Origin of the sequence: Azospirillum sp. ST 5-10, from assembly GCF_051225715.1 — a bacterium.
GTDB lineage: Bacteria > Pseudomonadota > Alphaproteobacteria > Azospirillales > Azospirillaceae > Azospirillum.
On record NZ_JBPJSP010000014.1, the window covers coordinates 25629 to 136480 of the forward strand.

Sequence of the window (110852 nt, forward strand, 5' to 3'; positions counted from 1 at the left end):
CTGGCGCACCTCGGCGAGCTGTTCCTTCAGCACCAGCGAGCTGTCGGGCTCGGCCACCAGCTCGGTCTCCGCCGCCGCCAGGCCGATCGACGAGGGGGCGAGCGTGAAGGCGCCGCCGCACACCGGCACCAGGATGCTGTCGAAGGGCTGGCCGCCGCGCACCACGGCGTAGAGGCCGCGCTTGCCCATCTCGATCTCGCCGGGGTCGAGGCCGAGATGGACGGTGGCGTTGCCCTGGGGATCGCCGTCGACCAGCAGCACCGACAGGCCCAGCCTGGTCAGCGCGTAGGCGAGGTTGACGGCGGTCGTCGTCTTGCCCACCCCGCCCTTCTGGTTGGCGACCGCCAGGACGATGCGCCGGCGCGCGCCGCGGCCGCGCGCGGCGCCCGGCTCCGGCTGCAGCAGCGCCGCCACCTGCTGGGGGATGCGCTCGGCCCCGCTCTCCCAGCGGCTGATGCGCGAGCGGTCGTAGCGCCGCCCGAGCCGGCCGTTGAGCCAGGCCGCGAACCCCTGCTGGTCTTCGCCGCGCCGTTCGCGCAGGGCGCGCAGCTCCTCTCCGGTCATGATGCCCCCCTGGATCGTCCGGTCGGCGGCGATGCTAGCCGCTTGACGCAACGTGTCAAGGCGGAGGCCGCCTGTTGCGTCAATTCGGCTCCCTCATGCGCCCTCCTCATGCGACGTCGCATGACGGCGCGACGTTTGCCCCGCCGGCGCGTTGATTCCCACGGGATTCCACCGATCGAGGAGCGACCCGTGGCGAAGGCGAGTTCGAAGAAGCAGCAGATGGCGGCCGGCGCCGCCCTGGCGGCCAAGCGCGGCGACCAGCCGAAGTCGAGTCTGCGCGGTGCCTCGAAGGGCATGGCCGAGTCGATGAGCGAGAAGGAGCTGGAGGAGATGGCCCACACCAGGCGCAAGGACCTGCCGACGAAGAAGGACTGACCCCCGGGCCCGCTCGCACCGTCGCCGGCTGCGCGGAACCGATGGGGACGGGCCGGGTTGCCATGGCGGGGCCCCATCGCGGAGAGGATCAGGAGAACATCATGCTCAAGTTCATTGGCGGCACCGTCGGTGTCATCTTCCTTATCGGTCTGCTGGTCGTCATCGGCATTTTCGCCCTGATCTTCTGAGCAGAGACAGCCATCGGCGGCGGGGCGGCAGCCCTCGGTCCGGCCGTGACCGCCCCCGCCGCCGACCGCCGGCCGGCGCGCCCTCGGTCCCCGGCGATGCCGATCGCCGGGGACGGCGGAAAGTAATGGCCGGGCTATTCCACCCGACATAGCCCATAATTTCGAGAGTTCGACTTGGCCGGTTCATGAAATTTATTTCATGATCGGCAGTGTTCTCGCAACGATAACTCAACTGCAAGAAAACCGACACACACGGTCTCTAAGGTTCCGGCACCCGATGGCGTCCCCGGGCATCGCCCGCGTCGCGGCGCCGCAGCCGGAATCCCAGGGAGAGAGACCCGTGAGCATCGTCACCAAGCCCGTCCTGCGCGCCGCCCTCGGCGCGCTGGCACTCGCCGCCGTTCCCGGCATGGCCGCGGCCGCCGACATCTCCGGCGCCGGCGCCACCTTCCCGTACCCGGTCTATTCCAAGTGGGCCGACGCCTACAAGAAGGAGACCGGGATCGGTCTCAACTACCAGTCCATCGGCTCGGGCGGCGGCATCAAGCAGATCAAGGCCGGTACCGTCACCTTCGGCGCCTCCGACATGCCGCTGAAGCCGGACGAGCTGGCGCAGGCGGGGCTCGTCCAGTTCCCGATGGTGATGGGCGGCGTGGTGCCGGTGGTGAACCTGAAGGGCATCGCCGGCGGCGCGATCCAGCTCGACGGGGCGACGCTCGCCGCCATCTACATGGGCGACGTCACCAAGTGGAACGACGAGGCGATCAAGCGCCTCAACCCCAAGGTGAAGCTGCCCGACACCGCGATCGCCCCGGTCTACCGCTCCGACGGGTCGGGCACCAATTTCCTGTTCACCGACTACCTCTCGAAGGTCAGCCCGAAGTTCAAGACGGAGATCGGCTCGGCGACGTCGGTGCAGTGGCCGACGGGCATCGGCGCCAAGGGCAACGAGGGCGTGGCCAACATGGCGAGCCGCACCCAGGGCGCCATCGGCTACGTCGAGTACGCCTACGCCAAGCAGAACGACATCCCCTTCATCGCCCTGAAGAACCGGGCGGGCGCGGTGGTCGAGCCGAAGATGGAGACCTTCCAGGCCGCCGCGTCCAACGCCGACTGGGCCAACGCCAAGGGCTACCACGTCATCCTGACGGACGAGCCGGGCGACCGGAGCTGGCCGATCACCGGCGCCAGCTTCATCCTGATGCACGAGCAGCCGCAGGACCCGGAGGCGACGCAGCAGGCCCTGAAGTTCTTCGACTGGGCCTACAGGAAGGGCGACGACATGGCCGCCGCGCTCGACTACGTGCCGATGCCCGACGCGGTGGCGCGGATGGTCGAGACGACCTGGCGCGACGAGATCCAGGCCAACGGCCAGCCTGTCTGGTCGGCCTCGGCGGAGTGAGCCGGTCCGTCGACCCGGGGGGCCCGGCTTGGCCGGGCCTCCGTTCCCTTCCGCGGGAGTTCCCATGGCAGACATCGCCATCGCCGCCGGCGACGCCGCGGTGCGCGACCAGGGCCGCCGCCAGCGCCTCCAGGACGCCGCGTTCCGCTGGACCACGCTGGCCTTCGCCCTGCTGGTGCTGGCGATCCTCGGCAGCGTCATCGTCTCGCTGGCGGTCGGCGCCTGGCCGGCGCTCAGCGCCTTCGGCCCGTCCTTCCTGACGACCGAGGTGTGGAACCCGGTCACCGAACGCTTCGGCGCGCTGGCGCCGATCTACGGCACGCTCGTCACCTCGGCCATCGCCATGCTGGTCGGCATCCCCGTCAGCTTCGGCATCGCGCTCTTCATCACCGAGCTGTGCCCGCCCTGGCTGAAGCGCCCGCTCGGCATCGCCATCGAGCTGCTGGCCGGCATCCCCAGCATCATCTACGGCATCTGGGGCCTGTTCGTCTTCGCCCCCTTCATGCAGGCGACGGTGCAGCCGTTCCTGATCGACACGGTGGGGGAGGTGCCGCTGCTCGGCAGCCTGTTCGCCGGGCCGCCCTACGGCATCGGCATGCTGACGGCGGGGCTGATCCTCGGCATCATGGTGCTGCCCTTCATCACCTCGATCACCCGCGACGTCTTCGAGACGGTGCCGCCGATGCTGAAGGAATCGGCCTACGCCATGGGCGCCACCACCTGGGAGGTGGTGTGGAAGGTGGTGCTGCCCTACACCCGCGTCGGCGTCGTCGGCGGCGTCATGCTGGGCCTCGGCCGCGCGCTCGGCGAGACCATGGCGGTCACCTTCGTGATCGGCAACGCCCACCGCATCGGCGCCTCGCTGATGGCCCCGGGGACGACCATCTCCGCCGCCATCGCCAACGAGTTCACCGAGGCCGTCGGCAGCCTCTACACCTCCTCGCTGGTGGCCCTCGGCCTGATCCTCTTCGTCATCACCTTCACCGTGCTGGCGCTCGCCAAGATCCTGCTGACGCGCGCCCAGCGCCGGGCCGGGAGCTGAGCCCATGACCGACACCCCGTCCGACACCCCGTCCGACACCCCGTCCGACGCCCCGTCCCCGGCGCCCGCGGGCGGCGCCCTCTACGCCCGCCGCCGGGCGGCCAACCGGATCGCCATGGCGCTCGCCCTGGCGGCGGCCGCCTTCGGCCTGTTCTGGCTGGTCGCCATCCTGTGGACCCTGTTCCACAACGGCCTCGCCGCCATCGATGCCGGCCTCTTCGCCCGCTCGACGCCGCCGCCCGGCGGCGAGGGCGGGTTGCTCAACGCGATCTACGGCAGCGTGGCGATGACCGCGGTGGCGACGCTGGTCGGCACCCCCGTCGGCATCCTCGCCGGCACCTTCCTCGCCGAGTTCGGCAAGCACACGCGGCTGGCCGAGGTGATCCGCTTCGTCTCCGACATCCTGCTGAGCGCGCCGTCGATCATCGTCGGCCTGTTCGTCTACGAGGCGATGGTCGTCCGCATGGGCCACTTCTCCGCCTGGGCCGGGGCGCTGGCGCTGGCGGTGATCGTCGTCCCGGTGGTGCTGCGCACCACCGAGAACATGCTGGGCCTGGTGCCCAACAGCCTGCGCGAGGCGGCGGCCGCACTCGGCGCGCCGCAGTGGAAGGTGGTGGTGATGGTGTCCTACCGCGCCGCCCGCAACGGCATCGTCACCGGCGTCCTGCTGGCGGTGGCGCGCATCAGCGGCGAGACGGCGCCGCTGCTGTTCACCGCGCTGAACAACCAGTTCTGGAGCACCGACATGAACGCCCCCATGGCGAACCTGCCGGTGGTCATCTTCCAGTACGCCATGTCGCCCTACGACGACTGGCAGCGCCTGGCCTGGGGCGGGGCGCTGCTGATCACCGTCTCCATCCTGCTGCTCAACATCGGCGCGCGGCTCCTCGCCGCCGCCACGACCTCCGATCGGTGATTCATGAGCCTGGCCAATTCCCCGACCCCGAAGAAGCCGACCGTCGCGGCGCCTCCGGCGCCGCGTGCCGGGGGTGCGACGGCGTACCGGCTGGTCGAGCGGGTCTCGATCCGCGGTCTCGACTTCCATTACGACCGCTTCCACGCGCTCAAGGGCATCGACCTGCCCCTCTACGACCGCCAGGTGACGGCGTTCATCGGCCCGTCCGGCTGCGGCAAGTCGACCCTGCTGCGCGTCCTCAACCGCATCTACGACCTCTATCCCAGGCAGCGCGCCACCGGCGAGGTGCGGTTCGAGGGGCAGAACATCCTGTCGCCCAGGATCGACCTCAACCTGCTGCGCGCCCGCATCGGCATGGTGTTCCAGAAGCCGACGCCCTTCCCCATGTCGATCCACGACAACATCGCCTTCGGCGTGCGCCTCTACGAGACGCTGTCGCGCGCCGCCATGGACGAGCGGGTGGAGTATTCGCTGCGCCGCGCCGCCCTGTGGGACGAGGTGAAGGACAAGCTGGCCCAGAGCGGCCTCAGCCTGTCGGGCGGTCAGCAGCAGCGCCTGTGCATCGCCCGCGCCATCGCCGTGAAGCCGTCGGTGATCCTGCTGGACGAGCCGGCCTCGGCGCTCGACCCGCTGTCGACCGCCAAGATCGAGGAGCTGATCGACGAGCTGCGCCCCGACTACTGCATCGCCATCGTCACCCACAACATGCAGCAGGCGGCGCGGGTGTCCGACTTCACCGCCTTCATGTACCTGGGCGAGCTGGTGGAGTTCGGGCCGACCGACCGCATGTTCACCAACCCCGAGAACCCGCGGACCTCGGAGTACATCACCGGCCGCTTCGGCTGAGGCGCCTCACGCCGCGTCGGCGTCGTCCGCCAGCGCCGCCGTCCGCGGCCCGGGTTCCCCGCTGCCGACCGGCCGGCCGTCGACGGCGACCAGCGGACGGATGCCCAGGCTGTTGGCGAGGAACGCCTCCTCGGCCGCCGCGAGGTCGCCCGGCGCCAGCGGCCGCTCGGCGGCGTCGCCGCCCTCCAGGATCACGGCGCGGCGGATGCCGGGCAGCGCCCCCTCGGCCACCGGCGGCGTCAGCAGCCGCCCGCCGATCACCACGAACAGGGTGGCGACGCTGGCCTCGGCCAGCCGGCCGGCGGTGTTGAGCAGCAGCGCCTCGTCGGCGCCGCGCTCCGCCGCCTCCCGGCGGGCCAGGACGGAATCGAGATAGTTGAGCGTCTTCAGCCGCGACAGCGGCGAGTGCTCGTTGCGCCGGGTCACCGTGGCGATCACGGCGCGGGCCGGGCCGGCGGCCGGCGGCCGCGGGCCGGCGGTGATCAGCACCGTCGGCACCGGCGTGGCCGGCGGCAGGACGCCGCGCGCGCCGGGGCCGCGGCTGACGGTCAGGCGCAGCACCCCCTCCGCCAGGCCGTGCGCCGCGACCAGCCGCGCCAGGGCGTCGGCCAGGGCGTCGGCGCCGTAGGGCATGGGAATGCCGAGCGCCGCCGCCCCGGCCGCCAGGCGCGCCAGGTGGCGGTCGCGATGCCGCACCCGGCCGGCCGCCACCCGCATGGTCTCGAACAGCCCGTCGCCCAGGGTGAAGCCGCGATCCGCCGGGTCGATCCGCGCCGCCTCGGCGGCGGTCAGCCGTCCGTTCAGCCACACCGTCATGACGCCCTCCCGCCTGCGCACCGGCCGCCGCCGTTGCCGGCGGGGCGGAACGGCTTCCGCCTCCCGCCCGGCCGGATTTTCTTCCGCCGCGTGCAATTGAGGGATATCATGATGCCGGGCGTCGCGCTGTGGCAATAGTCTTGCCGGCCAGGAGCTGGTGAGCTCCTCGATTTCAGCGGAACGTTTTTCCTTTCCGCTTGTCATTGGCGACGCAACGAATGATCCCCCGGGACGAAGGAGCGACACGCCATGAGGTCCGTTCTTCTCGCCACCGACTTGACCGCCCAGTCCGACCGCGCCCTCGCGCGCGCCGTGCGGCTGGCCGGTCCGACCGGCTCCCTGACCGTCCTCCACACGGTGGAGGACGCCGACTACACGGTCGCGGACGACGATCAGTGCCGAAAGGCCGAAGCCAGGCTGGAGCGGCTTCTCCAGGGCCATCGGGCGGCGGAGGGGTGCGCCGTCTCGCTGGTCGTCCGGACCGGCGACCCGGCCGAGGAGATCGTCGGCCTCGCGCGGTCCGGTGCGGCCGACGTCGTCGTCCTCGGCACCCACCGCGCCTCGCTGCTGGGCGACCTGTTCGGGTCGGCGACGGCGCAGCGGGTCGCCGACGCGGGGTCCGCTCCCGTGCTCACGGTGAAGGACCCGGTGGTCGGCGACTACCGCTCCCTGGTCGTCGGGATCGACGATTCCGACGCCTCGGAGCGGGCGCTCGCCGCCGCCCTGACGCTGTTTCCCGAGACCCGGGTCACCGTGGTGCACGCCTTCCATGTGCCGTTCGGCGGCTTCCTCGATTCCCCGGACAACCGCGACGCCCTCGCCGGGCAGCAGCGCGCGGCGCTGGGCGCGCGCATCCGCAACGTCGGGCGGCGCATCGGCCGGCCGGAGCTGGCCGACCGCATCGACCTGCGCCTGCGCGACGGCGACACCATCGCCGTCCTCGACGCCGAGGTCGGGCACGGCGAGGCCGATCTGCTGGTGCTGGGGACCAGCGGCTCCGGCAACCGTCTGTTCGGCGGCGTCGCGTCGGCGGTCGCCGGCAGCCCGCCGTGCGACCTGCTGATCGTGCCCTGCGCCCTGCCGTCGTGAGCCGGGCGGCCGGGAACCCCAAGCGCGAGCGCGGGTTTATCAGCCATCGGGTGTGGCAGGGAGCGGCGCGTGACCATCCATGGATCGGGCCTTGACCGGGTGGGCCGAGGGCGGATCGCGGCGGCCGCCGCGGTCCGGGCGGCGCTGTTCGCCGTCCTCTGGGTGGTGCTGACCGGACGTCCGGCGGAGTCGTGGCCCTACGGCCTGATCGCCGTCGCCCTGGCGGTGCCGGTCAGCCTCCTGCTGCAACCGCCCCGCACGGCGGGGCTGCGGGTGGTGCGCGTCGCCGTGCTGGTGCCGCTGCTGGCCTGGGTGTCCCTGCTCGGCGGCTTCGACGTCGCCCGCCGCGCCTTCGCGCGGCGTCCGGCCGTCGACCCCGGCGTCGTCGACTACCGCCTGCGCCACCCCCGCCCCGCCATCGCCGTGACGCTCGCCTACGCCGCGTCGGTGGTGCCGGGATCGCTGGTGCTGGCGGTCGGCGACGACCGTCTGCTCGTCCACGTCGTCGACCTCGGGCAGCCGAACGACGCGACGCTCGCCCGCATGGAGGGGTGGCTCGCCTGGGCCCTGCCGGACGCGCCCTGATCGCCCTCCCCGCCTCCGCCCCCGACAAGGAGCCCCGCCCGTGCCGACGTTCAACCTCGTCATCGCCGCCGTCCTGCTCGCCAACGCGGCGGCCGGGCTGGTGCTGGTCGGACGGGGGCGCACCGTCGCCGACCGCCTGATCGTCGTCAATCTGATGGGGACCACCTCGGTGATCGCCATCCTGCTGGTCGGCACCGCGGCGGGCATGGCGGCGGCCGACGACGTGGCGCTGGTCGCGGCGATGCTGGCCCCCTTCTCCTCCCTGACCTTCGCCCGCCGCCTGTGGTGGCGGTCCCCCGCGCCGGCCGCCGGCCGGCCGCCGGGCGGCGACGAGGGAGGACGGAATGTCCGTGCTTGACGCGCTGGGCGCCGGGCTGATCCTCGCCGGCACCGGCTTCTTCCTGGCCGGCACGGTGGGCCTGCTGCGCTTCCCCGACCTCTACACCCGCCTGCACGCGGTGACCAAGGCCGACAACGTCGGCGTCGGCCTGATCGCCGCCGGCCTCGTGCTGCAGGACCCCGGCTGGGCCCACGCGGCGAAGCTGACCCTGGTCTGGCTGGCCACCCTGGCGGGGGTCGCCGTGGCCGGCACCGTGCTCGCGACGGCGGCCCGCGACCACGGCGTCCCCGCCGCCGGCCGGCGCGGCGGGGAGGAGGAGCGGCGATGATCGCCTTCGACGTGCTGCTGGCCGGCGGCCTGGTCGGCCTGGCCCTCCTCGTCGTGCGGCGCCGGACGCGGCCGCTCGGCACCGTGCTCCTGTTCCTCGCCTTCACCTTCCAGATGACGCTGGTGTGGGTGCGCCTGGACGCGCCGGACCTGGCGCTCGCCGAGGCGGCGGTCGGCGGGGTGGTGATCAGCGTCGTGCTGTTCGACACGATCGGCCGGCTCCGCCGGCGTCGGGACGGCGCCGATGAAGGCTGAGCGCGCGGTGCGGATCGCCGCGGCCGGCGCCGCCGTGCTGGTGGCCGGCCTGCTGGTGCGCGGCGCGCTGCTGCTGCCGCGCGCTCCGGGGGCCGGGGCGGCGGTGGAGGAGCGGCTGGCCGAGAGCGGCGTGTCGCATCCGGTCACCGCGGTGCTGCTGAACTTCCGCGGCTACGACACGCTGCTGGAGGTGGCCGTGCTGCTGCTGGCGGCGGTGGGGGTCGGGCTGATGGCGCCGGTCGGCCGGCCCGCGCCCGCGGCGACCGAGCCGCTGTCGGGCGGGCCGGACGTGTCGCCCGTGGCCGCCGCCTTCGGCGAGCGCCTCGCCCCGATGGCGCTGCTGGCGGCGGCGCATCTCTGGTGGGCGGGGTCGACGCAGCCCGGCGGCGCCTTCCAGGCGGGGGCGGTGCTGGCCGGCGCGGCGGTCGGGCTGGTGCTGACCGGCCGGCTGGCGCTGCCGACCCGCCACGTCGCGCTGCGCGCCGGCATGGCCGCCGGGCTGGCCGCCTTCGTCCTGGTGGCGGCGGCGGCGATGGCGGCGGGCGGCGCCTTCCTGGAGTACCCGCCGGGGCTGGCCAAGGCGCTGATCGTCGCCGTCGAGGGGGTGCTGACCCTGTCGATCGGGCTGTGTCTGGCGGCCCTGGTGGTCGGCGTGCCGCCGCGCGACGCCGGACCGCGGGGGCCGGCATGACCGCCGCCGCGGACGCCGGGCCGGTCTTCGCCGTCGCCGGGGCGCTGATCCTGGTCGTCGGCGTCCACGGCGTGTTCGGCCGGGCGGACCTGCTCGGCCGGATCGTCGCCCTCAACATCGCCGCCAGCGGCGCCTTCACCTTCCTGGTCGGCTCGGCTCCGGTCGACGGGGAGGGACGGCCGGACACCGTGATGCAGGCGCTGGTGCTGACCGGGATCGTCATCTCGGTCTCGGTGACCGCCTACGCCCTGTCGCTGCTGCGCCGCATCGCCGACGAGGCGGGCCGCGACAGGCTGGAGGAGGCGGACGGCCGAGACGGACCGGCCAAAGGGGGGCCGGCCGGTGGGGGGCCGGCCGGCGGCAGGCCGGTCGATGGTGGGCTGGCCCATGGTGGACGGGCGGACGGCGGCTCGGGGGGCGGCCGGTGAGCGGCCACGCACCGTGGGCCGCCCTGACGGTGGCGCTGCCGCTGCTCGCGGCGGCCCTGGCCGTCGTCCTGGGTGGGCGGCGGGGGGCGTGGATCGCCAACCTGGCGGCGCCGGTGCTGGTCGCCGCCGCGGCGGTGCTGGCCGTCGCCGTCGGCCAGGGGGAGGACGTGCGCCACGCCCTCGGCGGCTGGCCGGCGCCGCTCGGCATCCAGTGGCGCCTGGACGGCGCCGGCGCGGTGCTGCTGCTGGCGATCGCGCTGGTCGGCTGGGCGGTCGCCCTGTTCGCCGTGGGCTGCGAGCCGCACGGCGACCTCGGGCCGGCGCCCGGCCGGTTCTGGCCGCCCTTCCTGCTGCTGTGGGCCGGGCTGAACGCGCTCTGCCTCGCCGCGGACGCCTTCAACCTGTTCGTCTGCCTGGAGCTGATCTCGCTGGCCGCGGTCGTCCTGGTGACCCTGGAGGGCCAAGCGGCGGCGGTGACGGCGGCCATGCGCTACCTGCTGCTGGCCCAGGTGGGATCGCTCTGCTACCTCGTCGGCGTCGGCTTCCTCTACGGCTTCGGCACCCTCGACCTCGGCCAGCTCCGCGCCGCCGCCGAGCCGGGCGTGCCGGCGGCGCTGGCGATGGCGCTGATGACCGGCGGCCTGATCGTCAAGGCGGCGCTGTTCCCCCTGCACGTCTGGCTGCCGCCGGCGCACAGCGCCGCCCCCAGCCAGGCCAGCGCGCTGCTGTCCGGCCTGGTGATCGCCGCCGCGATGCTGGTCCTCCTGCGCCTGTGGGACGCCGTCTTCGCCGCCGTGTCGGGGGAGGCGATGCGCCAGTTCGTCGGCGGGCTGGGCGCGGCGTCGGTGCTGTGGGGGTCGCTGATGGCGCTGCGGCAGGACCGGCTCAAGCCGCTGCTGGCCTATTCCACCATGGCCCAGACCGGCTACCTGCTGCTGCTGGTGCCGCTGGCGGGGACGGCGGGGGCATGGTCGGGGGGCGTCCTGCTGCTGGCCGCCCACGCCATCGCCAAGGCCGCCATGTTCCTGGCGGCCGGGCTGATCCTCGAGGCGCTCGGCAACGACCGCCTGTCCTCCGTCCACGGCGCGGCGCGGCGGATGCCGCTGACCGTGTTCGCGCTGGGCATCGGCGGGCTGACCCTGATGGGGCTGCCGCCGAGCGGCGGCTTCCTCGCCAAATGGCTGCTGCTGGGGGCGGCGCTGGCCGGCGGCCAATGGTGGTGGGCGGCGGTGCTGGTGGCCGGCGGGCTGCTGGCCGCCGGCTACGTCTTCGCCGTCCTCGCCCCGGCCTTCCGGCAGGAGGCGCAGGGGCCGTTCTCGCCGGTGCCGCGCTGGATGGAAGGGGTGCCGCTGGCGCTGGCGCTCGTCTCGCTGCTCATGGGGCTGGCCGCCGCCCCGATGACCCGGCTGCTGGAGGTCGGCGGACCATGAGCTGGACCAGTCTGCCGCCGCTGCTGATCGTCCTCAGCTCGCTGGTGCCCGGCCTGCTGATCTTCGTGCTGGCGGAGGAGCGGATGCGCCTGCGCACGGCGCTGAACCTGGCCGGGGCGCTGCTGAAGGTGGCGGTTACGGCGCTGATGCTGTGGGGCGTGTGGCGCGGCGACCGCTTCGAGGCGTCGTTCCCGCTGCTGCCGGGCCTCGACTTCGTCCTGCGGATCGACGCCCTGGCGCTGCTGTTCGTCACCCTATCGGCGACCCTGTGGCTGGTGACCACCGTCTACGCCATCGGCTATCTCGAGCACGCGCCGCACCGCAGCCGCTTCTTCGGCTTCTTCAGCCTGTGCGTCACCGCCACGGTCGGCATCGCCCAGGCCGGCAACCTGCCGACCCTGTTCCTGTTCTACGAGCTGCTGACGCTGTCCACCTTTCCGCTGGTGGTCCACCGCGGCAGCGACGCCGCACTCGCCGCCGGCCGCACCTATCTCGCCTACACGGTGAGCGGGGGGACGGTGCTGCTGGTGGGGATCGTCTGGCTGCACGGCATCGCCGGCCCCTTCGACTTCGTCGAGGAAGGCGGCGCGCTCGACCATGTGGGGCCGGAGCACCACGCGGTCCTCACCGCCTGCTTCGCGCTGCTGGTGGGCGGCTTCGGCGTCAAGGCGGCGCTGGTGCCGCTGCACGGCTGGCTGCCCCAGGCGATGGTGGCCCCGGCCCCGGTCAGCGCGCTGCTGCACGCCGTGGCGGTGGTGAAGGCCGGCGCCTTTGGCATCGTCCGCGTCGTCTACGACGTCTACGGCCAGGAGCTGGCGGTGGCGCTGGGGGTGATGACGCCGCTCGCCGTCCTGGCCGGCGTGACGATCCTCTACGGATCGCTGCGCGCCCTGCAGCAGGACGACCTGAAGCGGCGGCTGGCCTTCTCGACCATCAGCCAGGTCTCCTACATCGTCCTCGGGGTGGCGCTCGCCGGGCCGATCGCCACCGTCGGCGGCCTTGTCCACCTCGTCCACCAGGGGCTGATGAAGATCACCCTGTTCTTCTGCGCCGGCAACCTCGCCGAGACCCTCGGCGTCCACCGGGTCAGCGAGATGGACGGGGCCGGCCGGCGCATGCCCTGGACCATGGCGGCCTTCACCGTGGCGGCGCTGGGCATGATGGGGGCGCCGCCGGTGGCCGGCTTCGTCAGCGAATGGTACCTCGGCGTCGGCGCGCTGGCGGTCGGCCAGGACTGGGCGCTGGCGGTGCTGCTGGCGAGCAGCGCCCTCAACGCCTCCTACTTCCTGCCCATCCTCCACCGCGCCTGGTTCGCGACGCGCCGCGACCCCTGGCCGCACGAGGCGGCGGAGCGCGGCGGCCGCTTCGAGACGGACCTGCGCCTGCTCGGCCCGGCGGTGGTCACGGCGGCGCTGAGCCTGGGCGCCGGGCTGCTGGCCGGGTTCGACGCCAGCCCGCTCGGCTGGAGCCGCTTCATCGCCGAACGGGAGTTCCTGCCGTGACCGCCGCCCTCCTGCTGCCGGCGATGGTGCTGGCGCCGCTGCTGGTGGCCGGCCTCGTCCTGTGCGCCGGCGGCCGGACCCTGCCCTGGCGGCTGGTCCCGGCCGCCCCGCTGGTGGCGCTGGCCGCCGCCGTGCTGGTGCCCGAGGGGGCCGGCCTGCCCATGGCGGCGGTCGTGCTCGGCACGACCATGGAGCTCGACGGCACGGCCCGCCTGTTCCTCGGCGTCTCGGCGCTGGCCTGGGCGCTCGCCGGCGCCCACGGGGCGGCCGCAGCACCGCGGCCGGCGGACGCGGCGGCGGTGCGCCGCACCGTCTTCTTCCTGGTGACCCAGGCGGGCAGCCTGGGCGCCCTGGCGGCGGCCGAACCCGCGGCGTTCTACGTCTTCTTCGCGGTGATGACGGTGGCCGCCTACGGGATGATCGCCGCCGACGCGGCCCCGTACGGCCGCTGGGCCGGCCGGCTCTACCTGGCGGTGGCGCTGTTCGGCGAGCTGCTGGCCCTGGCCGCCTTCATGCTGACCACGGTCGGCCGGGCGCCCGAGGTGGCGGCGCTTCTCCTGCTGTTCGGGCTGGGCAGCAAGCTCGGCCTGCTGCCGCTGCACGTCGCCCAGGCGCCGGCCTACGCCGCCATGCCGGCGGCGGCGGCGGCCGTCTTCGCCGGTCCGGTGCTGAACACCGCGGTCCACGGCCTGCTGCGCTTCCTGCCGCCGGGCGGCGAGGCGCTGCCGGCGCTCGCCGGGCCGATGGTCGTCCTCGGGCTGGCGACCGCCGCCGCCGGCGGCCTGCTGGCGGCGGCCCAGCGCGACCCGCGCGCCCTGCTCGGCTACTCCACCGTCAGCCAGATGGGCCTGCTGACGGTGGGGCTGGCCGTGGTCGCCGCCGGCCCCGCCGATCCGGCCGCCGCCCGCGCCGCGGTGGCGCTCTTCGCGCTGCACCACGCCGCCGTCAAGGCGGCGCTGGTCCTGGCGACCGACGCGGCGCGGCGCGGCGGGCTCGTCGTGGCGGCGGCCCTCGCCCTGTCGCTGGCGGCGCTGCCGCCGACCGGCGGCGGACTCGCCAAGGCGTGGCTGGAGGAGGAGGCGCTCACCCTGGCGGCCCCCTGGGCGGCGCCGGTCGCCGTCGGGCTGCCGCTGGCGTCGGCGCTGACCGTCCTCTACATGGCGCGCCTGCTGCACCTGCTGGCCCGCCCGGCGGCGGCGCCGGCCGGGCCGGCCTTGCCCTTCCTCGCCCTGTCGGCGGTGGCGCTGGCCGGCCCCTGGCTCCTCGCCCTGGCCTGGCCCGCCGCCGCCGCGGCGCCGGCGGCGATGGCGGCGCACCTCGGCGCGCTGCTGTGGCCGGCGGCGCTCGGCGGCGTCCTCGCCGCCGCGGCGTGGCGCCTCGGCTGGCCGCTGCCGCCGGTGCCGCCGGGCGACGCCGCCGTGCCGCTCGCCCGCCTGCTCCACCGGGCCGCCCGTCTGCGCCTGCCCGGCCCGCCGTCGTCCCGGCCGCTCCTGGCGCGGGCGTGGGGGCGGGTGGACGCGGCGATCGCGGCGACGGAACGCCACCTCCTGACCCGCCAGGGCATGGGGGCGGCCGTCTTCGTCCTTCTGGCGACGCTCATGGTGCTGGCCCACGCCTGAGCGCCGCCCGGCGCGCTTCCGACCTCCGGTTCAGGACGACGTCGCGGACCGTGGCGAACGGCCGGTCGGCCAAGTGGCGAGCGCCTGCTCGGCGACGGCCTCCAGCCTGTCGCGGCCGAAGCCGGCTTTGGCCTGCACCGCCATGCCGTGGGAGACGGCCATCACGAAGGCCGCGAGCACGTCGGCCTTGGCCGTCTCCGGCAGGTCGCCCTCCGCCTTCGCCCGTTCGAAGCGGTCGCGCAGCCGCGCCTCGCCGGCGGCGCGGGCGTCGATCAGCGCCTGCCGCACGGGCTCCGCCTCGTCCGACACCGCCAGCGCCCCGTTGATGCCGAGGCACCCCGTGCGATCGGGATAACGTGTGTTGAGGTCGATCGACCGGTGCAGGATGTGCGCGGCGACGTCCCGCGCCGTCGGCAGCTGAAGCGCTTCCGGGATGAAGTCCAGGTACCGCTCGTAATAGCGGGCCAGGGCTTTGCGGAAGAGCGATTCCTTGTTGCCGAACGCGGCGTAGAGGGCGGGCCTCTCGACGCCGGCGGCCTCCGTCAGGTCGGCGTAGGAGGCACCCTCGTACCCCTTGCGCCAGAAGACGCACAGCGCGGCGTCGAGCGCCTTCTCCGTGTCGAATTCGCGATGGCGGCCCATCAGATCGGTCCGGACTTTTTCATAACGGCCATTACTAAACCGCTTGACAGCCGCTGTCCAGATTTCATACCAATCGTTACAGTAACGCTCGTTACGAAAATGCGGCGCCGCCGCTGGCCGGGGTCCGGGGCGGCGCCTCCATCGTGTGCGGAAAGGGATCTCATGTCGAACACACTGCAGGGCAAGGTCGCCCTCGTTACCGGCGGCTCGCGCGGGCTCGGCGCCGCCGTGGCGGAGGCGCTCGCCGACCAGGGGGCGGACGTGGCGATCAGCTACGTCGCGTCGGCCGGCAAGGCCGAGGCCGTGGTCGAGCGGCTGAAGGCGAAGGGCGTCCGGGCGCTCGCGATCCGCAGCGACCAGGCCGACATGGCGGCGGCCAAGCCGATGGTGGACGGCGTGGTGGCGCATTTCGGCAAGCTCGACATCCTCGTCAACAACGCGGCGATCGCCGTGCAGGGCAGGATGGTCGACGATCCCGAACTCGACACGGTCAATCTCGACCGCCAGTGGCAGACCAACGTCATGGGCGTGGTGGCGGCGACGCGGGCGGCGGCGCCGGTGCTGTCGGACGGCGGCCGGATCATCTTCATCGGCTCGCTGCTGGGCAGCCGCGTCCCGTTCGCCGGCGTCGCCGACTACGCGGGAACCAAGGCGGCGATCGCCGGATACGCGAGGGGCGTCGCCCGCGATCTCGGCGGACGAAACATCACCGTCAACATCGTCCAGCCCGGCATCATGCCGACCGACATGGCGGCGGACGTCCGCGACAAGCTGCCCGCCGCGATCATGGACCTGCACCCCATCCGCCGCATCGCGACGCTCGAGGAGGTGTCGGCCGTCGTCTGCTTCCTGGCCGGGCCGAACGGCGGCTACATCACCGGCGGCGTGATCGACGTGGCCGGCGGCCTGCAGGTCTGAGCGTCGGCGACCGGCCCGCAGACCATTCGAGTTCCTGCGGGCCGAGTTCCTGCGGGCCGAGTTCCTGCAGGCGCAATCGAAGGAAAAGATGTGGCCGAGGCGTTTGGTGCGAAGTCGCCCGCCGACGAGGCGCTGTCCGGCGTCGATCCCAAGGGGAAGCGATGTCTCGTCACGGGGGCGTCGTCGGGCATCGGGCTGGAAACCGCCCGCTCGCTGGCATCCCAGGCGCCAGCGTCGGTCAAGTGTGTCCGGCCGCTTCGAGGATCAGATCCGTGATCTCGGACGGGCGGGAGATGAGCGACACATGGCTCGCCCTGAGTTCGATCGTCTTCGCGCCCATGCGCTTGGCGAGGAAGCGCTGAAGGTCCGGGTTGATCGTCCGGTCCTCGGTGGAGACGGCGTAGTAGCTCGGCTTGCTCCGCCACGCGGCGTTCGTCGTGCGTCCCGCGAGCAGCGTCCTGCGGAACGGCTGCTGGACGGCGAAGAGCACCCTGGCCTTCGCCTCGGGAAGGTCGCCGGCGAAGTCCCTGAGGAAGGCCTCCTCGCCGAGCCGCCCCTCGTCGCCGTCGAACAGGATGCCGGCGCTGGCCGGCGGCGTCGGGAATCCCGCCGCCAGCGCCCCGAAATCCTCGCCGGCGTCCGGTGCCCGGGCGGCCACGTAGACGAGCGCCGAGACGTTCGGGTGAACACCCGCTTCGGTGACGATCATGCCCGAGAAGCTGTGGCCCGCGAGCACCGTCGGCCCGTCCTGCCGGTCGAGCACCTTGTGCGCCGCGGCCACCGCCTCGGGCAGCGTCGTCAGCGGGTTCTGCACCGAGACGACGTTGAGGCCGCGCGCCTGCAGCAGGGGGATCACCTCGGACCAGGAGGAACCGTCGGCGAACAGCCCGTGCACCAGCACGACGTTCCGGGCCTTCACGGCGGCAAGCGTCTGGGCCATGGCCTGCGGGCCCGGCAGGATGGCGGCCGCGCCGGTGGCGAGAACCGCCTTCGCGACCGTGCGCCGATCGATCCGCATCGCGTGCTTTCCCCACGAAGATGACGACATTCCCTCTCCCTCCTCCTGGCAGCGCCCCCGGTCCCGCCGGACCGAGCCCGGATCAACGTGGTGCCGTTTGCGCCGTCGGCCAACCTCGCCCCGCCCCCGGCATCGGCGGGCGGGTCGGGCCGGCGGCGCTCCCGGCGCGGCGGGATGGGGGGTTGCCGGCCGGGCTCAGGCGTCCGCGTCGGTCGACCGGGCGACCGCCTCCTGCGCGTCGAGTTCGGCCAGCCGGGCCGCCAGGGCGGCACGGACGCCGGTGTAGGAGGTGCTGCCGAGGACGAGGCGGCGCGGCGCCGGCTGCCGGTCGGCGGCGTCGATCATCGCCCGGACCATCTTCGCCGGGTCGCCGGACACCGCGAAGCGGCCCTCGGCGATGGCCCGCCGGATCGCGCCGGCCGGCGTGCGCTCGTAGGCGGCCAGCGGCGGCGGGCTGACGAGGCCGCGCCCGAAGTCGGTCCGCGCCGGGCCCGGCTCGACGAGGGTGAAGGCGATGCCGAACGGCGCCACCTCCTGGGCGACCGCCTCGACGAAGCCCTCGATGCCCCACTTGGTGGCGTGATAGAGGCTGAAGTTGGGATAGGCGATCTGCCCCCCTTCCGAGGACACCTGCAGGATGCGCCCGCCGCCCTGGGCGCGCAGGTGCGGCAGGGCGGCGCGGATGACCTGGATCGAGCCGATCAGGTTGGTGTCGATCTGGTGGCGGATCTGCGCGTCGCTCACCTCCTCGGCGGCGCCGAACAGGCCGTAGCCGGCGTTGCTGACGACGACGTCGATGCGGCCGAGGGCGGCGAAGGCGCCGTCGACCACCCGGCGCACCGCCGCCGTGTCGGTCACGTCCAGCGCCTCCACCCGCAGGGCGTCGCCGTGCGTCGCCGTCAGGTCGTCCAGCGCATCGGTGCGGCGCAGGGTCGCCGCCACGCGGTCGCCGCGCTCCAGCAGGCGTTCGGTCAGCAGGCGCCCGAAACCCGACGAGGCGCCGGTGATGAACCAGGTCTTGCCCATGGGGACCTCCTCGTTGCGGGACCGCGGGGGTGCGGGTCCCTTCGAGCGTGAAGCTGGCACCGCCCCATTCCTGTTACTATCCGGGCAATCCTGCATGGACTGGTGAAGGATCCCCATGAAGCGCCGCCCCGCCCTGGCCGACCTGACCGCCTTCGCCGCCGTCGCCGGCCACCGCAGCTTCCGCAAGGCCGCCGACGAGCTGGGGCTGTCGCCCTCCACCCTCAGCCACATGATGAAGGCGCTGGAGGCGGGCATGGGCGTGCGCCTGCTGCACCGCACGACCCGCAGCGTCGCCCCGACCGAGGCCGGCGACCGCCTCCTCGTCCGCCTGGCGCCGGTGCTGCGCGACCTCGACCGGGCGCTGGAGGAGGTCGACGCCTTCCGCGGCCGCCCCAGCGGCGTGCTGCGGATCAACGCCAGCGAGCCGGCGGCCCGGCTGCTGCTCGACCGCGTCGTCCCGACCTTCCTGGCGCGCTGCCCGGAGATGGCGCTCGACCTCGTCACCGAGGGGCGGCTGGTGGACATCGTCGCCGAGGGCTTCGACGCCGGCGTCCGCCTCGGCGAGGCGGTGCCGCAGGACATGATCGCCGTGCCGTTCGGCGGCGGGCTGCGCTTCGTGACCGTGGCGTCCCCGGCCTACCTCGCCGGCCGCCCGGCGCCGCAGGCGCCCGACGACCTGAAGGGCCACGCCTGCATCCGCCTGCGCCTGCCCAGCGGCAAGCTCTACCGCTGGGAGTTCGCGCGCCGCGGCCAGGAGCTGACCGTCGAGGTGGCGGGCGCCCTCACGCTCGACCATCCCGGGCTGATGGTCGAGGCGGCGGTCAAGGGCCTCGGCATCGCCTACGTCGCCGACCGGCTGGCGCGGCCGGAGATCGCGGCCGGCCGGCTGGTCACCGTGCTGGACGACTGGTGCCCGGCGATCCCGGGGCTGCATCTCTACTACCCCGGCCACCGCCATGTGCCGCCGGGCCTGCGCGCCTTCATCGACGTGCTGAAGGAGGTGGGCTGAGCCGGCACCCTACATCAGCGCGTCCAGCTTGCGCTCCAGCGCGTCCGGCTCGAGGAGGCCGTCGATGCGCTCGCGCAGGCGGCCCTCGGCGTCGACCAGGAAGGAGACCGGCACGCCGACCACGGCGTAGGTCTTGGCCGCGATCATCAGCTGGTCGGAGAGCAGCGGGAACGACACGCGCAGCCGGCGCCGCGCCGCCTCCACCGTGTCGGGGTCCTGGCCCATGTTGACCCCCAGCACCGCGAAGCCGCGCTCGCGCCGCGCCCGGTACACCCGGTCGAGCCCCGGCATCTCGGCCAGGCACGGGCCGCAGCCGGTGATCCAGAAATTGACCAGCACCACCCGGCCGCGGAAGTCGGCCAGCCGCACCGCGTTGCCGTCGCGGTCGAGCACCGTCAGCTCCGGCGCCGGGGCGCCGGCCTCGGCCACCGGCGGCTTGCCGCAGCCGGCCAGCGCCGGCAGCAGGGCCAGCAGCAGGAACGCCCACCGCGTCATGGCGTCTCCCCTTCCGGCACGACGCGGCCGTGGCGCAGCCAGACGATGCGGTCGGTCATGGCGCCGAGCTCGGGGTTATGGGTGACCAGGACGATGGTGCGGCCCTCGCGGTGCAGATCGCGGAACAGGTCCATCACCCGCGTTTCGTTGGCGCGGTCGAGGTTGCCGGTGGGCTCGTCGGCGAGGATCAGCGCGGGATCGTTGATGAGCGAGCGGGCGATGCACAGCCTCTGCTGCTCGCCGCCCGAGAGCTGGGCCGGCCGGTGGTGCCAGCGCGGCCCCAGCCCGACCCGCTCCAGGGCCGCCATCGCCTCGTCGCGGTCGGCCATGGAGTGGTAGTGCTGGGCCAGCATCACGTTCTCCAGCGCGTTCAGGTAGGGGATCAGGTGGAACTGCTGGAACACCAGGCCGATCCGCTCGCGCCGCACCACCGTCTGCTCGGCCGGCGTCAGCGACGCCACGTCGACGCCGTCGAGGCGGTAGCGCCCCGTGCTCGGCGTGTCGAGGCAGGACAGGATGTTGAGCAGGGTCGTCTTGCCCGACCCCGAGGGGCCCATGATCGCCACGAAGGCGCCGCGCCCGACCCGCACGGTCACGTCCTCCAGCGCGGCGACGCTGCCGAAGCGCTTGCCCAGTCCCTCCACCACGATGGGGTCGGGCGGCGCGGCGGCGTCCTCGGCATCGGCCGCGGGGTCGACGAAGGGGGTGGTCATGTCCATCGCTCACTCTCCTCTCAGCACCCGGGCGGGGACGACGCGCACGGCGCTGCGGATCGGCACCACCGCCGCGGCCAGGGCGGCGGCCAGCGACACCGCGAGCGTCAGCGGCGCCACCACCGGGCGGAACGTGACCCAGGCGTCGAACACCGCCAGGCCCAGCAGCTGCGCCAGCGCGAAGCCGGCCGCCAGGCCCAGCGCCACCCCGGCCAGGGCGATCGCCGCCGTCTCCAGCAGGACCTGGGCGACGACGGCGCGGTCGGAGGCGCCGAGCGCCTTCTGCAGGCCGAGCTCGGGCGTGCGCCGCGCCACCATGGCGGTCAGGGTGGCGTTGACGCACAGCGTGGTGACCACCAGGATGGTCGCCGCCACCAGCGCCATCAGCCCCTCGATGCGCTCCAGGATCTGCCCGTCGGACTGGGAGATCTTGCGGATCGGCCGCGCCGCGATCCCGGGGAAGCGGCGCTCCAGGCCGGCGGCCAGCGCGTCCGCCTCGGCGCCGCGGGCGACGATGGACAGCATCGCCAGGTCGGCCCGGTCGGGCGCGTCGAGCAGGCGCTGGGCCAGCGACAGGGTGACGAAGATCTGCCCGTCCTCCGTGTCGCCGGTGTCGACCACCCCCTTCACCGTCACCTCGGCGCGCCGGGTGCGGTCGCCGCTGACGATCGTCACCGTGTCGCCGGGCTTCAGCTCCATCGACTCCGCCAGCCGGCGGCCGACCATGGCGTTGCGCTCGTCGAAGGAGACCGAGACCCAGCCGCCCTCGACCTGCCAGTAGGGGGCGATGCGCCGCAGCCCGGCGAAGTCGACCCCGGCCAGCACCGCGTTGCCGAGGTCGAGGCGCACCACGCCGTAGAGGAACGGGCTCGCCCCCACCAGCACGTCGGCCGGCACCGCCTCCACCACCCCGCGCCAGGTGGCGCCGTCCAGCCCGGCGGGCGCCCCCTCCCCGTCGTCGCCGGACGGTGCGGCGGCGACCGTGAAGTTGGCGCCGAAGGCGCGCAGCTCCTCGCTCATCTTGATGGAGACGTCGAGGTAGAGGCACAGCAGCGCCGACACCACGGCGGCGCCGACGGCGATCGAGCCGAGGGCGGTCGGCACCTGCCCGCCGCGCGCGGCGAGCGCCTTCAGCACCAGGCGCGCCACCATGGCGAGCCGGGCGCGGCGCCGCACCGCGGGCGGCCGTGCGGTGCGCTCAACGGCGGCCATAGAGCACCTCCGCCGGCAGGAGCCGGGCGATGGAGCGCGCCGGCACGAGCGAGCCGGCCAGCGCGGTCAGGATGCAGACGACGATCACCACCGGCACGCCGATCCAGTGCACCGGCACCGGCTGTCCGAACACCAGCCAGCCCACCCCCTGGGCCAGCCCCAGCCCGGCGGCGGTGCCGAACGCCCCGCCGGCGACGCCGACCACCACCGCCTCGCCGAGGAACAGCAGGTGGATCTGCCAGTCGGCCGCCCCCAGCGCCTTCATCAGGCCGATCTCGCGGGTGCGTTCGGCGATGATGGTGGTCATCAGCGACGACACGCCGATGGCCGCCGAGACGAAGGCGGCCACCGTCACCACCAGCATCAGCACCTGGATCCTGCCGATCACCGCCCCCTCGCCGGCCGCCACCTGCCACAGGGGCCGGGCCGAGGCGTTGACCACCGCCTCCTCGATCTGGTGGGCGATGGTGGTGACGTAGGCCGTGCAGTACCACACGTCGTACTCCGCGGCGTCCAGGGACTCGCGGTCGCGCCGCGCGCGCCGCGACAGGTCGTTCTCCGGCACCGTCAGGGCGCTGACGTCGACCCGCTGCACCTTGCCGGGCAGGCCGGCGAGCTCCTGGGCGAGCGCCAGCGGCGCCACCAGGGCGCCGTCCTCCTCGCCGCCGGTGCGCACCAGCCCGACGATGGTCGCCGCGGCGGTCCGGCCGCCCGAGGCGGCCAAGGTGAGCCGGTCGCCGACCGCCCACCCCTGCGCCGCGGCCAGGGCGGCGCCGGCCAGCACCCCGTCGGTCCCCGCGTCGCCGGTCTGTCCATCGTCGGGCCAGGCGCCGTCGACGTGCCAGAACGCCGCGGTGGTGCGCACGCCGGTGCGGTAGCCGTCGTCGTCGGGCAGCGGCACCGGGTGGTCGAACCAGGTGCCGATCAGCGGCACCGAAGCACCGGCATCGTCGCCGCCGCCGGCCCGCACCGCCACCGTCAGGCGCGGCGCGAAGCCGACGACGTTGTTGCGCCAGAAGATGTCCTTGATGTTGGCGAGCTGGTCCTCGTCGAGATGATCGCGCCCCTTCAGCGGGTTGAGCGCCAGGCCGCCGACGTCCTCCAGCACCCGCTCGCTCTTCGGCACGACGCGGATGTTGGCGCCGTAGGAGGTCAGCTCCTGGGCCATCTTGTCGCCGACGTCCACCGACAGCTCGAACAGCGCCGTGATCAGCGCCGCCGCCAGCGCCACGGTGACCGCCGCCAGCAGCTTGCGCCGCCGTCCCTGCAGGACCGACCGGCCGAGGATGCGGAAGTACATGGGGCAGCCCTCCTCAGCGGTGCTGTGCGTAGCGCGCGGGATCGGCGCGGAAGGCGTCGTAGGTGGCCCGCGATTCGAAGTGGTAGGTCGTGCCCTCGTAATCGTAGCGGTGGGGGGCGGAGAGGGTGTCCAGCGCCGCCCCGCTCACCGGGTCGGCGGCGGTGACCGCCACCACCTCGCGGAAGTGGACGCTGCCGTCCTCCAGCGCCGCGGCGGCGACCACCACTTGGCCGTCCTCGACCGTGTGCGCGATGGGGATGGGGTTGCAGCCGCCGGGCTTGCCGATGGAGGGGCGGAACAGGCGGACGTTGCAGGCGGAGCAGTAGACCTCGTCGCCGTCCTGGATGTAGCCGGCGTCGCCGCAGATGGTGCAGGCGTCGAAGACGACGGCGATGTGGGGGTGCTCCGGGTCGTAGCGGTTGATCAGGAAGAAGCGCACGCGGTGCCCGTCCCGGGCGACGTAGGCGAAGCGGTGCAGCGCCCCGTCCTTCACCGAATCGACGGGGATGCGCACGGTGCCGTCGGCGGCGGGGACCACCGTCTCGGCCGGCGACAGGCTGGGCGGCAGCGAGGCGTACAGGTCGTGGTACAGCAGCACCGCCGCCAGGACGGCGACCGCGGCGGCGGTGCCGCGCGCCCAGCGCGCCTCGCGCCGCACGGCGGCGCCGGCGCTGCGGCGCTGCGGCCGGCTGGCGGACGCGACGGCCGACCCGATGGCCGGCCGCGGCCGGCGGGCCCAGGCCAGCAGACCCAGCAGGGCGACCAGCGCCAGGTCGGCGTAGACCGCCAGCGGCACCAGCGCGCCGGCGCGCGCCAGCAGCGACACCCGCGTGGCCGACACCGCGAGCTGGCCGAGCTGGAGCAGCCCCAGCGCCACCGCCGCCGCCCACGCCGCCGCCTGGATCAGCAGCACCGCCGCCAGCACCGCCCACGCCGGCCGCCGGCCGGCGGCACGGCCGGCGTGGGCCGTCACCGCGGCCAGCCCGGCCAGCGCCGCCGTCCCCAGCAGCAGCGCCCCGCTGTTGAGGACGAGGCCGGTGTTGAGCACCGACGCGGCGGTGAAGCTGGTGTCGGCGACGGCGTCCAAAAAGTCCGCCCCGGCTCCGGCAGCGACGAGAGCCAGGGCCACCGGCGCCAGGCGGGGCAACACCACCACGAGCACCGGCGCCAGCAACGCGCCGCCCAACGCCACCGCGCGCCCCGCCGTTGCCGCGTCCGCGGGCAGCGCCCAGCCCAGCACCAATCCCGACAGGACCGCCGCGACGACGGCGCGGCGCCCGCCCGCCATCGCCGCCAGCAGCCCGGCGGCGGCGGCGACCGGCACGAAGGCGTGCGTCAGGGCGACGAAGTAGGTGACCATGGCGGCGTTCCCGGAGCGTGGTCGCGGCGGCCCCCCACCCAACCTTCCCCCACTGACGCGGGGGAGGGCTTATTCCTCCCCCCGCGAAGTGGGGGGAGGTTAGGAGGGGGGGCCGACCCGACCACCCCCTCACTTCTTGATCGGCACGTAGGTGAAGGCGTAGTCCACGTCGAAGGGCTGGAACCATTTGCCGACGCCGCTGGCGTGGTCGGTGTGGCGGCCGAAGCCCTGCTTGGAGGGCGGGTCGATGCGGTAGGTCAGCTTGTAGTTGCCGGTGCCCGGCATCTTGATGTTCGCCCCGTAGTGCGGGCCGTCCACCGCCACCATCGGCATCAGGGTGCCGGTCAGCACCTTGCCCGTGTCGACGTTCTCCAGCCGGTAGGCCACCGTCAGGTAGGGCACCCATTCACCGGCGCCGAAGCCCGAGGGGTTGCCCTGCTCGGCGTGGATGTCGGCCTCCAGGTGGATGTCGGCCTGCGACGCCGGCAGGTCGATGCCGTGCGGGTCCATGTCGATCGGGTTCAGGTAGACCGCGGCGACCTCCAGCTTGTTGAGGCTCTGGGCGTCGCCGATCGGGAACTCCTTGAACTCCTCGGCGCGGGCGGGAAGCGCCAGGGCCAGGGCGGCCACGGCGAACGGCAGCAGGGCTTTCATCGCGATGTCTCCTATGGTTCGGACGGTCCTCACGCCGTGCGGCGCAGGGCCAGCGGCAGCGTCGCCAGGGCGGCGAGGACCAGCAGAAGCTGCGGGCCCAGGGTCTGCCAGTAGGGGAAGATGCCGAGCAGCGGCACCTCCGGGACCCCGGCCACCAGGGTCGGCGACAGCACCTTGCCCTCGATGAGCTCCATCACGCCCTTGCCGGCGAAGACGAAGGCCATGGCGTAGAGCAGCGCCCCGGTGACCAGGAAGAACGAACGGATCGGCACCCGCGCGGCGGAGAAGCGGACCGCCAGGTAGATCGCCGCCAGCCCGACGCAGCCCAGCGCGAAGCCGCCGGCGATGCCGGCCAGCCCGGCGGTGTCGGCGTCGAAGGCGAGCGCCTGGTAGAACAGCACGGTCTCCGCCCCTTCGCGGTAGACGGCGAGGAAGCTGGTCAGCCACAGCGCGGTCAGCGAGCCGGTCGACAGGGACTGGTCGACCTTGCCCCTGATGTAGGCCGTCCACCTCTGCGCCTCGGCCTTCGACACCAGCCACCAGCTCATGGCGAAGAGGATGGCGGCGGCCAGCAGCATGGTGGCGCCTTCCAGCACCTCCTGGCTGGCCGCCGAGGCGTCGAGCAGCCGGTTGAGGACGACCGCGGTGGCGACGCTGGCGGCGAGCGCCACGGCGACGCTGTTGACGATCACCCGCTGCTTGTCGGCGTTGCCGGTCTTGGCGAGGTAGGCGAGGATGGCGGCGACGATCAGCATCGCCTCCACCCCCTCGCGCAGGATGATCAGCAGGGCGTAGAGGAACAGCGCCTGGGGCGCGTCGCCGCCCTCCCGCAGCAGGGCGACGGCGCGCGCGAAGTCGCGGGCCGCGGCGGCCTGCGCCGCGTCGAAGGCGGCGGCGTCGGCGCCCTCGCCCATCAGCGCCATCAACCGGCTGAAATGGCCTTCGAGCGCCGTCTTGAAGGCGGCGTCGCGGGCGCCGATCCGGCCCTCCATGCCCGACGCCTCGAACAGGTCGAAGTAGGTGTCCTGGACCAGCGCCTTGGCGGCCGCCGTGCGCCCCGCCTCGTGCAGCGCCCGCGCCTCGGCGAGTGCGGCGGTGACGTCGGCGGCGACCGCCGCCCAGTCGCGCTCCGGCGCCGCCGGCTCGGCGGCCGCCGCCATGCCGTCCAGCAGCGGCACGCCCGGCAGGGTGCGCCGCAGGTCCTCCGCCAGCACGGCGACGGAGGCGCGCACCATGCGCGGCGGCTTGCCGTCGCGCACCAGCTCGCCGATGCGCTTGAACTCGGCGTTGTACTCGCCGTCCTGGCGTTGCGAGACGTGGCGGCGCACCGCCGTCTCCAGCAGGGAGTTCTTGTAGCCGTCGAACTGCGCCCGGGTGATCAGGGCGCGCGCCTCGTCGGCCCGGCCGGCCTCGTAGGCGGCGGCCGCCGTGTCGAGCGTCGCGGCGATGCCGTCGATCACGCGCGCCCAGTGCGGCTCCATCCGCCGCTCCGCCGCCGGCAGCGCCGGCTCCGGGGCCGGCGCTCCGGCGGCGCGCTCGGCGCGCAGGCGCACGCCCTGCTCGAGGGCCGGCAGCACCCCCTCCAGCTCGGCGATCTGGCGGCGCACCAGCGCCTCCACCTCCGCCGGCGGCCGGCCCTCGACGATCATGCCGCGGATCCCGCCGAAGGCCGCCTCCAGCTCGATGTTGCGGGCGGCCGAGACGTTGACCCGGATCGGCCCCTCCAGGTTCTCGAAGATCTCGAAATAGGATGTCTGGACCGCCTCCTTGGCGCCGTCCGCGTCGCCGGCGCGGTAGCGGGCGACGGCGTCGTCGAGCAGCGCCGCGATGCGGTCCACCATGCCGCGGTAGTCCGGACCGTCCGCCGCCGCCACCGCCGCGGCGCCGCCGAGCACGGCCAGCCAGAGCGCCAGGGCCAGGACGGCCAGCCCGGCGCCGCGGCCGGCGGAGCGGGCACGGACGGTCGCGGGGACCGGGGACGGGCGGGAGAGGGTCGGCACCGGGGGCATGGCTTCCGCTTCGGCTGCTGCGGAGCGACGGCGCACCGCGGCGCCAAGTACACGCCGGTGGGCGCGTCCTGAGAATGCGACTGATTGTCACTTTCATGCGTGGGATGCCGCCATGCGCGCACGGCATGGGTGCGGCCCGGCGGCGGCGTCGGAGGCCGCCGCCGGGCCGGCGCCGCGGGCAAAGAAAGGGCGGGCGCACGGTCGATGGAGCCGTGCGCCCGCCGGAGGTGGAGAGCGAGCCGGGCATCGCGGACGGCGTAACACCGATGCCCGGCGGCAGTGCGGGGGACACTGCTTGCAATGATGCGGACGCGGAGCAAACTGCCAGAATAGCATGCCCGGGACCGGCCACCGCGGCCGGTGGTTCCGCGGCCCCGGACATGCCCTGGAGGAGCGTCGCCCGGCGCGTCGTTCCGCGTCCGCACACCGATCTCAACAAGAGGGGGGGAAACCGGTGCGGCGGCGCGGACGCGATATGGCGATGGGTGCGGTCCGGGTGATCGGGCGGGGCGTCCGGCGCCGGGGCTTCCTCCTCCGGCAATGACCATGGGAGGTAGATCGCTGGCGTGGCGGTGCTGTTGACGCAGGCGACGGCGTCCGTCCGACGCAGGGCCGGGGGCGGATTGCACCAACGAAGAATATGCGACTGATCAGGTGGATGGAGGAGTTCCCGTGCACGGAGTTCAACGTTTCCGCATCGACGCAGGCCGAGCCCGCGCCGCCTGCCAGCGCTCGGACGGCGCGGGGGGTGCGCAGCGCGTTCTCGTCGTCGACGACCATGGCCTGGTCCGCCGCGGCCTCGCCCTGGCGATCCGCGTGAGCAACGCCGGGTGCACCGTCTACGAGGCGGGCTCCCTGGCCCAGGCCCGGCGTCTCGTCCACAGCATCCCCGACCTGTCGGCCGTGCTCTACGACCTTCACCTCGGCGACGCCGACGGCGTGCCCGGGCTGAAGGCGATGCTGGAGGTGGCCGGCGGTGTGCCGGTGATCGTCGTCTCCGGCTCGCTCGACGCGCAGACCGTCGGCGACTGCCTGCGCGCCGGGGCGCGGGGCGTGCTGCCCAAGAGCTGCAGCGCCGACGTTCTCGACCACGCGCTGCCGCTGGTGCTGGGCGGCGGCGTCTACGCACCGCTGGGGCCGCGCGACGTGGCGTCGGCCCCGCCGCCGCGCTCCGCCCCGTCCGGCCGCCTGTCCGAGCTGACGGAACGCCAGCGCGCCGTCCTGGCGCTGCTGATGGAAGGCCAGTCCAACAAGGAGATCGCCCGCGCGCTGGGCGTGCTGGAGGGGACGGTGAAGGTGCATCTGCGCGCCATCATGCAGAAGCTGCGGGTGCGCAACCGCACCCAGCTCGCCCTGGTCGCCGCCCGCTCCGGCGCGCGGCTGGACGCCTGAGCGGTCCGCACGAGGGCCGCCGTTTCGACGGGCCCGGCGGGGCCCGACGCGTCGTCCCGGCGTCAGGCGAACCGCTTGGCGCCGGCGACGCACAGCACGACCAGCCCGGTGACGACGATCATCGTCCAGCCCACCGGCTCGCCGAGCAGCACGCCGGCGAGCACCAGCCCGAAGAAGGGCTGCAGGAGCTGCAACTGGCCGACGGCGGCGATGCCGCCGATGGCCAGGCCGCGGTACCAGAAGACGAAGCCGATCAGCATGCTGAAGACGGAGACGTAGGCCAGGCCCCACCAGGCGGGAGGCGCGATGGCGCTCCAGGCGCTCGGCCGCGTGGCGAGCGCCAGGACCGCCATGACCGGCAGCGCCAGGACGAGGGCCCAGCAGATGACCTGCCACCCGCCGAGCCGCCGCGACAGCCGCGCGCCTTCCGCATAGCCGAGGCCGCAGAGCACGACGGCGCCGAGCATCGGCAGGTCGCCGGCCAGCGAGGCCGGGCCGCCCTCGGCGACCGCGAAGCCGGCGACCAGCAGGCCGCCGACGATCGAGAACGCCCAGAACGCCCGCTTCGGCCGCTCGCCGCCGCGCACCACGCCGAAGAGGGCGGTGCAGATCGGCAGGAGGCCGATGAAGACGATCGAGTGCGCCGCGGTGACGTGCCGCAGCGCCAGGGCCGTCAGCAGCGGGAAGCCGACGACGACGCCGAGCGCGACGACCGCCAACGCGCCGAGGTCGCTGCGGTCCGGCCGCCGCTGCCGCAGGACCCGGAGCAGCAGAAGTCCGAGGAGAGCGGCGATCACCGCGCGCGCGGACGTCAGGAACAGCGGGGCGAAGTCCGCCACGGCGACCCGGGTCGCCGGCAGCGAGCCGCTGAAGATCACCACCCCGAGAAGCCCGCTTCCCCAGCCCGTCAACGATGATCTCATGGCAGTCCCCCGACATGGCGCCGACCCGAAGCAGCGTGGCGTTGGCCGGGCAAAGCTGCTTAGCCGGAGAGGGCTGGCCGCGCCAGGGACAGTCCCGTACAATTTCGCCGAACTGTGTGGCAGACACGAACCATACACGGCGGCGAGGAAACCATGTCCGACCGACCGGCGGGAAGCCGTACCACCCAGGTGATGGACGCGGTCCGCGCCCAGATCGCGCGCCGCGCGCTGCTGACGGGCGACCGCCTTCCGTCCATCCGCGCCTTCGCCGGGACGATGCGGGTCTCGCCGTCGACCGTCGTCGAGGCCTACGACCGGCTTGCGGCGGAGGGGCTCATCCGTGCCCGCCGAGGGGCGGGCTTCTTCGTCGCCGACGCGGCGACCCCGCTGGTGCTCGCCGAGCTCGGGCCGAAGCTCGACCGCGCCGTCGATCCTTTCTGGGTGTCGCGGCAGTCGCTCGATTCCGGCCCGGGGCTGGCGAAGCCCGGGTGCGGCTGGCTGCCTCCGGACTGGCTGCCGGACGCCGCCCTGCGCCTGGCCCTGCGGACCGTCGCCCGGACCGGCGCGGAGGCGCTCTGCGAGTACGGCCCGACGCGCGGGTCGCTGCCGCTGCGGCGGTTCCTGGCCCGGCGCTTCGCCGGCGAGGGGCTGCAGACCGGGCCGGACCGCATCCTGCTGACCGGCTCCGGCACCCAGGCGGTCGACCTCGTCTGCCGCCTGCTCGTCAGGCCGGGCGACGCCGTTCTCGTCGACGATCCCTGCTACTTCAACTTCCAGGCGCTGCTGCGCGCCCACCAGGCGACGATCGTCGGCGTCCCCGTCTCGCCGGCGGGCCCCGACCTGGCCCGCTTCGCCGAGGCGGCGGCGGCGCACCGCCCGCGCCTCTACATCACCAACGCGGCCATCCACAACCCGACCGGCGTGACGATCACGCCGCAGACGGCGCACCGCCTGCTCAACCTGGCGGCGGCCCATGACGTGACGATCGTCGAGGACGACATCTTCGCCGACTTCGAGCACGAGCCGTCGCCACGCCTTGCGGTGCTCGACGGGCTGGTGCGGGTGATCCGCGTCGGCAGCTTCTCCAAGACGGTGTCGGCGGCGCTGCGCTGCGGCTACGTCGCGGCGCGGGCGGACTGGATCGAGGCGCTCGTCGACCTCCAGGTCGCGACGAGCTTCGGCGGCGTCAGCCCGGTCGCCGCCGGCGTCGTCCTGTCGGTCGTCGAAAGCGGCGCCTACCGCCGGCATCTCCTGGCGCTCCGCCGCCGGCTCGACCGTGCCCGGCGGGAGGCCGCCGCGCGGTTGCGGGCCGTCGGCGTCGTCCCCTGGCACATGCCGAGCGGCGGCTTCCAGCTCTGGTGCCGCCTTCCCGACGGGCGGGACGCCGCCGACGTGGCCCGCCTGGCGCTCCGGGACGACGTCGTGCTGGCCCCCGGCGACGTCTTCAGCGTCTCCCGCACCGCGCCGGCCTTCATGCGGTTCAACGTGACCCAGATGGACGATCCGCGCGTGTTCCCGTCCCTGGAAGCGGCCTTGGCGGCCGCGAAGGCGGGCCGCTGAGGGGCGTCCCGGAGCTCCGAACGCTGGGTGACGCCATGCCCCTCTCCCACAAGGGGAGAGGGGCTTTTCGCAACCTCGGCCCATCCGTCCGGCGCCCTGCCGTCGTCCGGGGCGGCTTGTGGCGCCGGCGCCGCCCCCACTATGCTGCGGGCATCCCTTCCGCTCCCCGCAGGCGCCGATGTCCAGCACCGATCCCCTGCCCGCCGACTTCGAGGCGCTGATCCGCTACATCCAGGAGAGCCGCGGCCTCGACTTCCGCGGCTACAAGCGCAGCAGTCTGGAACGGCGCATCCGCCGCCGCATGGAGGAGGTGAACTGCGACAGCTTCGCCGACTATCACGGCTTCCTGGAGGCCCATCCCCGGGAATTCGTCGAGATGCTGAACACCGTGCTGATCAACGTCACCTCCTTCTTCCGCGACAAGGAGCCCTGGGAGGTGCTGCGGACCGAGGTCGTTCCCCGCATCCTCGAGCGCAAGGGCGAGCGCGGGGCGGTCCGGGTGTGGAGCGTCGGCTGCGCGTCCGGCGAGGAACCCTACTCGCTGGCCATGCTGTTCGCCGAGGCCATGGGCGTGGAGGCGTTCTGTTCGCGGATGAAGATCTACGCCACCGACCTGGACGAGGATGCGCTGAACGCGGCGCGGCACGCCGTCTACGCCCCGCGCGACGTCGAGAGCGTGCCGACGCCGCTGCTGGAGAAGTACTTCGAGCGGACCAGCAACCACTACGTCTTCCAGCGCGAGCTGCGCAAATGCGTGATCTTCGGCCGGCACAACATCGTGCACGACGCGCCGATCGGCCGCATCGACCTGGTGGTGTGCCGCAACCTGCTGATCTACCTGGAAGGCGAGACGCAGAACACGGTGCTGCCGCGCCTCCACTACGCCCTGGTGCACGACGGCTTCCTCTTCCTGGGCAAGGCGGAGACCCAGCTCGCCCGCTCCAAGCTGTTCGAGCCGGTCGACCTGAAGAGCCGGATCTTCCGCAAGGTTCCCCAGGAGTGGCGGCGCAGCATCGGCAGCGGCCCGGCCCTGGCGCCCGACGCCCAGGCCGCTCGGGCCGCCCGGGCCGGGCAGCAGAACCGGCTCCTGGAGAGCATCGTCGACGGCGCCGCGGCCGCCTATCTCGCGGTCGACGTCGACGGCAACCTGACGTTCGCCAACGCCACGGCGCGCCGTCTGCTCGACGTCGGCGAGGCCGACATCGGCCGGCCCTTGCAGGACCTCGCGGTGTCCTTCCGCCCGGCCGAGCTGCGCAGCCGTCTGGAGGAGGTCCAGAAGACCGGCCGCCTCGTCCGGCTGGAGCACCAGGAGTTCCTGCGCCCGCCCGCCGACCCCATGCGCCTGACCATCGACGCCGCCCCGCTCTACGGGCGCGACGGCAAGACGTTCGCCGTCCTGTTCACCTTCACCGACACCACCCGCACCTACATGCTGCAGCAGGAGCTGGAGGCGGCGCAGGAGAGCCTGGAGACGACGATCGAGGAGCTGCAGTCCTCCAACGAGGAGCTGGAGACGACCAACGAGGAACTGCAGTCCACCAACGAGGAGCTCGAGACGACCAACGAGGAACTCCAGTCCACCAACGAGGAGCTGGAGACCATGAACGAGGAGCTGCGCTCCACCAACGAGGAGCTGGAGGTCGCCAACGAGGAGCTGCGCCGCCACGGTGAGGAGTCCGGGGAGTACCGGCGCTACGCGGATTCGGTGCTGCGCAGCATGGACGTCGGCATCGTCGTTCTCGGCCGCGACCTGACGGTGCAGTCCTGGAACCGCTGGAGCGAGAACGTCTGGGGCCTGCGCAGCGAGGAGGTGGTGGGGGAATCGCTGCTCGACCTCGACATCGGCCTGCCCGTCGCCAAGCTGCGCGGCGACCTCGCCGGCATCCTGGAGCGCGACGAGCCGCAATGCCGGATCGATCTGCACGCCATCGACCGCCGCGGCCGCCACATCGATTGCCGGGTGCAGATGTCGCCGCTCCTCTACGACGCCAAGGAGGTGCGCGGCGTCGTCCTGATCGTCGAGGACGTCACCGAGCAGCGCCGGGCGGAGACCTTCGCCGACTATCTCGGCCGCGTCATCGGCCAGTCCCTCAACGAGGTCTATTTCCTCGACCCCACCACCCTGCGCTTCCAGCTCGTCAACCGCGGCGCCGAGGTGAAGCTGGGCTACACCGTGGACCAGCTCCGCCAGTTCGCGCTCCACGAGCTGATGCCGGAGGTGACGGAAGCCGACTTCCGGGCCCTGGTGGCGCCGCTGCTGTCGGGCGAGAAGGAGGAGGTCGTCTTCGAGAGCTGGATGTCGTCCCGCGACGGCATGCCCCATCCCGTGAAGATGTGCCTGCAGCACCTCGGCCGCGAGCAGCCGCCGATCCTCGTTGCCATTGTCCACGACACCCGCGAGCGCACCCGCCTCGGCGCCCCGTCGACGGACGCCGAGGAGCCGGCGTGACGGGGGCGGGTCGGGCGGGGGCCGAACGTACGGCGTGACCGCAATCGGCTGTTTAGCCTCTCCCACCCCGGGCTGTCGTGTTCACACATTGCGCTGGAACGATCGGCCAAGGACGTCCAAGAGCCCCTCTCCCCTTGTGGGAGAGGGGCTTTTTCCGCGCCCGACCCGTGGCTTGGGCGGAACGCATCAAATGGCCCACCCCGGGCGAGGGAGACGTCCAGCGTCTGCCGCAGCCGTGAAAGTTGCCCGTAGCGGCCTCAGCCGTCCGTGCCGCTCGCCTCGTTCGCCTTCTCCTCCAGCGGCACCACCCGCGACAGGACCGAGCGCAGCAGCTCCACGGTGGTGCGGGCGTCGTGGCGGTGCTCGTCCCACTTGGTGGCGACCCGGGTGCGGCCGGCGCTGCGGGCGTGCTCGGCCAGGCGCTCGTACAGGTTCACCCGGTCCTCGTGGGTGCGCAGGGCCACCCACAGGGCGCGTTCCACCTCCTCGCGCTGGGCGGCGGTCAGCGCCTCGGCGCTGAAGGCGTGGCCGACCTGGCAGCGGAAGCGCAGGAGCGGCCCGTCGGCGATCTCCGACAGGCCGCCGCCGCAGTCCGGACAGCTCAGGGTGGTGGGACGGCCGAGTGTCTGGGTGTCGTCGCTCATCGTCGTGAATTCCTTCTCCGCGACCTCCGCTTCGCGGACGATGTCGGCCGGCACGGGGACGGGCGGCCCCGGCGGCTCGTGGATCAGCCGGCACAGGATGTCCGGCAGGTCGGCGAGCGCCGCGCAATGATCGACGGCCACGTGGGCCAGCGCGTTGCGCGGCATGCCCGGCCATTCCGCGTCGGCCGGGTCCTGCACCACGGTGCTGCCGCCGCAGCGCTTGATCGCGTGCAGCCCGGCCGTGCCGTCGTCGAGCAGCCCGGTCAGCACGACCCCCACCACCCGCGGTCCGAAGGCGACGGCGGCCGAGCGGAACAGCGGATCGATCGCCGGGCGGGTGCGGTTCTCCTTGGGGCCGCGGCGGACGAGCACCCGGTCGCGCTTCACCAGCAGGTGATGGTCCGGCGGCGCCACGTGGACATGGTTGGGCCGGATCGGCTCACCGTCCCGCGGGTGGAACGCCGGCAGCCAGCCGCTGCGGGACAGGATCGCGGGCAGGACGCTCATCGCCTCCGGCGCCACGTGCTGGACGACGAAGACCGTGGCCGCCGTGCCGGCGGGCATCGTCGCGAAGAGCGTCCGCAGGGCGGCCACGCCGCCCGCCGAGGCACCGACGACGAGAATGTCGTGACCCTTCATGGTGGCCTCAACAGCGGCCGGGGCATACCGTCCCACGGCCGTGCTCCGGCCCGCGGTTGTATAACGATACCTATAACGTAAAGAGAGATACGTTACAAAACGGCGCCATGCCATGTTGTTGGCATGGCATGCGTCGTCCGGCATGGCGCGACTGCGCGACGTGTCGATCCTATGAGAAACGGTCCGCTCAGGAGACACCGTGAACCCATTCGACGACCCGGTCAAGGATGCCGACCTCCTCCGCCGCCGTCTGCGGGACCTCGACGGGAATCTCGAACAGGCCCTCGTCGCCGCCGAGGACGCGCGCGAGGAGGCGCGTCGGTTCGCCGAGGAACGGGACCGTCTCGCCGACGCGCTGGCGTCCCGCGACCGTGCCGTCCGGGAGTTGCAGGAGCGCCTGGGCCGCGCCGAGGCCCTGGCGGTGCGCGGCCAGGTGGCCCAGGACGACCTGCGGGCCGGCCGCACCAACGAGGGCGTCCTGGCGGAGGAGCTGCAGGCGACCGTCGAGGAGCTGCAGGTGCTGGCGGCGGAGCTGGAGGAGGCGAACGCCGACCTCGAAGAGCGGGTGGCGACGCGCACCGCCGAGCTGACCGACGCCAACGCCGCCCTGCGCGTCACCGAGGAGCGGCTGCGCGTCGCCCAGCGCTGCGCCGGCGCCGGCACCTGGGACTGGGATCTCGCCGCCGACACCGTCGCCTGGTCGCCGGAGTGCCGTGCGCTGCTGGGGCTCGACCGGCTGGCCGGGGACACGGGACCGGACCGCTGGGCGGCCCTGCTCCACCCCGACGACCGCGCCGCCGTCGAGGCCGCCGCGGCGGCGGTGCGCGCGCTGGCCGGCGACGAGGTGCGGATGGAGTTCCGCATCCGCCATCCCGCCGCCGGCCTGCGCTGGATCGCCGCCGTCGGCCGTGTGGTGGAGCGCGTCGACGGCCGGCCGCGGCGCCTCCTCGGCATGTGCATCGACGTCACCGGCACCAAGGCCCTGGAGGACGAGCTGCGCAGCGCCAAGCTGGCGGCGGAGCGCGCCAACGACGCCAAGTCCCGCTTCCTCGCCGCCGCCAGCCACGACCTGCGCCAGCCGATCCAGGCCGCCGCCCTCTACACCGAGGTGCTGCGCCGCCAGCTCGACGCCGAGCCGGCGCGGGAGGTGCTTGACCTGCTGCGCGCCTCGATCGACGGGCTGAACGGCATGCTGAACGGCCTGCTCGACCTGTCGCGGCTGGAGGCCGGGGTGATCGAGCCGGCCATCGTCGACTTCGTGCCGGACGAGCTGATGACCCGTTTGGCGTCGGAGTTCCGGGCCGAAGCCGAGGTGACGGGGGTGGAGCTGCGTTGCATCCCGGGCACGGTGGCGGTGGCGACCGATCCCCACCTGCTGGAGCGCGTGCTGCGCAACCTGGTCTCCAACGCCATCAAGCACGGCGGCCGGGACGAGGGCGGGCGGGTGCTGCTGGCCTGCCGCCACACCGGCGACCGGGTCGAGTTCCAGGTGTGGGACAACGGCCCGGGCATCGCGCCGGAGGACCGCGAGCGCATCTTCGAGGAGTTCGAACAGCTCAGGAATCCCGAGCGCAACCCGGTGCACGGCTTCGGCCTGGGCCTCGCCATCGTCGCCCGCATCGCCCGCCTCCTCGACCTGAGCGTGGAGGTTCGCTCCGACCCGGGCAACGGATCGGTGTTCTCGGTGGCGGTGCCGGTGTCCACCGCGGCGGCGACGCAGGCGATTTACCGCAACGCGCCGGCGGCGGAGGAGATGGCGCGGCTGGAGGGACGGACGGTCCTCCTGATCGAGGACGACCGCACCGTCCGCAATGCCCTCACCATGCTGCTGCGGGAGTGGGGGCTGGAGGTGGCGGCGGCCGGCGACGTGGAGGAGCTGGCGGCCGTCATGGATTCGCTCGCCGCCCGCCCCGACGTGGTCATCGCCGACCACCGCCTGCCGGCCGGTGCCACCGCGCGCACGGCGATCGAGACGGTGCGCCGGCGCTGGGACGTGCCGGCCATCATCGTCACCGGCGACACCGCCCCCGAGCGGTTGCGCGAGGCCATGGCGATCGGCTGTCCGCTGCTGCACAAGCCGATCGAGCCGACGGATCTGGCCTGCGCGCTGCGCGACGCCGTGGCGGCGTGACCGGCAACGGCAACCATCGCCGCACCGCTCTGTTGTCCGCCACGAACCCGGCCACACCGATCGAGCGGACACGGACATGGATTTCTCATTCCTCCGGTTCCTGGCGGAACCCTGGTTCGTCATCCCCTGGTACGCCGTGGGGATCGCCGGCGCGGCGTGGGTGGTCTACGACGGCCTTCACATCAACACGCCGCTGAACTCCCCGCTGAAGGCGGCGTGGCCGATCATCATCTTCTTCTTTTCGATCGTCGGCATCGCCCTCTACCTGTCGACCGCGCGCCCGCCGCGCATCGGCGGGATGCCCGAGGACCGCAAGAAGGAGCGGTTCCACCAGTACGCCGGGAACACCTTCCGCAAGGTGACCGGCGCGGCCATCCACTGCGTCGGCGGCGACGGGCTGGGGATCGTCTCGGCGATGGTGGCGGCGCGCATCCTCAACTGGGCCTTCTGGACCGAGTTCTGGGTGGAGTACGCCGTCGGCTTCGCCTTCGGCTGGTTCATCTTCCAGTACTGGTCGATGCGCAAGATGACCGACTCCGGCCTGATGGCCCTGTGGATGGGCGGCCGGGCCGAGTTCTTCTCGATGATCACGGTGATGGTCGGCATGGGAGCGGTGATGTGGGCGGTGACCCCGGCGGTGGTCGGCGAGCAGCCCGACCCCGGCACCTACGCCTTCTGGGGCTTCGCCGCGCTCGGCCTGATGGTCGGCATGGTCCTCACCTACCCCACCAACTGGGCCCTCGTGAAGATCGGGTGGAAACATGGCATGCACTGACTCCCGGACGGCCGGAGCCGCCGTCCTGCTGCTGGCCGCCGTCCTGGCCCTGGCGGCCCCGGCGGCGCCGCGCGCGCAGGGGCCGGCCGGCATCGCCGCGGTCCTCTCCGGACTCGCCATGTCGATGGAGACGGCCGGCACGGCGTTCCGCGAGGGGCGACGCCGCGACGGCACCCGCGCCCTCAACGACGCCCGCCGCGCCGCCATGTTCGGTCACGACAACGCCACCGGTCCGGCCGTCGCCGTGGCGGCCGACGGGCTCGCCGCGGTGCGCCGCGGCCGGCACGCCCTGCAGAACGGCGATCCCGAGCGCGCCGCCGCCATCCTGCTGAGCGGTGCCGAAGCCCTGCGTGGCGCCGTCGCCGCCCTGCCGCCGGTTCCGCCGCGGCCGCCCGCCGACCTCGACGGCATCGCCGGCCGCAACGTCATCGACGCCGACGGCACGCGGCTCGGCGAGATCGACCACATCGCCGAAGGGGCCGACGGCACCCGCTACGCCGTGCTGCGGGTCGGCGGCGTTACCGACTTCGCCGGCTTCATCGACTGGGGCAACCGGGAGGCGGCGGTGCCGCTGGACCGTCTGGTCATCGGCCGCACCATGGCGGCGCTGACCGAGAGCGTGTCGGTGCCGGAGCTGCTGAAGCACACACCCGCCGACGCCCCCGCCCTGGCCGAGCGATAAGGCCGGGCGACCGCCCCTCCCTCGGCCCCGCCGGGGGAGGGTGGCGTCCGAAGGACGCCGGGTGGGGGCTCGGTTTCGCAGCAGCGCCGAACCCCTGGCTGTGCAAAACGGGGGCGCCGGCTCGTCCTGCGATACCTCGCCCCCACCCTCCCCACGGCTCCGCCGTGGTCCCCTCCCTCCCCTGCGAAGCGGGGGAGGGTCAGGGTGGGGGCACTCGTGGGTTCGGCTCGGGGGTATGAATCTGCTAGCCCGCCAGGGGAGAGGGGCTTTTTCTCTCGCCCGATCCGCACCTCGGGCGAAATGCGCCTGACTGTGTCGATCCGCGCGCCACGCGGAGTGGCGGAGGGTCGGGTGGGCGCCGCGGCCACGTTTCCAGGAACGCTCCGCGCCCCTTCCCGTTGACAAGACAGCCATCCGCCGGAAGCCCACACGCCCTGGAGTCCCATGTCCGTGCGCTTGGACCGTCGCACAACCCTGCGTGCGGTGGCCGCAACGCTGTTTGCGGCCGCCCTGCCCGGCTGTTCCGGACAACAGTCCGCCCTCGATCCGAAGGGGCCCGACGCCGCCATGGTGGCGGATCTCGGCTGGTGGATGTTCGCCGTCGCCGCCGTCGTGCTGGCGGCCGTCCTCGCCGTCCTGGCGGCCGGGCTGCGCCGCCGCGCCCGGCCGATCGGCGAGCGCGGGCGCACGGCCGTCGTCGTCCTCGGCGGCATCGTCGCCCCGCTGGCCGCCATCTTCGCCCTGACCGTCTCGGGCGTGCTGATCGGCCGGGCCACCACCCTGCCCCGCGACGCCGACGCCCTCGTGGTGGAGGTGCGCGGCGAGCGCTGGTGGTGGGAGGTTCGCTACCCCGACGGCCCCGGCGGTGAGCCGGTCGTCACCGCCAACGAGATCCACATCCCCGTGGGCCGGCCGGTGCGCATCCGGCTCATCTCCGACAACGTGATCCACAGCTTCTGGGTGCCCAACCTGCAGGGCAAGACTGACCTCATCCCGGGGCTGACCAACGAGACCCGGCTGGTGGCCGGCGAGCCCGGGGTCTACCGCGGCCAGTGCGCCGAGTTCTGCGGCGTGCAGCACGCGCTGATGGGCTTCGTCGTCGTGGCCGAGCCGGAGGCGGACTTCGCCGCCTGGCTCGCAGCGCAGGCCCGCCCGGCGACGCCGCCGGCGGAACTGCTGCTGGCCCGCGGCGCCGAGACCTTCGGCACGGCCGGCTGCGGCCGCTGCCACACCGTGCGCGGCACCGCCGCCGCCGGCGAGCGCGGCCCCGACCTGACCCACCTCGCCTCGCGCCGCACGCTGGCGGCCGCGACCCTTCCCAACAGCCGCGGCAACCTCGGCGGCTGGATCTCCGATCCCCAGCACGTCAAGCCGGGCAGCCTGATGCCCGGTTTCGCGCTGCAGCCGGCCGACCTGCACGCGCTGGTCGCCTGGCTCGAGAGCCTGCGGTGAGACGCCCATGCCCCTGAACGAACCCGCCACCGCCACGGGCGCCGCCGCCGCCCCCGCCGCCTACGACGCCGAGACCGAGCGGCTGGCCCGCACCTGGGGCTCGCCCGGCGGCCTGCTCGGCTGGTTCATGCCGGTGAACCAACGGATCATCGGCCGGCGCTTCATCGTCACCGCCTTCGTCTTCTTCCTGCTCGCCGGCGCCATGGCGCTGGTGATGCGCCTGCAGTTGGCGCAGCCGGAGAACGACCTGGTCGGCCCCAACCTCTACAACCAGCTCATGACCGTGCACGGCACGACCATGATGTTCCTGTTCGCGATTCCCGTGATGGAGGGCTTCGCGATCTACATCGTGCCGCTGATGATCGGCGCGCGCGACATGGCGTTCCCGCGCCTCAACGCCTTCGGCTACTACGTCTATCTCATCGGCTCGACGATCTTCGTGGGCTCCCTGTTCCTCGGCGTCGCCCCGGCGGTGGGCTGGTTCAGCTACGTGCCGCTGGCCAACGAGCTCTACTCGCCGGGCCTGGGGGCCGGCATCTGGACGACCATGATCACCTTCGTCGAGGTCTCGGCCCTGACCGCGGCGGTCGAGCTGATCGTCACCACCCTGAAGCTGCGCGCGCCGGGCATGTCGCTGAACCGCATGCCGCTGTTCGTCTGGGCGGTGCTGGTCACCGCCTTCATGATCCTGTTCGCCATGCCGTCGATCATCGTGTCGAGCACCCTGCTGATCCTCGACCAGCTCATCGACACCCGCTTCTTCCAGCCCGACTACGGCGGCCAGCCGCTGCTGTGGCAGCACCTGTTCTGGTTCTTCGGCCATCCCGAAGTCTACATCATCCTGGTGCCGGCGTTGGGCATGATCTCGACCATCATCGCCACCTTCACGCAGCGGCCGATCTTCGGCTACACGGCGCTGGTGGTGGCGCTGGTGGCCAACGGCTTCGTCAGCTTCGGCCTGTGGGTGCACCACATGTTCACCACCGGCCTGCCGCAGCTCGGCATGAGCTTCTTCATGGCGGCCAGCGCCATGATCGCCATCCCCAGCGGCATCCAGGTGTTCTGCTGGCTGATGTCGCTGTGGGGAGCCAAGCTGCGCTTCAGGACGCCGCTCCTGTGGGTCTTGTGCTTCTTCGCCGTGTTCGTGGCCGGCGGGCTCACCGGCGTGATGGTCGCCTCCATCCCCTTCGACCGCCAGGTCCACGACACCTATTTCCTGGTCGCCCACTTCCATTACGTGCTGATCGGCGGCGCCGTCTTCCCGGCGGTCGGCGGCTTCTACTACTGGTACCCGAAGATGACCGGCCGGCTGATGAGCGAGCGGCTGGGGCGCTGGAGCGTGGCGCTCGCCTTCGTCGGCTTCAACCTGACCTTCTTCCCCATGCATCAGCTCGGCCTGGAGGGCATGCCGCGGCGCGTCTACCTGTACCTGGACGGGATGGGCTGGGGCGACCTGAACCGGCTGGCCACCGTGGGGGCGTTCGTCCTGGCAGCGGGCTTCCTGACGACGGCGCTCAACGCGGTGTGGAGCCTTCGCCACGGCGCGCCGGCCGGCGACAATCCCTGGGACGCCGACACCCTGGAATGGGCGACGTCCTCGCCGCCGCCGCCCTACAACCACCGCCACATCCCGGTGGTGCGCAGCCGCTGGCCGCTGTGGGACGAGCGGGCCAGCGGCGAGCGCCCGGTGGTCACCGGGCTGCGCTCCGACCGCCGCGAGATGCTGGTGACCACGGCGCTGGACGCCGAGCCGCAGTCGGTCGACGTGCTGCCCGGCCCGACCCCCTACCCCTTCCTCTCGGCGGTGGCGGCGTCGCTCGGCTTCATCGGCATCCTCGCCGACCCGATCTTCTTCGTGGTCGCCTTCTTCCTCGCCTTCTTCTCGTTCCTGGCGTGGTTCTGGCCGCGCCGTCCCTGGCGGGAGGACTGAACCATGGCGGACGTCCGCATCACCCCCGTCGTCGACGTCGCCGGCCTCAGCCGGTTCGCCGGCAGCCGGCACCCGCTGTGGTGGGGCGTGCTCGGCCTGATCGCCATCGAGCTGTCGGTGGTGACCGCCTTCATCGCCAGCTACTTCTATCTGCGGGTCAACGCCGCGCACTGGCCGCCGCCGGGCGTGGAGCCGCCGCCGTTGTTGTGGGCGTCGGTCAACGTCGGGCTGCTGCTGGCCAGCATGGTCACCATGTGGTGGGCGAGCTGGGGCATCAACCGCGGCAACCAGCGCGTCCTGGTGTGGGGCGTGTCGCTGAGTGTCCTGCTGCACTGCCTGGTGCTGGTCCTGCGCGGGCTGGAGATGGCGCGCTTCCCCTACCGCTGGGACGAGCACGCCTACGCCTCCATCGTCTGGGCGATCACCGGCTTCCACTTCACCCACGTCGCCTCGGCCATCGTCGGCAGCGCCGCCATCGCCGTGCTGGCGGCCATGGGCTACTTCACCAAGGAGCGCCAGCTCGCCGTCATCGTCGACACCCTCTACTGGTACTTCGTCTGCTCGGTGTGGATCCCGTTCTACCTCGTCCTCTATTGGTCGCCGCGGCTGTTGTAGGGGGAGGGAGAGACGCGATGCCGCCGACCGCACGCCCCCACCCCGCCCCGCCGTCGGCCCCGCTGCTGTGGGCGGGCTGGTTCCTCGGGCCGCTCGCCTGGGCGGTCCACGAGTCACTCAGCTACGGGCTGGTGCCGTGGATCTGCCAGGACGGCCACCGGCTCGTCCTGCACCTGATCACCGCCGGCACCCTCGTCGTGGCGGCGGCCGGACTGCTGGTCGGCTGGCGGAACCGCCGCCGCGCCGCCGCCGCCCGCCCGGCGATGGGCGAGCGCGCCTACAAGCGCGCCCGCTTCCTGGCGGCGGCCGGGCTCGCGCTGGGGGCCCTGTCGCTGGTCGCCATCGTCGTCGAATCCATTCCCACCCTGGTGGTCGGCGCATGCGCCCGCTGATCCCCCTGCTCGCCCTCGCGCCGCTGGTGGGCGGCGGACCGGCGGCCGCCCACGCCGTCGGCGGCGTGCCGCCGCACCCCCATTCCGACTGGCTGTGGCAGTGGGGCGCCGATCCCTGGGCGCTGGTGCCGCTGCTGCTGTCGTGGGTGCTCTACGCCGTGGGCTGGCGGCGGCTGCGCCGCGCCACGTCGGCCGACGTCGCGGGGCGCGTCCGCGAGGCCTGGTGCTTCTCGCTGGGCTGGCTGACCGCCTTCGTCGCCCTGTGCTCGCCGGTCGACCCCATGGGCGACGCGCTGTTCGCCGCGCACATGGTGCAGCACGAGCTGCTGATGACGGTGGCGGCACCGCTCCTGGTGCTCGGGCGGCCGCTGCCGGTGATGGTGTGGGGCCTGCCGGCCGGCTGGCGCGGCGGGGCCGCCGGGGCGGTGTCGGCGATCGGCCTGGCGGCGCTGGTGCGCCGGCTGTGCCGGCCCGCCGTCGCCTTCTGGGTGCAGGCGGTGGTGCTGTGGGGCTGGCACGCGCCGATGCTGTTCCAGGCCTCCGTCGTCGACGACCTCGTCCACACGGTGCAGCACGCCAGCTTCTTCGGCGCGGCGCTGGCCTTCTGGGCCGGCGTGCTCGACCGCCGGCGGCGCGGCGGCAGCCAGGGGACGGGAGTGTTCTACCTCTTCGGCACGGCGGTGCACGGCAGCCTGCTGGGCGCGCTGCTGACCTTCTCGGCGTCGGCCTGGTACCCGGTCTACGCCGCCACCGCCCCGGCCTGGGGGCTGACGGCGCTCGAGGACCAGCAGCTCGGCGGCCTCATCATGTGGGTGCCGGCGGGCCTGTCCTACGTGGTGGGCGGGCTGGCGCTGGTCGCCGGCCTGCTGAACGACATGGATTTGCGCGCCCGTCGGCGCGAGAGCAATCCGGGAGCCGGGCGTTGAGGAGGGGCATGAGGGAGACGACACGCATCGCCGGCGGGCTGGCGCTGCTGCTGCTGGCCGGCGCCGCGCCGGCCGGCTGCGACGGCGGCCGGCCCGCCGCCGGGTTGCCGCGGCCGGTCGCCGAGGCCATCGCCATCGCCCGCAGCGGCGACGCGGAGGAGCGCGCCCAGGCCGCCTTCCGCCGCCACGGCTGCGGCACCTGCCACGTCATTCCCGGGGTGGCCGGCGCCAACGGCCAGGTCGGGCCGCCGCTGACCGCCATGGCGCGCCAGGTCTACGTCGGCGGGGTGCTGCCCAACCTGCCGGAGAACCTGGAGGCGTGGATCCGCGACCCCGTCGCCATCGACCCGCGCACCGCCATGCCCGATCTCGCCGTCACCGACGGGGAGGCGCGCGCCATCGCCGGCTATCTCTACAGCGTCGGAGGATCGTGACGTGAAGCGGACCCTCCTCACCGTCGCCGCCACGCTGGTGGCGCTGGGCGTGCTGGGTGCGGGCGGCGCCGTCGCCTTCATCCATTCCGGCATCTACAACATCTCGGCGGTCTCCCAGCACTGGGCCATCACCTACTGGGCGCTGGACACCGCGCTCACCCATTCGGTGGAGACCCACGCCGCCGGCGTCGCCGTGCCCGACGATTTCGCCACGCCGGAGCACCTGGCCTCCGGCGCCCGGGAGTACCGCGAGCATTGCCAGAAGTGCCACGGCGGGCCGGGCGTCGCCCCGGAGCCCTTCGCCATGGGCATGAACCCCTTGCCGCCGCCGCTCATGCAGACCGCCCGCGACCGCACGCCGGCGGAGATCTACTGGGCCGTCAAGCACGGCATCAAGATGTCGGGCATGCCCGCCTGGAAGTACCGGATGGCGGACCCGGAGCTGTGGGCGGTGACCGCCTTCGTGGAGAGCCTGGCGCGGATGACGCCGGCCGAGTACCGGGCCCTGAACGCCGGCGACGGCCACGTCGCCGAGGGAGGTGGATCATGACGCCGCGCGTCGCCGCGTCCCTCGCCGCGCTCGCCCTGCTGGCGGCCTGCGACCAGCCGCGGGCGGCCCAAGAGCCTGCGGCGGCGCCGGCGGTGGCGCCGACGGACGTCGAGGCGTGGAGCCTGCACGCCCCCAACGTCGACACCTTCGACGTGCCGCGCGACCTCGGCGACCCGCGGGAGGGGGCGGAGGCCCTGCGCCAGTACGCCTGCATCACCTGCCACACCGTCCCCGGCGTGGTCGGCCCGACGCCGCGCACCGGCCCGCCGCTGGAGGGCTTCGCCGGGCGGCGCTACATCGCCGGCGTCCTGCCCAACACCATCGACAACTTCCTGCGCTGGGTGCAGGCGCCCCAGGAGGTGGACCCGCTGACCGCCATGCCCGACATGGGCGTCAAGCCCGAGCACGCCCGCGCCATGGCCGCCTATCTCTACGCGCGGGAGTGAGTCGTCCGAACGCCCCGGGCGGTCACAGCACGCCGAGCGTCCGCCAGACCGGCCGGCGGCGGTCGCGGTGCAGGCGCAGGCGGCCGCGCAGCTCGTCGCGGCGGTCCGCCAGGTCGGCGATGGGACGGCCGTCGCGCAGCAGCGGCCGGCCGCTGCGCTCCAGCTCGTCGAGGACGGCGTCGGCGAGGGCGCCCTCGCCGGCGTCGGGATGATCGACCAAGGCGCGGTAGACCGCCTGCTCCAGCGGGCCGGCCGGGACGCCGCTGCCGATCGCCGGGGCGGCGAAGACGCCCAGCTCGCGGCCGCGCCGGGTGGCGTCGCACACCGCGCCGTTGAAGCGGCGGGCGACGGCGCGGGCCGCCTCGTCGACCGGCCGCGCCACCGGGTGGATCTGCCCGCCCTGGACCAGCAGCGCCACCGCCGGCAGCAGCGCCTCCAGCCCGTCCGCCCGGTCGAGCAGCGCCGACAGGGGCTGCGGGCCGTCGCGCCACAGCCGCTCCACCACGGCGCGGGCACGGACCGCGCCGGCCGCCTCGTGGGCCGGCAGGCGCAGGTCGTCGGGATAGACCAGGGTCGCCAGGCCGGTCGCCAGCAGCCGCTCGGTGCGCTCGGCGGCGGTGAGCGGGCGGCGGCCGCGGGCGAACAGGTCGCGGCGGAACTGGCGGTTGAGCGCCACGTCGCGCACCGTCTCGGCCATCACCCGGTCGGGCTGGGCGGCGACCAGGGCGGCGAGCGGCGGCGGCAGGGACAGCGCGGGGAAGGCCTCGGCGGGGTCGGCGGAGGCGACGAAGGAGAGCTTCGCCTCGGCCAGCTCCGCCGCCACGTCGGCGTGGAAGAGCGGCCGCCAGGCGGCGTTCAGGTATTCGTGGGCGAGGTAGCGCGGGTCCTGGCCGGCGATGGTCTCCAGGCGCGCCCGCAGGCCGGGGTTGGCGGCGAAGTAGCCGGCGTCGGCATCGGCGAGCGTGCGGGCGAACGCGACCGCCGCCGCCGCCCGCTCGCCGGCGCTGCCGGCGCCGCGCCGGGCGTGCTCGGCGAACAGGCGGCGCAGCGGGGCGGCGGCCGCCCAGCCGGGCTGGCAGTTGTAGGAGACGTAGGCCAGCCCGCCCACCGCCAGGCCGGCCCGCAGGATGGCCCGGAGGTGTCCGGCGTCCGCGGTGCCGATCCAGGAATAGACGCCGTGCAGTGCCGCGTACTGCACCCCCGGCGGCGGCCGGTACTCGGCGAAGCCGGCGTCGGCGTAGGCGAGGTTGCCGAGCCCCGCGGCGTCGCGGAACGCCTCGGCGGCGGCGACGTGGTCTGGGTTGAAGTCGACGCCGGTCCAGGCGCCGTCGGGGTTGGCGGCGGCCAGCACGGCGGTGCCGAAGCCGAGGCCGCAGCCGAGCTCCAGGGCCGTCGCCGGCCCGCCGTCCTGCCACGGCGGCGCCACGCCGGCCAGCAGGGCGGCGAAACCGGTGTAGGACGGCGCCATCTCGCGGTAGAAGCCGGGCGAGCACAGGGTATCGACGACGTAACCGGCGGACCAATCCATGGCGACACCCGGGCAGGAGAAAGCCGCGGCATCCTAGAGCGGGATCACTCCAGGTGGAATCACCTGGAGTGATCCCGCTCTAAATTCAAATGTTCAGAGCAAGATCGCTTTTGGCCGATCCGGCCAAAAGCGATCTTGCTCCAGCAGGATGCCGCGGTTTTTCGGCAATGGGCGTCGTCAGGCAGGCAGGGGCGATCCCAGCAGCGGCAGGCCGTTCTCGCGGGCGCGGGCCAGGGCGGCCACCGCCTTGCGGACCTTCTCGAAGGCGCGCACCTCGAGCTGGCGCACCCGCTCGCGCGAGACCTTCAGCTTCTGGCTCAGCTCCTCCAGGGTCTCCGGCTCGTCGCGCAGGCGGCGGGCCACCAGGATCTGCCGCTCGCGGTCGTCCAGCGCGTTCAGGCCCAGCTTCAGGAAGTCCAGGCGCTGGCTGCGCTCCTCGGCGTCCGCCAGGGTGCGCTCCTGGTTCTGCTCCTCGTCGGCCAGCAGGTCCTGCCACTCCATCTCGGAGTCCGCGGACAGGGCGACGTTGAGCGAGCGATCGTTGCCGAGGCGGCGGTTCATCGACACCACCTCCGCCTCCGGCACGTCCAGCTCGGTGGCGATGGTGGCGACGGCCTCCGGCGTGAGGTCGCCGTTGTCGAGCTCGCGCAGCTCGGCCTTGAGCCGGCGCAGGCTGAAGAACAGCTTCTTCTGCGCCGCCGTGGTGCCGATCTTCACCAGCGACCAGTTGTGCAGCACGTACTCCTGCACCGAGGCGCGGATCCACCAGGTGGCGTAGGTGGCGAAGCGGAACCCCTTGTCGGAATCGAACTTCTGCGCCGCCGTCATCAGGCCGAGGTTGGCCTCCGCAACCAGGTCGGCCAGCGGCAGGCCGTAGCCCTGGAAACCCTTGGCGATCTTGAAGGCCAGGCGCAGGTGCGAGCCGACCAGGCGGTCGAGCGCCTTGGCGTCGCGGCCGTGATGCCAGCGCGCCGCCAGATCGCGTTCCTCCTCGGCGGTGAGGTAGGCGTAGCGGCGGGCGTCCTTGAGGTACAGGTTCAGCGTATCGTCGGTGGCGGTCGGATGCGTCAAAACAGTCTCCCCCTTCGGTTCCCGGCGTGCGACGGCAACAACGCCGGCCGACGGCCTCCTCGGGAGCGCCGTCCGCCAGCGGCCATGGATGCGGCCCGGATGGTGGGCAGGGTCGGGAACGACCACCGATATGGGGATTTCCGCCGGCAAATCAAGATGCCGGCGGAACGGAACGAGACCGCGGGTCAGCCCGCGTCGGCGCCGTCGGCCGCCTCGGCCGGCTCGGCGCTCTTCCACGCCTCCAGCTCGGCGTTGCTGACGCCGCCCAGCCGGGTCAGCGCCTGGCGCAGCCGCTCGCGGGTCAGGTCGCGGCCCAGCAGCTCCATGGACTGGATGACCGGGACCGACTGCGCGCTGCCGCTGACGGCGACGTAGAAGGGCTTGATGAAGTCGCGGAACTTGAAGCCCATCCCGTCGCACAGCGCCCGCATGGCGGCCTCGATGGCCGGCGCCTCCCACTCCGGCAGCGTGTCGAAGCGCCACAGGGTCATCTGCAGCATGCGGCGCAGGTCGTCGCCCTTGATCTTGCCGGCGGCCAGCGCCTCCGGCGCGTAGTCGACGCTGCCGGCGAAGAAGAACGACACCAGCCGGCCGAGGTCGGAGAACTTCTCGATGCGGGTCTGCGCCATGTCGGCGATGGGGCGCATGTAGGCGGGGTTGACCGCCCACTCCGCCACCTTGGCCATGAACTGGTCGAGCGTCAGCCTCTCGCGGATGTAGCGGCCGTTCAGCCAGTTGAGCTTGGGGATGTCGAAGACCGGGCCGCCCAACGAGATGTTGTCGACGTCGAACTGGGCGACGATCTCGTCGAGCGAGCGGATCTCGTCGCCCTCGGGCACCGACAGCGCCATCAGGCCGAGCAGGTTGACGAGCGCCTCCGGCAGGTAGCCGGCGCGCTGGTAGTAGAGGATGCTGGTGGGGTTGCGCCGCTTGCTGAGCTTGGTCTTGTCGGGGTTGCGCAGGAGCGGCATGTGGCACAGCTTCGGCATCTCCCAGCCGAAATACTGGTAGAGCAGCACGTGCTTGGGCGCCGACGGCAGCCACTCCTCGCCGCGCAGCACGTGGGTGATGCCCATGAGGTGATCGTCGACCACGTTGGCGAGGTGGTAGGTCGGCAGGCCGTCCGACTTCATCAGCACCTGCATGTCGACCGTCGACCACTCGATCTCGATGGGTCCGCGCTTCATGTCGTGCACGGTGCACGCACCGCTCTTCGGCACCTTCATGCGCACGACGTGGGGGACGCCGGCGGCGAGCTTGTCGGCGATCTCCTCCTGCGACAGGTTCAGGCAGCGCCCGTCGTACATCTGCCGCTGGCCCTGGGCGCGCTGGGCGCGGCGCATGGTCTCCAGGCGCTCGGGCGTGCAGAAGCAGCGGAAGGCGTGGCCCTGCTCCAGCAGATGGTCGCAGTGCTCGCGGTAGATGGCGCTGCGCTCGCTCTGGCGGTAGGGGCCGTGCGGGCCGCCGACGTCGGGTCCCTCGTCCCACGTCACGCCGAACCAGCGCAGGGCGTCGAGGATCATGCGCTCCGACGCGGCGGTGGAGCGCACCCGGTCGGTGTCCTCGATGCGCAGCAGGAACTGGCCGCCCTGGCTCTTGGCGAAGCAGTAGTTCATCAGCGCCATGTAGGCGGTGCCGACGTGGGGATCGCCGGTCGGCGACGGGGCGACGCGGGTGCGGACGGTCATAACGGCCAACAGTCGATGGGGGGTGAACGAAGGGGCGGCAGCATGCCACAAGGCCCCCGGCCGTTCAATTCCGGGGATCCCGGCGTCCGCGGCGGCCCCGGACGGCCGTCACAGGCCCCAGTAGGGCCGTCACAGGCCCCAGTAGGGCGTCCTGGCGTAGGAACGATGGAGGGTCTCCTCGTACGCGCGGTCGACGCCGGACACCGCGTCGTACGCCGGCGCGGCCTCGACCTGGCCGCGCGTCAGGCCGACGCCCACCGTCCGGGCGGCCCAGTCGATGGCGTCGATCCAGTCGGTCGACAGCACCACCTTGCGCCCCGACAGCCAGCCGCCGGTGTCGACCCGGAGGTAGCGCACCCGCCAGTCGGCGTCGTCGACCAGGAGATCGTCGACCCGGCCGAGGTCGCCGTCCTCGGCGCCGATGGCGTAGCCGATGATCTCGCGGCCGCTGCGCAGGTGCGGATCGCCCGCCGGCGGGCCATCGCCGGGCGGGACCGGCGGCGCCGGGAAGGCCGGCTCGACCGCCGGCGGGAACGGCCCGAGCACCGGCGCCGTCTCCCAGTAGGGCGCCCAGCCGTAGAACCGGGCGAGGTCGATCTCGTGCTGGCGGCCGACCGGCTTGTCCGTGTCGATGTCCGGGCTGTCCTTGACCTGGGCACGGGTCAGGGCGACCGGGACCTCGCGCCGCCCCGCGTCCGGCCGGCCCAGCGCCGATGCGGCGATCAGGACCTTGCGGCCGGGCAGCCAGGTGCCGGTGTCGACCACGAGGTAGCGCACCGCCCAGGACGCGTCGTCGACGTAAAGGTCGGAGACGCCGCCGAGGGCGCCGTCGCTGGCGCGGATCGCATGGTCGCGCAGGATCTGCAGGCTCTGGATCATCGCGGACTCCTGACGTACGGCGGCGGCCCGCCGCCGTCTGGAACGGTCTCGGGAACGGCCTCGGGGCCGGCCGGCGCCGCCACGGCCCAGCCCAGCAGCGCCAGCACGACGAAGCCGACCAGGCCGGCGATGAAGATCGCCCGGCGGGCCGGGGTGGTCAGCGCGATGCGCGCGCCGCGGGCCTTCTCCGCCGGGATCGGCGCGGGCGCGGCGGGATGGGCGCGGCGGTCCGGTTCGGCCAATGCGGTTGCCTCGCTGTTCGCTCCACCCCATCAACAGGCCGGGGGCGGGAATGGTCGCGGCCGCCCTCGTCATGCGACGTCGCATGACGAGGGCGGCCGGTCCGCCTCACGCCGGCTCGACGATCGCCCCCTCGCCGGGGTCGAGGTGCAGTTCCCCGTCCTCCTCGGCGCCCTCGCGGCGGCGGTCGGTGGAGAGCACGACGCGGCCGCGCCGGAAGCCGTCGGGCAGGTCGATGCGCTGCGCCGCCGCGCCGAGGTTGAGCGCCACCAGGAGGTGGCGGTCGCCGTGGCGGCGGCGGTAGGCGAGGATGTCGCCGCGCGCTTCCACCATGGCGGTGTCGCCGACGTTGAGCACCGGCTCGGTCCGCCGCAGGGCGATCAGCCGGCGGTAGAGGTTGAGCAGGGAGTCCGGATCGGCCCGCTGGCAGGCGACGTTGCAGCGCGCGCGGTCGTCGGTCAGCGGCAGCCACGGCTCGCCGGTGGTGAAGCCGGCGCCGGGGCCGTCGTCCCACTGCATCGGCGTGCGCTGCGGGTCGCGGCCGAGGCCGAGCCCCGGCACGTTCTTCTCGAAGGGGTCCTGCACCCGCTCCGGCGGGATGGGGACGTCGCACAGGCCGATCTCGTCGCCGTAATAGAGCGTCGGCGTGCCGCGCAGGGTCAGCAGCAGCATGGCGGCGACGCGCGCCTGGGCGCGCCCCACCCGGGTGGCGATGCGCGGCTTGTCGTGGTTGCCCAGCACCCAGTTGGGCCAGCCGCCCTCGGGCAGCGAGCGCTCGTACTCGACGATCAGCTCGGCCAGCGGGCGGGCGTGCCACTCCGCCTGCAGGAGCTGGAAGTTGAAGGGCAGGTGCACGCCCTTGAGGTCGCGGCCGTAGTAGGCGACCAGCCGATCGACGGGCAGGTAGATCTCGCCGATGATGAGGCGGTCGGGGTACTCGTCGATCACCGCGCGCAGACCCTCGACGACGTCGTGGACCTCCGGGCGGTCGGCGGTGTAGCGCGGGATCACCGCGCGGTTGGGCGCGTCGCCCGGCTGGTAGCCGGGGTTGGGCGGGTTGTCGCGGAAGCGGTCGTCCTTGATCATGTGCCAGATCACGTCGACCCGGAAGCCGTCGACGCCGCGCTCCATCCAGAAGCGCAGGACGTCGTGCATGGCCGCCACGACCTCGGGGTTGCGCCAGTTCAGGTCGGGCTGGCGGTCGAGGAAGGCGTGGTAGTAGTACTGGCCGGTGCGCTCGTCGAAGGTCCAGGCGCTGCCGCCGAACTCCGACAGCCAGTTGGTGGGCGGGCCGCCGTCGGCGGCGGGGTCGCGCCAGATGTACCAGTCGCGCTTGGGGTTGTCGCGCGACGAGCGGGATTCCTTGAACCAGGGGTGCTCGTCGGAGCTGTGGTTGGGCACGAAGTCGAGGATCAGGTGCATGCCGCGGCGGTGGACGTCGGCCACCAGCGCGTCGAAGGCGGCGAGGTCGCCGAACATCGGGTGGATGCCGGTGTAGTCGGCGACGTCGTAGCCGAAGTCCGCCATCGGCGACGGGTAGATCGGCGAGATCCACACGGCGTCGACGCCCAGCCACTGCAGATGGTCGAGACGCTGGCGGATGCCGGCGAGGTCGCCCACGCCGTCGCCGTCGCTGTCCTGGAACGACCGGGGGTAGACCTGGTACACGGTGCCGCGCTTCCACCACACGGGATCGCTCATGGAGGGCCCTCCGCAACGTCTCTTCCGGTGCCGATGGCGAGGCCAACAGCGCCGCCGCCCGGCTGTTCCGCCGGCTCCCGCAGTCTTCGCACCGGCCTGCGCGCCGCCCCGCCGTCCCGCGGGGTCGGCATCGCACGTCCGCCCACCACCCGGAGATCCGTCGCCGTGACCGAGATCATCGTCTGTGAAACCTGCCGCCACCCCGACGCCGTCCAGGAGGGGCCGGACGGCCCGACCGCGGGCGCGGTCCTCGCCGACGCCTTGCGCGCCGCGCTCGCCGGGCGCGCGGACCCGGCCGACATCCGTCTGTCGACCATGCGCTGCCTGATGAGCTGCCGCCGGCCCTGCGCCGTCCACCTGCGGGCGGCGGGCAAGATGGCCTACGTCCTCGGCGACCTGGCGCCGACGCCGGCGACCGCGCGGACGCTCGTCGCCTACGCCGAAGCGTACGGCGCCTCCGCCGACGGCGTGGTCCCGTTCCGCCAGTGGCCGGACGGGGTCAAGGGCCGGTTCGTCGCCCGCGTGCCGCCGCTGGACGGCGCCCGCTGAGCGGCGGCGCCGCGCCGGCCGCGCGGCGCCGGCTTGGCCGACGGATCAACCGGGATGCGTCCGCTCGAGGCTGATGAGCCAGCGCACCGTGGCGAAGAGGGCGAGCGCCACATAGGCCGCCGCGCCGATCACGCCCATGACCAGTCCGCCGAGCTGCTGGTCCTGCAGCGGCGTGAGCCCCCACGCCAGCGTCGTGGTCAGGTGGTAGCTGAACAGGGGGGCGGGAGCGAAGATCAGCAGCGCGGCGAGCAGGGTCAGGTGGACCGAGGTGCCGAACGCGGCGAGCAGCCCCCGCATGGCCGGTTCCCCCGGCGCGAGCACGCTCCGCCACGCGGCGACGGCCGAAACGAGAAGGGTGCCGTGCATCGCCCAGAGCACCGCGTCGTACCGCAACGCGGTCATGTAGGGCCCGGGCAGATGCCAGATCCAGAGAAAGATGCCGAACGACGCCCAGGCGATCTCGGGAACGGCCAGCGGTCCCGCCAGCGCCCGTGCCCACCCCGGCCAGCGCAGCACGGCGCGCGGCCATGCCGCGACGAGCAGGGGCGCCGCGACCTGGATGGTGAGGAGGTGCTGCGCGACGCGCACCGAGAACAGGGCGGACGTCAGGTTGCACAGCGGCGACACGAAAGCGGCGAAGAGGACCGCCCACGCCGCGGCGAAGCACAGCGGCTGATGGGGGGCGAAGGCGTCGCCGTGGCGCCGCCACAGCAGGACGTAGGCGGCCGCCGACGCCGCGAAGAGACCGAGCAGGACGGGGTCGCCGTTCCAGGCGCCCAGCAGCGTCTGCGGAACGGGAGGAGCGCCGCAGTAGGGAACGAAGGGCGGCAGGGATCCGACGGCCATGGCATGCTCCCACGCGGCATCTCCTCCGCCCAACGGCGGAGGCGGCGCCGCGGTTCCCTCGCCGCGCCTCCGCCGCGTGCGGCGGTTCCCTTCCACCTTCGGAAGTTATAGATTTGAGGCGAATCGAGTCATAGCCGGAATCGGAGGGGGCTCCGTGCGGGGATTCGCGATGCGGCGGATCGTGGAGAGGGGGCTCGGCGGACTGGCCGGTCCCTGCGTGCTCCTGGGCGCCGCCGGCGCCCTGGCCTCCACCGACCATGGCGCCACCGACCTGACCGCCCTCAGCCTCGAGGAGCTGATGTCGATCGAGGTGACCGTCACCTCGGCGGCGAAGCGGCCGCAACGCCTGGGCGACGCGGCGGCGGCGGTGTTCGTGCTGACCGGCGACGAGATCCGCCGGTCCGGCGCCACCAGCATCCCCGAGGCGCTGCGCCTGGTGCCCGGTGTCCAGGTGTCGCGCGTCGGCTCCAACAAGTGGTTCGTCACGGCGCGCGGCTTCAGCGGGCGGGACGCCAACAAGCTGCTGGTGCTGGTCGACGGGGTCAGCGCCTACACGCCGCTGTTCTCGGGCATCCTGTGGGAGCGCGAGGGCACGTTCCTGGAGGACGTCGACCGCATCGAGGTGGTGCGCGGGCCCGGCGCCTCGCTGTGGGGCGCCAACGCCGTCAACGGCGTCATCAACATCGTCACCAAGCCGGCCGAGCGGACGCAGGGCGGGCTGGTGACGGCGACCGCCGGGACCGAGGAGCGCGGCTCGTTCGGCGTGCGCTACGGCGGCCGGCTGGGCGGGCTCGGCCATGTCCGGTTCTACGGCGAGGCCACCGCCCGCGACTCCGGCGGCACCGCCGCGCCGGGTTCGGAGGAGGACGACAGCCGGCTGCGGCGCACCGGCTTCCGCGCCGACCTCGACCTCACCGCGCGCGACCGCCTCACCCTGCAGGGCGACCTGTTCGCCGGCCGCACCGAGGACACCGCCTTCGCGCCGCTGTTCTCCCCGCCCTGGTCGCGCGCGGTGTCGGCCGATGCCCGGGAGAGCACCGCCAACGTCCGCGCCCACTGGCGGCGCACCCTGTCGGACGTCTCCCACCTCGCCGTCCAGGCCTACTACCAGAACAACAAGTACGACAGCGTGCTGGGGAGCTTCCTGGAGGAGACCGCCGACATCGAGGCCGAGCACCGCTTCGCGCTGGGCGAGCGCCACGACGTGGTGTGGGGCCTCGGCGCGCGCTGGTACCGCAGCCGCATCGGCGAGGGGCTGATCGAGTCCGACCCGGCGGTGCGCGCCGAGCCCCGGTTCAGCGTGTTCGTCCAGGACACCGTCACGCTGGTTCCCGACACGCTGACCCTGACGGCGGGCAGCAAGCTCGAACACACCGACTACGCCGGCCTGGCGGTGCAGCCGACCGTGCGGGCGGCCTGGACACCGGACCGCGAGCAGGTGGTGTGGGCGGCGGTGTCGCGGGCCGTGCGCACGCCGTCGCGCGCCGAGCGCGACTTCACCGGCATCCAGCAGGTGGTGCCGACGCCGTTCGGGCCGCCGCTGGCGGTGTCGCTGATGGGGGACAGCGACCTGGAATCCGAGACGGTGGTGGCCTACGAGGCGGGCTACCGGGTGCGGCCGGCGCCGTCGCTGTCCGTCGACGTCGCCGCGTTCTACAACGTCTACGACGACCTGCGCGTCTTCGCCGCCGAGCCCCCGGTCGCGGGCGGCGGAGCGGTTCCGTACCTGCTGTTGCCGGTGACGGCGTCGAACGCCATGCACGGCGAGACGTACGGGGTCGAGGTCGCGGCGGAATGGGAGGTGCGCCCGGGCTGGCGCCTGCGTGGCGCGTACAGCGCGCTGCGCATGGACCTGACGGCCGAGGACCCGGGCGGTGCCGCCGCGGCCGAGGCGACGGAGGGGGGCAGCCCGCTGCACCAGCTCGTGCTGCGCTCGTCCCACGACCTGGCGCACGACCTGCAGCTCGACGTCGCCGTGCGCGCCGTCGACCGGCTCCGCACCGGCGACCTGGACGGCTATGTCGGGCTCGACGTCCGCGTGGCGTGGCGGCCGACCGAGGGGTGGGAGCTGGCGCTGGTCGGCCAGAACCTGATCGGCGCCGATCGTCTGGAGACGACCGCGTTGACCGTCGACCAGACCCCCAGCCGGGTGGAGAGCGCGCTCTACGCCAGACTGACCCGGCGCTTCTGAGCGGCGGCAGGCGCGCCATCATGACCACGCCCTCCGCGACCCGAGCGTTCGGTCAGCGTCTCCTGCGCACCGTCGCCTGGAGCACCATGGGCGCGATGCTCGGCCTGGTGCCGGGAACGGCGGCGGCGGAGGTGGACGGGGCGGCGGAGTACGAGGTCAAGGCGGCGTTCGTCTACAACTTCGCCAAGTTCGCGACGTGGCCGCCGGGGGCCTTCGCCGGCCCCGACGCGCCGCTCGTCCTGTGCGTGAGCGGCGGCAATCCCTTCGGCCCGGTGCTGGCGACGCTGGAGGGCAAGCCGGTCGGCGAGCGCCGCCTGGCGGTGCGCGAGGCGACCCTGGCCGAGGCCGGCGCCTGCCACATCCTCTTCGTCGCCCGCCCCGCCGTGGAGCGGTTCGCCGACGTCGTGCCGACCCTGCGGGGCCGGCCGGTGCTGACCATCGGCGACAGCGACGACTTCGTGCGGCACGGCGGCGCCATCAACCTCGTCCTGGACGACGGCCGCGTGCGTTTCGAGGTCAATCTGGCGGCGCTGGAGGGAAGCTCGATCACGCTCAGCTCGCAAGTTCTACGATTGGCGCGCATCGTTGAGAGGGCACCATGATCGCCCGGATGTTCCGTGACCTTCCCATCGCCCGGAAGCTGATCGCCATCATGCTGCTGGTGTGCGGCGTCGGCATTCTCGGCACCGCCGCCGCGCTGGCGGTCGACGTCATGGCGGCCCTGCGCCGGCAGGCGGTCGAGGAGCTGGACAGCCTCGCCCGGGTGATGGCGAGCAACCTGGTGGCGCCCCTCGCCTTCGCCGACGCGGTCGCCGCCGCCGACACCCTGTCGGCCCTGCAGGCGCAGACCCACGTCCGGGCCGGCTGGGTGGTCGACCGCGACGGCCGCACGCTGGCGACCTATCCGCCGGACGGCGCGGCTGCCACGGCGCCGCACGGCGCGGCGGCCACGGCGCCGGACGGCGCGGCCGGGGACGGCGAGACCCTGGTGGTGACCCTGCCGGTCGCCCTCGAGGGCGAGGTTGTCGGACGGGTCGGCATCGCCGCCGACGTCGGCCGGCTGACCGACCGCCTGCGCCGGCACATCCTGCGCACCGCGGCGGTCGCCGCGCTCGGCCTGGCGGCCACGGCGGCGCTCTCGCTCCTCCTGCAGCGGCTGATCTCCGAGCCCATCCGCCGGCTCCAGGGGGCGATGACCCGCATCGCCGCGGGCAGCGATTATTCCGTGCGGGTGCCGCGCACCGGCAACGACGAGCTCGGCCTGCTGATCGACGGCTTCAACGGCATGCTGGAGCAGATCGACCAGCGCGACCGCGCGCTCGCCCACCACCGCGCCAACCTGGAGATCGAGGTGGCCGCGCGCACCGCCGACCTGGAGAAGACGGTGGCCGACCTGCGCCTGGCCAAGGAGGCGGCGGAAACGGCGAGCCGGGCCAAATCGCAGTTCCTCGCCAACATGAGCCACGAGATCCGCACGCCGATGAACGGCACGCTCGGCATGCTGGAACTGCTGCTCGACACCGGCCTCGATCCCCACCAGCGCCACTTCGCCGAGACCGCCCGGACCTCGGCGGTGACGCTGCTCGGCCTGATCAACAGCGTCCTCGACCTGTCCAAGATCGAGGCGGGAAAGCTGGAGCTGGAGGCCCTGCCCTTCGACCTGCACGCGCTGATCGAGGACCTGTCCGACGGCTTCGCCCCGCGGGCCCGCGCCAAGGGCATCGAGCTGGCCTGCCTGATCGGCCCGGACGTGCCGGCGGCGGTGGTTGGCGATGCCAACCGCCTGCGGCAGATCCTCCTCAATCTCGTGGCCAACGCCATCAAGTTCACCGAGCGCGGGGAGGTCGTCGTCTCCGCGGCCCTGGCCGGCGAGGACGCGGGGACGGTCACCCTCGCCGTCGCCGTGCGCGACACCGGCATCGGCATCCCCGCCGCGGTCCGCGAGCACATCTTCGAAGCGTTCGCCCAGGCCGACGGGTCGACGACGCGGCGCTACGGCGGCACCGGGCTGGGGCTGACCATCGCCCGCGACCTCGCCCGGATGATGGGCGGCGGGCTGGAGGTGGACAGCGAGCCGGGCGTCGGCTCGACCTTCCGCCTGCGCGTCCGCCTCGCCAAGGGCGATCACGGGGAGGCCGCGGCGGACGGCGCCGTGCGCCTTGCCGGGGTGCGCGTCCTGGTGGTCGACGACAACGCCGCCAACCGCGAGATCCTGGTCCGCACCCTGGCCGACCGCGGCGCCGCCGTCGACGGCGCGGCGGACGGCGCGCAGGCGCTCGCCCTGCTCGACGGCGCGGCCCCGGAGGCGCCGGGATACGACCTGGCGATCCTCGACCAGGTGATGCCCGGCATGGACGGCACCGCCCTGGCCCGCGCCCTCAAGGCGCGGCCGCGGACGGCCGCCCTGCCCCTGGTGCTGCTCACCTCGGTGGATTCGGCGCGGACGGCGGACGGCGACGGGCTGTTCGCGCGCCGCCTGCAGAAACCGGTGCGCCGGGCGCACCTGTTCGACGCGCTGGCCGGCCTGCTCGGCCCCGGGCCGGCCGGTGCCGTGGCCGCGCCGCCGCCGCCGGCCGACGGGCCGGCCCGCTTCGCCGGCCGCGTCCTGCTGGTGGAGGACAACCTCATCAACGCCGAGGTCACCCGTGCGCTCCTGCGGCGGCTCGGCTGCACGGTCGACACCGCGACGACCGGCGAGGAGGCGGTTGCCGCCTGGGCGGCAGCCGACTACGACCTGGTCCTGATGGACTGCCAGATGCCGGGGATGGACGGCTACGAGGCGACCCGGCGAATCCGCGCCCTGGAGGCGGGGCGCCCGTCCGGCCGGCGGCAGCGGATCGTCGCCCTGACGGCCAACGTGCTGACCGAGGACCGCGACGCCTGCCTGGCCGCCGGCATGGACGATCACCTGGGCAAGCCGGTCACCGGCGAGGCGATCCGCCGTCTGCTGGCGGCGCACCTTCCCGGCGACCGGCCGGCGCCCTGACGTGTCCGGACCGCCGGGGCGGTCCGGACACGCCGGTGCGCCTCAGCGGCGCGGGCCGCCGGTCTGGCTGTGCGCGCCGCCCGGCCGGGCGATGCCGGTCTCCGCCTTGCCGGCCGTGCCGGCGCCCTGGGAGATGGCGACGTCGCCCAGCGCGACGATGCCGACGAGGCGCTTGTCGCGGTTGACCACCGGCAGGCGCTTGACCTGGATGTCGCCCATGTTGCGGGCGACGTGGTCGACGTCCTCATCCTCGTAGCAGTACTTGACGTCCTGGGTCATGACGTCGCGCACCTTGGCGTCGGGGCCCTTGCCCTGGGCGACGGCGCGGATGGCGATGTCGCGGTCGGTGATCATGCCGACCAGGCGGTCGCCGTCGCCGACCGGCAGCGCGCCGGCGTCGATCTCGGCCATCAGGCTGGCGGCCTCGCGGATGCTCTGGTCGGGGCTGGCGATCCGCACGTCGCGGGTCATCGCTTCGTTGACACGCATCGGAACCTCCTTGGGTCCGTCGAGGGTGGTGTGTGGAGGGCGGCCGGGCCGCGCGCGGTCCGCCGCCGTCCCCCTCAACAGGGCGTGCCGGCTTCCGTCCCCGCGGGCGGGCCGCGACATCGCCGCGGCCCGCCTGTCGACAAGGGCGATGCCCACGCTGTACCTCCTCATGGGGCCGCCCGGCAGCGGCAAGACGACGTGGCGCCGCGCGCTGCTGGCGCGGCGCGCTCCGCCGGCGGTGGCGGTGTCGCGCGACGACGTGGTGGAGGAGATCGCCGCCGCCCGCGGCATCGGCTACCGCGAGGCGTGGGCGGGCTTCGCCAAGGCGATCGACAGGGAGTACCGGCGGCGTCTGGGGGAGGCCTTCGCGCATGGGGTGGACGTGGTGGCCGACGCCACCAACATGACGCCCAAGGCGCGCCGCCGCGTGCTGTCGCGGGTGCCGGCGGGGTGGGAGCGGGTCGGCGTGGTGTTCGAGACGCCCGACGCCGAGCTGCACCGCCGGCTGGCGGCACGGGCGGCGGCGGGCGGCGCGGCGGTGCCGCCCTGGCAGGTCGCCCGCATGCGCGCCGACTGGGTGCCGCCGCAACCGGGCGAGTTCGACCGGGTCGTCGCGGTGCGCCCGTGACCGTGCCGACCCGATCCCTTTGGAGGCTGCCATGACGACGACCCGGCGAACCGTGCTGAAGGGCCTGCTGGCGGCGGGCACCGCCGGGGCGCTGCCGGCCGGCCCGGCCGCCGCCCAGGATGTCGCCCGGAACGCCTCCCGGGACGCCGCGCCGGCCCTGCGGCGCATCCCCTCGACCGGCGAAACGGTTCCGGCGGTGGGCCTGGGGTCGTGGATCACCTTCAACGTCGGCGACGATCCGGCGCTGCGCGCGGAATGCACGGCGGTGATGGAGGCCTTCTTCGCCGGCGGCGGGCGGATGATCGATTCCTCGCCCATGTACGGCTCCTCCCAGGCGGTGATCGGCCACGGGCTGGCGGCGCTGGGGCGGCCGCCCACCCTGTTCTCCGCCGACAAGGTGTGGATCTCCTCGCCCGCCGCCGGACCGGGGCAGATCGAGGAATCGCGCCGCCTGTGGGGGGTGCCCCGCTTCGACCTGATGCAGGTCCACAACCTGCTGGCCTGGGAGGAGCACCTGGAGACGCTGCTCGCCATGAAGGCCGCGGGACAGCTGCGCTACGTCGGCATCACCACCTCGGAGGGGCGGCGTCACGACCTGTTCGAGCGGGTGATGCGGTCGCGGCCGCTGGACTTCGTGCAGGTCACCTACAACCCGCTGGACCGCGAGGTGGAGCGGCGCATCCTGCCGCTGGCCGAGGAGCGCGGCGTCGCCGTCATCGTCAACCGCCCCTTCCGCCAGGGGGCGCTGACCCGCCGCCTGCGGGGCGAGCCGCTGCCGGGCTGGGCGGCCGACGCGGGGGCGGCGAGCTGGGCGCAGCTCATCCTCGCGTTCATCCTCGGCCATCCCGCGGTCACCGTCGCCATCCCCGCCACCACCCGCGTCGACCATGTCCGCGAGAACCTGGCCGCCGCCGCCGGGCCGCCGCCCGACCCGGCGCTGCGCGAGCGCATTGCCACCCATCTGCGGGACCTGTGATGGCGGCGTGGTGGACCTACCGGCCGGAGGACTTCCTGCTGTTCTCCGAGCGCGTCTACTGGCGCCTGTTCGAGCTGCACAACGCCGCCGTCTGGCCGCTGCCGCTGCTGACCCTGGCGCTCGGCCTGGCGATGGCGCTGCGGCCGGGGCGCTGGGCCGCCCTGGCGCTGGCCGCCCTGTGGGCGTTCGTCGGCTGGAGCTTCTTCTGGGAACGCTACGCCACCGTCAACTGGGCCGCTTCCTACGTCGCCCCGGCCTTCGCGCTGGAGGCGCTGCTGCTGGCCTTCGTCCGCCCGGACCCGGACCGGGTCGGGCGCCTCCGGCGCGGCGTCGGCAACGGGCTGATCGCCCTCGCCGTCCTCGGCTACCCGTTGCTGGCGCCGCTGCTGGGGCGGCCGTGGAGCGGCGCCGAGCTGTTCGGCATCGCCCCCGACCCGACCGCCGTCGCGACCCTGGGGCTCCTGCTGCTGACGCCGGGGCGGGTGGCGGCGACGGCCTGTGCGGTGCCGGTGCTGTGGTGCCTCGCCAGCGGCGCCACCCTGTCGACCATGGGCGCACCGCTGCCCTGGACGGCGGCGGTCGTGGCGGCGGCGCTCGCCGTCGCGGCGACCGCGTCCCGGCACCGCGGCTGAGCCCGGCGGAGCGGAGGTCCGGGCGGGCCCGGGTGTTGGACCCCGGTCCCCGGCCCCCGGGGCCGCGCCTATGCCGCGGCCGAACCGCCGGCCTTCGCGACGCCCTCCGTCGCTTCCCGTTCGCCTCGGTCGGAGACCGCCCGGATGTTGGCGAGGAACCTGCCGACGTCGGCGCGCAGCGTCTCCGCCCGGCGGCCGAGATCCTCGGCCGAGGAGAGCACCTGGTTGGCCGCGGTGCCGGTCTCCGCGGCCGCATGGTTCACGCCGACGACGCTGCTCGACACCTCCTGGGTGCCGCGCGCCGCCTCCTGGACGTTGCGCGCGATTTCCTGCGTCGCGGCGCCCTGCTCCTCGACCGCCGAGGCGATGGCCGTGGCGATCGTGTTGATGGCGCCGATGGTGCCGCCAATGCTCTTGATCGCCTCGACCGCTTCGCTGGTCGCGCCCTGCATCGCCGCCACCTGTGCGGCGATCTCCTCGGTCGCCACGGCGGTCTGGTTGGCCAGCGACTTGACCTCCGAGGCGACGACGGCGAAGCCCCTGCCGGCTTCGCCCGCGCGCGCCGCCTCGATCGTCGCGTTCAAGGCGAGGAGGTTGGTCTGGCTGGCGATGTCGCTGATCAGCTTGACGACGTCGCCGATCTTGTGGGCCGCCGCCGAGAGGCCCTGCACGGTCGTGTTGGTGTGGTCGGCCTCGTCGACCGCCTGCCCGGCGATCCTGGTCGCCTCGTTGACCTGACGGCCGATTTCGGAGATCGACGAGGAAAGCTCCTCGGTCGTCGACGCCACCGTCTGCACGTTGGTCGACGCCTGCTCGGCCGCCGCCGCGACGGTGGTCGCCTGCGTGCTGGTCTCCTTGGCCGTCGCCGACATGCTCTGCGAGATCGCCCGCATTCCGGTCGACGCCGCGGCGAGCGCATCGAGCGAACCGCGCACGCCGCTCTCGAAGTCGTCCGCCAGCGTGCCCAGCAACGCCCTTCGTTCGGCGTCCGCCCGGCGCTTGGCCTGCTCCTGCTCGGCGCGCAGCCGTCCGGTCTCGATCATGCTGTCCTTGAACACGACCACCGCGGCGGCCATGCCGCCGACCTCGTCGCGCCGGTCCGTGCCGGGGACGGCGGTCGCGAGATCGCCCTTCACCAGCCGATCCATCGCGCCCTTCAGCCTGCCGAGCGAGCCGGTGATGTCGCGGTTTATCAGCCATGCGGCGACCAGGGTCACCACCAGGGTGGCGCCGCCGGCCGCACCCATGTTCAGGAGGGAGGCGTTGAACGCGGTTTCCAGGTCGTCGATGTAGGCGCCGCCGTAGATCGCCATGCCCCAGGGCGAGAACTTGCCGACCGCGACGATCTTGCGAAGCGGCTCGGTCTCGCCCGGCCGCGGGAACATGTAGCTCGCCGAGCCCTCGTCGGCGGTGCGCACGGCCTCCGAGACCAGCCGGGAGATGGGCTGCTTCGTCGCGGTGTCGATGGCCGACGGCTTCCCTTCCAGCTTCGGGTTGACGCCATGGATGAGCACCTCCCCGGTGCCCGTATCGATCACCGACAAATAGCCGCTGCCGCCGTCGAAGCGGATGGCGTGGATGTCCCGGCGAAAGAGCTCGATCGCCTCCTCCCGCGGGATCTCGTGCGCACCGACTCGCGCCTCGAGGCCGGTCGCGATCGAAATGGCGGACGCGACGATGGCGCGGAACTTGTCCATCCGGTCGTCCAGCATGCGCTTGTGCAGCGTCATGCCTCCGACAGCGCCAATGGTGACCATCGCGACGATCGACAGCCCCAGCAGAAGCGCGAGCTTGGTCCGAAGCTTCAGGCGGGTGAGAATTTTCATGGCGCTGACTATTCCCAGGGGTATGGCAGAGATGTGGAGAAGAAAATACCGGAACATCAACATCAATCTATATTTAAATAATCGCATGACACCCATGTTCATGGACATGCGACTGTTTGACGCAATATGTATGCATTTGTATATTCCGATGGTATTATATAAAATTAGGCGCCAGAACAGATAGGATAAAATGATGAGCGGTGGAAATGTCCGTTCGCCGTTTCCCATCGGGCCTGCTATGATTGCGGCCTTGGTTCAATGCCTGTGGACGCGCCGTGGAAGTATAAAGCTGTTCTTGTCATAGAATTATACGTTTCTTCCGCCGCGGGCTTTCGACGAGATCCCATGGCCGCGGCGGGAATGCGCTTCGCCCTGTCGGCAACCACGGCGCTGGCCGTCCGCAATGCAGGAACGGGCCGCCGAGACATCGGAGTACGTGCATGACCGCTGAGCCTGAAGCGGGCCGAGGCGAGCTCGAGGATCAAAGGACGGTACTGGCGGACTTCGGCCGCTTTGCCCTCAAGGCCGACAGCCTCCAGGACATTCTCGAGGAGGCCTGCCGCTTGGTCAGCCGGGGCCTCGACGCCGACCTCGTCAAGATCATGGAAATGCAATCCGATGGCGGCACCCTGTTGGTGCGGGCGGGTGTGGGCTGGAAGGAGGGCATCGTCGGCCACCTCACGATTCCGGTGCATCCCAGATCCTCGGAAAGCCGGGCGATCGACACCGGCGAACCCTTCGTCTGCCTGGACGTCGAGGGCGAACAGCGGTTCACGATCCCCGATTTCCTTCGGGAGCACGGTGTCCGCTCCCTCGTCAACGTTCCCATCTTCGGCTCGGGGAGGCAGCCGCCCTACGGCATCCTCCAAGTCGACAGCCGCAGGCCGCGGGCCTTCACCCAGAGCGATATCGATTTCCTCCGAGGTTATGCCAATCTCCTCGCGTCGTCGGTCGAGCGGCTGAACTTGCTTCCCAGACTCGAAGCGGCCGTCGAGGAAAAGAACCGGCTCTTCCGGGAACTGCAACACCGGACGAAAAACAACCTCCAGGTCATCACCGGCCTCATCGCGATCCAATCGGCAAGGGCCAGGACGCAGGACGCCCGTCGGGAACTTCAATCCATCGGGAATCGGATCGAAACGATGCGCCTGGTCCAGGACAAGCTCTATTCCACGGGAGAGATCGATCGCATCGATCTCGGCATCTACATCGGCGAGCTGAGCGCGAGCCTGCTCCGGTTCCAGGGCAACCGGGACACGGCGATCCGGCTGTGGACGGAGGTCGAGAGCGTCATCATGGTTCCCGGCGACCTCGCCATGCCGCTGGGGCTGATCGTCAACGAGTTCATCACCAACAGCCTGAAACACGCCTTCGCGAACGGGAACGGGATCATCGGCGTCAAGCTCGATCAGGAAGGCCGGCACGCCGCCCGTCTCAGGCTGTGCGACAATGGCAAGGGGCTTCCAAAGGAAAGAAATGAAACAGGCACCGGGATGACGCTGATCGAGGGGCTCGCCGGGCAGATCGAAGCGGACGCCGTCTGGGACGGCGACAGCGGCACCCGTCTCACGATCAGGTTCAAGTTCTAAGCCAATGACGCAGAAACCACCGCGGAATGGCGGCTTCGGCTTCGGCCGCGATCGGCAGCGCGGCGCCCTCCGCACGGGGCCGGTTCGCACGTTGACCCGGCCGGTCGACAGCCGGGCTCGGATGGAGGGCGACCGGAGCGCCCGGAGCGGTGTCTCCTGTCCCCGTGCCGATGCCATGCGCTGATGGGGATTCATCCCGTGCCACGCACCAGGCGTCCATGCGAGACCTGCACGTTCCCGGTCTATTCACCCGGCGAACGGCTGGCCGACACGGTCATCCATGCCGTGGGCATCGTCGGCGCCGGGCTCGGTGCCCTCTGGATGGTCCCGAAGCGCGCCTGTTGCCTGCCCGGCGTCGAGTTGCTGTCCCTGGTCGTCTACACGGGCACGTTGGCGGTGACGCTCCTGACCTCGGCGCTCTACAACCTCGCCCCTGCCGGGCGGCGCAAGGAACTCCTGCGGCGCATCGATCACGCGATGATCTATGCGCTGATCGCCGGCACCTACACGCCGTTCGCGATCCGGCACTTGTCGCGCGACGGCGGGCGCGGCGAGGGACTCCTCGTCGCATGGGGCGTCGCGCTCGCCGGCATGGTGCTCGAGGTCGCCTTCCCGCGGCGTTTCGAGCGCTTCGGGTTTGCCCTCTATCTCGGACTGGGCTGGGCCGTCGTGGTTCTGGCGCCGTCCGTGTGGGCCTCCCTCGCAACGCCCATCCTGACGCTGGTGCTCGCCGGTGGCGCGCTGTACACCCTGGGAAGCGCGGTTCATCTCATGACCGCGGTTGCCTACCACAACGCAGCCTGGCATGCGCTCGTTGTCACCGCGGCAGGCTGCCATTTCGCGGCGGTGGTCCTCGCCTCGTCCCCCTGAGGTCCGCACCTGCCCTCACCGCACGCTCCACACCAGGGGGATGAGGCCGGTTCCGACGATGACGACGATGACCGACAGCGGCAGGCCGAGTCGCCAATAGTCGCCGAACCGATATCCGCCCGGCCCCATCACCAGTGTGTTGCACTGGTGTCCGATCGGCGTCAGGAAATCGCATGCGGACCCCACCGCCACCGCCATCAGCAGGGGGTCCGGGTTCATCCCGAGCGTCTGAGCCAAGCTCGCGGCGATCGGCGCCATGATCAGCGCGGTCGCCGCGTTGTTGAGGAAAGGGGTGAGCGCCATGGCCGTCACCAGGACCAGGGTAACGGCTCCGGCGGGGGGAAGGGCGCCGGCGACATCCGCAAGTCCTCGGCCGATCAGCGCAGCCGTGCCGGTGCCGCTGAGGGCGTCGCTGATCGGGATCAGGCAGGCCAGCAGCACCAGGATCGGCAGTTCAAGCGCATCGTATGCCTCCTTCAGGGTCAGGACGCCGAGCAGCACAATGAGGACGGCGGCGCCGAAGAAGGCCGCCGGTACGGGAACCAGGCCGAGCGCCACGGCCGCCATGGCGGCGGCCAGAAGTGCGAGCGGCAGATACTCCCGACCGCGGCGTTCAAGGCCGGTTGCGCGGTCGACGAGCGGCAGGCAACCGAGGCCGCGCAGCGTTTCGGACATGACCTCGGCGCTTCCGGCCAGAACGAGAACATCGCCGGCCTGGAAACGGAGATGCCGGAGCCGGGTGACGATGCGCTCGCCGTGCCGGCTGATCCCAAGGAGGTTCACGCCATGCCGCTGGCGCAGTCCCAGCTCGGCGGGCGAACAGCCGAGCAGTGGCGAGCTGGTCGTCACCACGGCTTCGACGACTCCGATGCCGTTGGCCGGCAGGCCCTTGACGAGACCCTTGTCGGCGCCGACGAGGTCCAGCTTCGCCTCCGCCAGGATGGCCCGCAAGGCATGGGGATCGCTCTGCAGGACAAGGATGTCGTCGGCAAACAGAGTCCAATGCCCGGCAGGGCTGTAGCGCCTCTCGTCCTCACGGATGATCGCCACCACGGCGACGTCGCCCTCGCCGAGCGATTCCAAGTCGGCCACCGTCTTGCCGACCAGGGGAGAGGCGGCGGGCAGGTGCGCTTCGGAAAGATAGGGCCCGACGTCGAACGCCGCCGCCGGCGTCACCGGCGCCCGGCGCCCGCCCGGCAGCAATCGCCAGCCGAACACCAGGAACGCGAAGCCGGCCGCCGCAATGCCCACGCCCACCGGTGCGAAGTCGAACATGGAGAACGGCTCGCCGACCAGTTCAGTGCGCACCCGCGATACCAGAATGTTGGGCGACGTGCCGATCAGGGTGACGCCGCCGCCGATCAGCGATCCGAAGGCCATGGGCATCAGCAGCTTCGAAGCCGGCGTCCCGCTGCGCCGCGCAACCTGGACGGCGATGGGCAGGAAGATCGCCACGGCGCCGATGTTCTTCATGAAGGCGGACAGGACCATGACGCTGCCCGTCAGCACCGCGACCCGCTGTCCGGGTGTGCGCATGTGCGGTTCCAGGCCCCGGATGACGCGCCCGATGACGCCGGACTTTCCCACCCCGGAGCTGACGACGAGCGCCGATGCGATGATCATCACCACCGGATCGCTGAAGCCGACGAAGGCCCGATCGGGTGGAACGACGCCGACCGCCATGGCCAGCATCAGTCCGAGCAGGGCAACGAGGTCGTAACGCAGCCGGTTCCAAACGAACATCGCCACCAGACCGATGATGATGCCGATGGCAAGGACCTGATCGATCGTCAGAGGGCGCCTCGATTGTGCTTGAATGGACTGATCGCCGACCCGCGGTCATCCCGGCAGAAGCCGGCGGCGTTCAGCACCGTTCGGCCTTCCACGGCCGTTCGGTGAGCTCGCCATCCTGCTCGTTCTGCAACGGAAGGGACAGTCCCTCCGCCCACGCGAACCCGAGCGGCGTGTCATTGTCGGCGGGCACGGGCACCAGCGCCGGCACCGGTGCGATCACGGTCGACATGGTTCCGCTCCGCGTATCCGGGCCGGCGGCGGCATTGCTGCCGCGGTCCGATACCCTTCACGCTCCGCTGTCTCCGTGCGGTGGTGAGCCGTCCGCCGACCGTGCGACCAGTCCGGCGGCGACGCGCTCGTCCGTGACCGGTGGGCCGTTCCCGGCGAGCGCGGACCGCATCAGCCCGTTGACCGCGTCTCCGGGGCGCTGCGCCCACAGCATCACGGTAAAGGTCTCACCGAAGGCCGCGTGGTAACGGCTCAACAGTTCGCGGTCGATCATGTCGGCTCCGATGCAGCGGGGCGAGGACGTCCGGGATGGTCCGAGCCCTTCGGGGGACGGGCGTCTGCAGCCGCAGGTCCTCGACCCAGGTCGGCGGATAGCGGTCGCTGCCGAACGCCCAGGCGGTGCAAACACGGCCATCCACGGCGCGCAGCCGGACACTGGCCTCGTGGCCATCCTTGCCGGCCTGCTGTGCGGCTTGCACGGCGGCGGTGAGGGCCGCGGCCTGTCCCCCGGGGAAAGGGCCGTAGCGCGTCCGCTCCAGGAGAATGAACCATCCGTTCTCCCGCTCCGCCACGAGATAGTGCGCGCGTGCCATGCCTCATTCCTCCCGTCGGATTGGAAGGCGTGTCGCCCGGTCCTGCGAAGCATCGGCGAGCGAGGTGTCCGTCAGGCCGACCGCGGTGCGCAGGTCGGCGCCCTGCAACCGCGTTCCCCACAATCGCGCTCCCGCGCAGTCGGCGTCCGACAAATCCGCCCCGGACAGGTCGGCGTGGTCGAGATTGGCGTTCCGGAGCACCGCACCGGCGAGCTGGGCCCTGCTAAGCCGCCCGCTCCAGAAGGATGCCCGCTCGAGGCAAGCCCCTGCGAGCGACGCCCCGGACAGATCGGCGTGGTCGAGATCGGCACCGCTCAGATCGCAGCCGTCGAGCCGTGCCCGGCGGAGATCGGCGCGCCAGAACGACCGTCCGGACAAGTCGGCGTCGCGCAGGTCGGCCGGTGCGCCCAGCGTTCCTCCGCTCTCCAGCCACTCGCGGTGCGAAGCGAGCGCCGCGTCGAGCGCCTGGGCTGTCCAACACTTTCGCCCTGCGGCGGCAGGACGATCAACGGCAGGGCGGTCGGCGTGGTCCGGCATGACGTTCCCTTTCACAGGCGGGGGCGTATCCAGGGGGAGCACGGCCATCGGGTCAGCACGGGCCGACCGCGCGAACCTCGGTGAACCGGGTGAGTTGGGCGCCGGACGGCAAGATCCCCCGACCGACAGGCGGTGTGGTCGGCGGCGGAGGGGGGCTGAGGGAAGGGCACCAGCGCCGTTCGGCGGCCGCCCATCGCAGGCGTTCGCGCAACACGTCGGCTCCCTGCGGTGGCATCCCTCCGACCGTGGTGACGGACGTCTTCGCGTGCGTGGCCCTGCCGTCGTGGAAATCGTCCATATCATCCCTCCTGTGCCACGGGTTCACGGTATGCGATGCGGTTCATCAGGGCCGCCATCCCGTCGGCCGCATCGATCGTCAGGTCCTGTTGTGGCACGCCGTTGAGGCGCGCCACGTCGCCGGACGCCAGATGAACGACCATCCAAGACCTGGTTCGCTCGTCGATGGCGTAGTCATAGACCGCCGTCTCCGGACCGGAGCGGGGCAACGGGAGAGCGGGGGCGCCTGCGCGAACGGACTGGGTGTTGGATCTCGCCGCGTCGGAAAGGACGCGGGGCGTCGGCGTGGCTTCGTCTGTCCCGGCGCCGGCGTGCCGCGCATCGCCGTCATCGTACGTCCATCGCACGGAACAGGGATGGCCCGCGGCCGTCTGCGCCAGAACGGCGCTGGCGAAACCGAGATCTCCGGCAGCCTTGGCCTCGCCGACGGCGCAGGCGAACGCACCGGCGAAATCGGTGCAAGGCGGATAGGCGAATCCATCCGCTTGCACAACCCAACCGGCACGCGTCTGCACGACGAGGAATGAAAGTTCTGTCCTGGTGGTCACGGCGGTGCTCCGCTCCGGGCAGCAAGTCCGCGCGCCCGATCAATCACGAGCGGCCCCTGTCCTTGATTTTGGACGATGATCCTCGACCGTAGAGGTCGTTGGTGGACAGTCTGCATCGCAGGCTGGAAGCGATCACCGTGTTCCGGCATCCATCGATCTCGGCGACGTCTTGCCGCCCATCGGCCGCCCATCGGCCCATCGGCCGCCTGTCGTCCCTCCGGCGGGAGTTCGCAACGGCGCGGGACGCGCAGGCCGATCACCGTCCAGCCGCCGGTTTCGCAACGAAGCCCGTACTTCGGCGCCGCTCCATTCCCACCGGCCATGACGGAGCCTTTCCGGCGACGTCGCCGCGGTCCGGTCAGCCCGCGGGCGCACCGATGAATGCGTACAGCACCACGGCGAGGAGGAGGACAACGGGAATCACCAGTGGCGGCACGAGGTATCCTGCGACAACGGCCCGGCGCGTCGGGTGCGGAGCGGCCGATGTGGGCAGTGGCACGGTCATCGACGGTCTCCGGATGTCAGGGAAGGTCCGAGGGCGGGGCGCGACATTGGTCGGTCGCGGCATGGGAAGCGGCCGCGGATGTCCCGTTGCCGCTTTCCCGGGGCCAATCCGTCCGCCTAAACCGACTTGAGGTCCTCGGCCGAGCTTTTGCCCCGCTTCGGATCATGCATCTCCTCATAAGACACCCTCTGACCCTCGTCGAGGTTTCGCATGCCGGCGCGTTCGACGGCGGAGGCGTGGACGAAGACATCGGCGCCGCCGTTCTCCGGTTGAATGAAGCCGTACCCCTTGGTGCTGTTGAACCATTTGACGGTGCCGATAGACATCGCTGTTCTCCTGTGAGATGGGTGGCTACCCCGCCATTGGCGAGGTGCATCATTGCCTATCCAAGGAAGTGCAGCGGTGTCGTTTCTCAAGGGCGATGCGGCTGGACGACCGAAGAAGCATGATCAACCGAACATGGGGACTGGAACGGCAAAAATCCATCCCGCCATTCAAGATTCTTTCTTCGGATCATATGCGGGAGAATGTTCTTTAAGGCGCGTGATCGGGAATTCGGAACCTTTTTTCCGCGGCGCTTTATGTGAACTCGGCAATAAAAAACAACGGGATAGCGACCCTGATTTGGGTAGGGAATGCGGCGGATATTTTCCGTGGGTTCCGAATCGTCAATTGCAATACTTTTGATTCGGTCCATATCCCGGTGGCTGCGAGCGGCGCCGGACTGGCAACGTCGAAAAGGCACGAACCATGGACGCGGTCGAAACGCTCCCCCCACCGGCCGAAAACGATCAGAGCGTTCTCTCGTTCAACGCCGAAGGTTGCACCGACTCCTGTGCCTTGGCAGCGGAGACGGCGCCGGCGATGTTGCCCGTGGATCAGGCGGCAATGGCCGGCAGGCACAAATGGCCGGCCGGTCCGTCCATGACGCGCTCCTCGCAGACACGCCGAAAGGCGTCACCATCTGCAATCACCGTCTGATCGTCGGAGGCCATTCCATGGACGTCCCGAAGTACCATGTCGGACAGATCGTACACTTCGCCGCAGCGGAGGTGAAACGTGGCGCGCCGACGGCGGCCCACCGTGTCGAACGCCTGCTGCCTGCGGAAAGCGGCCAACGTCAGTACCGCATCAGGGCGGAAGACACCGGCCGCGAGCGCGTCGCACAAGAGAGTCAGATCGCGGGGCGGATAGCGATCGAGGAACTGGCACAGAGCCTCTACGAAGCGGGAAACACGACGAACGTCCCCTGGTCTCGCCGTGACCGCACCATCCGCGATCCCTGGCTGAGAATGGCCCTCGCCCAACTCTCGACGCCGATCGAGCAAGACGGCATCCCCTCCCACCGGAAGTCACGCCCATGAACTCCTTCGCTCCCCGGCCGTTGCCGTCGCGCGCACCGGATCGCAGTCCCGGCGGTGCACCGCCCGTGGCGGGGCAGGTCCCGTTGTGCGGTGCCCGGCCGGTCACAAACGCCGACGGCCGCTCCGCCGCCGTAAGCCTCGCTCGTCGCGGCAACGGGTGAGCGCGGCTGCCGGGGCATGCGCCCCGGCGGGAACACGAAGTCCCGAGGTGTCTCCCTCCCGGTGGTGCTTCCTTGGCAAAGAGCAGGGCATGGCCCGCGTGGCGGACGAACGGTGACTGCGCCTTGGCATGCGATTCCGGTTTTCCCCAGCAGCGGTCGAGAGCATGCCCTCATCCACCGCCCACCTTGGTGCTCGCATCGTCGGCTTTGCCAAGGGTGGCGCAACGAATGGACCTGCTGCCGACCCCGCGCTCCACGAGTCGATCATGAAGGACCAAGGATATGGCATCCGTACACACGCGCGTGCAGAGGCTCTGGTTCGGGACCGCGCATCCCGACACGTTCGAGCTGTCGCGGGATGTGCCGGGTTGGCTCGCCGACGAATGCGAGACGCTCGGCCTCGTGACGCGATCGCAGGAGCCCGGGATCTGGAAGTTGACGATCACGGGCTACGAGGTGTGGCGAAACACGCCTTCCAGATGATGTGGTCAATTCCCAAGTTGATGTCGGCCATGACGGGCCGGGTGCTGAAGTCCGAAGAAGGCCCCTCGCCGTAAGCACTCGCAGGCAAGAGGTCGGTGTCCATTGAAGCGGGCCGGAAAGAGTGGATAATCCATGGGCGACACTATGAATCCGTCCCAGATGGGACTGTTCATTGCTGCCGCCTCGGTGGTCGCGGTGTGCATCACCCTGTATCGGAATGAGCGGCTCAGCGAGGTCGGCCTGGTTGGCGTCGTGATAGGCGTCGCCACCGTCGTAACATGGATGCTTGTCAGCTAACAGGGACCAACCTCGCAAGCATCGCATCCGCGGAACCGGTCACCGTGCCGGCGCTCCACAGCGGCCGAAGGCGCGCGGACCGCTGCGTGGGCATGCCGTTCCAGAGTTCGGCGAGGCTCCGTCCCCTCCCGGCCGGGAATTGGGAGCCGGGGCGCTTCCGGCCCGTCGCGGACCCGTATAGCCGGTCTTCGGTCCGGACCGGGTACCGAACGGCCGAAGGCTGTTTCAGGACCAGAAGCCGACGAGCGCCCAGGCAAGAAGCGTGATTGCGATTACCAGGAGAAGCCAGCGGTTGGTGGCATCCCTGGGGCGAATCGGTCCGCCGGCGATGCCCTCGACCGTCGTTGCTGATCCGCCCTTTGGCAGGAGCTTAACCAAGCGATCGGCGATTTCCGCGGTATCTGGCGCTTCCGGCCGTTGTTCGGGAAGCCGGCGCAGGATGACGGCGAGCGCCGAAGCTGCGGCGTCTCTCGGCAACGCCGCCAAGCGGGCCGCCTCTGCCCAAGGGTCGATGTCGAGCCGCGCCAGCGCCGAGAGCACGCTGAGCGCGGCTCCATTCCTTTCCTCCCACACCGGGGCAGACAGGAACTCAGTCAAGTCCGATTGATGCAGAGTGTATTCAGCGCGCAGCGGCATGTCGTCCTCCCTTCGCGCTTGTGTTTCTGTCCAAAGATATATCACGAATCCTTGAAACGTCAGCGTCGTATCGGTAGAAAATATGTGAACCGCGCCCGTTTTCCCGGAGGTCACTTGGCCTGGGTGACGACGCCATGGCGATGTTCCCGGTTTGATCATGATGGTGCGCCTCGGCCCTGGCGGGAGGAATGTCACCGATGGGTGCGAGCGGGCGCCGGTGGCTGGACCGGTCCACCCATTCCCGGGCGGCGAACGCGACGGCGTCGAAGCTGCGCCAGGGGTTGCGGCGGTGGACCGGTCGGCCTTGTCGAGGCCGTTGATGGTCTCGGCCAAGGCGTTGTAGCTGCGCTGGCCCTTCGGGGCTCGTCGCTGTCGCAGACGCTGCCAGCCAACGGCGCGCCGCCGGCCTCGGCGAGGCGCCCGACGCACTCGGTCGACATGCAGCGGACGAGGTTCCAGAGGTCATCGCGGCTGTCCCGGGAACGTGACGGTGGTTGTCACGGCAGGCGACCTCCCACCCGGGAAGCGGGCGCTGATCGAGGCGCGTGGATCGGGTCCGCTGACCAGGCCGCATCGGCCAGAGGGTCTTCTCTCCATCATCGACGCCACCTGACACGACGCTCGAGCGCTCGGTGTCCCTCAAGATCTGCCCGAGCGCGAGATTCTGACCCGAACCGACCGGAGGATTTCGAGCAGGCGCTCAGGAATCGGTTCGGCGAGAACCGGGGCAAACATCTTGCGCAGACGTTCCCGTACCGCTTGGTCTTGCCGGATTTTCGTCGCAACCTCGGGATTGTCGGCCAAATAGGCTTCCACGAGTTCGACGCTCGCCGCGTCGAGTTTTCCGGCGACGTAATCGTCCAGATGTTGACGAGACATGATCGGTGTCTGTTCATTCATCCGCTTCCTCCCCCCTGAGGGCGAGGAAACCCAAGGGCAAGGCGTTGAGTTGATCGAGGGCCTCCCGAAGGGCTTGTCGGACGTCGAGCACCGTCATCCGCGTGATGATCGCCGCCTCCTGATCCGAGAAATCCTCGATGGCCATCAGGAAGAGAACGGCCTTCTGCGCAAAGCCAAGCGCGCGAAAGGCCATTTGCAGTCCGGGTTCCCGGCTGTCTGCGACGTGAGTGTCGCTGGGTGGATCACGTGCCAGGACAGACGCCTTCCGCGGCAGTTCACCGCTCGCAGCTTCCCGAACGATCGCATCGTGCAGCAGGGAGAACAGCCAAGTGTGCACGCTATTATGAGGAACGGCCATGAAATTTTTCGTGGCGGATTGCAAGCACACCTCAACCAAGTCATCGGCGCGCTGCCAGTTCCCGGTCAGAGCGCGCGAGTAGCAACGTAGATTTGGAATGAACTGTTTGAGATCTGATACTGATGCCATCTCTCCTCCTTTGCGGCGGGACGAGATGGTTTTCGCTCCGAGCGCTGCCGTGCCGTTTTCTCAACATATCACATCGGTGTGACGCAGAGGGTGCAAACTCGAGGCGTCGACAATCAGGAGGCGGATTTTCCGGAACATGGCGGACCATGGCACCTCGCCGTACCGGTTCAGGCAATGGGGGCCGAAGCCGACGATCGCCCGCCGTCGCATTTGATCCGAGCGGCATCTCGCGGATGCCGAGCTTCGTGCCGCCTCCGGTCTCGCCGATGTCGAGCAGGATTCGGTTAAAGCGGGATTCATATTCCAGGTGATTCCACCTGGAGTGATCCCGCTCTAGCCCAAGCCCTCGGCGAGTGCCGCCCGCAGCCGCGCCGTGGCGTGGTCGACGAAGGCACGGACCTTCGCCGAGGTGCGCCGCCCCTCGGCATGGAGCAGGTGCACGGGCAGCGGCTGCGGCTCGAAGTCGGCCAGGACGACGGCAAGCCGGCCGGCCCGCAGGTCTTCGGCGATCTGGTAGGCCAGCACCCGCGTCAGCCCACGCCCGGCGACCGCCGCCGCGACCGCCGCATCGGCGGTGTTGACCACCAGCCGGGCCGGCGGCGTCACCGTCTCCGCCGCGGCTCCCGACGGAAACCCCCAGTCCCGCCACGTTCCGGCGGGGGAGAACTCGACCACGTCCAGGGCCGCCAGATCCGACGGGCGCCGCGGCACGCCGCGGCGCGCCAGGTAGTCCGGCGCGGCGCAGACGACCTGTCGCATCGTGCCGACGCGCACCGCCCGCAACGCCGAGTCCGGCAGCCGGCCGATGCGCAGCGCCACGTCCATCCCCTCCTCCAGCAGGTCGACGACGCGGTCGAGCAGCAGAAGCCGCGCCGTGACGTGCGGGTGCTGCTCCAGGAAGTCGAACAGCACCGGCGCCACGTGCAGGCGGCCGAACATCACCGGCGCCGTCACCGTCAGCTCGCCGCGCGGCTCGGCGTGGGAGCCGGCGGCGGAGGCTTCGGCTTCGGCGATCTCATGCAGGATGCGCTTGCAGTCGCCGAGGTAGCGCGCGCCCGCCTCGGTCAGGCGCACGATGCGCGTGGTGCGGTGCAGGAGCCGGGCGCCGATGCGGTCCTCCAGCGCCGCCACGGCGCGCGTGACGCTGGGCGTCGACAGGGCCAGCCGCCGCGCCGCGGGTGCGAACCCGCGCTCCTCGGCCACAGCGACGAACACCCGCATCGCGGTCAGATGGTCCATGGCACCATTTCAAATTCTGGAATGATGCTTTGTCAACACCGGCGATTATCGACTCCTGGCGAAATGGCTAGGCTGTCTTCCACCGCAACCACCCGCACCGGGAGACCGAATCATGGCCAAGCCGAGCACCCCGATCCGCCTGTACCGCCATCCGTTGTCCGGGCACGCGCACCGCGTCGAACTGATGCTGTCGCTCCTCGACCTGCCGGTGGAACCGGTCGACGTCGATCTCGCGGCCGGGGCCCACAAGCGGCCGGAGTTCCTCGCCAAGAACCCCTTCGGCCAGGTGCCGGTCATCGAGGACGGCGGCGTGACGCTGGCCGACAGCAACGCCATCCTGGTCTATCTCGCGAGCCGCTACGACGAGTCCGGGCGCTGGCTGCCGCGCGACCCGGCCGCCGCAGCGCAGGTGCAGCGCTGGCTCTCCGTCGCCGCCGGGCAACTCGCCGCCGGCCCGGCGTCGGCCCGTCTGGTCACGGTGTTCGGCGCCAAGCTGGATCACGAGCGCTGCAAGGCCATCGCCGCCCAGCTCTTCGCCGTGCTCGACCGGCATCTCGGCGGCAGCGCCTTCCTGGCCGGCGACGCGCCGACCATCGCCGACGTGGCGATCTACAGCTACACCGCGCATGCCCCCGAGGGCGGGGTGCCGCTCGACGGCCATCCGAACATCCGCGCGTGGCTGGCCCGCGTCGAGGCGCTGCCCGGCTTCGTGGCGATGCCGCGGTCGGCCGTCCCGCCGGCGGCCTGAGCGCAGAGGCGGCGGCGGGCGCCACCGCCTCACCCGCCGTCCTTCCGTCAACGCGTCACCATCGGGTCTCGACATGGACACCCCCTCCCCCTCCCCCTTCCACGCCGGCGAGCGCATGCTCCAGGAGCGTGCCGGCGTGCGCGACTGGATCGAGCAGAGCGGCCGCCGCGGCATTCGCGACCACATGCCCGACCAGCACCGCGAGCTGTTCGGCAGGCTGCCCTTCATGATCCTCGGCGCCCTCGACGGCCAGGGCTGGCCGCGGGCGACCCTCCTCGCCGGGGCGCCGGGATTCGTGCAATCGCCGGATGCACGCACCCTGGTGCTCGGCGCGCAGCCGGTGCCGGGCGACCCTCTGCACGGCCGGCTGGTCGCCGGGGCGGAGGTCGGGCTCCTCGGCATCCAGCTGGAGACGCGGCGGCGCAACCGCATGAACGGCCGGATCGCCCACGCCGACGCCGGCGGCTTCACGGTGCAGGTCGGGCAGAGCTTCGGCAACTGCCCGCAGTACATCCAGGCCCGTGAGCCGGTGCCCACCGGCCGTCCGCCCCGCCCCGTCGTCCGTGCCGAGGGCGCGCGGCTGTCCGCGGCGGCGCGGGCGCTGGTGGCGCGGGCCGACACCTTCTTCCTGGCGACGGCGGCGCCGGCGGGCGTCGACGTGTCGCACCGCGGCGGCGCGCCCGGATTCGTGCGGGTGGACGAGGAGGACGGCCGGACGGTGCTCACCGCGCCCGACTTCCGCGGCAACTTCTTCTTCAACAGCTTCGGCAACCTGGCGCTGAACCCCCGCAGCGGGCTGCTGTTCGTCGACTTCGCCACGGGCGGCCTGCTGTCGCTCGCCGGCGAGGCGGAGGTCGTCTGGTCCGGCCCGGAACTGGAGGGCTTCGCCGGGGCCGAGCGGCTGCTGCGCGTGCGCCTCACCGGCGGCGTCTTCCTGGAGGACGCCGTGCCGCTGCGCTGGTCGGCGCCGCAGCCGGCGCCCGAGCTGGCGCGGCTTGGCGACTGGCAGGCCGCCGCCCTGGCCCGGGATGCCGCCGACACCGCGCAGGAGCGCCCCTTCACCGTCACCCGCATCGTCGACGAGTGCGCCACCATCCGCTCCTTCATCCTCGAACCGGCGGAGGGCCGGGTGGCGCCGCACAAGCCCGGGCAACATCTGCCGCTGCTGTTGCCGGTGCCGGGGCGGGAGGCGCCGCTGCGCCGGCGCTACACGCTGTCCGACGCGCCGGACGGCCGCAGCTACCGCATCACCGTCAAGCGCGACGGCGTCGGCAGCGCCTGGCTGCACGACGCCGTCCGGGTCGGCGACACGCTGCGGGCCGGCCCGCCGCAGGGCGGCTTCACCCTCGACCCCGACAGCCGGCGGCCGGTGCTGCTGCTGTCCGCGGGCGTCGGCGTCACGCCGATGATCGCGCTGCTCAACGACCTCATGGGCGCGTCGGGGGAGCGGGTGCGCCATCCCGGCCGCCCCGTGCTGTTCATCCACGGCGCCCGGGACGGCGGCCAGCACGCCTTCGGCGGTCACGTCCGCGCCCTCGCGGCGCGCCGCCCCACCCTGACGGTGCACGTCCGTTACAGCGCCCCGCGGGCGGAGGACGTGCCCGGGCGCGACCACGACAGCGCCGGCCGCATCGACGCCGCCCTCCTGGGACGCCTGCTGCCGGACGGGGAGCCGGACGTCTACCTGTGCGGTCCGCCCGGCTTCATGCAGGAGCAGTACGACGCGCTGCTCGCGCTGGGCGTGCCCGACGCGCGCATCCACGCCGAGGCGTTCGGGCCGGCCAGCCTGCGCCGCCGGCCCGCCGCCGGCGTTGCCGGCGCCCGCGTGGAATTCCGGCGCTCCGGGACGACGCGGACGTGGCGGCCGGAGCGGGGCACGCTGCTCGATCTCGCCGAGGCTGCGGGCCTCCCGGCGGCCTCGGACTGCCGCTCCGGAACCTGCGGCACCTGCGCCGTCCGGCTGGCCGCCGGCGCCGTCCGTTACGCCGGGCCGGTGACCGCGCCCGCGGGCATGGTGCTGGTGTGCTCCGCGGTTCCGGCGACGGAGCGGCTGGTCCTGGATCTCTGAGCGACGCCGTCAGCCCGCCCGCAGCGACGCGGCGACCTCGCGCAGCGGATCCTGCCAGTCACCCGGCGCGCTCTGGCGGTGCAGCGTCACCGTGGGATACCAGGCCGTGTCCCGCCGGTTCAGCAGCCAGCGCCAGTCCGGGGCGAAGGGAAGCAGGAGCGAGGTCGGCAGCCCCATGGCACCGGCGAGATGGGCCGCGGCGGTGTCGACGCTGACCAGCCGCTCAAGCCCGTGAAGGACGGCCAGAGTGTCGTCGAAGTCGGCGATCTCGGGGCCGAGATTGACCAGCGGCGCCATGCCGAAGTAGCGGCCGATCTCGGATGTGGCCGGGCCGACCTGCAGGGACAGGAACGCCACGTCGTCCAGCGCGAAAAGCGGCGCGAGCTGATGCAGGCGCATGGAGCGGTTGTGGTCGTTGCCGTGGGTCGGCCGGCCGGCCCAGACGAGCCCGACGCGGCGCAGCCTGCGAGGCACCAGCTGGTCCAGGCGCTGCCTCCACCAGGCGGCCAGATCGGGATCGGGGCGGAGGTACGGGATGGGAGCGGGAACGTTGTGCGACGCCGTGCGGAACAGCCGTGGCAGGCCGGACAGAGGGCACCAGGCCTGGAACGCGGGCATGCGGTCCCAATCCTCGTGGATGCGGCTCTCCTCCACGAGCTGCCGCAGAACGGGCAGCATCTCGGCGCTGCCGGCGACGAGCAGGTCCGGGCAGAGCGCCTCCACCATGGGAAGATAGCGCGCGAACTGGATCACGTCGCCGAACCCCTGGTCGGCGATGATGAGCAGGCGGTCGCCCTCCGGCATCGGCTGCCCGTCCCACTGCGGAGGTGGAAGGGGCGCGCGCGCCTCCAGCACGCGCGTCGGAACCGGGGGCCGGCTGTTCGGCAGGCGGAACCGCCACTCGTACTCGTCCCACCCCTCGGCGAACCGGCCCGACACGAGCAGTGCCTCGGCCAGCTCGAAGTGCGGGCCCGGCGCCTGTGGCGCCAAGCGGAGGGCGCGCCGGTTGCACGCGATGGACCGTTCGATCTCCAGGCGGTCGTAACAGGCGATGCCGAGGTTGTGGAGGGCGTTGACGTCGCCCGGCTCGAGCGCGGCGGCGATGCGTCCGTGAAGGGCGGCCTCGTCCAGCCGGGAGACGCGTCGGAACGCCTCGGCCAGGCCGCTGTGGGCGGTCGCGTCGCCGGGCTGCAGCCGGATGGTCCGGCCGAACCAGCGGACGGCGTGCTCCGGCCGGCCGGCCAGATGACCCCATAGCCCGGCCAGGCAGAGCGCCCCGGGAGCGGTCGGCTCCAGCGCCAGGGCAAGGGACAGGCCGCGTTCCGCGGCGTCGAGCCTGCCGTCGCGCAGGTCGCCTTCCGCCCGGCTCAGAAGGTGCGGCAGGGACGCCGGGCCGAGAGGGATGCCGTGATGATCCACCGCTCACTCGATCCTGTAGCCGAGATTGTGGATGGCCGGCTCCATGAGAGGGATGACCGGTTCGAGATGCCGCATGTACGCGCGGTAGCGGAACCGCGAGCGGTCGTAGAGCTTCTCCGTGACCTGCGCGTAGCTGGCCGTCCGGGCGTAGCGTCCGTTCTCGTCGAAGCGCAGGCAGCGCCGGTTGAAACCGAGCTCGAGGAAGCGGAGCAGGCGGCGGACGTTGGGTTCCAGCCGTTCGACGAGATCCTCGTAGCGGACGGGCAGGTAGCGCAGCGGCATCTCCTGCCGGTAGTGCGCAACGAGATCGATCATGCGCAGGCAATGGCGTGCGGCCGTTTCCAGCGCGGCGGCGCAATGGAAGCCGTGGGTCAGGTTCTGCGACATCATGGACAGCAGGATGTCGAGCGGATGGCGCAGGACATGCACCACCGGTGCGCCCGGGAACATCAGGGCGATGAAGCCGAGGTGCATCTCGTTGAAGGGCATCTTGTCGGTGAACAGCCGATGGCCGGATTCGAGCGGCACCAGCTTGCGGGCCTGGCGCAGATACTCATCGCGCAAACGATCCAGACCGTCCTGCTGATCCCCCATCCAGAGTTCCGAAAGGGCCTCCGGATAGGCCAGCGGGCTGCCGAGCATCTGCGGCACCGCCGCGGCGAGCCGGGAGACCACCGGCAACTCGTCTCCCGCCGCGATCCTCGGGTGGGAGGAGAGGATCTGTTCGACCAGCGTCGTGCCCGACCGCGGGGCGCCGACGACGAAGACCGGTTGCGGGCCTGTCGCGCGTGTCTCCAGACCGGGCAGGAGACGCAGACGCGCCGCGGTGAAGAAGCGGGCGAGGCGGCTGATCAGGTCGGCCGCCTCCCGCTCGGCGTACTGGCTGCCGGTCTCGCGGATCAGCGCCTTGCCCTGGAGCATGGCGGCGAAGGCTTCGTCCGGCCGCCGCAGACGGTCCAGGATGCGCGCCTTCTCGAGAAGTTCGTCGACGTCGGGCCCGGAGGGGCGGCGGGCCGCGTCCTCCAGCACCTCCAGGGCGGCTCGCGGCGCTCCCCGCCGGGCCAGCAGCGCCGCCTCGAAGGCGCCGACGGGATGATCGGGATCGAGCCGCTTGGCGCGCGCCAGGAAGCGGGTGGCGCTTTCCAGGTCACGGCCGGCCTCTTCGGTCCTTGCCCAGCCCAACCAGGTCAGCGGGATGGACGGGGCAAGGGCCGTCGCCCGCCGATAGAGCGCCCGCGCGTCCCCGATGCGGCCCTGGAGCTTCAGGCTCCAGGCGAGGTTGGCCAAGGTGACGCCGTCCGGTTCGGCGAGCGTGAGCGCCTGCCGGTAGTGGAATTCTCCGACGTGAGGGCGGTGGTCCGTCGTCAGGACCATCGCCAGCAGCGAATGGGAGACGGCGCTCTCGGGAGCAAGGCGGATCGCGTTGCGGGCCTGCACCTCCGCCTCCGGCAGGCGGCCGGCCTGCAGGAGCAGCCGGGCCACCTGCTGGACGGCCGCCAAGTCGTCGGGCCGCAGGCGGAGGATGCGCGTCAGCAGAATGATCGACGCCTCAGGCCGTCCGGATGCCAGCGACAGTTGGGCGAGGATCGTCAGGGCACCGGGATGGCCGGGCGCGGCGTCGAGGATGGCGAGACAGAGCCGGTGGGCGGTCGCCGTGTCGCCTCCTCGGAACGCGATGTCGGCGCACTCGGCCTCCGCGGCGAGCCAGTCCGGCGCCGGAGCCGACAGATCGCTCTCCGAGAGGGCGCAACAGCGCCGGGAGGGCAGGCCGCTTCCACAGCCACAACGGTCGTCAGGGGTGTTCGGCAAGGGTGATCTGTCCCGAGGCGGTTGCGGAGACGACCGTGGGCATGCAGTTCGCGTTTGCACGCTCCGGCCGTTCCGGAGGGCGGCCTGTGATCGGAAGCCGCATTCGCCTCGACGATAAGTAGAGCGTCCGGGCGACGCAAGCGAAGCCGCCCCGTGTCGTTCCGGCGAGCCGAGGCCGTGGCACACGGGAAGGGATTCCCAAGTCGGGGAATCGTCGTCCGACTGCCTGCACGCCGGGCCGCCCGCGCTCCCGGACCGGCCGCTCCGCCCGCACAGACGAACGCGCGCCGTGCAACGACAAGGAACCGCCGTTCGGAATATCAGACCTCGATTCGATGAAGCGCCCAGCGTGACCGCGGCACGGTGCGCATTCCTCACAGCAACATATCGCAACATGATTCAAATGGGGAGAAATCGGTGAAAAACGCGGCAGGTGTCGCGGGGAGGCAGCAGAATTTTGACACTTTTTGGTCAATTTTTACATGGACATCGCCGCTCTTTCCCAAGTATGACCAAAGGTGTATTCGAGGGCTTGCGGAAATCGAGTGCCGTGGCAGGATTTCAACATCCTATAGTGGTGCGGCGTCCGGGCTCAAGAGCAGACATTTTTCGCAGGTAACGTTCCATGCGCTCGACTCCGCCCATCCGCAAGCCCGTCCGCAACCGCCGCGTAACCGATTCTCGTCTTCCGGTCGTGGTCGCGGCGCCGGTCGCCCTGGGGGTCTCACTGGTCGGCTCGGCGGCTCACGCCCAGACGATTTCGACCCGCGTAACGGAAACACTTTACACAACCCAAAGTAATATCGTCATTACCGAAACAGGATCGATCACCGACGACGGCCCCGGATCGTCCAATGAGCTGTACACCGGTGTCGGAATTCAGTCCACGGCAGGATGGACCTTCACAAACGACGGTACGATCAAGATCTCCGGTCCATTGGACACTTATCCTCAAGGGTCAGCCGTTTATACGAATAGTATAGGAACATTCATCAATACGGGTCTGATCAGCGCAATCGACACCGGGAAGGGTGTTTACCTGAACGGCGGAAGCGGTACTTCATATTTTACAAACACAGGCACCATCGTTGCCAAGAACCGGGGGGTCTATCTCAGAAGCAGGACAAACTTCGTCAATGGATCGGCGCTTGACGGATCGGCTCTGATCAAGAACCTCCGGACGCCGAGCGCATCTCACGCGGCCGTCGATCTGGACTATGCGTTGGCCCCCAGCACGGTCACCAACTATGGGACGATCATCGGCACGGCCGACGCGATCGCCAGCACCGGTCCGTTGACCATCACGAATTACGGCACGCTCGAGGCCGGCACGGGCTACAACGCGGTCAACTTCAAAAGCGGGGCGAACAGCGTTCTGATCCTCGAGGATGGCAGCCAGGTCACCGGCAATCTGCTGTCTGCCGGCTCCGGCACCGCGCTGACGCTCAAGGGGACCGGGTCACTGGGCGGAACCATCTCGGGCTTCGCGACCCTCACCGTGGAGGGCAGCGACTGGACATTGTCCGGCCCGACGACCGCAGACGCCATCACGGTGCAGAGCGGGACGCTGCGGGCAAGCAACGTGGTGACCAACAGCACCGCCGCCATCGTCGCCGATGGTGGAACCCTGGCCGGAACGGCGAGCTTCACCGGCGATCTGACCCTGCAGAGCGGCGCCACCGTGGCACCCGGGGCACCCGGCTCCCCCGGTACCCTGACCGTGGGAGGCGCTTACACCCAGCCGGCCGGCGCCACGCTGAAGGTGGAAACGACGAGCACGACGGCGTCGCAGCTGGTCGTCACGGGGGCCGCGTCCGTGGCCGGCGATCTGTCCGTGACCGTCACCGGCACCGGCTACGCGGCCAGCACCGACTATCCGGTCCTCACCGCGGGAGGCGGCGTCACAGGGACGTTCAGTTCGGTCAGCGACGACTCCGCCGATCTCAACTCCACCGTCACCTATGATTCGGCCAACAACCGTCTCGTGCTGACGCTGACCGAGGCGCCGCCGGTCACGCCCCCGGTGGTGGCGCCGCCGGACACGTCGCCGCCGGACACGTCGCCGCCGGTCGTGTCACCTCCGGTCGTGACGCCGCCCGTGACGCCGCCCGTGACGCCGCCGGTGGGCGTGATCGACGTGAGCCAGCCGACCTTCGGGAACGACGACGGTGCGGTGCAGGCGACCACCATCACCTTCGATGGCGGAACGCTGAGGCCGACCGCGCCGCTGACGCTCAGCCAGCCCGTTCAGGTGACGGCCAACAGCGGCGTCATCGACCCCAATGGCGGCAGGGTCAGTTTGGCCGGCAGCGTCAGTGGGCCGGGCACCCTGGCGGTGTCGGGTTCGGGCGAGCTGGAGCTGTCCGGAACCGTCACGAACGCCGGCGGCGTCGAGGTCAGGCAGGGTCAGGTGACGGTGGGCGGTGTCGTCGCGGCGCCCGTCCTCGTCGGCAGAGGCGGTGGTGTCACCGTCGTCGAAGGCGGTGGCGTGGGCGGTACGGTGAACGTTCAGGGCGGCACCCTGTCGATCGCCTCCAACGGCATCGTCAATGGCGCCGTCACCCTCTCGGACGGCGGCAGCGCCAATGTCGAGGGCGCGGTCATGGCCCCCGTCACCGTGTCAGGCGGGACCGTGACGGTCGGCCGGAGCGGCAGCGTCGGCAACCTGACCGTCGACGCCGGCGGCGCCGCCCACATCGACGGCCTCGCCTCGGCCGGCGTCACCGTCGGCCCGGGCGCCACCCTGTCGGGTGGTGGCACCGTGAACGGGCCGGCGACCCTGTCCGGCACTCTCTCGCCGGGCAGTTCGCCGGGCGTGCTGACCTTCCGGTCGCCGGTCACGCTGACGGCGACCAACGTCTTCCGTGCCGAGATCGACGGCCCGACCGCCGGCACCGGCGCCGGCCACCACGACCAGCTCCGTGTCGAGGGCGCGGGCTTCACCGCCGCCGGTACGCTGACCCCCATCCTGCGCGGAATTCCGGGAGCCGCCGGCAACAGCTTCACGCCGGGCCTCGGCCAGAGCTTCACGCTGGTTACGGCGGACGGCGGCGTCGCCGGACGCTTCGCGACGTTCGAGCCGCCCGCCGACGGTCTGGCTGCCGGCACGCGGCTGGACGTGATCTATGGCGAGCGCAGCGTCCGGCTCGCGGTGACGCCGCGCAGCTACGCCGATCTGGCGGCGGCCGGCCTTGGCCAGACACGGAACCAGAGCGCGGTGGGCGCCGCGCTGGAGACGCTCCGCCCGGAGGCCAACGGCGCCGTCGCGGACCGGACCGGCGCGCTGTTCGATGCGCTGCACGGGCTGTCGGCCGGTGAGATCACGCCGGCGCTGGATCAGCTCTCCGGCGAGATCCACGCCGACATGATGGTGGCGAGCCGCGCCAACCGCCGGCTGTTCGGTCGAGCGGTGGCGGCGCGCCAAGCGTCCGGCCGCGGCTCCACAGGGCCGTTCGGCTCCTCGTCCGGCATGGCTGCGCTTGACGGCACGAACGCCGTCGTGAGCGGTGCTCCCGCTCCGGCTGCGCCGACGGGCGCATCCGGCGAACTGAGCGTCTGGGGCACACCGCTGGTGTCCTGGGGCCACAGCGACGGGGACGGCAACGGCTCGTCCGCCCGTCGGCGGACCGGCGGCTTCATGGTGGGCGGCGATTATACCATGGACGGCGACCTCTCGGCGGGTGTCGCGCTGGGCTTCCTGAACAGCGACGTGCGCGCCTCCGACGGCCTCGGCCAGGGCGACCTGAACAGCTACCAGGTGACCGCCTATGGGAGCTGGACCCCGGGCGCCGCCTTTCTCGACGTCGCGGTGGGCTATGGCTACAGCCGCTACGAGACGTCGCGGTCCTCCTCCTTCGGCGGGTTCGACGCCGCGGCCTCCGGCAAGGCGCATGGGCACGACCTTTCGGCCGAGCTCTCGACCGGCTACCGGATTGTGGTGAGCCGGGCCTGGGTCGAACCGCACGGCGGCCTGCGCTGGGACCGGCTGCAGCGCGAGAGCTTCACCGAGAGCGGCGGCACGCTGCTGAGCCTCGACGAGGCCGGGGAGACGGAGAACGCCCTGCGCAGCACGCTCGGCGCGCGCTTCGGCACCGCCTTCCGTGTCGACGACGTGACGGTGGAGCCGACGGGCGTGCTCGCCTGGGAGCATGACTGGACCGACGTGACCGGCGAGGCCACGGGCTCGCTGGACGGCGCGCGCTTCACCGCCCTGTCCAGCCGCCCCGGCCGCGACGCCGCCGTGATCGGCGCCGGCGTGACCGTGCGGATGAGCGACCGGTTCGCCGTCCAGGCCGGCTATCTCGGCGAAGTCCGCAGCCGCGAGACCAGCCACAGCCTGTCGGCCGGCCTGCGCTGGAGCTGGTAGGCAGCCCGCCGGGCCATGGCGGCGTCCGCGCCGCGGGAACGGCCGCCACGGGGTGGCCCGGCGCGGGGTGGCCCGACACGGAAATTATCGGCCGTCAAATTTCCGTGTCGGACCGCCCCGGGGCCGGCTCACCCTACGCTTGGCCCCGGCTTTTCCCGCTCTTCGCGGACCAGGGACGGGCCGTGGGGCGGCCGGCGCCCGCTGACGCGTTCTCTGACATCCGGTGAACCTCCGTACGGTTCCCGGTCCTCGGCCCCGGTCAGCCATAGTACGTGGTCCGGTGGTCCGGCAGCTCCGGCGGCCATCCGCCCCCCGGCAGTCGCAGGCGGACGCGCAGCCCGCCCAGCGTGCCCGGCTCCAGCCGGTCCACCGGAACCTCCATGCGGCGGCACAGCTCGGCGACGATCGAGAGCCCGAGGCCGACCCCGTCGCCGTCGGACCGTCCGAGCCGCTGGAACCGCTCGAAGGCACGCTCGAACGCCTCCGCCGACAGGCCGGGCCCGTCGTCCTCCACCATGAGCTCGATGGCGGCGGGGTAGACGGCGGCGACCGTGATGCCGACCTGGCCCGGGGAGTCGGCGTACTTGACCGCGTTGTCGACGAGGTTGCGCAGCACGATCGCCAGCAGGTCCGGGTGGCCCGTGACGGCGGCGGAGCGCGGCGAGTCCAGGGAGATCTCCACGTCGCGCCCATTGGCCGCCGGCACCAGCTCGGCCACGACGGACTGAACGAGTTCGACCAGGTCGATCCAGTATCCGCGGTCCCGGGATAGATCGAGCGATTGCGACCGGGTGACGTCGAGGAGTTGAGCGATCAGCCGCCCGGCTCTCTCGGTGGCATCCAGGATGTTGGCGAACCGCGGCCGGAGGTGGTCGGGGAGGTCGCCGTCGAGGGCCTCCACCTGGGCACGGATGGCGGTCAGCGGCGTGCGCAGCTCGTGGGCCGCGTTCGAGACGAAGTCGCGCTCGCGGTCCAGTACCAGGCGCAGACGGTCCATCAGCCCGTTCAGCGCGTGGGCGACGCCCCGCAGCTCGCTCGGCGCCTCCGTCTCGTCCAGCGGGGCGAGGTTCTCCTCGCTGCGCTCGCGGACCTGGCCCGCGAAGGCACCGAGCGGTGCCAGGCCGGAGCGGATGCTGACCATCAGGGCGACGCCCACCAGCGCCGTCGCGGCGAGGACATAGACGGCCACCAGGCCCGCCACCTGGAGCGAGGAGAGCACCGGTTCCCAGGCGTCGACGCCGATCACGACCCGCGTGCCGGTGCTCTCGTCCTCGAATCCTTGGAGGAGCCGCAACCGGCCGCCGATATCGGCATTGCCGTCCAGGGGCAGGGTCAGCAGGCGACCCGCTGGAAGCGCCTCCGACGCGTAGAGGAGCTGGCCGTTCCGGCTGATCACGACGAGGTAGTCGTCGACGTCGAAATCGGAGCTGTGCTGCTGCTCGAACACCGGCATCACGCTCGACGCGGCCGGCTGGGTCGCCGCGAAGGCCAGCATGAGCTGTGCGGTGTGGGCGGTGCGGGCGTGGAAGGACTCCTTGTACTCCAGCGCGACGGCGCCGACGATCAGGAGGGAGGCCGGCACCCAGACGGCCGCGGTCAGCCAGGCCAGCCGGCGCTGCAGGCGCGTGCGGATCGATGTCATCTCACTCCCTCGGAAGCATGTAGCCGACCCCGCGGATCGTCTGGATCAGCTCGGGACCGAGCTTGCGGCGGATCTGCGAGACGAAGACCTCCAGCGTGTTGCTCTCCGCCTCGCCGCCCCAGCCGTAGAGGTGGTCCTCCAGCGCGTGCCGGGTGAGCACCCGGCCCTGGTTCTCGACGAACAGCTGCAACAGCGCGAACACCTTCGGTGTGAGCACGACGCTCTCGTCGCCGCGCAGCACGGCGTGGCACGCCGGGTCGATCCGCAGGTCGCGGTAACGCAGGACCTCCGCACGGCGTTCGCCGCGGCGGCGGGCAAGAGCGCGGCATCGGGCCATCAGCTCCTCCATGGCGAACGGCTTGACCAGGTAGTCGTCGGCGCCGAGGTCGAGGCCGCGCACCCGGCTGTCCAGTTCGTAGCGCGCGCTCAGGATGAGGATCGGCAGACCGTGGCCGCCCGCCCGCTGCTCCCGCAGGATGTCCAGGCCGTCGCGGCCCGGCAGGCCGAGGTCGAGGATCATCAGGTCGAAGGCGTCCAGCTCGGTGGCCGCGTCGAGCCCGCTGCCGTCCGTGAGCCAGTCGACGGTCATGCCGGCCCGGGTCAGGCGCGCGCGGATGGCGTCGCCGATCAGCGGATCGTCCTCGACGAGCAGGATTCGCATGGGTCACTCCAGGTTGGCTCGGGTGGCAGGGTCCCACCGGAACCTGAAGCGAAACTGAGTCACCACACGCCGCCGCGTTCAGGTCCGGTTCAGGCACCGCTGGCAGGGTCCGCGCCGACGCTGACCAACATAAGGCATAATCCACATGAGACGTGCGTTCCTTGACCGCGGCCTGGCCCTGGCGACCGCCTTCTGCGCGACCGCGGCGATCCAGACGACGGCCGCCCATGCGGCGCCGCCGGACGGTGCCCCCGGCGACTGGTCCTTCACCGTCGGGGCCGGCGCCCTCTACGTTCCGGACTACGAAGGGTCCGACGACTTCGAGGCGCTGCCGGTGCCGATCGCCGAGGTGTCCTGGCGGGACCGCGTGCGCTTCACCACCATCGGGGGACCGGGGATCTACGCGACCCCTGTCGTGACCGACGACCTGCGGTTCGACCTCGGCGTCCGCTACGAGTTCGGACGCGAGGAGGGCGACAACGACGCCCTGAAGGGACTCGGCGACCTCGACGTCGGGGCCGTGGGGGTCGTCCGGCTCGGCTACGCCGTCGGCCCGGTGGACCTTGGCCTCGAGGTTGCCCGCGACATCACCGGCGACCGCGAGGGACTCACGGCCACCTTCGAGGCGGAGTACGCCGTCGACCTGTTCGGCGGGCGGGCGCGCCTCGAGGTGACGCCGTATGTCACCTGGGCCGACGACGAGTACATGGGCAACAGTTTCGGCGTCACCGCGGCCCAGGCCGCCCGCTCCGCCCGCCGCTACACCCGCTACGACGCCGCGGCCGGAGTCAAGGACGCGGGCGTCGCCGTCACCCTCGCGTACGACGTCACCGATTCGATCCAGGCCATGGGGGGGGTGGGTTACGGCCGCCTGCTGGGCGACGCCGCCGACAGCCCGCTGGTCGATCGCGAGGGCAGCGCGGACCAGTTCTCGGCGCTGGTCGGCGTCAGCTACCGCTGGTAACGGATCCTCGTGAGATGATTTGCAAACCTCTCGTCCTCGGCGCCGGTCTGGCGATGGGGCTCATGGCGGCGGCCTGTGTCCCGGACCAGGACTCGGCCCAGCCCGGACCGACGCGCACACCCCCCTCCATCGTCGTCGTCGAGGCCGTGGAGGGGCGGATCAGCGACCGTGTCCTTGCCACCGGTTCCATCGAGGCGGTCGAGGAGGTCTACGTCTCCCCGCTGGTCGACGGGCTGTCCATCCGCGCGGTGATCGCCGATCGTGGCGACCGGGTGGACGGCGGCAGCACGCTGGCCGTTCTCAACGACGACGCCCTTCGTCTGGAGAAGAGCGAGTCCGAGGCCTCCCTGGCGAAGGCGGAGGCCGCGTTCGCGCAGGCGCAGGCGCAACTCCTCGAAGCCAGGGCGAACGCCGACGAGGCGACCCGCGTCGCGGAACGCGCCGCACGGCTGTCGGCCAACCGGACGGTCTCCCCGGCGGAGGCCGACCGGCTGTCGGCCCTTGCCACCGCGGCGCGGGCCCGCCTGCGCTCGGCCGAGCAGGCCCTGGGCATCGCCGCCGCGGACATCAGGGTGGCGCGTGCCCGCGTCGACGACGTCGACCTGCGTCTCGCCCGCACCGCCGTCAAGGCCCCGGTCAGCGGCGTGATCTCCGTCCGGAACGCCAAGGTCGGGGCGATCGCCAGCGGCGGCGGGCAACCGCTTTACGCCATCATCCGCGATGGCGCGGTCGAGATGACGGCCGAGGTTCCCGAGACCGATCTCGGCAAGCTCGCGGTCGGAATGCCGGCGACGGTCGAGCTGGCCGGCGGCGGCACGGCCGTTCCGGGGACGATCCGCCGGATCGCTCCGACGGTCGACCCGCAGACGCGTCTCGGCACCGTCCACATCGCCCTCGCCGAGACGAACGCGGCCCGGCCCGGCATGTACGCCAGCGCGACCCTCATTGCCGAGGAGAAGCGGGCGGTCATTCTGCCCCGCGCGTCGATCACGTCGGTCGACGGGGGGGCGGCCGTCCGCAAGGTGGACGACGGCGTCGTCCATCTGGTGCCGGTGTCGGTCGGCATAGAGGACGGCCCCGTCGTCGAGATCCTGTCCGGTCTCGCGGCGGGCGACCGGGCGGTGGCGAAAGCGGGCGTCTTCGTGCGCGACGGCGACCGCATCCGTGCGGTCGAACCGGCGCCCCCGGCACCCCGTGGAACGGACCCCGGGCCATGAACGTCTCCGCCTGGGCCATCCGCAATCCCGTCCCGCCGATCCTGGCGTTCGTCGTGCTCCTCGTGCTGGGCTGGCAATCGTTCACTGCCCTGCCGATCACGCAGTTTCCCAACATCGACGTGCCGATCGTCTCGATCGAGGTCACCCAGAACGGCGCCACGCCCACCGAACTCGAAACCCAGGTCACCGAACCCATCGAGGACGAGATCGCCGGTGTCGCGGGCGTCCACCACGTGCAGTCGACGATCACCGACGGGCGGTCCTCGACGGCCGTCACCTTCCGCCTGGAGGTCCCAACCTCCCAGGCGGTGCAGGACGTCAAGGACGCGGTCGACCGCATCCGCGGGGACCTTCCGGCCACGATCGACGCCCCGATCGTGTCGAAGGTCGAGGTCGAGGGCCAGGCGATCCAGACCTTCGCGGTCTCCTCCCCCGGCATGACGCTGGAGGAACTCTCCTGGTTCGTCGACGACACGATCATCCGGGCCCTCCAGGGGCAGCGCGGCATCGGCCGGGTCGACCGCCATGGCGGCGCCGATCGCGAGGTCCGCGTCGAGCTCGACGACGACCGGCTGAATTCCTTCGGCGTCACCGCGGCCGAGGTCAACGACCAGCTCCGACGGATGAACCTGGATCTCGGGTCCGGCCGGGGCGAGGTGGGCGGCCGCGAGCAGGCCATCCGGCTGCTGGGCGACACGCGCGACGTGGCCGGGCTGGCCGACACGATGATCGGGCTGCCGAACGGCCGCTTCGTCCGCCTGTCGGAGCTTGGCCGCGTGGCCGACACCTACCGGGAGCCGCAGTCCTTCGCCCGCTTCGACGGCCGTCCGGTCGTCACGTTCGCGGTGTTCCGTGCCAAGGGCGCCAGCGAGGTGACCGTCGCCGAGGCGGTGGCCCGGACGCTGGACGGCCTGCGCGTGCGGCACCCGGATGTCGCCATCGCCCTGGTCGACGATTCGGTGTACGTGACCTACGGGACCTACGAGGCCGCCCTTCACACGCTGGTCGAAGGCGCGGTGCTGGCGGTCGCCATCGTGATGATCTTCCTGCGCGACTGGCGGTCCACCCTGTTCGCGGCGGTCGCCCTGCCGCTCTCGGCCGTCCCGACCTTCTGGGTCATGGACCTCCTCGGCTTCTCGCTGAACCTCGTCAGCCTGCTGGCGATGACCCTGGCCACGGGCATCCTCGTCGATGACGCGATCGTGGAGATCGAGAACATCGAGCGGCACGTCCGCATGGGCAAGTCGCCCTACCACGCCGCGATGGACGCCGCGGACGAGATCGGCCTGGCGGTCATCGCCACCACCCTGGCGATCGTCGCGGTGTTCCTGCCCGTCTCCTTCATGCCGGGCGTCGCCGGGCAATACTTCGTCCAGTTCGGTCTGACGGTCGCGGTCTCGGTCCTCTTCTCCCTGCTGGTCGCCCGGCTGATCACGCCCGTCCTGGCGGCCTACCTGGCGCGCCCGGCGGGGGCCGGCGACGGCCGCCATGGCCGCGGCGACAGCGGCATCATGGCGTTCTACACGGCGCTGATCGGCGCGACGACCCGCTGGCGCTACACCACGCTGCTCGCCGCCGTCGGCGGACTGGCCCTCTCGGTCCACCTCCTGGCCCAGGTTCCCGGCAGTTTCCTGCCGCCGGAAGACAACGGGCGGATCAGCCTGTCGGTCGAGCTGCCGCCGGGCGCGATGCTGGAGGACACCGAACGCACCGCGATGGCGCTCCATGAGCGGATCAGCGACGTCGACGGGATTGCGAACGTCTTCGTGCTCGGCGGCACGTCGCCGGCCGGCGACCGCGAGGTGCGCCGCGCCGCCGTCACCGTGCTTCTCGACAAGCTCGACCATTCCCTGGTCACCACGCTCGTCAACGACGTGATCGGCGGCATCCCGCTGATCGGGCCGCACCTGCCGAAGCGGCCGGCGGCCGGGCGCACCACGCCGCAATCGCGGATCGAGGCGGAGATCCTCGCGCGGCTGCGCCCGCTGCCCGACGCGCGCGTCTTCAAGATGAACGAGGAAGGGGAGCGCGAGCTGTCCTTCAATCTGCTGTCCGAGCACGACGCGGACCTGGACGCGGCGGTGGCGACCTTGGAGGCGAAGCTGCGTCACGATCCGCTGCTCGCCAACGTCGGCGCGGACGGCGCCCTGCCGCGGCCGGAACTGCGGATCCGGCCGCGGGACGAGCGCCTGGCCCGTCTCGGCATCACCGCCGAGCAGGTGTCCGAGGTCGTGCGGGTCGCCACCATCGGCGGCGGCGACGGAGAGCTGACGAAGATCGCGCTCGACGGGCGGCTGATCCCGATCCGGGTGCAGCTCGACCGCGACGTCCGCGGCGATCCTGCGGCGATCCGCAACCTGAAGGTCCCCACGGCGTCCGGGGCGCTGGTGCCGCTGTCGAGCGTTGCCGACATCGGCTTCGCGGAGGGGCCGAGCTCGATCCGGCGCTACGACCGTGCCCGCGTCGTCGGGCTCGGCGCCGACCTGCCGGCCGGCGTCGCCCTCGACACGGCGTCCGACCGCTTCCTGGAGATCGCGGCCGAGGCGGGGTTGCCGGCGACGGTCGAGCTGTTCGAAAGCGGCGACGTCGAGGTGCAGGGGGAACTGGAGCAGAGCTTCGGCGACGCCATGCTGCTGGGCCTGATGATGGTGCTGGTGGTCCTGATCCTGCTCTTCCGGGACGTGGTGCAGCCGTTCACCATCCTGTTCTCGCTGCCGCTCGCCATCGGCGGCGTCGCCGCCGGCCTCATCCTCACTCGGAACCCGCTGTCGATGCCGGTGCTGATCGGCATCCTCATGCTGATGGGCATCGTCAGCAAGAACGCCATCCTGCTGGTCGACGTCGGCATCGAAAGGATGCGTCGCGGCGCCGACCGCAGGGCCGCCATCATCGAGGCCGGCCGCACGCGCGCCCGCCCGATCATCATGACCTCGATCGCCATGTCCGCGGGCATGCTGCCCTCCGCGCTCGGCGTCGGCGAGGGCGGGTCCTTCCGTGCGCCGATGGCCATCGCCGTCATCGGTGGAATCACCGCCTCGACGGTCCTGAGCCTCGCCGTCGTCCCCTCCGTCTTCCTGATCATGGACGATCTCTCGCGTCTGCTCGCCCGCATCTTCGGCCGCTGGGTCGGCAGCAAGGAAGAGGATGGCCGGCCGCCCGATCGTGAGAGCGCCGTCAGGCTGAGGGTGGTTCGTCGGCCGGGGCAGGGCATGGGGAATCGATGACGTGCCACCCGATACGGCCGCCTTGCGCCGACGCGCCCGCCGCCCCTTCCGCCCTGCGGCGTGAAGGCCCCCCAGGTTTGCGACGGTCTCTGCGTGAGGCGGGCCCGTCAGCGTTCCCAGGGATTAACGATGGGGAGCCCACAATCCTGGAAATCCGCCACGTTTCTGGTTGCCAATGCGGCGCTCCGAGACGTTGCAATGGCGGCAATCTGTGCATCGAAAGCCCCAGTCGGCCGGCCTTTCTGACGCCGTCCCGCCGCGATGGGCGCGAATGCCGTGGCGGCCGCAGCGTCGAAAGGCAGAACTCGGCCGGCGAAGTCTTCGGCAAACATCTGCTCGGCGGCCGCCAACAGGTCGCTCCGGCGACGCCCTTCCGGCAGCAGGGCGAGACCGAACAGGATTTCCGCCTGGGTGATGGTTGTCGTGAACAGGCTGGCAGCGGGTCGCCCAGCCACCCAGTGGAAGACGGCTTCGGACGGTGCAGGGCGCATCAGTTCCGAGAGCACGTTGGTGTCCAAGACGATCATCAGTCGAAGCTCGGCGGCGTGCGCAGAGGCTCGCGGCCCACGTCCGGCACGTCAACGCCACCGAACGGCGCGAACCGCTGTCGGATGGCGTTCCCGAGGTGCGTCACGGGCTGTCGTTCTTCCGTGAGTGCCGCGCGCAGAATGTGACGGGCCTCCTCTTCCATGGAGCGGCCGTGGTGCGCGGCACGTACCCGCAGCCGGGCCTTCAAGGGATCCTCCAAGTTCCGGATTGTGATGCTGGCCATCGGTGGCTCCCGAGCGTATTCGGCGCTGATGTTAAGCAGTGATTGCAATGATTGCAACGGCGCGGGGCTTGTTTGGGTCTACCCTCCCGAGCCGCCACCTTCAACGACTTGACGGTGCCGGGTGGTTCGTCGGCCGGGGCGGGGCATGGGGAATCGATGACGTGCCACCCGATACGGCCGCCTTGCGCCGAGGCGCACGGCGCCCGTTCCGCCGGCCGCCACCGCGACGACGCCCTCAGGCCCGGCGCCCGTTCGCGTCCGTCCGCGCGGCGATGCCGGCAACGACGCTGTCGACGATGTCCTGCAGCTCCGCCGGCGTCGCGCCGTCGCGGGCCTGGATCGACATGCCCTGCATGACGGCCGCCAGATGCCGGGCCAGCCCGTGCCCCACGTCCGGCGCGGCGAACGGCTGGAGCAGCCGCTCGATCCGGTCGCGCATCGCGCCGCGCCGGGCGCCCGCCTCGCGCGCGAGCTCGGCGTGGTCCGCGTGGCAGGCGACCATGCCGCTGGAGATCATGCACCCGCGTTCGCGGTCGGGATGGGTGACCGCCCGGACGGCGCCTTCGAGCAGCCGCCGGACGGCCTCGGCAAGGGAGGCGGTCGCCGGCAGCGCCACCCCGTCGAACGAGCCGAACGTCTCCTCGTAGCGCGCCATCGCCTCGCGGTAGAGCCCGGCCTTGCTGCCGAACGCCGCGTAGAGGCTCGGCGGCGCGACGCCGATCGCCCGGGTCAGATCGCTGACGGACACCCCTTCGTAGCCATGCCGCCAGAACAGCCGCATGGCGATGTCGACGGCCTCGTCCCGGTCGAAGCTCCAGGGCCGGCCGCCGCGCGATCGCGCTCCTCGTTCCATAGCGGCCATTAAACAACGGCTTGACAGCCGGCGTCAAGCATGTTGAATAGCGATCACTAAACAACATGGGGTTCGATCATGGGACACTCCAGACGGTCCTTCCTGGCCGGCGCGGCCGGCCTCGCCGCCCTGGCCGCAAACGCGGGGGCCGGGATCGCGCAGGCGCGCGCCGCCGGTGGCGACGCCGCTGCGGCGGCTGCCGGCGGCGGGGCGGAGCGACGTACGGCCTTCTCCGCGCGCTCGTCGGACGGGACGGTGCTGCTGGGCGATGCGCAGGGCGACCCGCAGGCGCCGGAGATCCTGTTCATCCATGGCCTGCGCCAGAGCCGGCTGAGCTGGGACGGGCAGTTCGCCGATCCGGCGCTGGCAGGCTTCCGCCTGGTCCGCTTCGATCTGCGCGGCCACGGCGATTCCGACAAGCCGGTCCCCCTCGACGCCTATGGCGACGCCGATCTGTGGGCCGACGACGTCGCGGCCGTGGTGGCCGCCGCCGGGCTGCGCCGTCCCGTGCTCGTGGGCTGGTCGCTCGGCGGGTTCGTCGCCGGCGCCTACTTGCGCAAGTACGGCGGGTCGGGGCTTGCCGGGGTCAATCTGGTCGACGCCGTGACCAAGCTGTCGCCGGACCTCCTCACCGAGGAGGCCGGACGGTTCACGGCGACCACGACGTCGCACGATCTGGCGGAGCGGTCGGCCGCCACCGCGGAGTTTCTCGCGGCGTGCTTCCATCGGCCGCCGACGGGGGCCGCGTGGGAGCGGATGCTCGTCGTCAACGGGATGACCGCCCGGGCGGTGAACGAGGGCTTCGTCCGGACGGCGACGACGGACCTCGAGCCCGTCTTCCGGGACTTCGCCGGGCCGATCCTGCTCACCCACGGCGTGCACGACCGGCTGGTGCGCGTGGCGATGTCGGAGCGCATCAAGGCGATCCGTCCGGACAGCACGCTGTCGCTCTTCGCCGAGAGCGGCCACAGCCCCTTCTACGAGGAACCGGCCCGCTACGGCCGGGAGCTCGCGTCCTTCGCCGCCGCCGCCGGCCGGCCCTGAGGACGCGGCCTGCTCCGGAGCCGCGCGCTGCCTACGGCACGGGGGCCACGGTCTGGCCGCGCTCCGGGACGGCGGCGGCGACGCGCCGGCCGTCGACGACGGCCTCCTCGAAGACCGCGGGCAGGCCCTGGGCGTCGCCGCCGAACGTGCCCGTGCTCTGCAGGTGGTAATGGACGTGCGGTTCGGAGGAGTTGCCGCTGTTGCCGCAGGCGCCGACCGGCGCGCCGGCGGCGACCTGCTGGCCGGCGCGCACCGCGACCGACCCGGCGCGCAGGTGGGCGATCAGCGAATACTCACCGGGGCGGTGCCGGACGATCACGTGGTTGCCGGGCGGCTGGCGCGGGTTCATGGCGCCGACCGGCACGTTGTCGGGGATGCCGTCGACGACCGCGACGACCTCCCCGGCGGCCGGTGCGAGGACGGGCAGGCCCCAGCAGAAGTAGGACTCCGGCCGGTCGGCGGGGCCCTCGAAGGTGCGGCCGTCGCGCGCCACGACGAAGTCGTAGGCGTAGCGCTGGTCCGGTGCCACGATGTGATAGTTGCGGGCGACGCTGCGTCCGCCCCAGACGGTGAACCAGCTCCCCTGGGGCGGCCTCGGCAACGGCAGAGCCAGCGCCGTGGCGGGAGCCGGTCCCGGGGGCGCGGCGGCGACCGGTGCCGGCCGCACGCTCGCCGCCTGCACCGCGCCGTCGGCGGTCCAGGCGGCGCTGGTGAGGACCGCGGGGGCTCGCGCGTGGGCGGCGAGCCGCCGGTAGGTGGTCAGCCCGTTCAGCGTCACGGCGCCCTCGTCGAGCACGCGGAGCTCGTCCCCGAGCTGCGCGGCGACCGACCGGGACAGACCGGCCGTCCCGCCGAGCCCGCGGATGATGTCGGCGAGTTCCGGGGCGGCCGCGGATGCGAGCCGTTCCATGCTGTCCGGCGACGACCATTGCGTCAGCGCCCGGCCGTGCGCCAGCGCGCCGTCGGCTTCGGCGCCGTGCGCCGGGGCGGCGGCGATCAGCACGGCGGCGGCGAAAACCAGTCCGATCATCGATCCTCGGGGAGCAAGGCTGCGAGGCGGGACGAAGACGATGCCGGCGACCGCCGACCGGGTCAACCGCCGATCCCGTCCGGCCGGGCCGTCGGATTCCGGTGGGAATCGCCGGGGCGCTCGGGCATGATCCGGCGGCGCAACGAAGGGATTCCGGCGTGACGGTCCTTCTCAAGGGGATGTCCGGGCTCGGTGTCCGGCTCGCGTGGGCGAGCCGGGCGGTCGCGCTCGCCGCCGCCGCCGCCGTTCTCATGGCCTTCCTGTGGACGGCGCACGAGGCGGCGGACCCGTCCGTCGTGCCCGGTCCCGGTCCGCGCGGCGGCGTCGTCGCCGTCACCGACGGGGTCGACGCCGGCGTCGTCGGCGTCGCCATCCACCGGACCAAGCCGCCCCTCGACGCCTTCAGCCTGCCGACCGCGCCCGCCCTGGAGACGTCGCGGCAGGCCCTGAACGGCCCGCCCCCGCCACCACCCGCCGCCGCCCGCCCGGCCGTGCCGCTCCAGACGGACCCGTCGTGGGTCGCCTTGGGGACGGCGGCGCGATCCTACGTCGCGCCGCCGGCGCAGTCCGGCGCCTGGTCCAGCCTGCGAACACCGGCCGGCCCGCCGGCGGCCTGACCCCGGGGGGCCCCGAAGCCCCGCCGACGACCGGCGCCGCGAGGCCGCCGGTCCGGGCGTGCGCCCCGTCCCTGGGCGTCGCCGGACCGCGCCCGCCGGCCGCGCCGCGCACCCCTTTTCCCGATCGCCCGACCGGGCCCGTCCGACGGGCCCGAGGAGTTCTCCCATGACCCTGTCCAGCCGGACGCGCCGGACGGCGGCGCCCGCCGTCCCGACTCCCCCCTGCCCGCTTCCCCCGTCGGGAGCGCGCCGATGATGCACTTCTCGAAGCTCAAGGCGTGGACGACCATCCTCGTCTGCGCCCTCGGCGTCATCCTCACCATCCCGAACCTGCTGCCGCCCGGAGCGCTCCCCGCGTGGATGCCGCATCACCACGTCAATCTCGGGCTGGATCTCCAGGGCGGCTCGTCCCTCCTGCTCGAGGTGGACTCCGACGCGGTCGCGCGCGAGCGGCTCGCCGCCGCCGAGGAGTCGGTCCGCACCGCGCTGCGCGCGGCCGCGGTCGGCTACGCCGGGCTCGCCGCGGGCGACGGTGCCGTGACCTTCCGGCTGACCGACCCGGCCGTGGCCGGCCGGCTGCGGGAGCTGCTCGGCGACCTGCTGGCGCCGGCCTCGGCCGGCCCCGGCGGCGAGGCCGAGTTCTCCCTCGACGCGGCGGACGACGGCTCGGTGCGCCTGCGCCTGTCCGAGGCGGCGCTGGAGAGCCGGCGCACGCGGGCGGTCGAGCAGTCCATCGAGATCGTCCGCCGGCGCATCGACGAGACCGGCGTCAACGAGCCGGTGATCGCCCGCCAGGGGGCCGACCGCATCCTGGTGCAGCTGCCCGGCGTGGCCGATCCGTCGCGCATCAAGTCGCTGCTGGGGCAGACGGCCAAGATGACCTTCCGCCTCGTCGGCGACGGCACGGTCCGGCCGGGCGCCGCCGCGCCGGCGGGCACGGAGTGGCTCCCCTCCGCCGACCCCGCGCTCGGCGGCCAGCGGATGCTGGTGCGCAAGCGGGTGGAGGTGGACGGCGCCTCCCTCACCGACGCCCGTCCCAGCCTCGATCCGCGGTCGGGAAGCTGGGTCGTTGACTTCGCTTTCGACGCCGCCGGCACCCGCCGCTTCGCCCAGGTGACCGGCGACAACGTGGGCCGGCCCTTCGCCATCGTCCTCGACGGCCGGGTGATCAGCGCCCCGGTGATCCGCGAGCCCATCACCGGCGGCAAGGGGCAGATCAGCGGCCGCTTCTCGGCCCAGAGCGCCAACGAGCTGGCGGTGCTGCTGCGCGCCGGGGCGCTGCCGGCGCCGCTCACCATCGTCGAGGAACGGACCGTCGGCCCGGACCTTGGCGCCGACGCGATCCGCGCCGGCCTCCTGTCCTGCCTGGTCGGCTTCGCGCTGGTGGTCGGCTACATGACGGTCCGCTACGGCCGGTTCGGCGTGTTCGCCAACGTCGCCCTGGTGTTCAACCTGTTCCTGACGGTCGCCGCCCTCAGCCTGCTGGAGGCGACCCTGACCCTGCCGGGCATCGCCGGCCTGCTGCTCACGCTCGGCATGTCGGTCGACGCCAACATCCTCATCAACGAGCGCATCCGCGAGGAGACGCGGCGCGGCCGGTCGCCGTTCGCCGCCATGGAGGCGGGGTTCTCCCGCGCCTTCTCGACCATCACCGACGCCAACCTGACGACGCTGATCAAGATGGCGCTCCTCTACGTCATCGGCACCGGGACGGTGCGGGGCTTCGCGGTGACGATCTCGCTCGGCATCCTCACCTCCATGTTCACCGCCACGGTGGTGACCCGGCTGATGATGGTCACCTGGCTGCGCCGGACGCGCCCCGCCGCCCTGCCGACCGGCGCACGCCTGCGCCTGCTGCCGCAGGAGACGCGCATCCCCTTCATGCGCGGCCGGCGGCTCGGCCTTCTCCTGTCGGTCGTGCTCAGCCTCGCCTCGGTGGGGCTGTTCGTCTCGCCGGGGCTGAACTACGGGATCGACTTCGCCGGCGGCATCGCCGTCGAGGTGAGGACCGACGGCCCGGCCGACTTCCCGGCCCTGCGCGGCACGCTCGGCGGCCTCGGGCTCGGCCCCGTCCAGCTCCAGCGGTTCGGCCAGCCCTCGGACGTGCTGATCCGCCTGGAGCGGCAGGAGGGCGGCGACGCCGCCCAGCAGGCCGCCGTCCGGGCGGTGCAGGCGGCGCTGGCCGAGTCCTTCCCCGGCGCCGCCGTGCGGCGGGTGGAGGCGGTCGGCGCCTCGGTCAGCGGCGAGCTGTTCCGGCAGGGCATGCTGGCCCTGGCCCTCGCCTCCGTCGCCATGCTCGGCTACATCTGGGTGCGGTTCGAGTGGCAGTTCGGCGTCGGCGCCGTGGTCACCATGCTGCTCGACGTGACGAAGACCATCGGCTTCTTCGCCCTGACCGGCATGCCGTTCAACCTCGTCGCCATCGCCGCGATCCTGACGATCATGGGCTACTCGATCAACGACAAGGTGGTGGTCTACGACCGGGTGCGGGAGAACCTGCGCCTGTACCGGCGCATGCCCCTGGTGGCGCTGATCGACCGCAGCATCAACGAGACGCTGGACCGCACGGTCGCCACCTCGACGGCCCTGTTCCTGGCGACGGTGCCGCTGGCGCTGTTCGGCGGCGAGGCGCTGCGGGACTTCGCGCTGGTGCTGCTGTTCGGCACCGTCCTCGCGACCTCCTCGTCGATCTTCATCGCCGCCCCCATCCTGCTCCACCTCGGCGAGCGGCGGCTGCGCCGCGGCGGGCCGGAGGGTGCCGACAACGGCGCCGACAACGGCGCCGACGAGGCCACCGCCGGCGCCCGCGCGGGCGCGTGACGACGGCGCCCTGCCCGTGGCCGCCGGCGGCGGCGGGCGGGGCGCCGGCCGCCTACCCCCGGCCCTTCTCGCTGTCCATGTGGGCGAGCTGGGCCTCGGGGTAGCGGGCGCCGGCGGCGGCGCCGGGCGGCACCGCCTCGGCCAGCGCGGCGAGGTCCCCGGCGGACAGGGCGACGTCGAGGGCGCCCAGCGCCTCGGCCAACTGGTCGCGGCGGCGGGCGCCCACCAGCGGCACGATGTCGGCGCCCTGCGCCAGCACCCAGGCGATGGCGACCTGCGCCACCGAGACGCCGATGCGCCCGGCGACCGCGCGCAGGCGCTCCACCAGGGCCAGGTTGTGCTCCAGGTTCTCGCCGAGGAAGCGCGGGCCGGCGGCGCGGAAGTCGCCGGCGCCCGCCTTGCCCTTGCTCCAGTGGCCGCTGATCAGGCCGCGCGACAGCACGCCGTAGGCGGTGACGCCGATGCCGAGGGCGCGGCAGGTCGGCAGGATGGCGTCCTCGATGCCGCGGGAGATCAGGGAATACTCGATCTGCAGGTCGACGATGGGATGGACGGCGTGGGCGCGGCGGATGGTCTCCGGGCCGACCTCGGACAGGCCGATGTGGCGGACGAAACCGGCCTGGACCAGGTCGGCGATGGCGCCGACGGTGTCCTCGATCGGCACCGCCGGATCGAGGCGGGCCGGCCGGTAGATGTCGATGTGGTCGAGCCCGAGGCGCTGCAGCGAGTAGGTGACGAAGTTCTTCACCGCGACGGGGCGTCCGTCGTAGCCCGACCAGCCGCCGGCCGGGTCGCGCAGGGCGCCGAACTTGACGCTGACCAGCGCCCGGTCGCGGTCGCGGCCGCGCAGCGCCTCGCCGATCAGCATCTCGTTGTGGCCCATGCCGTAGAAGTCGCCGGTGTCGAGCAGGGTCACCCCGGCCTCCAGCGCGGCGTGGATGGTGGCGATGCTCTCGGCGCGGTCGGCCGGGCCGTACATGCCCGACATGCCCATGCAGCCGAGGCCCAGAACCGACACGGCCGGGCCGGTCCTGCCGAGCGTGCGATGGTCCATGACGTCGTCCCTCCTGGTGGATCGGGGCGGTGCGCCCCTCGTGCGGCAGGACGATAGGCCGCGGGCACGTTGTGCGATAAGCTGGACAATGCTGAATAGGCCGTTCGACGATGTGAACAATGGACGATCCCGACCTGCGCGACCTCACCGCCTTCGCCACCGTGGCCCGGCACCGCAACTTCCGCCGGGCGGCGCAGGAGCTGCGCGTCTCGGCCTCCGGCCTCAGCCAGCGGCTGCGCGAGCTGGAGGCGCGGCTGGGGGTGCGCCTGCTCAACCGCACCACGCGCAGCGTGGCGCTCACCGAGGCGGGGGAACGGCTGCTCGGCGAGGTCGGCCCGGCGCTGCGGCAGGTGGGCGACGCGCTCGACCGAATCCGCAGCCGGGCCGGCGAGCCGTCGGGCCGGCTGCGCATCAACGCGCCGGCCCCCGCCGCCGAGCTGGTGCTGAAGCCGATGGTGCCGGCGTTCCTGGCACAGCATCCCCGCATCGACCTGGAGATCGTCATCGACGCCTCGCTGGTCGACATCGTCGCCGCCGGCTTCGACGCCGGCGTGCGCTACGAGGAGACGCTGGCGCAGGACATGGTGGCCGTTCCGCTGGGGCCGCCGGAACGCTACGTCGTCGTCGCCGCCCCCGCCGTGCTGGAGCGCTACGGCGTGCCGCGGGCGCCGGAGGACCTGGAGGCGTGCCCGTGCATCGCCACGGTCTTCCCCAGCGGCGCGCGGCTGCCCTGGGAGCTCGAGAAGGACGGCCGGACGGTGCGCGTCTCCCCGCCCGTGCGCTTCGCCGCCGGCCAGGTCTCGCTGCAGCTCGAGGCGGCGCTGCAGGGTCTCGGCTTCCTGGCGACCTTCGAGGGCTACACCCGCGACCTGATCGCCGCCGGACGGCTGGTGCCGGTGCTGGAGGACTGGTGCCCGCCGTTTTCCGGGCCGTTCCTCTACTACCCCAGCCGCCGCCAGCCGCCGCCGGCGCTCGCCGCCTTCGTCGCCTTCGTCGCGCGGTGGCGCAGGGGAGCCGCGTGACCGCCGTCAGCCGGCGCCGGCGGGCCGGTCCTTCCGCCACGCCGCGAGGAACGCCAGCACGCGGTCGGGCGCCTCGGCCGTCATGTAGCGTCGTCCGTCCTCGGTCGGGTTGATGTCCTCGGCGACACGGACCGCGTACACGGGAGCAAGCCGCTGGATGCGGTCGACCAGCTTGTCCAGGCGGTCCTCGACCTCCGGCAGCGCCTGCCGCACCGCGTCGTGATGCCGGTCAAGCACCGCCGCCAGATCGAAGAGGTCGCGCACCTTGAAGGTCGAGGGCCGGTAGAAGATCTTCTTGATAGCGGTCTCCCACGGAGTCTCGATGCGGATGATCCGGCCCTCGAAATCCCAGGGGATGGACGGCGTGTCGGTGCGCCGCCCGCCGACGATGAAGTCGATTTCACCGCCGCCCATGTCGAGCTTCAGATAGTTTCCGGGATATTCGTACTTGCGCCCGTCCAGAAGCTGTCGAGTCAGCGGGTTCCGCGCGGGGGTCAGGTCGCGCACGACGTCGGCGTCGGCGACGAAGGCGTCGACGTCGTAGCTGACGCGATGATTCAGATGGACGGCCAGCGCCGTGCCGCCGCCGAAGGTCCAGGCCGGGGGATCAGCCAGACTGTCCAGCAGGCGGATGGCGTCCCGCAGCAGGTCGCGCCAGCGGGAGGCCGGCCATTTCCTCGATCCAGGGGACGGTTCGTCCATCGCTCACCTGCCAAATGCGCACCGCGCGGCGCAGGTCGTCGAAACCGACGAGACCGGCCAGCACGAGGTCGTGGATCGCCTCTTCCGACACCTCGTCGAAGAACGCCTCCATGTGGGGGCGCCATCGCGCATCCGGCGCATCCGCGAAGAGGCAGCGCAGGAAGGTGTCGGCGTCCATGGGACGGGGGCGCGGCGCGTTGACGGTGGCGAGCACGAACTCCAGGTGCCGCCGTCCTGCGTCCGCCGCCGCGTCGTTGCGATCCATCGCCGCCGCTTCCCCATCCTGGCATCCGTCGGCAAGGCTAACGCCGGCCGCCGCGCGCCGCAACGCGGGTCACGTCGGGGCGTCGAACCCGGCGTGACGACGGGCGTCACAAGCCCTCCCTCGGCCCCGCCGGGGGAGGGAGGGGCCCGGCCGAAGGCTGGGAGGGCGGGGGCTTGGTCTTGCAGGACGAGCCGGCGCCCCAGTTTTGCACAGCCAGGGGTTCGGCCCTGCTGCGAAACCCAGCCCCCACCCGGCGTCCTTCGGACGCCACCCTCCCCCGGCGGGGCCGAGGGAGGGGCGGTCGCCCGCTAGCCCACCAGGAGAGAGGGGCTCTTGCAGAGCCGGGACGGACCGCGGCGGCCTCCGCTCAGGGCGCCGTCATCTTGATCGCGGGATCCAGGAAATCGTCGGTGTAGACGGACTCCACGGCGAACGGCTGCTCCATGCCGAAGTAGGTCTTCACCATGTCGTAGTCGTTGCGCATCCGCTGCGCGTCGAAGGCGCCGAGGGCGACGGTGGTGGTGGTGGGGTCGCGCATCAGCTCCTTGATGCGGTTCCACTGGTCGCGCTGGTTCGCCTCGTCGAGGCCGCTGACCTCGGCCATCAGCGCCTGCAGGCAGGGGCCGACGTCCTTCACGCAGGCGGCGAAGGCGCGCTGGCTGACCTCGGTGAAGGCCTTGACGAGGTCGCGGTGCTCCTTGAGGTAGGCGCCGTTGACGATGACGGCGTTGCCGTAGGGGTTGATGCCGGCGTCGCGCCAGGCGAGGAAGCCGAGGTCCTCGCCAAACTCGCGCACCTTCAGGTCGTGCTCGTTGTAGAAGTCGCTGGTGATGTCGATGGCGCCGCTCTTGAGCGACGGCACCTTGGCCTGCGGGCTGACGTTGACGAAGCTGACGGCCTCCGGGTCGATGCCGACCTGCTTGGCGAAGGCGGGCCACATCACCCGCGACGCGTCGCCCGGCGGGTTGCCGATCTTGCGCCCGGGGAAGTCCTTCGGTCCGGTGATGCCGCGGCTCTTCAGCCAGTAGAAGCCCTGCGGGGAGTTGGCGTAGACCGCCATCACCGCCACCAGGTCGGCGCCCTTGCCGCGGGCCAGCAGCGCCGTCGCCATGTCGGCGATGCCGAGCTGCGAGATGCCGGCACCGACCCGCTGCGCCGAGACGCCGGAGCCCTTGCCGGTCTCGATCGTCAGGTCGATGCCGGCGGCGTCGTACCAGCCCTGCGCCTTGGCGTAGTAGTAGGGCGAGTGGTCGGCGGTCGGCACCCAGTTCAGCACCAGGTTGACCTCCTCCTTGGCCGCTGCGGCCCCGGGAAGCAGCAGAGCGGCCGCCACGAGGGCGGCGATGGGCGCGGATGTCGTCATGTGCCTCGTTCTCCCTGTGGTGGGCCCGCCGGAGACGCGAACCGGAAAAAAAACATTAGCCTTTCTCGGCGCTTTGGATCAACTATCAATCAACTGGTTGGTTGATAGCGGACGGGACGGACGATCGCCATGGACGACAACGCGCGCACCGCCGGCGGCCTGGCCGAGCGCCCGGCGCGGCGGGACCCCGAGGGCACCCGCCGGGCGCTGCTCGCCGCGGCGGTGGGGGAGTTCGCCGACAAGGGGCTGGCCGGGGCGCGGGTCGACGAGATCGCCCGCCGCGCCGGGGTCAACAAGCAGCTCGTCTACCACCATTTCGGCAACAAGGACGACCTGTTCCGCGCCGCCCTGGAGGAGGTCTACGGCCAGATCCGCGCGCGCGAGCGGGCGCTGCACCTGGCCGACCTGCCGCCGGCGGCGGCGATGGAGCGGCTGGTCGGCTTCTCCTTCGACTATCTCGCCGAGCACCCCGAATTCATCGCCCTGCTGAACGACGAGAACCGCCACGGCGCCCTGCACCTCGGCGGCTCCGACGCGGTGCGCGCCATGCATTCGCCGCTGGTCGAGATGATCGCCGACGCGCTGCAGCGCGGCGTGCGCGCCGGCGTGTTCCGCGCCGACGTCGACCCGATCAACCTCTACGTCTCGATCGCCGGCCTGTCCTACTTCTTCTTCTCCAACAACCGCACGCTCTCGGCGATCTTCGCCACCAACCTGGACAGCGCCAAGGCGGTGGCGGGGCGGCGGCGCCACGTCATCGACTTCGTGCTGGCGGCGCTGCGGCCGGACGGACCGGCAATCAACCAACCAGTTGGTTGACAGTTCTGTTCGCCCCGCCTACGCTTGGCCGACCCCACGGGAACAGGAGAGGGCCCATGACGAGCCGCGTGGACACGGCCGACGACCGCGCGCCGGCCGCCGCCCTGGAGACCGCCGCCCGCTACCGCGGATGGCTGGCGGTCGCCGCCGTGCATCTCGGCGTGCTCCTGCTGTGGGAGGCGGCGGTGCGGCTGTTCCCGATCCCCGCCTTCATCCTTCCCGCCCCCTCGGCGGTGCTCGCCACGCTCGGCAAGGACAGCTACGCCTGGCTCGACAACGCGCTGGTCACCGCGGCCGAGATCTTCGGCGGCTACGCCCTGTCGGTGGTGCTGGGGGTGCTGCTGGCGCTGCTGTTCTCGTGGTCGCGCCTGCTGACGCTGCTGCTCTTCCCGCTGCTGGTCACCCTGAACATGGTGCCGAAGGTGGCGCTGGGGCCGCTGGTGATCGTCTGGTTCAGCTACGGCATCGGCACCAACGTGCTGATCACCTTCACGCTCTGCTTCTTCCCGATCCTGCTGACCACGGTGCGCGGCCTGCGCGAGGTCGAGCCCGACCTGCTCGACCTCGTGCGCTCGCTGAAGGGCTCGCGCTGGCAGGCGTTCCGCTACATCCAGCTGCCCGGCGCCATGCCCTACATCTTCTCCGGCATGAAGGTCGCCGCCATCCTCGCCGTCGCCGGCGCGGTGGTGGGCGAGTTCATCGCCTCCGAGCGCGGCCTCGGCTACCTGATGATCCAGGTCCAGGCCTCGCTCGACACCCCGGCCATGTTCATGGCCGTGGCGCTGCTCACGCTCCTCGGCATCGGCCTGTACCTCGCCGTCCTGCTGATGGAGCACCTGCTGGTTCCCAAGGATGCGAGGATGACATGACCACCGCCTGGCTCGACGACGCCCCGCTGCCCGACCGGTTCGACGGGCCGGAGGAGGTGGAGGCCTTCATGACGCGGCCGACGCGGGCGCTGGCCGCCGACCTGGCGGCGGTGGACGGCGACGTCATGGTGCTGGGCGTCGGCGGCAAGATGGGGCCGACGCTCGCCCGGCTGGCGCGCAACGCCGCTCCGGACAAGCGCGTCATCGGCGTCGCCCGCTTCAGCGAGCCGGGCCTGCGCGAGGGGCTGGAGCGCCACGGCGTCGAGACCGTCGCCTGCGACCTGTTCGACCGCGCCGCCGTCGCGGCGCTGCCGAAGGTGCGCAACGTGATCTTCATGGCCGGCCGCAAGTTCGGCGCCGAGGGCAACCAGGGGCTGACCTGGGCGATGAACGTCCACGTGCCGGCCCTGGTGGCGGAGACCTTCCGGGAATCGCGGATCGTCGCCTTCTCCACCGGCTGCGTCTATCCCTTCGTCCCGGTCGGCAGCCAGGGCTCCACCGAGGACAGCCCGCTCACCCCGCCCGGCGAATACGCCTGGTCCTGCATCGGCCGCGAGCGGATCTTCGAGCACTTCTCGCACCGCTACGGGACGCCGGGGCGCCTGTTCCGCCTGAACTACGCCATCGACCTGCGCTACGGCGTGCTGTTCGACGTGGCGCGCAAGGTGCGCGACGGCGAGCCGGTCGACGTCACCATGGGCCACGCCAACGTGATCTGGCAGGGCGACGCCAACGCCCAGGCGCTGCGCTGCCTGCGCCACGCCACCACGCCGACGACGCCGATCAACGTCTCCGGCCCGGAGACCATCTCGGTGCGCTGGCTCGCCCGGGCCTTCGGCGAGCGCCTGGGCAAGGCGCCGGAGATCGTCGGCGGCGAGGCGCCGACGGCGTGGCTGACCAACACGGCCCAGGCCGCCGGCCTGTTCGGCTACCCCTCGGTGCCGCTGGCCCGCATGGTCGACTGGGTGGCCGACTGGGTGGCGCGCGGCCGGCCGAGCTACGACAAGCCGACCCGCTTCGAGGTCCGCGATGGAGCCTACTGACGCGGCGCCGCCGGCCGTCCTCGACGCGGGCCGGCGCGCCGGCTGCCTCGCCCTGTCGGCGGAGGCCGGCTGGAACCAGACGGCGGCGGACTGGGACCTGTTCCTCGGCCACGGCACCGTCTTCGGCCTGTGCGACGGCGTCGGCGGGCCGCCGGTGGCGACCGGGGCGGTGCTGCCCTACGACGGCGGCTTCGCCTGGATCGGCATGGTGCTGGTCACCGCGGCGCGCCGGCGCGCCCGCCTCGGCACGCGCATCCTCGAGACCTGCCTCGCCGCGCTCGCCGAGCGTGCGCTGGTGCCGCTGCTCGACGCCACGCCGGCGGGCGAGGCGGTCTACCGGCCGCTGGGCTTCGCGCCGCTGTTCGGCCTCGCCCGCTGGCAGGGGCCGGGCGGCGCCGGGCAGGGCCGGCCGCCGGCGGCCGGCGTGCGCGCCCTGGCGACGGCCGACCTGCCGGCGGCGGTGGCCGCCGACGCGGCCGCCTTCGGCGCGTCCCGCCGCTTCCTCCTGGAGGATGTCCACCGCCGCGCGCCGGGCTGCGCGTTCGTGACGGCGGACGGCTCCGGGTTCGTGCTGGCCCGCCCCGGCCGGACGGCGACCCAGATCGGCCCGCTGGTGGCGGCCGACCCGGCGAGCGCCGCCGCCCTGCTCGACGCCGCGCTGGACGCGGCGGCGGGGCCGGTGCTGCTCGACCTCGCCGACGGCTGGGGCGCGCTCGGCCGCCGGCTGGAGGCCCGCGGCTTCACCGTGCAGCGGCCGTTCCTGCGCATGGCGCGCGGCCGCTCCGCCCCGTTCGGCGATCCCCGGCGCCTCGTCCTGGCCGCCGGCCCCGAATTCGGATAACCGCCCGCGTCACCGAGGAAGACATCATGGCCCTGCACCGCACCGACCTGCCGCCCGAGGTTCTCAGCGTCCTGCGCCGGGGTGCCGCCATCCCGGCCCACCCGCTGGCCCTCGACGCCGGGCGCCGCTTCGACCGGCGCCGGCAGCGGGCGCTGACCCGCTACTACGTCGACGCCGGCGCCGGCGGGCTGGCGGTCGGCGTCCACACCACCCAGTTCGCCATCCGCGACGTCGGCCTGTACGAGCCGGTGCTCGCCGCCGCCGCCGAGGACGCACGGGCCTGGACCGACCGGCCGCTGGCGATGGTGGCCGGCGTGTGCGGCGGCACCGAACAGGCGGTGGCCGAGGCGCGCGCCGCCGTGCGGCTGGGCTACCACGCCGGGCTGCTCAGCCTCGCCGCCTTCAGGGGCGCCGGCGCCGACGCCATCGTCGACCATTGCCGGCGGGTCGCCGACGAGATCCCGCTGGTCGGCTTCTACCTGCAGCCGGCGGTCGGCGGGCTGTCCCTGGACGCCGGTTTCTGGGCCCGCTTCGCCGCCATCGACAACGTGGTGGCCATCAAGGTGGCGCCCTTCAACCGCTACCGCACGCTCGACGTGGTGCGCGGCGTCGTCGCGGCGCGGGCGGAGGAGCGGGTCACCCTCTACACCGGCAACGACGACCACATCGTGCTCGACCTGGTGACGCCCTTCACCGTGATGCGCGACGGCCGGCCGGTGACGGTGCGCTTCCGCGGCGGCCTGCTCGGCCACTGGTCGGTGTGGACGCGCAGCGCCGTGCGCCTGCTGGAGCGCCTGCACGCGGCGGCGGAGGCCGGCGCGGTGCCGCCCGAGGTGCTGGCCCTCGACTCCCGGGTCACCGACTGCAACGCCGCCTTCTTCGACGTGGCCCACGACTTCCACGGCTGCATCGCCGGCTGCCACGAGGTGCTGCGCCGCCAGGGCCTGCTGGAGGGCACCTGGTGCCTCGACCCGGCGGAGGGGCTGAGCCCGGGCCAGGCCGCCGCGATCGACCGCGTCTGCCGCGAGCACGCCGACCTGTCCGACGACGCGTTCGTCGCCGAGAACCTGGAGCGCTGGCTGTCATGACGAGCGCCGCCCCCTCCGCCGCCCCGCCGCCCCGGCCGGCCGGGGCCCCCGCCGAGCCGCTGATCCGCCTGCGCAACGTGCGCAAGACCTACCGCAGCGGCGGCCGCGCCGCCGTCGCCATCTCCGACGTCACCATGGACGTCGCCGAGGGCGATCTCGTCTCGCTGGTCGGGCCCAGCGGCTGCGGCAAGAGCACGCTGCTGAAGATCCTGGCCGGGCTGCACGACGCCGACGAGGGCGAGGTGCGCATCGGCACCAGCGCCTCGGCCTTCGTTCCCGGCCGCGACGTCGGCATGGTGTTCCAGCAGGCGCTGCTCCTGAAATGGCGCACCATCCTGGAGAACGTCACCCTGCCGGCGGAGATCCTCGGCCTGCCGCGGCGCGCCGCGGCGGAGCGGGCGCGCGACCTGCTGGCCATGGTCGGGCTGGCCGGCTACGAGCACAAGCGCCCATACGAGCTGTCGGGCGGCATGCAGCAGCGCGCCGCCATCGCCCGCGCCCTGGTGCACGACCCCAAGCTGATCCTGATGGACGAGCCCTTCGGCGCGCTCGACGCGCTGACGCGGGAGAAGATGAACCTGGAGATGCTGCGCATCTGGCAACAGAGCCGCAAGACCATCATCTTCGTCACCCACTCCATCCAGGAGGCGGTGTTCCTCGGCTCGCACTGCGCCGTGCTGACCGCCGGGCCGGCACGCATGGCCGACCATTTCGACATCGCCCTGCCCTTCCCGCGCACCCTCGACGTCAAGACGACCGAGGGGTTCGGCGCCTACACCAAGCGCATCTACCACCTGCTGGGGATGGACTGACACCGGCGAGCGGAATGGCTGGCACACCTCCTGCCCCCACCTTCCCCACGGCTCCGCCGCGGGTCCCCTCCCTCCCCTGCGCAGCGGGGGAGGGTCGGGGTGGGGGCACTCGTGGGTCTGGGTTTCCGCTCGGGGGTATGACACCGGCGAGCCGCGGCGCCGGCCGGGGGACGACGGAGGCCGTTCACCCGCCCCCGGCCAGCAGGGCCTCGTACCGCCGCACGGTTTCCCGCATCTCCTCCAGGAGTTGG

General features: G+C 72.3%; 108 protein-coding genes and 1 pseudogene (1 of these 109 only partly in view). 61 read left to right on the plus strand and 48 right to left on the minus strand.

Features of this window, described 5'->3' with window-relative positions; all coding sequences use genetic code 11:
* A partial coding sequence (locus ACSBPG_RS16650) for an AAA family ATPase (protein ID WP_435538313.1) occupies positions 1-564 on the minus strand: 564 nt, incomplete at its 3' end.
* 189 nt (positions 565-753) lie between these two features.
* Between ACSBPG_RS16650 and ACSBPG_RS16655 the strand changes: the two genes are divergently transcribed.
* From ACSBPG_RS16655 to pstB, 6 genes are all read left to right on the plus strand, one after another.
* Complete coding sequence (locus ACSBPG_RS16655; protein WP_435538314.1) at positions 754-939, plus strand: DUF3008 family protein; 186 nt, start codon at positions 754-756, stop codon at positions 937-939.
* Between the two features lie 62 nt (positions 940-1001).
* The gene (locus tag ACSBPG_RS16660) at positions 1002-1127 is read left to right on the plus strand and encodes a hypothetical protein (RefSeq protein WP_435538315.1); all 126 of its coding nucleotides are present in this window, start codon (positions 1002-1004) and stop codon (positions 1125-1127) included.
* A gap of 340 nt (positions 1128-1467) precedes the next feature.
* Positions 1468-2529, plus strand: a complete 1062-nt coding sequence (pstS, locus tag ACSBPG_RS16665; protein WP_435538316.1) for a phosphate ABC transporter substrate-binding protein PstS — start codon at positions 1468-1470, stop codon at positions 2527-2529.
* A 64-nt stretch (positions 2530-2593) separates the two neighbouring features.
* Positions 2594-3571, plus strand: coding sequence for a phosphate ABC transporter permease subunit PstC (pstC, locus tag ACSBPG_RS16670; RefSeq protein ID WP_435538317.1), 978 nt, complete (start codon positions 2594-2596; stop codon positions 3569-3571).
* Between the two features lie 4 nt (positions 3572-3575).
* Positions 3576-4487, plus strand: a complete 912-nt coding sequence (pstA, locus tag ACSBPG_RS16675; RefSeq protein ID WP_435538318.1) for a phosphate ABC transporter permease PstA — start codon at positions 3576-3578, stop codon at positions 4485-4487.
* 3 nt (positions 4488-4490) lie between these two features.
* Positions 4491-5333 (plus strand): phosphate ABC transporter ATP-binding protein PstB, encoded by an 843-nt coding sequence (gene pstB, locus ACSBPG_RS16680; protein ID WP_435538319.1) that lies wholly within the window; start codon positions 4491-4493, stop codon positions 5331-5333.
* Positions 5334-5339: 6 nt separating this feature from the next.
* On the opposite strand, the gene ACSBPG_RS16685 is transcribed toward pstB, so the two are convergent.
* Complete coding sequence (locus ACSBPG_RS16685; RefSeq protein ID WP_435538320.1) at positions 5340-6149, minus strand: aminotransferase class IV; 810 nt, start codon at positions 6147-6149, stop codon at positions 5340-5342.
* 249 nt (positions 6150-6398) lie between these two features.
* Here ACSBPG_RS16685 and ACSBPG_RS16690 point away from each other — a divergent pair, with 249 nt between their 5' ends.
* The 10 genes from ACSBPG_RS16690 to ACSBPG_RS16735 all read left to right on the plus strand — a co-directional run bounded on the left by ACSBPG_RS16690 (position 6399) and on the right by ACSBPG_RS16735 (position 14415).
* Positions 6399-7238: a universal stress protein gene (locus ACSBPG_RS16690; RefSeq protein WP_435538321.1), complete on the plus strand. Its 840-nt coding sequence runs from the start codon at positions 6399-6401 to the stop codon at positions 7236-7238.
* A gap of 69 nt (positions 7239-7307) precedes the next feature.
* On the plus strand, positions 7308-7823 hold the full coding sequence (locus ACSBPG_RS16695; RefSeq protein ID WP_435538322.1) for a Na+/H+ antiporter subunit E: 516 nt from the start codon (positions 7308-7310) through the stop codon (positions 7821-7823).
* Between the two features lie 40 nt (positions 7824-7863).
* Positions 7864-8181 carry a monovalent cation/H+ antiporter complex subunit F gene (locus ACSBPG_RS16700; RefSeq protein ID WP_435538323.1) on the plus strand — a complete coding sequence of 106 codons (318 nt, stop codon included), beginning with the start codon at positions 7864-7866 and terminating at the stop codon, positions 8179-8181.
* Complete coding sequence (locus tag ACSBPG_RS16705) at positions 8168-8491, plus strand: cation:proton antiporter (RefSeq protein ID WP_435538324.1); 324 nt, start codon at positions 8168-8170, stop codon at positions 8489-8491. The genes ACSBPG_RS16700 and ACSBPG_RS16705 overlap by 14 nt, the downstream gene beginning before the upstream one ends.
* Positions 8488-8745, plus strand: coding sequence for a Na(+)/H(+) antiporter subunit B (locus ACSBPG_RS16710; protein WP_435538325.1), 258 nt, complete (start codon positions 8488-8490; stop codon positions 8743-8745). Before ACSBPG_RS16705 ends, ACSBPG_RS16710 begins: the two co-directional genes overlap by 4 nt.
* Positions 8735-9436, plus strand: a complete 702-nt coding sequence (locus ACSBPG_RS16715; protein WP_435538326.1) for an MnhB domain-containing protein — start codon at positions 8735-8737, stop codon at positions 9434-9436. Before ACSBPG_RS16710 ends, ACSBPG_RS16715 begins: the two co-directional genes overlap by 11 nt.
* Complete coding sequence (locus ACSBPG_RS16720) at positions 9433-9864, plus strand: NADH-quinone oxidoreductase subunit K (RefSeq protein WP_435538327.1); 432 nt, start codon at positions 9433-9435, stop codon at positions 9862-9864. Before ACSBPG_RS16715 ends, ACSBPG_RS16720 begins: the two co-directional genes overlap by 4 nt.
* Positions 9861-11294, plus strand: a complete 1434-nt coding sequence (locus ACSBPG_RS16725) for a complex I subunit 5 family protein (RefSeq protein WP_435538328.1) — start codon at positions 9861-9863, stop codon at positions 11292-11294. The genes ACSBPG_RS16720 and ACSBPG_RS16725 overlap by 4 nt, the downstream gene beginning before the upstream one ends.
* Positions 11291-12796: a complex I subunit 5 family protein gene (locus ACSBPG_RS16730; RefSeq protein WP_435538329.1), complete on the plus strand. Its 1506-nt coding sequence runs from the start codon at positions 11291-11293 to the stop codon at positions 12794-12796. The genes ACSBPG_RS16725 and ACSBPG_RS16730 overlap by 4 nt, the downstream gene beginning before the upstream one ends.
* Positions 12793-14415 (plus strand): proton-conducting transporter transmembrane domain-containing protein, encoded by a 1623-nt coding sequence (locus ACSBPG_RS16735; RefSeq protein WP_435538330.1) that lies wholly within the window; start codon positions 12793-12795, stop codon positions 14413-14415. The genes ACSBPG_RS16730 and ACSBPG_RS16735 overlap by 4 nt, the downstream gene beginning before the upstream one ends.
* Positions 14416-14445: 30 nt before the next feature.
* Here the strand turns inward: ACSBPG_RS16735 and ACSBPG_RS16740 are convergent, their stop codons facing one another.
* Complete coding sequence (locus ACSBPG_RS16740) at positions 14446-15057, minus strand: TetR/AcrR family transcriptional regulator (RefSeq protein ID WP_435538331.1); 612 nt, start codon at positions 15055-15057, stop codon at positions 14446-14448.
* 162 nt (positions 15058-15219) lie between these two features.
* On the opposite strand from ACSBPG_RS16740, the gene ACSBPG_RS16745 reads away from it, so the two are divergent.
* Positions 15220-15975, plus strand: coding sequence for an SDR family NAD(P)-dependent oxidoreductase (locus ACSBPG_RS16745; RefSeq protein ID WP_435538332.1), 756 nt, complete (start codon positions 15220-15222; stop codon positions 15973-15975).
* A 238-nt stretch (positions 15976-16213) separates the two neighbouring features.
* Here ACSBPG_RS16745 and ACSBPG_RS16750 read toward each other — a convergent pair whose 3' ends face one another.
* Complete coding sequence (locus ACSBPG_RS16750; RefSeq protein ID WP_435538333.1) at positions 16214-16993, minus strand: alpha/beta fold hydrolase; 780 nt, start codon at positions 16991-16993, stop codon at positions 16214-16216.
* 195 nt (positions 16994-17188) lie between these two features.
* Complete coding sequence (locus ACSBPG_RS16755; protein WP_435538334.1) at positions 17189-18019, minus strand: SDR family oxidoreductase; 831 nt, start codon at positions 18017-18019, stop codon at positions 17189-17191.
* Between the two features lie 115 nt (positions 18020-18134).
* On the opposite strand from ACSBPG_RS16755, the gene ACSBPG_RS16760 reads away from it, so the two are divergent.
* Positions 18135-19028 carry a LysR family transcriptional regulator gene (locus ACSBPG_RS16760; RefSeq protein WP_435538335.1) on the plus strand — a complete coding sequence of 298 codons (894 nt, stop codon included), beginning with the start codon at positions 18135-18137 and terminating at the stop codon, positions 19026-19028.
* Between the two features lie 9 nt (positions 19029-19037).
* Here the strand turns inward: ACSBPG_RS16760 and ACSBPG_RS16765 are convergent, their stop codons facing one another.
* The 7 genes from ACSBPG_RS16765 to ACSBPG_RS16795 form a co-directional block, all read right to left on the minus strand.
* Positions 19038-19523 (minus strand): TlpA family protein disulfide reductase, encoded by a 486-nt coding sequence (locus ACSBPG_RS16765; protein WP_435538336.1) that lies wholly within the window; start codon positions 19521-19523, stop codon positions 19038-19040.
* Complete coding sequence (locus ACSBPG_RS16770; protein WP_435538337.1) at positions 19520-20242, minus strand: ABC transporter ATP-binding protein; 723 nt, start codon at positions 20240-20242, stop codon at positions 19520-19522. Before ACSBPG_RS16770 ends, ACSBPG_RS16765 begins: the two co-directional genes overlap by 4 nt.
* Before the next feature lie 3 nt (positions 20243-20245).
* Positions 20246-21448, minus strand: a complete 1203-nt coding sequence (locus ACSBPG_RS16775; protein WP_435538338.1) for an ABC transporter permease — start codon at positions 21446-21448, stop codon at positions 20246-20248.
* Complete coding sequence (locus ACSBPG_RS16780) at positions 21435-22748, minus strand: ABC transporter permease (protein ID WP_435538339.1); 1314 nt, start codon at positions 22746-22748, stop codon at positions 21435-21437. Before ACSBPG_RS16780 ends, ACSBPG_RS16775 begins: the two co-directional genes overlap by 14 nt.
* Before the next feature lie 13 nt (positions 22749-22761).
* Positions 22762-24108, minus strand: coding sequence for a Fe-S-containing protein (locus ACSBPG_RS16785; RefSeq protein WP_435538340.1), 1347 nt, complete (start codon positions 24106-24108; stop codon positions 22762-22764).
* Positions 24109-24237: 129 nt separating this feature from the next.
* Complete coding sequence (locus ACSBPG_RS16790; protein ID WP_435538341.1) at positions 24238-24762, minus strand: iron transporter; 525 nt, start codon at positions 24760-24762, stop codon at positions 24238-24240.
* Between the two features lie 29 nt (positions 24763-24791).
* Complete coding sequence (locus tag ACSBPG_RS16795; RefSeq protein WP_435538342.1) at positions 24792-26771, minus strand: FTR1 family iron permease; 1980 nt, start codon at positions 26769-26771, stop codon at positions 24792-24794.
* A gap of 672 nt (positions 26772-27443) precedes the next feature.
* On the opposite strand from ACSBPG_RS16795, the gene ACSBPG_RS16800 reads away from it, so the two are divergent.
* Positions 27444-28163, plus strand: coding sequence for a LuxR C-terminal-related transcriptional regulator (locus ACSBPG_RS16800; protein ID WP_435538343.1), 720 nt, complete (start codon positions 27444-27446; stop codon positions 28161-28163).
* 62 nt (positions 28164-28225) lie between these two features.
* Here the strand turns inward: ACSBPG_RS16800 and ACSBPG_RS16805 are convergent, their stop codons facing one another.
* Positions 28226-29086 carry a DMT family transporter gene (locus tag ACSBPG_RS16805; protein WP_435538344.1) on the minus strand — a complete coding sequence of 287 codons (861 nt, stop codon included), beginning with the start codon at positions 29084-29086 and terminating at the stop codon, positions 28226-28228.
* A 153-nt stretch (positions 29087-29239) separates the two neighbouring features.
* On the opposite strand from ACSBPG_RS16805, the gene ACSBPG_RS16810 reads away from it, so the two are divergent.
* Together ACSBPG_RS16810 and ACSBPG_RS16815 are read left to right on the plus strand one after the other, a co-directional pair.
* Positions 29240-30646: a PLP-dependent aminotransferase family protein gene (locus ACSBPG_RS16810; protein ID WP_435538345.1), complete on the plus strand. Its 1407-nt coding sequence runs from the start codon at positions 29240-29242 to the stop codon at positions 30644-30646.
* A 178-nt stretch (positions 30647-30824) separates the two neighbouring features.
* Positions 30825-33095, plus strand: a complete 2271-nt coding sequence (locus ACSBPG_RS16815) for a CheR family methyltransferase (RefSeq protein ID WP_435538346.1) — start codon at positions 30825-30827, stop codon at positions 33093-33095.
* Between the two features lie 257 nt (positions 33096-33352).
* On the opposite strand, the gene ACSBPG_RS16820 is transcribed toward ACSBPG_RS16815, so the two are convergent.
* On the minus strand, positions 33353-34378 hold the full coding sequence (locus ACSBPG_RS16820; RefSeq protein WP_435538347.1) for a chemotaxis protein CheB: 1026 nt from the start codon (positions 34376-34378) through the stop codon (positions 33353-33355).
* A 199-nt stretch (positions 34379-34577) separates the two neighbouring features.
* Between ACSBPG_RS16820 and ACSBPG_RS16825 the strand changes: the two genes are divergently transcribed.
* The 11 genes from ACSBPG_RS16825 to ACSBPG_RS16875 all read left to right on the plus strand — a co-directional run bounded on the left by ACSBPG_RS16825 (position 34578) and on the right by ACSBPG_RS16875 (position 44711).
* The gene (locus ACSBPG_RS16825; protein WP_435538348.1) at positions 34578-36509 is read left to right on the plus strand and encodes an ATP-binding protein; all 1932 of its coding nucleotides are present in this window, start codon (positions 34578-34580) and stop codon (positions 36507-36509) included.
* A 76-nt stretch (positions 36510-36585) separates the two neighbouring features.
* The gene (locus tag ACSBPG_RS16830; protein ID WP_435538349.1) at positions 36586-37284 is read left to right on the plus strand and encodes a DUF4396 domain-containing protein; all 699 of its coding nucleotides are present in this window, start codon (positions 36586-36588) and stop codon (positions 37282-37284) included.
* Positions 37271-37966 carry a PRC-barrel domain-containing protein gene (locus tag ACSBPG_RS16835; protein ID WP_435538350.1) on the plus strand — a complete coding sequence of 232 codons (696 nt, stop codon included), beginning with the start codon at positions 37271-37273 and terminating at the stop codon, positions 37964-37966. The genes ACSBPG_RS16830 and ACSBPG_RS16835 overlap by 14 nt, the downstream gene beginning before the upstream one ends.
* A 444-nt stretch (positions 37967-38410) precedes the next feature.
* Positions 38411-39418, plus strand: a complete 1008-nt coding sequence (coxB, locus tag ACSBPG_RS16840) for a cytochrome c oxidase subunit II (RefSeq protein ID WP_435538351.1) — start codon at positions 38411-38413, stop codon at positions 39416-39418.
* A 7-nt stretch (positions 39419-39425) separates the two neighbouring features.
* A complete protein-coding gene (gene ctaD / locus ACSBPG_RS16845; RefSeq protein WP_435538352.1) occupies positions 39426-41348 on the plus strand; it encodes a cytochrome c oxidase subunit I in 1923 nt (640 codons plus the stop codon).
* A 3-nt stretch (positions 41349-41351) separates the two neighbouring features.
* Positions 41352-41963 (plus strand): cytochrome c oxidase subunit 3, encoded by a 612-nt coding sequence (locus ACSBPG_RS16850; protein WP_435538353.1) that lies wholly within the window; start codon positions 41352-41354, stop codon positions 41961-41963.
* Positions 41964-41980: 17 nt separating this feature from the next.
* On the plus strand, positions 41981-42355 hold the full coding sequence (locus ACSBPG_RS16855) for a hypothetical protein (protein ID WP_435538354.1): 375 nt from the start codon (positions 41981-41983) through the stop codon (positions 42353-42355).
* On the plus strand, positions 42343-43281 hold the full coding sequence (locus tag ACSBPG_RS16860) for a cytochrome c oxidase assembly protein (RefSeq protein WP_435538355.1): 939 nt from the start codon (positions 42343-42345) through the stop codon (positions 43279-43281). The genes ACSBPG_RS16855 and ACSBPG_RS16860 overlap by 13 nt, the downstream gene beginning before the upstream one ends.
* A gap of 8 nt (positions 43282-43289) precedes the next feature.
* Positions 43290-43715 (plus strand): c-type cytochrome, encoded by a 426-nt coding sequence (locus ACSBPG_RS16865; RefSeq protein WP_435538356.1) that lies wholly within the window; start codon positions 43290-43292, stop codon positions 43713-43715.
* Between the two features lies 1 nt (position 43716).
* Complete coding sequence (locus ACSBPG_RS16870) at positions 43717-44265, plus strand: c-type cytochrome (RefSeq protein WP_435538357.1); 549 nt, start codon at positions 43717-43719, stop codon at positions 44263-44265.
* Positions 44262-44711 (plus strand): c-type cytochrome, encoded by a 450-nt coding sequence (locus tag ACSBPG_RS16875; protein WP_435538358.1) that lies wholly within the window; start codon positions 44262-44264, stop codon positions 44709-44711. Before ACSBPG_RS16870 ends, ACSBPG_RS16875 begins: the two co-directional genes overlap by 4 nt.
* A gap of 22 nt (positions 44712-44733) precedes the next feature.
* Here ACSBPG_RS16875 and ACSBPG_RS16880 read toward each other — a convergent pair whose 3' ends face one another.
* The 6 genes from ACSBPG_RS16880 to ACSBPG_RS16905 all read right to left on the minus strand — a co-directional run bounded on the left by ACSBPG_RS16880 (position 44734) and on the right by ACSBPG_RS16905 (position 51818).
* On the minus strand, positions 44734-46239 hold the full coding sequence (locus ACSBPG_RS16880; RefSeq protein ID WP_435538359.1) for a class I SAM-dependent methyltransferase: 1506 nt from the start codon (positions 46237-46239) through the stop codon (positions 44734-44736).
* Positions 46240-46416: 177 nt separating this feature from the next.
* Entirely contained in the window at positions 46417-47310 is an 894-nt protein-coding gene (locus ACSBPG_RS16885; RefSeq protein WP_435538360.1) for an RNA polymerase factor sigma-32, read from the minus strand.
* A gap of 185 nt (positions 47311-47495) precedes the next feature.
* Positions 47496-48998 (minus strand): glutamate--tRNA ligase, encoded by a 1503-nt coding sequence (gltX, locus tag ACSBPG_RS16890; protein ID WP_435538361.1) that lies wholly within the window; start codon positions 48996-48998, stop codon positions 47496-47498.
* Between the two features lie 129 nt (positions 48999-49127).
* Complete coding sequence (locus ACSBPG_RS16895) at positions 49128-49877, minus strand: PRC-barrel domain-containing protein (RefSeq protein WP_435538362.1); 750 nt, start codon at positions 49875-49877, stop codon at positions 49128-49130.
* A complete protein-coding gene (locus tag ACSBPG_RS16900; RefSeq protein WP_435538363.1) occupies positions 49874-50119 on the minus strand; it encodes a hypothetical protein in 246 nt (81 codons plus the stop codon). The genes ACSBPG_RS16895 and ACSBPG_RS16900 overlap by 4 nt, the downstream gene beginning before the upstream one ends.
* Before the next feature lie 106 nt (positions 50120-50225).
* Positions 50226-51818, minus strand: a complete 1593-nt coding sequence (locus tag ACSBPG_RS16905) for an alpha-amylase family glycosyl hydrolase (protein WP_435538364.1) — start codon at positions 51816-51818, stop codon at positions 50226-50228.
* Between the two features lie 165 nt (positions 51819-51983).
* Here ACSBPG_RS16905 and ACSBPG_RS16910 point away from each other — a divergent pair, with 165 nt between their 5' ends.
* Positions 51984-52367, plus strand: coding sequence for a DUF1636 domain-containing protein (locus tag ACSBPG_RS16910; protein WP_435538365.1), 384 nt, complete (start codon positions 51984-51986; stop codon positions 52365-52367).
* Between the two features lie 45 nt (positions 52368-52412).
* Here ACSBPG_RS16910 and ACSBPG_RS16915 read toward each other — a convergent pair whose 3' ends face one another.
* Positions 52413-53213: a cytochrome c oxidase assembly protein gene (locus ACSBPG_RS16915; protein WP_435538366.1), complete on the minus strand. Its 801-nt coding sequence runs from the start codon at positions 53211-53213 to the stop codon at positions 52413-52415.
* 154 nt (positions 53214-53367) lie between these two features.
* On the opposite strand from ACSBPG_RS16915, the gene ACSBPG_RS16920 reads away from it, so the two are divergent.
* From ACSBPG_RS16920 to ACSBPG_RS16930, 3 genes are read left to right on the plus strand one after another with little or no spacing between them, the layout of a single operon-like run.
* On the plus strand, positions 53368-55404 hold the full coding sequence (locus ACSBPG_RS16920; RefSeq protein ID WP_435538367.1) for a TonB-dependent receptor plug domain-containing protein: 2037 nt from the start codon (positions 53368-53370) through the stop codon (positions 55402-55404).
* Between the two features lie 20 nt (positions 55405-55424).
* Positions 55425-56006, plus strand: a complete 582-nt coding sequence (locus ACSBPG_RS16925) for a YfiR family protein (protein ID WP_435538368.1) — start codon at positions 55425-55427, stop codon at positions 56004-56006.
* Complete coding sequence (locus ACSBPG_RS16930) at positions 56003-58390, plus strand: response regulator (RefSeq protein WP_435538369.1); 2388 nt, start codon at positions 56003-56005, stop codon at positions 58388-58390. Before ACSBPG_RS16925 ends, ACSBPG_RS16930 begins: the two co-directional genes overlap by 4 nt.
* Positions 58391-58432: 42 nt before the next feature.
* Here the strand turns inward: ACSBPG_RS16930 and ACSBPG_RS16935 are convergent, their stop codons facing one another.
* Positions 58433-58879 (minus strand): CBS domain-containing protein, encoded by a 447-nt coding sequence (locus ACSBPG_RS16935; RefSeq protein WP_435538370.1) that lies wholly within the window; start codon positions 58877-58879, stop codon positions 58433-58435.
* Between the two features lie 148 nt (positions 58880-59027).
* Between ACSBPG_RS16935 and ACSBPG_RS16940 the strand changes: the two genes are divergently transcribed.
* Genes ACSBPG_RS16940 through ACSBPG_RS16950 form a run of 3 tightly spaced genes read left to right on the plus strand, consistent with a single transcriptional unit; the run spans position 59028 to position 61115 of the window.
* Positions 59028-59507: an AAA family ATPase gene (locus tag ACSBPG_RS16940; protein WP_435538371.1), complete on the plus strand. Its 480-nt coding sequence runs from the start codon at positions 59028-59030 to the stop codon at positions 59505-59507.
* Between the two features lie 31 nt (positions 59508-59538).
* Positions 59539-60483 carry an aldo/keto reductase gene (locus tag ACSBPG_RS16945; protein WP_435538372.1) on the plus strand — a complete coding sequence of 315 codons (945 nt, stop codon included), beginning with the start codon at positions 59539-59541 and terminating at the stop codon, positions 60481-60483.
* Positions 60483-61115 carry a DUF6064 family protein gene (locus ACSBPG_RS16950; protein ID WP_435538373.1) on the plus strand — a complete coding sequence of 211 codons (633 nt, stop codon included), beginning with the start codon at positions 60483-60485 and terminating at the stop codon, positions 61113-61115. Before ACSBPG_RS16945 ends, ACSBPG_RS16950 begins: the two co-directional genes overlap by 1 nt.
* Positions 61116-61183: 68 nt before the next feature.
* Here the strand turns inward: ACSBPG_RS16950 and ACSBPG_RS16955 are convergent, their stop codons facing one another.
* Complete coding sequence (locus ACSBPG_RS16955) at positions 61184-62941, minus strand: methyl-accepting chemotaxis protein (protein WP_435538374.1); 1758 nt, start codon at positions 62939-62941, stop codon at positions 61184-61186.
* 440 nt (positions 62942-63381) lie between these two features.
* Here ACSBPG_RS16955 and ACSBPG_RS16960 point away from each other — a divergent pair, with 440 nt between their 5' ends.
* Complete coding sequence (locus ACSBPG_RS16960; RefSeq protein WP_435538375.1) at positions 63382-64530, plus strand: sensor histidine kinase; 1149 nt, start codon at positions 63382-63384, stop codon at positions 64528-64530.
* A 198-nt stretch (positions 64531-64728) separates the two neighbouring features.
* Entirely contained in the window at positions 64729-65400 is a 672-nt protein-coding gene (gene trhA, locus ACSBPG_RS16965; protein ID WP_435538376.1) for a PAQR family membrane homeostasis protein TrhA, read from the plus strand.
* 15 nt (positions 65401-65415) lie between these two features.
* On the opposite strand, the gene ACSBPG_RS16970 is transcribed toward trhA, so the two are convergent.
* The 7 genes from ACSBPG_RS16970 to ACSBPG_RS17000 form a co-directional block, all read right to left on the minus strand.
* Entirely contained in the window at positions 65416-67143 is a 1728-nt protein-coding gene (locus ACSBPG_RS16970; protein WP_435538377.1) for an SLC13 family permease, read from the minus strand.
* Between the two features lie 121 nt (positions 67144-67264).
* Complete coding sequence (locus tag ACSBPG_RS16975; protein ID WP_435538378.1) at positions 67265-67423, minus strand: hypothetical protein; 159 nt, start codon at positions 67421-67423, stop codon at positions 67265-67267.
* Positions 67424-67480: 57 nt separating this feature from the next.
* A complete protein-coding gene (locus tag ACSBPG_RS16980) occupies positions 67481-67696 on the minus strand; it encodes a hypothetical protein (protein ID WP_435538379.1) in 216 nt (71 codons plus the stop codon).
* A gap of 322 nt (positions 67697-68018) precedes the next feature.
* Positions 68019-68552, minus strand: coding sequence for a pentapeptide repeat-containing protein (locus tag ACSBPG_RS16985; RefSeq protein ID WP_435538380.1), 534 nt, complete (start codon positions 68550-68552; stop codon positions 68019-68021).
* A gap of 299 nt (positions 68553-68851) precedes the next feature.
* Positions 68852-69397, minus strand: coding sequence for a hypothetical protein (locus ACSBPG_RS16990; RefSeq protein WP_435538381.1), 546 nt, complete (start codon positions 69395-69397; stop codon positions 68852-68854).
* A 358-nt stretch (positions 69398-69755) separates the two neighbouring features.
* Entirely contained in the window at positions 69756-69902 is a 147-nt protein-coding gene (locus ACSBPG_RS16995) for a hypothetical protein (protein ID WP_435538382.1), read from the minus strand.
* A 116-nt stretch (positions 69903-70018) separates the two neighbouring features.
* Positions 70019-70228, minus strand: coding sequence for a cold-shock protein (locus ACSBPG_RS17000; RefSeq protein ID WP_435538383.1), 210 nt, complete (start codon positions 70226-70228; stop codon positions 70019-70021).
* 76 nt (positions 70229-70304) lie between these two features.
* Between ACSBPG_RS17000 and ACSBPG_RS17005 the strand changes: the two genes are divergently transcribed.
* The 4 genes from ACSBPG_RS17005 (at position 70305) to ACSBPG_RS17020 (ending at position 72207) form a co-directional block, all read left to right on the plus strand.
* Positions 70305-70589 carry a hypothetical protein gene (locus ACSBPG_RS17005; protein ID WP_435538384.1) on the plus strand — a complete coding sequence of 95 codons (285 nt, stop codon included), beginning with the start codon at positions 70305-70307 and terminating at the stop codon, positions 70587-70589.
* 311 nt (positions 70590-70900) lie between these two features.
* A complete protein-coding gene (locus ACSBPG_RS17010) occupies positions 70901-71266 on the plus strand; it encodes a hypothetical protein (RefSeq protein WP_435538385.1) in 366 nt (121 codons plus the stop codon).
* 443 nt (positions 71267-71709) lie between these two features.
* Entirely contained in the window at positions 71710-71910 is a 201-nt protein-coding gene (locus ACSBPG_RS17015; protein ID WP_435538386.1) for a hypothetical protein, read from the plus strand.
* Between the two features lie 132 nt (positions 71911-72042).
* The gene (locus ACSBPG_RS17020) at positions 72043-72207 is read left to right on the plus strand and encodes a hypothetical protein (protein WP_435538387.1); all 165 of its coding nucleotides are present in this window, start codon (positions 72043-72045) and stop codon (positions 72205-72207) included.
* 225 nt (positions 72208-72432) lie between these two features.
* Here the strand turns inward: ACSBPG_RS17020 and ACSBPG_RS17025 are convergent, their stop codons facing one another.
* From ACSBPG_RS17025 to ACSBPG_RS17045, 5 genes and pseudogenes are all read right to left on the minus strand, one after another.
* Positions 72433-72843 (minus strand): hypothetical protein, encoded by a 411-nt coding sequence (locus ACSBPG_RS17025; protein WP_435538388.1) that lies wholly within the window; start codon positions 72841-72843, stop codon positions 72433-72435.
* Between the two features lie 160 nt (positions 72844-73003).
* Positions 73004-73262, minus strand: a pseudogene (locus tag ACSBPG_RS17030) (IS3 family transposase); the annotation flags it as partial.
* 220 nt (positions 73263-73482) lie between these two features.
* Positions 73483-73743: an anti-sigma factor family protein gene (locus ACSBPG_RS17035; protein ID WP_435538389.1), complete on the minus strand. Its 261-nt coding sequence runs from the start codon at positions 73741-73743 to the stop codon at positions 73483-73485.
* Positions 73736-74230, minus strand: a complete 495-nt coding sequence (locus tag ACSBPG_RS17040) for a hypothetical protein (RefSeq protein WP_435538390.1) — start codon at positions 74228-74230, stop codon at positions 73736-73738. The genes ACSBPG_RS17035 and ACSBPG_RS17040 overlap by 8 nt, the downstream gene beginning before the upstream one ends.
* Before the next feature lie 333 nt (positions 74231-74563).
* Entirely contained in the window at positions 74564-75469 is a 906-nt protein-coding gene (locus ACSBPG_RS17045) for a LysR family transcriptional regulator (protein ID WP_435538391.1), read from the minus strand.
* A 112-nt stretch (positions 75470-75581) separates the two neighbouring features.
* On the opposite strand from ACSBPG_RS17045, the gene ACSBPG_RS17050 reads away from it, so the two are divergent.
* Entirely contained in the window at positions 75582-76217 is a 636-nt protein-coding gene (locus ACSBPG_RS17050; RefSeq protein ID WP_435538392.1) for a glutathione S-transferase family protein, read from the plus strand.
* 73 nt (positions 76218-76290) lie between these two features.
* Positions 76291-78285, plus strand: coding sequence for a pyridoxamine 5'-phosphate oxidase family protein (locus ACSBPG_RS17055; protein WP_435538393.1), 1995 nt, complete (start codon positions 76291-76293; stop codon positions 78283-78285).
* 9 nt (positions 78286-78294) lie between these two features.
* Here the strand turns inward: ACSBPG_RS17055 and ACSBPG_RS17060 are convergent, their stop codons facing one another.
* The gene (locus ACSBPG_RS17060) at positions 78295-79704 is read right to left on the minus strand and encodes a glycosyltransferase (RefSeq protein WP_435538394.1); all 1410 of its coding nucleotides are present in this window, start codon (positions 79702-79704) and stop codon (positions 78295-78297) included.
* A gap of 3 nt (positions 79705-79707) precedes the next feature.
* Complete coding sequence (locus ACSBPG_RS17065; RefSeq protein ID WP_435538395.1) at positions 79708-81513, minus strand: tetratricopeptide repeat-containing sulfotransferase family protein; 1806 nt, start codon at positions 81511-81513, stop codon at positions 79708-79710.
* Positions 81514-82138: 625 nt separating this feature from the next.
* Here ACSBPG_RS17065 and ACSBPG_RS17070 point away from each other — a divergent pair.
* Entirely contained in the window at positions 82139-85879 is a 3741-nt protein-coding gene (locus tag ACSBPG_RS17070) for an autotransporter domain-containing protein (protein WP_435538396.1), read from the plus strand.
* A gap of 259 nt (positions 85880-86138) precedes the next feature.
* Here the strand turns inward: ACSBPG_RS17070 and ACSBPG_RS17075 are convergent, their stop codons facing one another.
* Both ACSBPG_RS17075 and ACSBPG_RS17080 read right to left on the minus strand, forming a co-directional pair.
* Positions 86139-87521 carry an ATP-binding protein gene (locus ACSBPG_RS17075; protein ID WP_435538397.1) on the minus strand — a complete coding sequence of 461 codons (1383 nt, stop codon included), beginning with the start codon at positions 87519-87521 and terminating at the stop codon, positions 86139-86141.
* Position 87522: 1 nt separating this feature from the next.
* On the minus strand, positions 87523-88182 hold the full coding sequence (locus ACSBPG_RS17080) for a response regulator (protein ID WP_435538398.1): 660 nt from the start codon (positions 88180-88182) through the stop codon (positions 87523-87525).
* A gap of 145 nt (positions 88183-88327) precedes the next feature.
* Here ACSBPG_RS17080 and ACSBPG_RS17085 point away from each other — a divergent pair, with 145 nt between their 5' ends.
* From ACSBPG_RS17085 to ACSBPG_RS17095, 3 genes are read left to right on the plus strand one after another with little or no spacing between them, the layout of a single operon-like run.
* Complete coding sequence (locus ACSBPG_RS17085) at positions 88328-89146, plus strand: MipA/OmpV family protein (RefSeq protein ID WP_435538399.1); 819 nt, start codon at positions 88328-88330, stop codon at positions 89144-89146.
* 14 nt (positions 89147-89160) lie between these two features.
* Positions 89161-90363, plus strand: coding sequence for an efflux RND transporter periplasmic adaptor subunit (locus ACSBPG_RS17090; protein WP_435538400.1), 1203 nt, complete (start codon positions 89161-89163; stop codon positions 90361-90363).
* Positions 90360-93587, plus strand: coding sequence for an efflux RND transporter permease subunit (locus tag ACSBPG_RS17095; RefSeq protein ID WP_435538401.1), 3228 nt, complete (start codon positions 90360-90362; stop codon positions 93585-93587). Before ACSBPG_RS17090 ends, ACSBPG_RS17095 begins: the two co-directional genes overlap by 4 nt.
* A 107-nt stretch (positions 93588-93694) precedes the next feature.
* On the opposite strand, the gene ACSBPG_RS17100 is transcribed toward ACSBPG_RS17095, so the two are convergent.
* The 3 genes from ACSBPG_RS17100 to ACSBPG_RS17110 all read right to left on the minus strand — a co-directional run bounded on the left by ACSBPG_RS17100 (position 93695) and on the right by ACSBPG_RS17110 (position 95212).
* Complete coding sequence (locus tag ACSBPG_RS17100; RefSeq protein ID WP_435538402.1) at positions 93695-94114, minus strand: type II toxin-antitoxin system VapC family toxin; 420 nt, start codon at positions 94112-94114, stop codon at positions 93695-93697.
* Positions 94114-94359 (minus strand): FitA-like ribbon-helix-helix domain-containing protein, encoded by a 246-nt coding sequence (locus tag ACSBPG_RS17105; RefSeq protein ID WP_435538403.1) that lies wholly within the window; start codon positions 94357-94359, stop codon positions 94114-94116. Before ACSBPG_RS17105 ends, ACSBPG_RS17100 begins: the two co-directional genes overlap by 1 nt.
* 235 nt (positions 94360-94594) lie before the next feature.
* Complete coding sequence (locus ACSBPG_RS17110; protein ID WP_435538404.1) at positions 94595-95212, minus strand: TetR/AcrR family transcriptional regulator; 618 nt, start codon at positions 95210-95212, stop codon at positions 94595-94597.
* 78 nt (positions 95213-95290) lie between these two features.
* Here ACSBPG_RS17110 and ACSBPG_RS17115 point away from each other — a divergent pair, with 78 nt between their 5' ends.
* Positions 95291-96256: an alpha/beta hydrolase gene (locus ACSBPG_RS17115; RefSeq protein ID WP_435538405.1), complete on the plus strand. Its 966-nt coding sequence runs from the start codon at positions 95291-95293 to the stop codon at positions 96254-96256.
* Between the two features lie 31 nt (positions 96257-96287).
* On the opposite strand, the gene ACSBPG_RS17120 is transcribed toward ACSBPG_RS17115, so the two are convergent.
* Positions 96288-97286: a M23 family metallopeptidase gene (locus ACSBPG_RS17120; protein ID WP_435538406.1), complete on the minus strand. Its 999-nt coding sequence runs from the start codon at positions 97284-97286 to the stop codon at positions 96288-96290.
* Positions 97287-97444: 158 nt separating this feature from the next.
* Here ACSBPG_RS17120 and ACSBPG_RS17125 point away from each other — a divergent pair, with 158 nt between their 5' ends.
* Positions 97445-97903 carry a hypothetical protein gene (locus tag ACSBPG_RS17125; RefSeq protein WP_435538407.1) on the plus strand — a complete coding sequence of 153 codons (459 nt, stop codon included), beginning with the start codon at positions 97445-97447 and terminating at the stop codon, positions 97901-97903.
* A 252-nt stretch (positions 97904-98155) separates the two neighbouring features.
* The gene (secD, locus tag ACSBPG_RS17130) at positions 98156-100723 is read left to right on the plus strand and encodes a protein translocase subunit SecD (RefSeq protein WP_435538408.1); all 2568 of its coding nucleotides are present in this window, start codon (positions 98156-98158) and stop codon (positions 100721-100723) included.
* Positions 100724-100775: 52 nt separating this feature from the next.
* On the opposite strand, the gene ACSBPG_RS17135 is transcribed toward secD, so the two are convergent.
* Positions 100776-101777, minus strand: coding sequence for an aldo/keto reductase (locus tag ACSBPG_RS17135; RefSeq protein ID WP_435538409.1), 1002 nt, complete (start codon positions 101775-101777; stop codon positions 100776-100778).
* A gap of 119 nt (positions 101778-101896) precedes the next feature.
* Here ACSBPG_RS17135 and ACSBPG_RS17140 point away from each other — a divergent pair, with 119 nt between their 5' ends.
* Entirely contained in the window at positions 101897-102799 is a 903-nt protein-coding gene (locus tag ACSBPG_RS17140; protein WP_435538410.1) for a LysR family transcriptional regulator, read from the plus strand.
* A 6-nt stretch (positions 102800-102805) separates the two neighbouring features.
* Here the strand turns inward: ACSBPG_RS17140 and ACSBPG_RS17145 are convergent, their stop codons facing one another.
* The 3 genes from ACSBPG_RS17145 to ACSBPG_RS17155 all read right to left on the minus strand — a co-directional run bounded on the left by ACSBPG_RS17145 (position 102806) and on the right by ACSBPG_RS17155 (position 105129).
* Positions 102806-103501 carry a nucleotidyl transferase AbiEii/AbiGii toxin family protein gene (locus tag ACSBPG_RS17145; RefSeq protein ID WP_435538411.1) on the minus strand — a complete coding sequence of 232 codons (696 nt, stop codon included), beginning with the start codon at positions 103499-103501 and terminating at the stop codon, positions 102806-102808.
* Positions 103407-103766 (minus strand): hypothetical protein, encoded by a 360-nt coding sequence (locus ACSBPG_RS17150; protein WP_435538412.1) that lies wholly within the window; start codon positions 103764-103766, stop codon positions 103407-103409. Before ACSBPG_RS17150 ends, ACSBPG_RS17145 begins: the two co-directional genes overlap by 95 nt.
* Positions 103767-104133: 367 nt before the next feature.
* Positions 104134-105129 (minus strand): ABC transporter substrate-binding protein, encoded by a 996-nt coding sequence (locus ACSBPG_RS17155; protein ID WP_435538413.1) that lies wholly within the window; start codon positions 105127-105129, stop codon positions 104134-104136.
* A 129-nt stretch (positions 105130-105258) separates the two neighbouring features.
* Between ACSBPG_RS17155 and ACSBPG_RS17160 the strand changes: the two genes are divergently transcribed.
* Genes ACSBPG_RS17160 through ACSBPG_RS17185 form a run of 6 tightly spaced genes read left to right on the plus strand, consistent with a single transcriptional unit; the run spans position 105259 to position 110601 of the window.
* Positions 105259-105948, plus strand: coding sequence for a TetR/AcrR family transcriptional regulator (locus tag ACSBPG_RS17160; RefSeq protein ID WP_435538414.1), 690 nt, complete (start codon positions 105259-105261; stop codon positions 105946-105948).
* A 56-nt stretch (positions 105949-106004) separates the two neighbouring features.
* Entirely contained in the window at positions 106005-106817 is an 813-nt protein-coding gene (locus ACSBPG_RS17165) for an ABC transporter permease (RefSeq protein ID WP_435538415.1), read from the plus strand.
* Entirely contained in the window at positions 106814-107860 is a 1047-nt protein-coding gene (locus ACSBPG_RS17170; protein ID WP_435538416.1) for an NAD-dependent epimerase/dehydratase family protein, read from the plus strand. The genes ACSBPG_RS17165 and ACSBPG_RS17170 overlap by 4 nt, the downstream gene beginning before the upstream one ends.
* Positions 107847-108701, plus strand: a complete 855-nt coding sequence (locus tag ACSBPG_RS17175) for a GNAT family N-acetyltransferase (RefSeq protein WP_435538417.1) — start codon at positions 107847-107849, stop codon at positions 108699-108701. Before ACSBPG_RS17170 ends, ACSBPG_RS17175 begins: the two co-directional genes overlap by 14 nt.
* A gap of 26 nt (positions 108702-108727) precedes the next feature.
* Positions 108728-109789, plus strand: coding sequence for a dihydrodipicolinate synthase family protein (locus ACSBPG_RS17180; RefSeq protein WP_435538418.1), 1062 nt, complete (start codon positions 108728-108730; stop codon positions 109787-109789).
* Positions 109786-110601, plus strand: coding sequence for an ABC transporter ATP-binding protein (locus ACSBPG_RS17185; protein ID WP_435538419.1), 816 nt, complete (start codon positions 109786-109788; stop codon positions 110599-110601). Before ACSBPG_RS17180 ends, ACSBPG_RS17185 begins: the two co-directional genes overlap by 4 nt.
* Before the next feature lie 184 nt (positions 110602-110785).
* On the opposite strand, the gene ACSBPG_RS17190 is transcribed toward ACSBPG_RS17185, so the two are convergent.
* Positions 110786-110852 carry the 3' portion of a hypothetical protein gene (locus ACSBPG_RS17190; protein ID WP_435538420.1) on the minus strand. 401 nt of this gene lie beyond the right edge of the window, so the window shows 67 of its 468 coding nt (coding positions 402-468); the start codon falls outside the window, past its right edge; the stop codon is at positions 110786-110788.

Bases quoted from the DNA above. Each gene is read 5' to 3' on its own strand.
- ACSBPG_RS16775 (WP_435538338.1), bottom strand. From the start codon at position 21,448: ATGGCCGCCGTTGAGCGCACCGCACGGCCGCCCGCGGTGCGGCGCCGC.
- ACSBPG_RS17150 (WP_435538412.1), bottom strand. From the start codon at position 103,766: ATGGATCGCAACGACGCGGCGGCGGACGCAGGACGGCGGCACCTGGAG.
- ACSBPG_RS17140 (WP_435538410.1), top strand. From the start codon at position 101,897: ATGGACGATCCCGACCTGCGCGACCTCACCGCCTTCGCCACCGTGGCC.
- ACSBPG_RS16995 (WP_435538382.1), bottom strand. From the start codon at position 69,902: ATGACCGTGCCACTGCCCACATCGGCCGCTCCGCACCCGACGCGCCGG.
- ACSBPG_RS17105 (WP_435538403.1), bottom strand. From the start codon at position 94,359: ATGGCCAGCATCACAATCCGGAACTTGGAGGATCCCTTGAAGGCCCGG.
- ACSBPG_RS16810 (WP_435538345.1), top strand. From the start codon at position 29,240: ATGTCCGACCGACCGGCGGGAAGCCGTACCACCCAGGTGATGGACGCG.
- ACSBPG_RS17080 (WP_435538398.1), bottom strand. From the start codon at position 88,182: ATGCGAATCCTGCTCGTCGAGGACGATCCGCTGATCGGCGACGCCATC.
- ACSBPG_RS16880 (WP_435538359.1), bottom strand. From the start codon at position 46,239: ATGGATTGGTCCGCCGGTTACGTCGTCGATACCCTGTGCTCGCCCGGC.
- gltX (WP_435538361.1), bottom strand. From the start codon at position 48,998: ATGACCGTCCGCACCCGCGTCGCCCCGTCGCCGACCGGCGATCCCCAC.
- ACSBPG_RS16795 (WP_435538342.1), bottom strand. From the start codon at position 26,771: ATGCCCCCGGTGCCGACCCTCTCCCGCCCGTCCCCGGTCCCCGCGACC.
- ACSBPG_RS17170 (WP_435538416.1), top strand. From the start codon at position 106,814: ATGACCACCGCCTGGCTCGACGACGCCCCGCTGCCCGACCGGTTCGAC.
- ACSBPG_RS16730 (WP_435538329.1), top strand. From the start codon at position 11,291: ATGAGCTGGACCAGTCTGCCGCCGCTGCTGATCGTCCTCAGCTCGCTG.
- ACSBPG_RS16940 (WP_435538371.1), top strand. From the start codon at position 59,028: ATGCCCACGCTGTACCTCCTCATGGGGCCGCCCGGCAGCGGCAAGACG.
- ACSBPG_RS16930 (WP_435538369.1), top strand. From the start codon at position 56,003: ATGATCGCCCGGATGTTCCGTGACCTTCCCATCGCCCGGAAGCTGATC.
- ACSBPG_RS16785 (WP_435538340.1), bottom strand. From the start codon at position 24,108: ATGGTCACCTACTTCGTCGCCCTGACGCACGCCTTCGTGCCGGTCGCC.
- ACSBPG_RS16765 (WP_435538336.1), bottom strand. From the start codon at position 19,523: ATGACGCGGTGGGCGTTCCTGCTGCTGGCCCTGCTGCCGGCGCTGGCC.
- ACSBPG_RS16685 (WP_435538320.1), bottom strand. From the start codon at position 6,149: ATGACGGTGTGGCTGAACGGACGGCTGACCGCCGCCGAGGCGGCGCGG.
- ACSBPG_RS17040 (WP_435538390.1), bottom strand. From the start codon at position 74,230: ATGGCATCAGTATCAGATCTCAAACAGTTCATTCCAAATCTACGTTGC.
- ACSBPG_RS16925 (WP_435538368.1), top strand. From the start codon at position 55,425: ATGACCACGCCCTCCGCGACCCGAGCGTTCGGTCAGCGTCTCCTGCGC.
- ACSBPG_RS16960 (WP_435538375.1), top strand. From the start codon at position 63,382: ATGACCGCTGAGCCTGAAGCGGGCCGAGGCGAGCTCGAGGATCAAAGG.
- ACSBPG_RS17055 (WP_435538393.1), top strand. From the start codon at position 76,291: ATGGACACCCCCTCCCCCTCCCCCTTCCACGCCGGCGAGCGCATGCTC.
- ACSBPG_RS16915 (WP_435538366.1), bottom strand. From the start codon at position 53,213: ATGGCCGTCGGATCCCTGCCGCCCTTCGTTCCCTACTGCGGCGCTCCT.
- ACSBPG_RS16815 (WP_435538346.1), top strand. From the start codon at position 30,825: ATGTCCAGCACCGATCCCCTGCCCGCCGACTTCGAGGCGCTGATCCGC.
- ACSBPG_RS17120 (WP_435538406.1), bottom strand. From the start codon at position 97,286: ATGATCGGACTGGTTTTCGCCGCCGCCGTGCTGATCGCCGCCGCCCCG.
- ACSBPG_RS16975 (WP_435538378.1), bottom strand. From the start codon at position 67,423: ATGTCGACCGTGATCGCACCGGTGCCGGCGCTGGTGCCCGTGCCCGCC.
- ACSBPG_RS17075 (WP_435538397.1), bottom strand. From the start codon at position 87,521: ATGACATCGATCCGCACGCGCCTGCAGCGCCGGCTGGCCTGGCTGACC.
- ACSBPG_RS17035 (WP_435538389.1), bottom strand. From the start codon at position 73,743: ATGAATGAACAGACACCGATCATGTCTCGTCAACATCTGGACGATTAC.
- ACSBPG_RS16850 (WP_435538353.1), top strand. From the start codon at position 41,352: ATGGCGGACGTCCGCATCACCCCCGTCGTCGACGTCGCCGGCCTCAGC.
- ACSBPG_RS17180 (WP_435538418.1), top strand. From the start codon at position 108,728: ATGGCCCTGCACCGCACCGACCTGCCGCCCGAGGTTCTCAGCGTCCTG.
- coxB (WP_435538351.1), top strand. From the start codon at position 38,411: ATGTCCGTGCGCTTGGACCGTCGCACAACCCTGCGTGCGGTGGCCGCA.
- ACSBPG_RS16760 (WP_435538335.1), top strand. From the start codon at position 18,135: ATGAAGCGCCGCCCCGCCCTGGCCGACCTGACCGCCTTCGCCGCCGTC.
- ACSBPG_RS17085 (WP_435538399.1), top strand. From the start codon at position 88,328: ATGAGACGTGCGTTCCTTGACCGCGGCCTGGCCCTGGCGACCGCCTTC.
- ACSBPG_RS16985 (WP_435538380.1), bottom strand. From the start codon at position 68,552: ATGCCGGACCACGCCGACCGCCCTGCCGTTGATCGTCCTGCCGCCGCA.
- ACSBPG_RS17100 (WP_435538402.1), bottom strand. From the start codon at position 94,114: ATGATCGTCTTGGACACCAACGTGCTCTCGGAACTGATGCGCCCTGCA.
- ACSBPG_RS17135 (WP_435538409.1), bottom strand. From the start codon at position 101,777: ATGGACCATCGCACGCTCGGCAGGACCGGCCCGGCCGTGTCGGTTCTG.
- secD (WP_435538408.1), top strand. From the start codon at position 98,156: ATGATGCACTTCTCGAAGCTCAAGGCGTGGACGACCATCCTCGTCTGC.
- ACSBPG_RS16780 (WP_435538339.1), bottom strand. From the start codon at position 22,748: ATGTACTTCCGCATCCTCGGCCGGTCGGTCCTGCAGGGACGGCGGCGC.
- ACSBPG_RS16855 (WP_435538354.1), top strand. From the start codon at position 41,981: ATGCCGCCGACCGCACGCCCCCACCCCGCCCCGCCGTCGGCCCCGCTG.
- ACSBPG_RS16660 (WP_435538315.1), top strand. From the start codon at position 1,002: ATGGCGGGGCCCCATCGCGGAGAGGATCAGGAGAACATCATGCTCAAG.
- ACSBPG_RS17050 (WP_435538392.1), top strand. From the start codon at position 75,582: ATGGCCAAGCCGAGCACCCCGATCCGCCTGTACCGCCATCCGTTGTCC.
- ACSBPG_RS17070 (WP_435538396.1), top strand. From the start codon at position 82,139: ATGCGCTCGACTCCGCCCATCCGCAAGCCCGTCCGCAACCGCCGCGTA.
- ACSBPG_RS16980 (WP_435538379.1), bottom strand. From the start codon at position 67,696: ATGATCGACCGCGAACTGTTGAGCCGTTACCACGCGGCCTTCGGTGAG.
- pstB (WP_435538319.1), top strand. From the start codon at position 4,491: ATGAGCCTGGCCAATTCCCCGACCCCGAAGAAGCCGACCGTCGCGGCG.
- ACSBPG_RS16805 (WP_435538344.1), bottom strand. From the start codon at position 29,086: ATGAGATCATCGTTGACGGGCTGGGGAAGCGGGCTTCTCGGGGTGGTG.
- ACSBPG_RS16710 (WP_435538325.1), top strand. From the start codon at position 8,488: ATGATCGCCTTCGACGTGCTGCTGGCCGGCGGCCTGGTCGGCCTGGCC.
- ACSBPG_RS17175 (WP_435538417.1), top strand. From the start codon at position 107,847: ATGGAGCCTACTGACGCGGCGCCGCCGGCCGTCCTCGACGCGGGCCGG.
- ACSBPG_RS16790 (WP_435538341.1), bottom strand. From the start codon at position 24,762: ATGAAAGCCCTGCTGCCGTTCGCCGTGGCCGCCCTGGCCCTGGCGCTT.
- ACSBPG_RS16705 (WP_435538324.1), top strand. From the start codon at position 8,168: ATGTCCGTGCTTGACGCGCTGGGCGCCGGGCTGATCCTCGCCGGCACC.
- ACSBPG_RS17185 (WP_435538419.1), top strand. From the start codon at position 109,786: ATGACGAGCGCCGCCCCCTCCGCCGCCCCGCCGCCCCGGCCGGCCGGG.
- ACSBPG_RS17115 (WP_435538405.1), top strand. From the start codon at position 95,291: ATGGGACACTCCAGACGGTCCTTCCTGGCCGGCGCGGCCGGCCTCGCC.
- ACSBPG_RS17110 (WP_435538404.1), bottom strand. From the start codon at position 95,212: ATGGAACGAGGAGCGCGATCGCGCGGCGGCCGGCCCTGGAGCTTCGAC.
- ctaD (WP_435538352.1), top strand. From the start codon at position 39,426: ATGCCCCTGAACGAACCCGCCACCGCCACGGGCGCCGCCGCCGCCCCC.
- ACSBPG_RS16895 (WP_435538362.1), bottom strand. From the start codon at position 49,877: ATGATCCAGAGCCTGCAGATCCTGCGCGACCATGCGATCCGCGCCAGC.
- ACSBPG_RS16820 (WP_435538347.1), bottom strand. From the start codon at position 34,378: ATGAAGGGTCACGACATTCTCGTCGTCGGTGCCTCGGCGGGCGGCGTG.
- ACSBPG_RS16745 (WP_435538332.1), top strand. From the start codon at position 15,220: ATGTCGAACACACTGCAGGGCAAGGTCGCCCTCGTTACCGGCGGCTCG.
- ACSBPG_RS16755 (WP_435538334.1), bottom strand. From the start codon at position 18,019: ATGGGCAAGACCTGGTTCATCACCGGCGCCTCGTCGGGTTTCGGGCGC.
- ACSBPG_RS17010 (WP_435538385.1), top strand. From the start codon at position 70,901: ATGGACGTCCCGAAGTACCATGTCGGACAGATCGTACACTTCGCCGCA.
- ACSBPG_RS16905 (WP_435538364.1), bottom strand. From the start codon at position 51,818: ATGAGCGATCCCGTGTGGTGGAAGCGCGGCACCGTGTACCAGGTCTAC.
- ACSBPG_RS17015 (WP_435538386.1), top strand. From the start codon at position 71,710: ATGGCATCCGTACACACGCGCGTGCAGAGGCTCTGGTTCGGGACCGCG.
- ACSBPG_RS17095 (WP_435538401.1), top strand. From the start codon at position 90,360: ATGAACGTCTCCGCCTGGGCCATCCGCAATCCCGTCCCGCCGATCCTG.
- ACSBPG_RS16770 (WP_435538337.1), bottom strand. From the start codon at position 20,242: ATGGACATGACCACCCCCTTCGTCGACCCCGCGGCCGATGCCGAGGAC.
- ACSBPG_RS16740 (WP_435538331.1), bottom strand. From the start codon at position 15,057: ATGGGCCGCCATCGCGAATTCGACACGGAGAAGGCGCTCGACGCCGCG.
- ACSBPG_RS16830 (WP_435538349.1), top strand. From the start codon at position 36,586: ATGGATTTCTCATTCCTCCGGTTCCTGGCGGAACCCTGGTTCGTCATC.
- ACSBPG_RS16950 (WP_435538373.1), top strand. From the start codon at position 60,483: ATGGCGGCGTGGTGGACCTACCGGCCGGAGGACTTCCTGCTGTTCTCC.
- ACSBPG_RS17090 (WP_435538400.1), top strand. From the start codon at position 89,161: ATGATTTGCAAACCTCTCGTCCTCGGCGCCGGTCTGGCGATGGGGCTC.
- ACSBPG_RS17045 (WP_435538391.1), bottom strand. From the start codon at position 75,469: ATGGACCATCTGACCGCGATGCGGGTGTTCGTCGCTGTGGCCGAGGAG.
- ACSBPG_RS17025 (WP_435538388.1), bottom strand. From the start codon at position 72,843: ATGCCGCTGCGCGCTGAATACACTCTGCATCAATCGGACTTGACTGAG.
- ACSBPG_RS16945 (WP_435538372.1), top strand. From the start codon at position 59,539: ATGACGACGACCCGGCGAACCGTGCTGAAGGGCCTGCTGGCGGCGGGC.
- ACSBPG_RS16720 (WP_435538327.1), top strand. From the start codon at position 9,433: ATGACCGCCGCCGCGGACGCCGGGCCGGTCTTCGCCGTCGCCGGGGCG.
- ACSBPG_RS16865 (WP_435538356.1), top strand. From the start codon at position 43,290: ATGAGGGAGACGACACGCATCGCCGGCGGGCTGGCGCTGCTGCTGCTG.
- pstC (WP_435538317.1), top strand. From the start codon at position 2,594: ATGGCAGACATCGCCATCGCCGCCGGCGACGCCGCGGTGCGCGACCAG.
- ACSBPG_RS17165 (WP_435538415.1), top strand. From the start codon at position 106,005: ATGACGAGCCGCGTGGACACGGCCGACGACCGCGCGCCGGCCGCCGCC.
- ACSBPG_RS16715 (WP_435538326.1), top strand. From the start codon at position 8,735: ATGAAGGCTGAGCGCGCGGTGCGGATCGCCGCGGCCGGCGCCGCCGTG.
- ACSBPG_RS16860 (WP_435538355.1), top strand. From the start codon at position 42,343: ATGCGCCCGCTGATCCCCCTGCTCGCCCTCGCGCCGCTGGTGGGCGGC.
- ACSBPG_RS17155 (WP_435538413.1), bottom strand. From the start codon at position 105,129: ATGACGACATCCGCGCCCATCGCCGCCCTCGTGGCGGCCGCTCTGCTG.
- ACSBPG_RS16690 (WP_435538321.1), top strand. From the start codon at position 6,399: ATGAGGTCCGTTCTTCTCGCCACCGACTTGACCGCCCAGTCCGACCGC.
- ACSBPG_RS17145 (WP_435538411.1), bottom strand. From the start codon at position 103,501: ATGGACGAACCGTCCCCTGGATCGAGGAAATGGCCGGCCTCCCGCTGG.
- ACSBPG_RS17020 (WP_435538387.1), top strand. From the start codon at position 72,043: ATGGGCGACACTATGAATCCGTCCCAGATGGGACTGTTCATTGCTGCC.
- ACSBPG_RS16875 (WP_435538358.1), top strand. From the start codon at position 44,262: ATGACGCCGCGCGTCGCCGCGTCCCTCGCCGCGCTCGCCCTGCTGGCG.
- ACSBPG_RS16935 (WP_435538370.1), bottom strand. From the start codon at position 58,879: ATGCGTGTCAACGAAGCGATGACCCGCGACGTGCGGATCGCCAGCCCC.
- ACSBPG_RS16750 (WP_435538333.1), bottom strand. From the start codon at position 16,993: ATGCGGATCGATCGGCGCACGGTCGCGAAGGCGGTTCTCGCCACCGGC.
- pstA (WP_435538318.1), top strand. From the start codon at position 3,576: ATGACCGACACCCCGTCCGACACCCCGTCCGACACCCCGTCCGACGCC.
- ACSBPG_RS16835 (WP_435538350.1), top strand. From the start codon at position 37,271: ATGGCATGCACTGACTCCCGGACGGCCGGAGCCGCCGTCCTGCTGCTG.
- ACSBPG_RS16970 (WP_435538377.1), bottom strand. From the start codon at position 67,143: ATGTTCGTTTGGAACCGGCTGCGTTACGACCTCGTTGCCCTGCTCGGA.
- ACSBPG_RS17000 (WP_435538383.1), bottom strand. From the start codon at position 70,228: ATGTCTATCGGCACCGTCAAATGGTTCAACAGCACCAAGGGGTACGGC.
- ACSBPG_RS17160 (WP_435538414.1), top strand. From the start codon at position 105,259: ATGGACGACAACGCGCGCACCGCCGGCGGCCTGGCCGAGCGCCCGGCG.
- ACSBPG_RS16955 (WP_435538374.1), bottom strand. From the start codon at position 62,941: ATGAAAATTCTCACCCGCCTGAAGCTTCGGACCAAGCTCGCGCTTCTG.